The 115,343-nt window shown below is 67.6% G+C and carries 104 protein-coding genes, 3 tRNA genes and 1 pseudogene (2 of these 108 running past the window's edge); 52 read left to right on the top strand and 56 right to left on the bottom strand.

Features of this window, described 5'->3' with window-relative positions; all coding sequences use genetic code 11:
• A pseudogene (locus tag OCU_RS50975) lies at positions 1-370 on the bottom strand (IS3 family transposase); its annotated part reaches 618 nt to the left of the window's first position; the annotation flags it as partial.
• A gap of 357 nt (positions 371-727) precedes the next feature.
• Between OCU_RS50975 and OCU_RS30295 the strand changes: the two are divergent.
• From OCU_RS30295 to OCU_RS30270, 7 genes are all read left to right on the top strand, one after another.
• The gene (locus OCU_RS30295) at positions 728-1,624 is read left to right on the top strand and encodes a bifunctional DNA primase/polymerase (RefSeq protein ID WP_014379358.1); all 897 of its coding nucleotides are present in this window, start codon (positions 728-730) and stop codon (positions 1,622-1,624) included.
• 196 nt (positions 1,625-1,820) lie between these two features.
• Positions 1,821-2,039, top strand: a complete 219-nt coding sequence (locus tag OCU_RS30290; RefSeq protein WP_044059202.1) for a helix-turn-helix transcriptional regulator — start codon at positions 1,821-1,823, stop codon at positions 2,037-2,039.
• A 65-nt stretch (positions 2,040-2,104) separates the two neighbouring features.
• Positions 2,105-3,256, top strand: coding sequence for an AAA family ATPase (locus OCU_RS30285; RefSeq protein WP_052315296.1), 1,152 nt, complete (start codon positions 2,105-2,107; stop codon positions 3,254-3,256).
• 233 nt (positions 3,257-3,489) lie between these two features.
• Positions 3,490-4,266, top strand: coding sequence for a hypothetical protein (locus OCU_RS50180; RefSeq protein WP_014379355.1), 777 nt, complete (start codon positions 3,490-3,492; stop codon positions 4,264-4,266).
• A gap of 159 nt (positions 4,267-4,425) precedes the next feature.
• Entirely contained in the window at positions 4,426-5,076 is a 651-nt protein-coding gene (locus tag OCU_RS30280; RefSeq protein WP_080587918.1) for a recombinase family protein, read from the top strand.
• A complete protein-coding gene (locus OCU_RS30275; RefSeq protein ID WP_014379353.1) occupies positions 5,073-5,255 on the top strand; it encodes a hypothetical protein in 183 nt (60 codons plus the stop codon). The genes OCU_RS30280 and OCU_RS30275 overlap by 4 nt, the downstream gene beginning before the upstream one ends.
• Entirely contained in the window at positions 5,255-6,616 is a 1,362-nt protein-coding gene (locus OCU_RS30270; RefSeq protein WP_041787033.1) for a tyrosine-type recombinase/integrase, read from the top strand. The genes OCU_RS30275 and OCU_RS30270 overlap by 1 nt, the downstream gene beginning before the upstream one ends.
• Here OCU_RS30270 and OCU_RS30265 read toward each other — a convergent pair.
• From OCU_RS30265 to OCU_RS30255, 3 genes are all read right to left on the bottom strand, one after another.
• Positions 6,609-7,547, bottom strand: coding sequence for an HAD family hydrolase (locus OCU_RS30265; RefSeq protein ID WP_014379351.1), 939 nt, complete (start codon positions 7,545-7,547; stop codon positions 6,609-6,611). The genes OCU_RS30270 and OCU_RS30265 overlap by 8 nt on opposite strands.
• Positions 7,548-7,967, bottom strand: coding sequence for a hypothetical protein (locus tag OCU_RS30260; RefSeq protein WP_142305253.1), 420 nt, complete (start codon positions 7,965-7,967; stop codon positions 7,548-7,550).
• Between the two features lie 170 nt (positions 7,968-8,137).
• Positions 8,138-8,214, bottom strand: a tRNA-Leu gene (locus tag OCU_RS30255).
• Positions 8,215-8,564: 350 nt separating this feature from the next.
• Between OCU_RS30255 and OCU_RS30250 the strand changes: the two genes are divergently transcribed.
• The 12 genes from OCU_RS30250 to OCU_RS30195 all read left to right on the top strand — a co-directional run bounded on the left by OCU_RS30250 (position 8,565) and on the right by OCU_RS30195 (position 22,324).
• A complete protein-coding gene (locus tag OCU_RS30250) occupies positions 8,565-9,449 on the top strand; it encodes a PPE family protein, SVP subgroup (RefSeq protein WP_014379350.1) in 885 nt (294 codons plus the stop codon).
• Between the two features lie 58 nt (positions 9,450-9,507).
• The gene (locus OCU_RS30245) at positions 9,508-10,662 is read left to right on the top strand and encodes a PPE family protein (protein ID WP_014379349.1); all 1,155 of its coding nucleotides are present in this window, start codon (positions 9,508-9,510) and stop codon (positions 10,660-10,662) included.
• A 161-nt stretch (positions 10,663-10,823) separates the two neighbouring features.
• Positions 10,824-11,120 carry a WXG100 family type VII secretion target gene (locus tag OCU_RS30240; RefSeq protein WP_003874404.1) on the top strand — a complete coding sequence of 99 codons (297 nt, stop codon included), beginning with the start codon at positions 10,824-10,826 and terminating at the stop codon, positions 11,118-11,120.
• 41 nt (positions 11,121-11,161) lie between these two features.
• The gene (locus OCU_RS30235) at positions 11,162-11,446 is read left to right on the top strand and encodes a WXG100 family type VII secretion target (RefSeq protein ID WP_008254256.1); all 285 of its coding nucleotides are present in this window, start codon (positions 11,162-11,164) and stop codon (positions 11,444-11,446) included.
• A gap of 227 nt (positions 11,447-11,673) precedes the next feature.
• Positions 11,674-12,447: a response regulator transcription factor gene (locus OCU_RS30230; RefSeq protein ID WP_009954125.1), complete on the top strand. Its 774-nt coding sequence runs from the start codon at positions 11,674-11,676 to the stop codon at positions 12,445-12,447.
• Positions 12,444-13,979 (top strand): sensor histidine kinase, encoded by a 1,536-nt coding sequence (locus tag OCU_RS30225; protein WP_014379347.1) that lies wholly within the window; start codon positions 12,444-12,446, stop codon positions 13,977-13,979. Before OCU_RS30230 ends, OCU_RS30225 begins: the two co-directional genes overlap by 4 nt.
• 159 nt (positions 13,980-14,138) lie before the next feature.
• On the top strand, positions 14,139-14,222 hold the full coding sequence (locus OCU_RS50970) for a hypothetical protein (protein WP_008254247.1): 84 nt from the start codon (positions 14,139-14,141) through the stop codon (positions 14,220-14,222).
• A gap of 86 nt (positions 14,223-14,308) precedes the next feature.
• Positions 14,309-15,979, top strand: coding sequence for a potassium-transporting ATPase subunit KdpA (kdpA, locus tag OCU_RS30215; protein ID WP_014379346.1), 1,671 nt, complete (start codon positions 14,309-14,311; stop codon positions 15,977-15,979).
• Positions 15,979-18,129, top strand: a complete 2,151-nt coding sequence (gene kdpB, locus OCU_RS30210) for a potassium-transporting ATPase subunit KdpB (RefSeq protein WP_014379345.1) — start codon at positions 15,979-15,981, stop codon at positions 18,127-18,129. Before kdpA ends, kdpB begins: the two co-directional genes overlap by 1 nt.
• 1 nt (position 18,130) lies before the next feature.
• Positions 18,131-19,000, top strand: a complete 870-nt coding sequence (locus OCU_RS30205) for a potassium-transporting ATPase subunit C (protein WP_014379344.1) — start codon at positions 18,131-18,133, stop codon at positions 18,998-19,000.
• A gap of 11 nt (positions 19,001-19,011) precedes the next feature.
• Entirely contained in the window at positions 19,012-21,594 is a 2,583-nt protein-coding gene (locus OCU_RS30200; protein ID WP_029384562.1) for a sensor histidine kinase, read from the top strand.
• Between the two features lie 49 nt (positions 21,595-21,643).
• A complete protein-coding gene (locus OCU_RS30195; protein ID WP_009954135.1) occupies positions 21,644-22,324 on the top strand; it encodes a response regulator in 681 nt (226 codons plus the stop codon).
• A 59-nt stretch (positions 22,325-22,383) separates the two neighbouring features.
• Here the strand turns inward: OCU_RS30195 and OCU_RS30190 are convergent, their stop codons facing one another.
• From OCU_RS30190 to mfd, 8 genes are all read right to left on the bottom strand, one after another.
• Positions 22,384-22,689: a hypothetical protein gene (locus OCU_RS30190; RefSeq protein WP_014379343.1), complete on the bottom strand. Its 306-nt coding sequence runs from the start codon at positions 22,687-22,689 to the stop codon at positions 22,384-22,386.
• Between the two features lie 111 nt (positions 22,690-22,800).
• Positions 22,801-23,751 (bottom strand): Ppx/GppA phosphatase family protein, encoded by a 951-nt coding sequence (locus OCU_RS30185; RefSeq protein ID WP_041787031.1) that lies wholly within the window; start codon positions 23,749-23,751, stop codon positions 22,801-22,803.
• On the bottom strand, positions 23,745-24,233 hold the full coding sequence (locus tag OCU_RS30180) for a DUF501 domain-containing protein (protein ID WP_009954138.1): 489 nt from the start codon (positions 24,231-24,233) through the stop codon (positions 23,745-23,747). The genes OCU_RS30185 and OCU_RS30180 overlap by 7 nt, the downstream gene beginning before the upstream one ends.
• A complete protein-coding gene (locus OCU_RS30175) occupies positions 24,226-24,927 on the bottom strand; it encodes an FtsB family cell division protein (RefSeq protein WP_014379341.1) in 702 nt (233 codons plus the stop codon). The genes OCU_RS30180 and OCU_RS30175 overlap by 8 nt, the downstream gene beginning before the upstream one ends.
• A 1-nt stretch (position 24,928) precedes the next feature.
• Positions 24,929-26,221, bottom strand: a complete 1,293-nt coding sequence (gene eno / locus OCU_RS30170) for a phosphopyruvate hydratase (protein ID WP_014379340.1) — start codon at positions 26,219-26,221, stop codon at positions 24,929-24,931.
• Positions 26,222-26,268: 47 nt separating this feature from the next.
• Entirely contained in the window at positions 26,269-26,997 is a 729-nt protein-coding gene (locus OCU_RS30165; RefSeq protein ID WP_008254220.1) for a lytic transglycosylase domain-containing protein, read from the bottom strand.
• Positions 26,998-27,314: 317 nt separating this feature from the next.
• A complete protein-coding gene (locus OCU_RS30160; RefSeq protein ID WP_014379338.1) occupies positions 27,315-28,295 on the bottom strand; it encodes a nucleoside triphosphate pyrophosphohydrolase in 981 nt (326 codons plus the stop codon).
• Positions 28,296-28,348: 53 nt separating this feature from the next.
• On the bottom strand, positions 28,349-32,017 hold the full coding sequence (mfd, locus tag OCU_RS30155; RefSeq protein WP_162130885.1) for a transcription-repair coupling factor: 3,669 nt from the start codon (positions 32,015-32,017) through the stop codon (positions 28,349-28,351).
• A gap of 175 nt (positions 32,018-32,192) precedes the next feature.
• Between mfd and lysA the strand changes: the two genes are divergently transcribed.
• On the top strand, positions 32,193-33,533 hold the full coding sequence (gene lysA / locus OCU_RS30150) for a diaminopimelate decarboxylase (protein ID WP_014379335.1): 1,341 nt from the start codon (positions 32,193-32,195) through the stop codon (positions 33,531-33,533).
• An 11-nt stretch (positions 33,534-33,544) separates the two neighbouring features.
• On the opposite strand, the gene OCU_RS30145 is transcribed toward lysA, so the two are convergent.
• Positions 33,545-34,138, bottom strand: a complete 594-nt coding sequence (locus tag OCU_RS30145; protein ID WP_008254212.1) for a TetR/AcrR family transcriptional regulator — start codon at positions 34,136-34,138, stop codon at positions 33,545-33,547.
• A gap of 215 nt (positions 34,139-34,353) precedes the next feature.
• Here OCU_RS30145 and OCU_RS30140 point away from each other — a divergent pair.
• From OCU_RS30140 to OCU_RS30120, 5 genes are all read left to right on the top strand, one after another.
• A tRNA-Gln gene (locus OCU_RS30140) sits at positions 34,354-34,425 on the top strand.
• A 132-nt stretch (positions 34,426-34,557) separates the two neighbouring features.
• Positions 34,558-36,039 (top strand): bifunctional UDP-N-acetylglucosamine diphosphorylase/glucosamine-1-phosphate N-acetyltransferase GlmU, encoded by a 1,482-nt coding sequence (glmU, locus tag OCU_RS30135; RefSeq protein ID WP_014379333.1) that lies wholly within the window; start codon positions 34,558-34,560, stop codon positions 36,037-36,039.
• A 91-nt stretch (positions 36,040-36,130) separates the two neighbouring features.
• A complete protein-coding gene (locus OCU_RS30130; RefSeq protein ID WP_008254209.1) occupies positions 36,131-37,111 on the top strand; it encodes a ribose-phosphate diphosphokinase in 981 nt (326 codons plus the stop codon).
• Entirely contained in the window at positions 37,112-37,456 is a 345-nt protein-coding gene (arsC, locus tag OCU_RS30125; RefSeq protein WP_008254208.1) for an arsenate reductase (glutaredoxin), read from the top strand.
• Positions 37,453-38,109, top strand: coding sequence for an LpqN/LpqT family lipoprotein (locus tag OCU_RS30120; protein WP_041787030.1), 657 nt, complete (start codon positions 37,453-37,455; stop codon positions 38,107-38,109). The genes arsC and OCU_RS30120 overlap by 4 nt, the downstream gene beginning before the upstream one ends.
• A 2-nt stretch (positions 38,110-38,111) precedes the next feature.
• Here OCU_RS30120 and OCU_RS30115 read toward each other — a convergent pair whose 3' ends face one another.
• On the bottom strand, positions 38,112-41,408 hold the full coding sequence (locus OCU_RS30115) for a helix-turn-helix transcriptional regulator (RefSeq protein WP_080587958.1): 3,297 nt from the start codon (positions 41,406-41,408) through the stop codon (positions 38,112-38,114).
• Between the two features lie 152 nt (positions 41,409-41,560).
• On the opposite strand from OCU_RS30115, the gene OCU_RS30110 reads away from it, so the two are divergent.
• The 4 genes from OCU_RS30110 to pth all read left to right on the top strand — a co-directional run bounded on the left by OCU_RS30110 (position 41,561) and on the right by pth (position 45,535).
• Complete coding sequence (locus OCU_RS30110) at positions 41,561-42,802, top strand: cytochrome P450 (protein WP_009952965.1); 1,242 nt, start codon at positions 41,561-41,563, stop codon at positions 42,800-42,802.
• A complete protein-coding gene (locus OCU_RS30105; RefSeq protein ID WP_014379330.1) occupies positions 42,799-43,668 on the top strand; it encodes an oxidoreductase in 870 nt (289 codons plus the stop codon). Before OCU_RS30110 ends, OCU_RS30105 begins: the two co-directional genes overlap by 4 nt.
• A gap of 613 nt (positions 43,669-44,281) precedes the next feature.
• Positions 44,282-44,947: a 50S ribosomal protein L25/general stress protein Ctc gene (locus OCU_RS30100; protein ID WP_008254200.1), complete on the top strand. Its 666-nt coding sequence runs from the start codon at positions 44,282-44,284 to the stop codon at positions 44,945-44,947.
• Between the two features lie 12 nt (positions 44,948-44,959).
• Positions 44,960-45,535, top strand: coding sequence for an aminoacyl-tRNA hydrolase (gene pth / locus OCU_RS30095; protein ID WP_008254198.1), 576 nt, complete (start codon positions 44,960-44,962; stop codon positions 45,533-45,535).
• Between the two features lie 10 nt (positions 45,536-45,545).
• Here pth and OCU_RS30090 read toward each other — a convergent pair whose 3' ends face one another.
• From OCU_RS30090 to OCU_RS30070, 5 genes are all read right to left on the bottom strand, one after another.
• On the bottom strand, positions 45,546-47,180 hold the full coding sequence (locus OCU_RS30090) for a fatty acyl-AMP ligase (protein WP_008254197.1): 1,635 nt from the start codon (positions 47,178-47,180) through the stop codon (positions 45,546-45,548).
• A 337-nt stretch (positions 47,181-47,517) separates the two neighbouring features.
• Positions 47,518-48,474 carry a 4-(cytidine 5'-diphospho)-2-C-methyl-D-erythritol kinase gene (locus OCU_RS30085; RefSeq protein WP_044059200.1) on the bottom strand — a complete coding sequence of 319 codons (957 nt, stop codon included), beginning with the start codon at positions 48,472-48,474 and terminating at the stop codon, positions 47,518-47,520.
• Between the two features lie 58 nt (positions 48,475-48,532).
• The gene (gene rsmA, locus OCU_RS30080; protein ID WP_014379327.1) at positions 48,533-49,474 is read right to left on the bottom strand and encodes a 16S rRNA (adenine(1518)-N(6)/adenine(1519)-N(6))-dimethyltransferase RsmA; all 942 of its coding nucleotides are present in this window, start codon (positions 49,472-49,474) and stop codon (positions 48,533-48,535) included.
• Positions 49,438-50,565 (bottom strand): resuscitation-promoting factor, encoded by a 1,128-nt coding sequence (locus tag OCU_RS30075; RefSeq protein WP_201368248.1) that lies wholly within the window; start codon positions 50,563-50,565, stop codon positions 49,438-49,440. The genes rsmA and OCU_RS30075 overlap by 37 nt, the downstream gene beginning before the upstream one ends.
• Positions 50,566-50,732: 167 nt before the next feature.
• Positions 50,733-51,575: a TatD family hydrolase gene (locus OCU_RS30070; protein ID WP_026071421.1), complete on the bottom strand. Its 843-nt coding sequence runs from the start codon at positions 51,573-51,575 to the stop codon at positions 50,733-50,735.
• A gap of 18 nt (positions 51,576-51,593) precedes the next feature.
• Here OCU_RS30070 and metG point away from each other — a divergent pair, with 18 nt between their 5' ends.
• Complete coding sequence (metG, locus tag OCU_RS30065; protein ID WP_014379324.1) at positions 51,594-53,138, top strand: methionine--tRNA ligase; 1,545 nt, start codon at positions 51,594-51,596, stop codon at positions 53,136-53,138.
• Here metG and OCU_RS30060 read toward each other — a convergent pair.
• Together OCU_RS30060 and OCU_RS30055 are read right to left on the bottom strand one after the other, a co-directional pair.
• Positions 53,135-53,494 (bottom strand): nitroreductase/quinone reductase family protein, encoded by a 360-nt coding sequence (locus OCU_RS30060; RefSeq protein WP_009954286.1) that lies wholly within the window; start codon positions 53,492-53,494, stop codon positions 53,135-53,137. The two genes, metG and OCU_RS30060, sit on opposite strands and share 4 nt — an antisense overlap.
• A gap of 22 nt (positions 53,495-53,516) precedes the next feature.
• Entirely contained in the window at positions 53,517-53,990 is a 474-nt protein-coding gene (locus tag OCU_RS30055; protein WP_014379323.1) for a DUF1772 domain-containing protein, read from the bottom strand.
• 90 nt (positions 53,991-54,080) lie between these two features.
• Here OCU_RS30055 and OCU_RS30050 point away from each other — a divergent pair, with 90 nt between their 5' ends.
• Together OCU_RS30050 and OCU_RS30045 are read left to right on the top strand one after the other, a co-directional pair.
• Positions 54,081-54,671, top strand: coding sequence for a TetR/AcrR family transcriptional regulator (locus OCU_RS30050; protein ID WP_014379322.1), 591 nt, complete (start codon positions 54,081-54,083; stop codon positions 54,669-54,671).
• Between the two features lie 152 nt (positions 54,672-54,823).
• Entirely contained in the window at positions 54,824-55,186 is a 363-nt protein-coding gene (locus OCU_RS30045; RefSeq protein ID WP_008254177.1) for a PAS domain S-box protein, read from the top strand.
• Positions 55,187-55,248: 62 nt separating this feature from the next.
• On the opposite strand, the gene OCU_RS30040 is transcribed toward OCU_RS30045, so the two are convergent.
• The 3 genes from OCU_RS30040 to OCU_RS30030 all read right to left on the bottom strand — a co-directional run bounded on the left by OCU_RS30040 (position 55,249) and on the right by OCU_RS30030 (position 58,784).
• The gene (locus OCU_RS30040) at positions 55,249-57,258 is read right to left on the bottom strand and encodes a hypothetical protein (protein ID WP_014379320.1); all 2,010 of its coding nucleotides are present in this window, start codon (positions 57,256-57,258) and stop codon (positions 55,249-55,251) included.
• 83 nt (positions 57,259-57,341) lie between these two features.
• Positions 57,342-58,052, bottom strand: a complete 711-nt coding sequence (locus OCU_RS30035) for a TetR/AcrR family transcriptional regulator (protein ID WP_009954292.1) — start codon at positions 58,050-58,052, stop codon at positions 57,342-57,344.
• A gap of 54 nt (positions 58,053-58,106) precedes the next feature.
• On the bottom strand, positions 58,107-58,784 hold the full coding sequence (locus OCU_RS30030; RefSeq protein ID WP_009954293.1) for a TetR/AcrR family transcriptional regulator: 678 nt from the start codon (positions 58,782-58,784) through the stop codon (positions 58,107-58,109).
• Positions 58,785-59,405: 621 nt separating this feature from the next.
• On the opposite strand from OCU_RS30030, the gene OCU_RS30025 reads away from it, so the two are divergent.
• The 6 genes from OCU_RS30025 to OCU_RS30000 are packed head-to-tail and all read left to right on the top strand — an operon-like array spanning position 59,406 to position 67,326.
• Entirely contained in the window at positions 59,406-60,641 is a 1,236-nt protein-coding gene (locus tag OCU_RS30025) for a PPE family protein (RefSeq protein ID WP_014379319.1), read from the top strand.
• Positions 60,642-60,700: 59 nt separating this feature from the next.
• Positions 60,701-61,273 (top strand): dTDP-4-dehydrorhamnose 3,5-epimerase family protein, encoded by a 573-nt coding sequence (locus OCU_RS30020; RefSeq protein WP_008254170.1) that lies wholly within the window; start codon positions 60,701-60,703, stop codon positions 61,271-61,273.
• Positions 61,258-62,844 carry a sugar transferase gene (locus OCU_RS30015; protein ID WP_014379318.1) on the top strand — a complete coding sequence of 529 codons (1,587 nt, stop codon included), beginning with the start codon at positions 61,258-61,260 and terminating at the stop codon, positions 62,842-62,844. Before OCU_RS30020 ends, OCU_RS30015 begins: the two co-directional genes overlap by 16 nt.
• 11 nt (positions 62,845-62,855) lie before the next feature.
• Positions 62,856-64,331, top strand: a complete 1,476-nt coding sequence (locus tag OCU_RS30010) for a flippase (RefSeq protein ID WP_009954299.1) — start codon at positions 62,856-62,858, stop codon at positions 64,329-64,331.
• Positions 64,328-66,271, top strand: a complete 1,944-nt coding sequence (locus OCU_RS30005; protein ID WP_014379317.1) for a glycosyltransferase — start codon at positions 64,328-64,330, stop codon at positions 66,269-66,271. The genes OCU_RS30010 and OCU_RS30005 overlap by 4 nt, the downstream gene beginning before the upstream one ends.
• 11 nt (positions 66,272-66,282) lie before the next feature.
• Positions 66,283-67,326, top strand: a complete 1,044-nt coding sequence (locus OCU_RS30000) for a glycosyltransferase family 4 protein (protein ID WP_036458286.1) — start codon at positions 66,283-66,285, stop codon at positions 67,324-67,326.
• Between the two features lie 8 nt (positions 67,327-67,334).
• Here the strand turns inward: OCU_RS30000 and OCU_RS29995 are convergent, their stop codons facing one another.
• Positions 67,335-67,820, bottom strand: a complete 486-nt coding sequence (locus OCU_RS29995; RefSeq protein ID WP_014379315.1) for a glycosyltransferase — start codon at positions 67,818-67,820, stop codon at positions 67,335-67,337.
• Positions 67,817-68,272 (bottom strand): glycosyltransferase family protein, encoded by a 456-nt coding sequence (locus OCU_RS29990; protein WP_008254160.1) that lies wholly within the window; start codon positions 68,270-68,272, stop codon positions 67,817-67,819. Before OCU_RS29990 ends, OCU_RS29995 begins: the two co-directional genes overlap by 4 nt.
• 210 nt (positions 68,273-68,482) lie before the next feature.
• Here OCU_RS29990 and OCU_RS29985 point away from each other — a divergent pair, with 210 nt between their 5' ends.
• Positions 68,483-69,601 (top strand): Gfo/Idh/MocA family protein, encoded by a 1,119-nt coding sequence (locus OCU_RS29985; RefSeq protein WP_014379314.1) that lies wholly within the window; start codon positions 68,483-68,485, stop codon positions 69,599-69,601.
• On the top strand, positions 69,598-70,473 hold the full coding sequence (locus OCU_RS29980) for a hypothetical protein (protein ID WP_014379313.1): 876 nt from the start codon (positions 69,598-69,600) through the stop codon (positions 70,471-70,473). Before OCU_RS29985 ends, OCU_RS29980 begins: the two co-directional genes overlap by 4 nt.
• Positions 70,474-70,487: 14 nt before the next feature.
• On the opposite strand, the gene OCU_RS29975 is transcribed toward OCU_RS29980, so the two are convergent.
• From OCU_RS29975 to OCU_RS29950, 6 genes are all read right to left on the bottom strand, one after another.
• Positions 70,488-72,173 (bottom strand): GMC oxidoreductase, encoded by a 1,686-nt coding sequence (locus OCU_RS29975; protein WP_263649573.1) that lies wholly within the window; start codon positions 72,171-72,173, stop codon positions 70,488-70,490.
• A gap of 8 nt (positions 72,174-72,181) precedes the next feature.
• Entirely contained in the window at positions 72,182-73,108 is a 927-nt protein-coding gene (locus OCU_RS29970) for an aldo/keto reductase (RefSeq protein WP_014379311.1), read from the bottom strand.
• A gap of 16 nt (positions 73,109-73,124) precedes the next feature.
• On the bottom strand, positions 73,125-74,138 hold the full coding sequence (locus tag OCU_RS29965; protein WP_036458276.1) for a glycosyltransferase family 4 protein: 1,014 nt from the start codon (positions 74,136-74,138) through the stop codon (positions 73,125-73,127).
• A gap of 15 nt (positions 74,139-74,153) precedes the next feature.
• Positions 74,154-75,656, bottom strand: coding sequence for an O-antigen ligase family protein (locus OCU_RS29960; protein ID WP_014379309.1), 1,503 nt, complete (start codon positions 75,654-75,656; stop codon positions 74,154-74,156).
• Positions 75,653-77,119, bottom strand: a complete 1,467-nt coding sequence (locus OCU_RS29955; RefSeq protein WP_009955589.1) for a tyrosine-protein kinase domain-containing protein — start codon at positions 77,117-77,119, stop codon at positions 75,653-75,655. The genes OCU_RS29960 and OCU_RS29955 overlap by 4 nt, the downstream gene beginning before the upstream one ends.
• Positions 77,120-77,296: 177 nt before the next feature.
• Complete coding sequence (locus tag OCU_RS29950; RefSeq protein WP_044059199.1) at positions 77,297-78,973, bottom strand: hypothetical protein; 1,677 nt, start codon at positions 78,971-78,973, stop codon at positions 77,297-77,299.
• Positions 78,974-79,223: 250 nt separating this feature from the next.
• On the opposite strand from OCU_RS29950, the gene OCU_RS29945 reads away from it, so the two are divergent.
• Positions 79,224-80,018 carry an FkbM family methyltransferase gene (locus tag OCU_RS29945; RefSeq protein ID WP_009955586.1) on the top strand — a complete coding sequence of 265 codons (795 nt, stop codon included), beginning with the start codon at positions 79,224-79,226 and terminating at the stop codon, positions 80,016-80,018.
• A gap of 22 nt (positions 80,019-80,040) precedes the next feature.
• Here the strand turns inward: OCU_RS29945 and OCU_RS29940 are convergent, their stop codons facing one another.
• Entirely contained in the window at positions 80,041-81,906 is a 1,866-nt protein-coding gene (locus OCU_RS29940) for a putative bifunctional diguanylate cyclase/phosphodiesterase (RefSeq protein ID WP_009955585.1), read from the bottom strand.
• A 139-nt stretch (positions 81,907-82,045) separates the two neighbouring features.
• Entirely contained in the window at positions 82,046-83,719 is a 1,674-nt protein-coding gene (locus OCU_RS29935) for a hypothetical protein (RefSeq protein ID WP_044059227.1), read from the bottom strand.
• Between the two features lie 368 nt (positions 83,720-84,087).
• Here OCU_RS29935 and OCU_RS29930 point away from each other — a divergent pair, with 368 nt between their 5' ends.
• Genes OCU_RS29930 through OCU_RS29920 form a run of 3 tightly spaced genes read left to right on the top strand, consistent with a single transcriptional unit; the run spans position 84,088 to position 87,456 of the window.
• Positions 84,088-85,275 (top strand): NAD(P)/FAD-dependent oxidoreductase, encoded by a 1,188-nt coding sequence (locus OCU_RS29930; RefSeq protein ID WP_009955583.1) that lies wholly within the window; start codon positions 84,088-84,090, stop codon positions 85,273-85,275.
• Positions 85,272-86,183 (top strand): RNA polymerase sigma-70 factor, encoded by a 912-nt coding sequence (locus OCU_RS29925; protein WP_009955582.1) that lies wholly within the window; start codon positions 85,272-85,274, stop codon positions 86,181-86,183. Before OCU_RS29930 ends, OCU_RS29925 begins: the two co-directional genes overlap by 4 nt.
• A 16-nt stretch (positions 86,184-86,199) precedes the next feature.
• Positions 86,200-87,456 (top strand): aminodeoxychorismate synthase component I, encoded by a 1,257-nt coding sequence (locus tag OCU_RS29920; protein WP_014379306.1) that lies wholly within the window; start codon positions 86,200-86,202, stop codon positions 87,454-87,456.
• A 52-nt stretch (positions 87,457-87,508) separates the two neighbouring features.
• Here OCU_RS29920 and rsmI read toward each other — a convergent pair whose 3' ends face one another.
• Complete coding sequence (gene rsmI / locus OCU_RS29915; RefSeq protein ID WP_014379305.1) at positions 87,509-88,345, bottom strand: 16S rRNA (cytidine(1402)-2'-O)-methyltransferase; 837 nt, start codon at positions 88,343-88,345, stop codon at positions 87,509-87,511.
• An 82-nt stretch (positions 88,346-88,427) separates the two neighbouring features.
• On the opposite strand from rsmI, the gene OCU_RS29910 reads away from it, so the two are divergent.
• On the top strand, positions 88,428-89,960 hold the full coding sequence (locus OCU_RS29910; RefSeq protein ID WP_162130889.1) for a dolichyl-phosphate-mannose--protein mannosyltransferase: 1,533 nt from the start codon (positions 88,428-88,430) through the stop codon (positions 89,958-89,960).
• A 75-nt stretch (positions 89,961-90,035) separates the two neighbouring features.
• On the opposite strand, the gene arcA is transcribed toward OCU_RS29910, so the two are convergent.
• Positions 90,036-91,247, bottom strand: coding sequence for an arginine deiminase (gene arcA / locus OCU_RS29905; protein ID WP_009954974.1), 1,212 nt, complete (start codon positions 91,245-91,247; stop codon positions 90,036-90,038).
• Positions 91,248-91,343: 96 nt separating this feature from the next.
• On the opposite strand from arcA, the gene OCU_RS29900 reads away from it, so the two are divergent.
• On the top strand, positions 91,344-91,940 hold the full coding sequence (locus OCU_RS29900) for an alpha-ketoglutarate-dependent dioxygenase AlkB (protein WP_009954975.1): 597 nt from the start codon (positions 91,344-91,346) through the stop codon (positions 91,938-91,940).
• A gap of 336 nt (positions 91,941-92,276) precedes the next feature.
• Here OCU_RS29900 and OCU_RS29895 read toward each other — a convergent pair whose 3' ends face one another.
• The 10 genes from OCU_RS29895 to OCU_RS29850 form a co-directional block, all read right to left on the bottom strand.
• On the bottom strand, positions 92,277-92,927 hold the full coding sequence (locus OCU_RS29895) for a DUF5642 family protein (protein WP_009957785.1): 651 nt from the start codon (positions 92,925-92,927) through the stop codon (positions 92,277-92,279).
• A 27-nt stretch (positions 92,928-92,954) separates the two neighbouring features.
• Entirely contained in the window at positions 92,955-93,644 is a 690-nt protein-coding gene (locus tag OCU_RS29890) for a DUF5642 family protein (protein ID WP_009957786.1), read from the bottom strand.
• A gap of 56 nt (positions 93,645-93,700) precedes the next feature.
• Positions 93,701-94,651: a GNAT family N-acetyltransferase gene (locus OCU_RS29885; RefSeq protein WP_085977618.1), complete on the bottom strand. Its 951-nt coding sequence runs from the start codon at positions 94,649-94,651 to the stop codon at positions 93,701-93,703.
• A gap of 228 nt (positions 94,652-94,879) precedes the next feature.
• Positions 94,880-95,434: a D-glycero-alpha-D-manno-heptose-1,7-bisphosphate 7-phosphatase gene (locus OCU_RS29880; RefSeq protein WP_009957788.1), complete on the bottom strand. Its 555-nt coding sequence runs from the start codon at positions 95,432-95,434 to the stop codon at positions 94,880-94,882.
• A gap of 8 nt (positions 95,435-95,442) precedes the next feature.
• Positions 95,443-96,060 carry a D-sedoheptulose-7-phosphate isomerase gene (locus tag OCU_RS29875; RefSeq protein ID WP_029385684.1) on the bottom strand — a complete coding sequence of 206 codons (618 nt, stop codon included), beginning with the start codon at positions 96,058-96,060 and terminating at the stop codon, positions 95,443-95,445.
• Positions 96,048-97,064, bottom strand: a complete 1,017-nt coding sequence (locus tag OCU_RS29870; protein WP_009957791.1) for a GHMP family kinase ATP-binding protein — start codon at positions 97,062-97,064, stop codon at positions 96,048-96,050. Before OCU_RS29870 ends, OCU_RS29875 begins: the two co-directional genes overlap by 13 nt.
• A 146-nt stretch (positions 97,065-97,210) precedes the next feature.
• The gene (locus OCU_RS29865) at positions 97,211-98,344 is read right to left on the bottom strand and encodes a M42 family metallopeptidase (RefSeq protein ID WP_009957792.1); all 1,134 of its coding nucleotides are present in this window, start codon (positions 98,342-98,344) and stop codon (positions 97,211-97,213) included.
• Positions 98,345-98,433: 89 nt separating this feature from the next.
• Complete coding sequence (locus tag OCU_RS29860) at positions 98,434-100,227, bottom strand: CocE/NonD family hydrolase (RefSeq protein WP_014379302.1); 1,794 nt, start codon at positions 100,225-100,227, stop codon at positions 98,434-98,436.
• A gap of 475 nt (positions 100,228-100,702) precedes the next feature.
• The gene (locus OCU_RS29855; protein ID WP_009957794.1) at positions 100,703-101,167 is read right to left on the bottom strand and encodes a hypothetical protein; all 465 of its coding nucleotides are present in this window, start codon (positions 101,165-101,167) and stop codon (positions 100,703-100,705) included.
• Positions 101,168-101,326: 159 nt separating this feature from the next.
• Positions 101,327-102,625, bottom strand: coding sequence for a cytochrome P450 (locus tag OCU_RS29850; protein WP_080552582.1), 1,299 nt, complete (start codon positions 102,623-102,625; stop codon positions 101,327-101,329).
• 189 nt (positions 102,626-102,814) lie between these two features.
• Here OCU_RS29850 and OCU_RS29845 point away from each other — a divergent pair, with 189 nt between their 5' ends.
• Positions 102,815-103,549, top strand: a complete 735-nt coding sequence (locus OCU_RS29845; protein ID WP_014379299.1) for a FadR/GntR family transcriptional regulator — start codon at positions 102,815-102,817, stop codon at positions 103,547-103,549.
• Positions 103,546-104,244 carry a sterol desaturase family protein gene (locus OCU_RS29840; RefSeq protein WP_014379298.1) on the top strand — a complete coding sequence of 233 codons (699 nt, stop codon included), beginning with the start codon at positions 103,546-103,548 and terminating at the stop codon, positions 104,242-104,244. The genes OCU_RS29845 and OCU_RS29840 overlap by 4 nt, the downstream gene beginning before the upstream one ends.
• Before the next feature lie 197 nt (positions 104,245-104,441).
• Here the strand turns inward: OCU_RS29840 and OCU_RS29835 are convergent, their stop codons facing one another.
• Together OCU_RS29835 and OCU_RS29830 are read right to left on the bottom strand one after the other, a co-directional pair.
• Complete coding sequence (locus tag OCU_RS29835; protein WP_008254108.1) at positions 104,442-105,371, bottom strand: TIGR03619 family F420-dependent LLM class oxidoreductase; 930 nt, start codon at positions 105,369-105,371, stop codon at positions 104,442-104,444.
• 85 nt (positions 105,372-105,456) lie between these two features.
• On the bottom strand, positions 105,457-106,080 hold the full coding sequence (locus OCU_RS29830) for an NADPH-dependent F420 reductase (protein ID WP_009957800.1): 624 nt from the start codon (positions 106,078-106,080) through the stop codon (positions 105,457-105,459).
• Positions 106,081-106,182: 102 nt separating this feature from the next.
• Here OCU_RS29830 and OCU_RS29825 point away from each other — a divergent pair, with 102 nt between their 5' ends.
• A complete protein-coding gene (locus tag OCU_RS29825) occupies positions 106,183-106,662 on the top strand; it encodes a MarR family winged helix-turn-helix transcriptional regulator (protein ID WP_009957801.1) in 480 nt (159 codons plus the stop codon).
• Between the two features lie 122 nt (positions 106,663-106,784).
• Here the strand turns inward: OCU_RS29825 and OCU_RS29820 are convergent.
• From OCU_RS29820 to OCU_RS29800, 5 genes are all read right to left on the bottom strand, one after another.
• Positions 106,785-106,857: transfer RNA gene (locus tag OCU_RS29820), tRNA-Ala, on the bottom strand.
• A gap of 50 nt (positions 106,858-106,907) precedes the next feature.
• The gene (gene sepX / locus OCU_RS29815) at positions 106,908-107,960 is read right to left on the bottom strand and encodes a divisome protein SepX/GlpR (RefSeq protein WP_014379296.1); all 1,053 of its coding nucleotides are present in this window, start codon (positions 107,958-107,960) and stop codon (positions 106,908-106,910) included.
• 202 nt (positions 107,961-108,162) lie between these two features.
• Positions 108,163-108,816, bottom strand: coding sequence for a GNAT family N-acetyltransferase (locus OCU_RS29810; RefSeq protein ID WP_179300620.1), 654 nt, complete (start codon positions 108,814-108,816; stop codon positions 108,163-108,165).
• A 20-nt stretch (positions 108,817-108,836) separates the two neighbouring features.
• Positions 108,837-110,126 (bottom strand): molybdotransferase-like divisome protein Glp, encoded by a 1,290-nt coding sequence (glp, locus tag OCU_RS29805; protein ID WP_009957805.1) that lies wholly within the window; start codon positions 110,124-110,126, stop codon positions 108,837-108,839.
• Between the two features lie 59 nt (positions 110,127-110,185).
• Positions 110,186-111,097: a UTP--glucose-1-phosphate uridylyltransferase gene (locus OCU_RS29800; RefSeq protein WP_008254094.1), complete on the bottom strand. Its 912-nt coding sequence runs from the start codon at positions 111,095-111,097 to the stop codon at positions 110,186-110,188.
• Positions 111,098-111,173: 76 nt separating this feature from the next.
• On the opposite strand from OCU_RS29800, the gene OCU_RS29795 reads away from it, so the two are divergent.
• The 3 genes from OCU_RS29795 (at position 111,174) to OCU_RS29785 (ending at position 112,945) form a co-directional block, all read left to right on the top strand.
• Positions 111,174-111,773: a 5-formyltetrahydrofolate cyclo-ligase gene (locus tag OCU_RS29795; RefSeq protein ID WP_008254092.1), complete on the top strand. Its 600-nt coding sequence runs from the start codon at positions 111,174-111,176 to the stop codon at positions 111,771-111,773.
• 88 nt (positions 111,774-111,861) lie between these two features.
• The gene (locus OCU_RS50165; RefSeq protein WP_008254090.1) at positions 111,862-112,200 is read left to right on the top strand and encodes an FmdB family zinc ribbon protein; all 339 of its coding nucleotides are present in this window, start codon (positions 111,862-111,864) and stop codon (positions 112,198-112,200) included.
• A gap of 64 nt (positions 112,201-112,264) precedes the next feature.
• Positions 112,265-112,945 (top strand): SAF domain-containing protein, encoded by a 681-nt coding sequence (locus OCU_RS29785; RefSeq protein ID WP_014379293.1) that lies wholly within the window; start codon positions 112,265-112,267, stop codon positions 112,943-112,945.
• A 36-nt stretch (positions 112,946-112,981) separates the two neighbouring features.
• Here OCU_RS29785 and OCU_RS29780 read toward each other — a convergent pair whose 3' ends face one another.
• The 3 genes from OCU_RS29780 to OCU_RS29770 form a co-directional block, all read right to left on the bottom strand.
• Positions 112,982-113,401, bottom strand: coding sequence for a large conductance mechanosensitive channel protein MscL (locus OCU_RS29780; protein ID WP_009957808.1), 420 nt, complete (start codon positions 113,399-113,401; stop codon positions 112,982-112,984).
• Positions 113,402-113,705: 304 nt separating this feature from the next.
• Entirely contained in the window at positions 113,706-114,203 is a 498-nt protein-coding gene (locus OCU_RS29775) for a MogA/MoaB family molybdenum cofactor biosynthesis protein (protein WP_008254072.1), read from the bottom strand.
• 59 nt (positions 114,204-114,262) lie between these two features.
• On the bottom strand, positions 114,263-115,343 hold the 3' portion of the coding sequence (locus OCU_RS29770; RefSeq protein WP_029385689.1) for a S1C family serine protease. The gene runs 374 nt beyond the window's last position; only the last 1,081 of its 1,455 coding nucleotides appear in the window; its start codon lies beyond the right edge, outside the window — the gene reads right to left on this strand; its stop codon occupies positions 114,263-114,265.

The raw sequence follows: 115,343 nt of genomic DNA, 5'->3' as shown, positions 1-115,343 counted from the left end.
GAATCCCAAGACCCGGCAGGTCACCGTAACAGGGATCCCGTCAGCGGCAAGGTCGAGGACCAGCGGGTACATCATTTGGGTTAGCGTCCCGGGACAGGTAGCCGACCGCGCGGCGCATCACCTCGGCCTCCTGCTCGAGGAGTTTGATCCGCTTGTGCGCCTCGCGCAGCTGCGCGGCTACATCGTCAGCAACGGCAGATGGCGTGCTGGCCCGGTCGCCACCGTCTTGGCGGTCGGCGATCTTGAGCCAGCGGTGCAAGCAGGCTTCCGAGATGCCGAAGTCCTTCGCGATCTGGCGCAGCGGCGCCTCGCCCTTGCGGGCCACAGCGATGACGTCGGCTCGGAACTCGGCAGGAAACGGTTTCGGCACGAGCTGATCCTTCCAGCGAGGACGAATCCTCACAGGTCAGGAGTCAACCAAACTGGGGGCAGTCCCAAACGTGGTTTGACAACGGCGACAACCGTGACATGCCGGAGTTGTTCTAGTGTACGAGGCGCAAAAGGTTCTTCAGCTGCACAATCAGGGCTACTGCACCGGCTACATCAGCATCCGCCTAGGAGTGCCTAGTGATTACGTGCGGGCCGTAGTGGCTAAAGCTGCGGCCCACCAAGCCATTGCCGATCTAAAGCCGGAAGCCGTGAAGCGTGCCCGCCGTGCCAAGGCCCAGGACAAGCAAGCCAGAGCCCTACGGCTGCTAGAAGAGGCCAAGGCGGACCTAGGGTGAATATGTCCGTATCGCTTCCGGACGTAACCGGTCTGGACGTGTTCGACGCGGCCGTGGAATACGCGGCCAACGGTATTCCCGTGGCGCCATTTGACCCGGCCAAGGGTAAGGGCAAATCGTGCTGGAACCTAGTGGGCTACCGAGACATCACCACCGACGCTAAGCAGCTGCTGCGGTGGAGAGAACAGTTCGGACCCTTCAGCGCCCTTGCCACCAGTCCCGGCCTATATGGCTGTTTGGTGATTGACGTTGATCGGCCGCCCTCCACTCCCCGGCACCTGCGAAAGCACCTGGCCGCTGCTGTGTACGTGGCCACCCGTCCCGATGAGAGCCCCAACCGCGGACACTACTGGTTCTCGCTTCCCAAAGGATTGCGTCTCGGTAACCCCACACTGCCCTTCGGGGAGGTGCGCTGTGTGGGCGGCGGTATCGTGCTGCCTCCCTATGGCAACCGCCGCGTTGTGCGTGCTGGATCGCCGCCGGCTATTCCGAAAGAGCTGGCCAGCTACCTAGCAACACATGTGGTTAAGGCAGGGGCCGGGGTGGTGGTTGGCGGCAATAGGACCACAGTCGGCAAGTTCTGCACCCGCTACACCGGCAACGCCAGGCCGCACAAACTTGATGCGCTGCTGACGATGTACGCGGTACTGCTGGAGCGGGGCCGCAGTCCGCACGACGCTATGCGGGAAGCGCTAAAGGTGGGCATGAGCGAGGCCCGCGTTGGCTATGTGCCCGCTCGAACCGTCATACGGACCCTACGGGAGTACTGGGACCGCGACCGCAACGAGTTTTCACGCCTGGTGCAGTGGGCCATAGATGTGGCAGAGAACAGCAGCGCCGAACAGTTGCAGCTCAAAAGCGACCGCTGTTCCGGTACCGACTCTAGAGAGTATGCGTAGCTAGGAAGAATCTGCCAAACTTTGGCCCATTGCGGCGGCTGAATTGACGACGTGTGTCGGTGTAGCCGCCGTATTGCGCTGAGGGGCAATAGCCTACGGGCCGCAGGGGCAGACATGGCGCGCGTCGTGCGGCAGAATTTGGGCAGTCGACGGGTAACCGTCGGTTAAATCCGAAACATGAAGGGACAGCGCCCAAATGCCTGTGTTGACCCCCGATAAGCAGTTCTATGACTCAGCAGAGACTGTGCTTGTTGCTCGCGAGCTGGGTCATGTCGACGTGAGCTCCAGCACGGTCAAGAAGGCGGCCTACTACGGCGATAGGCCGTTGAAGCGCACCAAGATTGGTGGGCGTGTGTACTTTGCGCGTCAGGACATCGAGGCGTGGCTAGATAGCCGGATCGAGCGGGCCGTCTGATCGAGTAAAAAACGAGACCGCCCAATTGCTTTGACGGACAACGGGCGGTCTCGTTCGGAGGTGAAATGTCAGACATTGTAGCCGACGAGCGGGTCGATACCAGCGGTGAGAGCGGAAGCGCGATCCGCCGGCTGAGCGGCGTTAAACCTACTGCCGTCAAATGGCTTTGGTATGGCTGGATACCCCTCGGAAAGGTGTCGATCCTGGAGGGCGACTCCGATGTTGGCAAGTCCACGGTCACCCTTGCAATGGCCGCTATTGTGTCGCAGGGAAAGCCATGGCCTACCACGGTCGTTGGGGCCAAGCGTGTTGACTCCATAGCGGATCCTGCCGATGTGATCCTTGTGGGCATCGAAGACGACGAAGACGACACCATCGTGCCGCGATTGATCGCTGCCGGGGCGGACCTGGAGAGGATCGCGACGCTCAATAGGCCGGTCGACGAGTGGGGTGACGCAAGGCCGTTCACCATTCCCGACGACATTGCTTGGCTGCGGCAGGGCATCACAGAGACCGATGCCAAACTCGTAGTCATTGATCCCATCTCGGCCTGCATGCCCGAAAACGTCAAGCACGGCGTGGATACATCGATTCGTCGCGTGCTTATGCACCTGGTGGAGCTGGCCCGCGAGACAAGATGTGCCATCTTGTTGGTTCGGCACTTCAATAAGGCCGCTGGCATGAGCGCCAAGCATCGCGGGGGCGGCAGTGTGGCGTACTCGGCGCTGGTGCGCTCGGTGATCTCGGCTGCACCGTTAGTCCGAGAGTCCGAAGAAGGCGCAAAGTACGCGCTGGCACGGGCAATCGGCAATCTGTCCAAAGGCCCAGCCTCTATCGGCTACTCACTTGAAAGCTCGCCTGACAACGAAGAAGTACCGGTTGTCGCATGGCGCGGCACCGTTGATTTGACAGCAGACCAATTGGTCGGCGCTGACGGTGCCAAGGTGGCCGATGCCCGCAAGACAGCGCCGATGCGAGACGCCGCGAAACAGGCTCTCAAGCAACTTCTCTCGGCCGGTCCCATGCGCTCTGACGAAGTGATTGAGAAAGTCCAGCAAGCCACCGGCGCGGGCAAGGGCACAGTGCAAAGTGCGTCAAAAGATCTCGCGGTCATCAAGATTTCCCATTACGGGGATGACGGCGCGATCTCGCACTGGACGTGGGAATTGCCGCCCGGCCTGCAAAGGGTGAAAGAGCCGGACGATGTCGAATTCTGAATCTGCATGTGTCCGTACGGCGCGCCGCGGCGACCTGGTGAAACGCTCTGACCAGCCTAGATGCCACTCGCCCTAACCTCCCGAAAACAATGGCATCTAGTGGTATCTAGCCCTGACCTGCATAGATGTCACTAGTTACCACTAGACAACACTAGATATCAATTCCCTGGGTGACCGATGGGCCGGATGCGACCTGCGGAAATGCCAGCAGGACAGCAACATTGGAGGCGCGAATGAGCGACGCAAATGAGATCATCGACGTAGAAGCAGAGGAAATCGAAGACAGCGATAACCTTCCGGCAGTAATTCCAGCAGACGCATCAAACTCTGAGGCCATCGAACTGCCTAATCGGCAAGACACGCTGCTCGCAGACAATCCGGAAAGACGTTGCGTTGCAACGAATAGCCGTGGAGAACGGTGCCGCAAGTTCGCGATTTACGGAAGCACGGTTTGCCGGACTCATGGCGGAGCGACCAAGCGGGTCAAGGAGGCTGCACGCATCCGTGTCGAGAACGCCTCAAACCGCTTGATGGGAAAGCTGATTGAGTTCGCCTTTGACGACACCAAGCCGCCCGATGTGCAGCTGAAGGCCATCCAAAACAGTTTGGACCGTGCAGGCCTTAAGCCTCCGGCGGAAGTTGTACTAGCACAGGGCGAAGCTAAGCCTTACGAGACAGTGTTCGACTCTATCGGCGGTAATCCTAGTGAGCCACTGGTTTACGACGGTTCAGCCGGCCAGGTAGCCTCCCCCGCACCTGCCTACGGCGATACGGGGTACTCAGGCCTGCAGTCCGTAGCTGAAGAGAACTGCGAGCCGTCTTCGGATAGCGAGCCGCTACGACAGGCTAGGCCGCGCGAGTTCGACCGCGAGAAGCGCCAGCAGCCGCGCGAGCGCCATATCACCGGCGAGGCCGCTATCCGCCTGGCCAACGAAGCAAACCGTCAACATGGCGTGTTCGACGAGCAACTAGCACTGGAGAGTCCGCACAAGCGGTACAGGCGGCCTTAGGACGAGGCAGCCGTGGGAGACCATGTTTGCCCAGTTCAGGCATTGTAGCGCTGCTTGTACCGGTCGGCTAAAAAGTAGGGCGTAAGGCGCAACCGGACGGTTACGCCCCAACCGGAAGGAACACACGAGATGCCGACTAAGTCAGACACACGAGAAGTGATGCAGCCGTTGATGTTTGGCTACACGCGGGTAAGCACAGACGAACAGGCCGACAGGCGTAACGGCCTAGAAGCACAACGCGAAACTATCGACAGTGAGGCCACACGGCGCAGCTGGACCGTAGAGCACTTCGCAGACGAAGGCGTCTCCGGAAAGACCATCGGCCCAAAGCTTACGGAAGTGTTGCAACTGCTGGCTTCTGGCCAAGCCGACGGTTTGGTGGTCGCAAAGCTGGACCGCTTGAGCCGATCAATCGTCAACGCAGCCAACATCATAGAAGCAGCGCAAGCGCAGGGCTGGTCGCTGGTGATCCTGGACCTTGGCGTAGACCTCACTACAGCAGCGGGACGGATGATGGCCATGAACCTTGTCAATTTCGCGCAGTACGAACGTGAATTGATCAGCGAGCGTACGAAGGCCGCTTTGGCCGCGAAGAAGCGCAGAGGCGAGCGTATCGGAAGGCCAAGAGTTGCATCGCCCTCGGTGGTGCGGCGCATTGTGCAAGACCGCGATGCCGGCTGCACTTACGACGCTATCGCTTCCGCGCTCACGGCAGAGAAAGTCCTATCGCCGTTAGGCAATCCGGCATGGCAACCGTCCACAGTGCGCCGGATCTACGCCAGCGCCACCGTTAGCCAGGTGTCCGCATGAACCGGGAACGCCATCAGGACGACAACCCGCACGACATCACTGTGCCAAGTCCGGCCGAAGCACAGCACGACGGCGAGATCACCTGCAAGGGCTACGGCCCGCCGCCGCCAATTGACGATGAGGACGGCGACGGTAACGAAGGTGACGAAGAAACCTCATCTCCGAAGGAGATTCGGTAATGGCTTACATACGCGTTCGCGACACTAAGGCCAGAGCCAAAGGCAGGCAGGTCAAAAGCTACGTTGTGTGCTGGCGGGAGCCGGTGCGAGACGAGTTCGGCGCAATCGTGCCCGGCAAGACGGTGCAGCGTACCGAAACCTTCGATACCGAGAAGGCAGCTAAGACCCGTCTGCTGGAAGTGGAGACCGGTCTGGCCGGTGCCAAAGGCATTGATCCGAGCAGTGCAAAAGCGAAGGCCAATATGCCGCTGGGCACGTATGCCCGGCAGTATTTTGACGGTCTTGCGGGCGCCATCGATCCGAACACGATCGAGGACTACGAGAAGATTTTCCGAGCTCACATCGGGCCGGTATTCGGTAGCAAGCCTGTAGCTGCCATCACGACCGCGGACGTGACAAGATTCCGCGCGCAGCTGCTAGCACCGCATCAGCGGCGGCACGGCAGAGCTAAACCCACAACCACTCCCCGCCCCTGCCTTGTCACCCGTAGCCCTAAGACGGTCAAGCACATTGTCGGCACCTTGAAGCGGATTCTTGATGTGGCCGTAGACGATCAGGCCATACCGAGCAACCCCGTGGTCGCCGGTAGGCGGCACACCACCAAACGCCAGGCCAGCGGCAACGGCCGTAAGCCATTCAAACACCGGCCGCTGACGGCCAACCAAGTAGCCTCGGTGGTGGATTGGATCGAGCGCAACGGCAGCCAGAAACGCGGCAACCCGGTGTACGCGCTGGCGGTCCTGTTTGCCGCCCATACCGGAGTTAGAGCCAGCGAGCTACAGGGTTTGCAGCTGCAGGACGTGGTTTTGTCCACCCTCCCCGCCACGGTTGGAAGCATCCGTATTGTTCGTACCGCCAAGCGTAAAGGCCGGGGCTGGAACTACGGCACTCCCAAGAGCGAGGCGTCGACGGATCGCGTAGTGCCGCTGGCGCCGTGGCTGGCGGATGAGCTACGGCAATACCTGGCTACGGTTCACCCGTTTTCGGCCACCAACGCGGCAGGGAACAAGCACGTACCGCACGCTCCCCTGTTTCCCGGGCGGCGCAATCGCTATGTGTTCGATTGGGCTAACCCGATCCACGCCGGAAACCTGTACGAGCACTATCTGCAGCCGGCCTGCCGAGCTCTTGAGCTCGGTAATGTTCGCTTTCATGACCTTCGCCATACCTTCGCCACAATGAACCTCAGCGCTGGCGAGCACTACATGCAGGTGTCGAAGTGGTTGGGACACTCCACGTTCGTGCTGACGCCAACCACCTACGCGGACTACATCAATGAGGATGAATTCACTGCACCAAAGGTTGGACGGGGCGTCATTGAGTCCCCCAAGGTGACCGCTCTGCGACGTGCAGCTATGTGACGTGGCCAGGCGCGTTGACGATGCTGGCGATGTTCTGCTCGCGCTGATTGGAGATTCTGTCTGCAATCTTGTCGAGGGCGAGCATCAGCCAGAGGTCAGCGTCGCTACCCTCGCTGTAGTCGGCCCGCGCCGTGTGGTTCACGCGACCGGTTTCCTGCAGGATCTGAACTTCCCTGTAGTTGACGCCCGTGTGAACGGCCAGCGTTTGACCGCCGTGTTTACGGACAACCGAGAAGACGGGGATATCGCTAGGCCCGTCTGCGATGTACACCATGTTCGCGAACGGAACTCGCCGGTCTTCTTCAGGAATGGAGGCATTCACTTCGACGCCGGGAAGCTTGTTCACACCTTTGTTGATCTCAAACACTGCGCGAGTTTTGGTTGTGTTGTCGATGGTATAGCCGATCTGTGCGAGCAGACCGTTGGGGTCGAAAGTGCTTGGGCCGCCGGATAGATCGGCAGGGGCAGGCAGGAGTTCACACGCATACACACCATCCAGGTGCTCACGAATGGGGTTGCCCTCGATCATCTTCCGGAATCCGGTCGATACGACGTAGTGCTCCACTGTGATTCCGTGACCGCAGTACCGTGGATTGCTCGCGATGACATCCTTGGAGCGCTGCATGAAATCCGGCATGCCGGGGTTCAACGGCACTTCGGCGCCAAGCTCTACAAGCAATGGATTGGTTAAGTCGTGAAACTTGCCGTCACGCACGTATTGCAGCGTATGTTCAAGATAGGCAGTGTCTTTCGAGACTTTAAGGTCGAATTCTCCGTAGAAATCTTGCAGACCATTGACCTCGCGCCAGAACGTGCCTTCGTCCACTCCGTAGCGCTCAAAGAGTGGCTTTTGCATATATGACGGCGTTAGCGTCTTGTCGAAGTCCCAGATGAACGCGATGACGTTCTGGAGGCTTAACGGTGGTGGCACCTAGGCGACCTCGGGTCCTGTGAACCGAACGGTCCCATCGCCATGCTCGACCCAGCCGTGCAAGGTCAGACCCGTGCCCCAGAGGGCATCGTGAGCGCGGCCTAACTCACTCAGCGGAAGAATTGCGGCCACACTTACGCCCGTCTTCCGGACCTTGCGGAGCACCCCCAGCGCCGCTTCCGCCTCGTTGGCGTTATCAAAAACGGCCTCCAAGAGCCGGTGTTGATGCACATAGACAAAGGTCGGGGCCAACATCTCGACGCTAGAGGACGCTTGCTCGTTCCACCGAGCGGCGATGGCGCCAGCGATGGCGCTCGCAGGAATTGAATTCTTGGTCGGGCTTCCGGCCTCCATCATGCCGTCAGTGTAGGAGTCGTTCACCTTCCCGGTAGTCATTCGGCACCGTGGGTCGTTGGTCATATCTGGCAATCTACGCCCGTCCACCGACAACAATCGAACTACAGTTCGAATCGGCAGGAAGGAGGGTCCCCCTCTGCCATACCGCTGTCCTGCCGCTGTCACACCGTGAGCCGACGCGGTCGGTGAACGCCTCACCAACAACCAGAAAACATCTCTAGCTGCTAAAACACTGGTGCCCCCAGTCGGACTCGAACCGACACTTGACGGATTTTAAGTCCGCTGCCTCTGCCAATTGGGCTATGGGGGCCCGGCGGCGAATCTAGCGCGTGAAACCCGAACACGGGGCATCGCATCCCGGCCGGTATTTGCCAGACGTCCAACGTGCGGGGGCCGTGTCCATCGATTAGGATCCGCGCGCCGCGCGCGATTTCTCCCTGTCCGCGCCCGCGATCAGATGACGTCCCGATGTCGTCCGACAAGGTCTTGTTAAAACTGCCGCCCTTGTCGTTAAGAAGCCGTAAACGACTGTAACCCCAGCTCATTGGGTGGGGAATGTGGAGTTGTGGCTCGCTAGCGTTACGCCAACGCACAGCGGCCGTTACGTGAACACACAGCGATCCACACCGGGGGTCGGCTCGTTCAGCATAGGAGCAACAGATGTCGTTTCTGACAACACAGACCGAGGAAATGCTAGCCGCGGAGACGTTGCTGTCCGGAATCAACAGCAACCTGGCGGCGCAAAACACGGGCGCCGCGTCGGCGACGACCGTCATCGCGCCCGCCGCCGCCGACCCGGTGTCGGCCCAGCAGGCGGCGATCTTCTCGGCGTACGGCACCCAGTACCAGGCGATCGCCGCCGAGGCGCAGGCGCAGCTGGAGAAGTACTCGCAGACCCTGGGCATCAGCTCCAACAGCTACGGCGACACCGAGGCCGTCAACGCCAGCCAGGCCGCCATCCAAGCGTTGGACGCCGCGGATTCCGGCACCGGCGCTGCCACGGGTTCCAACCCGATCGACATCCTTGCCTGGCTCCTCGGCTTCAACGGCCAGTCCAGCGGCGGCCTCGGCGGCATGTTCGGCCTGTCGAGCAACGGCGCCAACATCGGAAACATCGGCTTCGGAAACTGGGCGTCGGCCACGTCGAACCTCCTCGGCCTCGCCGGTGGCGGCCTGCTGGACACGTCCGGTGACGCCGCCGGTGCGGCCGCCGCGGCGGACCTGGCCACCTCGACCACGCCGGCCGGCGCCGGGGTGAGCGGCGTGGCGGGCGTGGGCGCGATGCCCGCCGCCGCGATGGGCCAGGCGACCATGGTCAACAAGCTCTCGGTGCCGCCGAGCTGGGCCGGTTCCACCCCGGTGGCCGGCTCGAGCGCCGCGCCGCTGCAGACCGTCGGCTGGACCGCCGCCGCGCCGCAGACCGGTGCCGGCACGGTGGTGCCCGGCATGCCCGGGGTGGGTGCGATGGGGCGCAACAGCGCCGGCTTCGGCGCGCCGCGCTACGGCGTCAAGCCGATCGTCATGCCGAAACCGGCGGCCGTCTAGGCGATCACGGCCACTCGTCAGACATCGAATCCGAACAGACAAGGAGCGGGAAACCCAGATGGTTCTTGACTTTTCAGCGATGCCCCCGGAGATCACCTCCTCGCTCATGTACGCGGGTGCGGGCTCGGCTCCGCTCATGGCCGCCGCGACGGCGTACGCCAACCTGGCCGCCGAGGTGAGCGCCACCGCCACGCAGTGGGAGTCGATCATCTCGCTTTTGACCACCGAACAGTGGACCGGCGGTGGGTCGGCCGCGGCGGCGGCCGCCGCCCAGCCCATCGTGTCCTACCTGACGGAGACGGCGACCACCCTCGAGCAGGCGAGCGCGCAGGCCACCGCGTCGGCGGCTGCCTACGAGGCGGCGTTCGCCGCGACGGTGCCCCCGCCGGTGATCGCGGCCAATCGCACGTTGCTGGCCACACTCGTCGCGACGAACTTCCTCGGCGTCAATTCGGCCGCGATCGCCGCGACCGAAGCGCAATACGCCGAGATGTGGGTACAAGACGCCACCATGATGGCCGCCTATCAGGCCTCCTCGGCGGCGGCCGGGGTCCTCACCCCGGTGACGCCGCTGACGTCGACCACCGACCCGGCGCGAGCCGCGGCCGTGGACAACGGCGCGGTCGCCTTCGACGCGGCGAACAGTACGTCGCAGGCGGCCGGCCTGGACCTGTCGTCGCTCATCACGTCGCCAACGAGCAGTGGCGGCCTGCTGCAGTCCATCGACAACTTGATGGGCACCCCGTCGTTCCTGAACGCCACCAACGGCGCCGTCAACACCGCGGCGTGGTGGGTGTGTGCCACGATCCCGAACGCGGTGTCGCTGGGGCACACGCTGGGATCGGTGCCGTCGATTCCGTTCTCGCTGGCCGACTCCGTCGCGCCGGCGGCGGGCGCGGCCGCCATCACGCCCGGCACGACGGTGGGCTCGGTGTCGGGCGCGGGCGCATCGGCGGCGCTGGGCGAGGCCTCCACCGTGGGCCGTCTCTCGGTGCCGGCCGGCTGGAACGCGGCCGCCCCGGCGTCGTCGTTGGCGTCGGCCACCGCTCCGCTCGAGGGCTCGGGCTGGACGGCCGCGGCCGAAGCGGAGGGCGTCACCGCGATGCCCGGCATGCCGGGCATGGCGGCGGCGGCCAAGGGCGCCGGCGCCTACGGCACCGGACCCCGGTACGGCTTCAAGCCGATCGTCATGCCCAAGCAGGTTGTCGTCTGAGGAGGGACGCTGATACGGGAATCAAGGGGGTACATGTCGCCCGTTTAAGGCGAACAATTAACCGGCAGGCCGTAATCTAGTTGAACCGCGGCCACCGCCGCATCAATTTCCATTGTTAAGACTTCGGCCGACTGAAGCTATCAAGATAGGAGACAGCCGACATGGCAACACGTTTTATGACCGACCCGCACGAGATGCGGGCGATGGCGGGCCGTTTCGAGGTCCACGCCCAGACCGTCGAGGACGAGGCTCGCAAGATGTGGGCGTCGTCGATGAACATCGCGGGCGCGGGCTGGAGCGGCCAGGCGCAGGCGACGTCGTATGACACCATGGGCCAGGTCAACCAGGCCTTCCGCAACATCGTCAACATGCTCCACGGGGTGCGTGACGGGCTGATCCGCGACGCGAACAACTACGAGCAGCAAGAGCAGGCCTCGCAGCAGATCCTCAGCAGCTAGCCCAGAACTGCTGCTGCCCAACACTTTTAAGGAGCCATGTAATGAGCATTAACTACCAGTTCGGCGACGTAGACGCCCACGGTGCCCTGATCCGCGCCCAGGCCGCGTCCTTGGAGGCCGAGCACCAGGCCATCATTCGCGATGTGCTTGCTGCCGGCGACTTTTGGGGCGGTGCCGGTTCGGTCGCGTGCCAGGAGTTCATCACCCAGTTGGGTCGCAACTTCCAGGTGATCTACGAGCAGGCCAACTCCCACGGACAGAAGGTTCAGTCCGCGGGCAACAACATGGCCAGCACCGACAGCGCCGTCGGGTCCAGCTGGGCCTGACGCCTCGTCTCTTGAAAACGGGGCCGCGCACCGACCGGTGTGCGGCCCCGTTTTGCATCTCCAGTCCACTCGACGAAACCCGCTCGGGCGCCGTCGTTTTGGAAGACGAATGCCCGTAACGCCTCAAGGCACAGCGCCTTTCGAAAGCGTCGGGAGACGCGCATACATTTGAGAATTCTATGAACTCCGTGACAATCCGGTGTGTGACCGGCCAGAATTGAAGGAATATGACCGCAACGGCCGGATACTCAGGCTCGCAGCGGCCCCGCCAAGCCATCCTGGGGCAGCTGCCGCGGATCAACCGTGCCGATGGCTCACCGATCAGGGTTTTGCTGGTCGACGACGAGCCGGCGCTGACCAATCTGGTGAAGATGGCCCTGCACTACGAGGGCTGGGTGGTCGACATCGCCCACAACGGGCGTGAGGCCATGGCCAAGTTCGAGAGGGTCAACCCCGACGTGCTCGTCCTCGACATCATGCTTCCCGACGTCGACGGGTTGCGGATCCTCGAGCGGGTGCGCCAATCCGACGTCTACACCCCGACGCTTTTCCTGACCGCGCGCGACTCGGTCATGGACCGGGTGACCGGCCTGACCGCGGGCGCCGACGACTACATGACCAAACCGTTCAGCCTGGAGGAATTGGTCGCTAGGCTGCGCGGGTTGCTCCGCCGCTCCGGCCAGCCGCCCACGCCGACGGCCGAAACCCTCATCGTCGGCGACCTGCGGGTCGACACCGCCAGCCGGGAAGTCACCCGCGGTGACACCGCGGTGTCGCTTTCCTCCACCGAGTTCGAGTTGCTGCGCTTCCTCATGCGCAACCCGCGGCGCGCGCTGAGCCGCACCGAGATCCTGGACCGGGTGTGGAACTACGACTTCGCGGGGCGCACCAGCATCGTGGATCTCTACATCTCGTACTTGAGGAAAAAGATCGACTCCGGCCGGGAGCCGATGATTCACACGGTCCGCGGCGTGGGGTACATGCTGCGGCCGGCGGAATGACCGAAGACAAGGCCGCGACATCCGGGATCTTTCCCCGGTGGTTTCCCTCGTCGCTGCGCCGCCAGCTCCTGTTGGGCGTGCTGGCCGTGGTCAGCGTGGTGCTGGTGACCGTCGGCATCGTTTCCGTGCTCAGCCTGCGCGGCTATGTCAACGCCATGAGCGACGCCGACATCGCCGAGTCCCTCGACGCGTTCAGCCACCAGTACACGAAATACCGCAACGGCGAACACACTTCGACGCATCCGGGCACGCCGCCGATCGGACAGGCGATGCTGGAATTCACCGGACAGACGCCGGGCAACCTGATCGCCGTGCTGCGCAACGGCGTGGTGATCGGGTCGGCGGTCTTCTCCGAGGGCGAACCGAAACCCGCGCCGGCCGACGTCATCAGCGCGCTGGAAGGGCAGACGTGGTCCGGCGGCCCACCCCGGACCGAAATACTGGGCAGGCTCGGGTCTTATCGCCTCGACAGCACCGTGGACGGCTCCGACGTGCTCGTGGTCGGGATGTCGCAGAACCTCGCCGACCGGATCATCGCGCGCAAGCAGATCACCACGATCGCGCTGACCGCCGGGGCGCTGGCCCTTACCGCGGCTCTGACCGGGTGGGTCGTCGGGTACACGCTTCGTCCGCTGCGCCGGCTCGGCGCGATCGCGGCCAACGTCGCCGCCATGCCGCTCGCCGACGACGACCACCGCATCAGCATCCGGGTACAACCGCAGGACACCGACCCGCAAAACGAGGTCGGGATCGTCGGCCACACGCTGAACCGCTTGCTGGACAACGTCGATGGCGCGCTGGCGCATCGGGTCGAATCCGATTTGCGGATGCGGCAATTCATCAGCGACGCCAGCCACGAACTGCGCACACCTTTGGCGGCGATTCAGGGCTACGCCGAACTCACTCGCCAGGACAGTTCGGAGCTGCCGCCGACCACCGAATACGCGCTGGCCCGCATCGAGTCCGAGGCCCGGCGGATGGCGTTGCTCGTCGACGAGTTGCTGCTGCTTTCCCGGCTGGGCGAAGGGCAAGATCTGCAGTCCGAGGACGTCGACCTGGCCGCGGTGGCCAACAACGCGGTCAATGACGCGACGGTGGCTGCGCTGACCCACCACTGGGTCAAAGACCTGCCCGACCATCCGGTCTGGGTGCGGGGCGACCACGCCCGGCTGCACCAGTTGGTCAGCAACCTGCTGGGCAACGCCCGGGTGCACACACCGCCCGGGGTGACGGTGACGACCGGAATCACCTGCCACCGTGACGGTCCCGAACCGCCGTTCGTGGAATTGACCGTCACCGACGACGGGCCCGGCATCGACGAAGAGCTACTGCCCAGGCTGTTCGAAAGGTTCGTCCGCGCAGACAAATCGAGATCCGACGGCTCGGGCCACGGACTGGGCCTGCCGATCGTCAGTTCGATCGTCAAGGCCCATCATGGTTCGGTCACCGTCGAATCCACGGAGGACGAGACGGTTTTCCGGGTACGGCTCCCCCTGATCGACGGGCCGCCACGGGGCGTTAATAAACCGTAAAGGTGCACGGTAGCCCCGTTAGGAAACCGTCAACCACACACCCTCACCGCACGCCACCCGGTTAGTTTCAATCGGACGTTGGCCCGCGGCTGTCGCGCGACGGTGGGGCTACTCGGAGTCCCTTGCGTATGCGCGTGATTGGCGCGGAACGGAGACGAGATGGGCGTGGCGGTGTACGTCGTGCTGACCGTGGCGGTGTTCGCCGCACTCGGCGTGGCTCAGAAGCTGGTCGAGCGGCTATGAACTACCAAAACGCGGTCGGTTTGGTGCTTTCCGTCCTCGTTGCGCTCTACGTGGGTAGCGCCCTGCTGTTCCCCGAGAGGTTCTGAGTGAGCACGACAACGGCCGGGATCGTTTTCCTCGTTGTCCTCGTCGCGGCGGTGGCGGTTGTCCACGTGCCCTTCGGGGACTACATGTTTCGCGTGTACGCCGCGGAGAAGGATTCTTCTGTCGAGCGGATGGTCTATCGGCTGATCGGCGTCGACGCGCGCTCGGAACAGACCTGGGGGGCCTATGCCCGAAGCGTGCTGGCGTTCTCGTCGATCAGCATTCTGTTCTTGTTCGTCTTCCAACTCGTCCAGGGCAAGTTGCCGCTGCACCTGCATGATCCGGCCACCAGGCTGACGCCCTCGCTGGCGTGGAACACCGCGGTCAGCTTTGTCACGAACACCAACTGGCAGGCCTACTCCGGCGAGACGACACAGGGACATCTCGTGCAGATGGCCGGCCTGGCGGTGCAGAACTTCGTGTCCGCCGCCGTCGGGATGGCGGTCGCCGTGGCGCTGGTGCGCGGGTTCGCCCGCACCCGCACCGGCGAGCTCGGCAACTTCTGGGTCGACCTGGTGCGCGGGACGCTGCGGATCCTGTTGCCCGTCGCCATCGTCAGCGCGATCCTGCTGATCGCCGGTGGGGCGATCCAGAACTTCCACCTGCACGACCAGGTGGTCACCACCGTCGGCGGCGCCCAGCAGACGATCACCGGCGGGCCGGTGGCCAGCCAGGAGGTCATCAAGGAACTCGGCACCAACGGCGGCGGCTTCTACAACGCGAATTCCGCGCACCCGTTTGAGAATCCGACCGGCTGGACCAACTGGCTGGAGATCTTCCTCATCCTGGTGATCGGGTTCTCACTGCCCCGCACGTTCGGGCGCATGGTGGGTAACACCAAGCAGGGCTTCGCGATTGCGGCCGTGATGGCGACGCTGTACATGATCAGCACCACCTTCATGCTGTGGTTCCAGACGCAGCACCACGGCACGGTGCCGACGGCCGTCGGCGCGGCGACGGAGGGGGTCGAGCAGCGCTTCGGCGTCGCCGACTCGGGGGTGTTCGCCGCCGCGACGACCCTCACGTCCACCGGCGCGGTCGATTCCGCGCACGACTCGCTGACCAGCCTGGGCGGCATGATCACGATGTTCAACATGCAGCTGGGTGAGGTCGCGCCCGGCGGCACCGGCTCCGGCCTGTACGGCATCCTGGTGCTGGCGGTGATCACCGTGTTCGTCGCCGGCCTGATGGTCGGACGGACCCCGGAATACCTCGGCAAGAAGATCACCCCGCGCGAGATCAAGCTCGCCGCAAGCTATTTCCTGGTCACTCCGCTGATCGTGCTGACCGGCACCGCGATCGCGATGGCGTTGCCCGGCCAACGCGCCGGCATGCTCAACAGCGGACCGCACGGACTCTCCGAGATCCTCTACGCGTTCACCTCGGCGGCCAACAACAACGGGTCCGCCTTCGCCGGCCTGAGCGCCAACACCGACTGGTACAACACCGCTCTCGGCCTGGCCATGGCCATCGGCCGGTTCCTGCCCATCGTGCTCGTGCTGGCGCTGGCCGGATCGCTGGCCCGGCAAGGCAGCACACCGGCCTCGGCGGGCACCTTGCCCACGCACCGGCCGCAGTTCGTGGGCATGGTCGCGGGCGTCACGTTGATCGTCGTTGCCCTGACGTTCTTGCCCATGCTCGCGCTCGGGCCCCTGGCCGAAGGGATTCACTGATGACCGCCACCGCGATCCAGCCGGCCGAGCAGACGCGACCGGCGGCGTCCACCGGCAGAAAACGGGTGCAGGGTGGCCTGCTCGACCCGAGGATGCTGTGGCGCTCGACCCCGGACGCGCTGCGAAAACTCAACCCCCGCACCCTGTGGCGCAACCCGGTGATGTTCATCGTCGAAATCGGCGCCGCCTGGAGCACCGTCCTGGCGGTCGCCGCGCCGAGCTGGTTCGCCTGGCTGGCCGTGATCTGGTTGTGGCTGACCGTGCTGTTCGCCAATCTCGCCGAAGCGGTTGCCGAGGGCCGGGGCAAGGCCCAGGCCGAAACGCTGCGCCGAGCCAAAACGCAAACCGTCGCCCGCCGGCTCAAGGACTGGGTACCGGGGGGCGCCGCGGTCGAGGAAGCGGTCGCCGCGGCGCAACTGCGACAGGGCGACATCGTCGTGGTCGAGGCCGGCCAGGCGATCCCCGGCGACGGTGACGTGGTGGAAGGCATTGCCTCCGTGGACGAATCGGCCATCACGGGCGAGTCGGCGCCGGTGATCCGGGAGTCCGGCGGCGACCGATCGGCGGTCACCGGCGGCACCACTGTGCTCAGCGACCGGATCGTCGTCAAGATCACCCAGAAGCCCGGTGAGAGCTTCATCGACCGGATGATCGCGCTCGTCGAGGGCGCCAACCGGCAGAAGACCCCGAACGAGATCGCGCTGAACATCCTGCTGGCCGCGTTGACGATCATCTTCGTCTTCGCCGTCGTGACCTTGCAGCCGCTGGCCATCTACTCCAAGGCGAACAACCCCGGCGTCCCGGATAGCCAGGCGCTGGACGCCGGCGGCGTGACCGGGATCGTGATGGTGTCGCTGCTGGTGTGCCTGATCCCGACCACCATCGGCGCGCTGCTGTCGGCCATCGGCATCGCCGGCATGGACCGGCTGGTGCAGCGCAACGTGCTCGCCATGTCCGGGCGGGCGGTGGAGGCCGCCGGCGACGTCAACACCCTGCTGCTGGACAAGACGGGCACCATCACACTGGGCAACCGGCAGGCCGCCGCCTTCATCCCTCTCGACGGAGTGTCGCCCGAACAATTGGCCGACGCCGCGCAATTGTCCAGCCTCGCCGACGAAACACCCGAGGGCCGTTCGGTTGTCGTGTTCGCCAAGGAGCACTTCGGATTGCGTGCCCGCACACCGGGCGAGCTGTCACAGGCCCACTGGGTCGCCTTCTCAGCCACCACACGGATGTCGGGCGTCGACCTCGACGCGCACCTGCTGCGCAAGGGCGCGGCCAGCTCGGTCGCGGAATGGGTGCGCGGCCAAGGGGGCAACGTCCCCGCGCAGCTCGGCGAGATCGTCGACGGCGTCTCCGCCGGTGGCGGCACGCCGCTGGTGGTCGGGGAAAGCGTCGACGGGCACGCGAGGGTGCTCGGTGTCATCCACCTCAAAGACGTCGTCAAGCAGGGCATGCGGGATCGGTTCGACGAGATGCGCCGGATGGGCATCCGGACGGTGATGATCACCGGCGATAACCCGTTGACGGCCAAGGCGATTGCCGACGAGGCCGGTGTCGACGACTTCCTGGCCGAGGCCACCCCGGAGGACAAGCTCGCGTTGATCAAGCGCGAGCAGGCCGGCGGCAAACTGGTGGCGATGACCGGCGACGGCACCAACGACGCGCCCGCGTTGGCGCAGGCCGACGTGGGTGTGGCGATGAACACCGGCACGTCGGCCGCCAAAGAGGCCGGCAACATGGTCGACCTCGACTCCGATCCCACCAAGCTCATCGAGATCGTGGAGATCGGCAAGCAGCTGCTGATCACCCGCGGGGCGCTGACGACTTTTTCGATCGCCAACGACATCGCGAAGTACTTCGCGATCATCCCGGCGATGTTCGTCGCGCTGTTCCCCGGCCTGGACCTGATCAACGTGATGCGGCTGCACAGCCCGCAATCGGCGATCCTGTCCGCGGTCGTCTTCAACGCGATCGTCATCGTGTTGCTGATCCCGCTCTCGCTGCGCGGTGTGCGGTACACGCCGAGCAGCGCGTCAAAACTGTTGAGCCGCAACCTGTATGTCTACGGTCTGGGCGGCATCGTCGCCCCGTTCGCCGGAATCAAGGCGATCGACCTGATCGTCCAATTCATCCCGGGGATGTCCTGATATGACGAATTTCGTCCGCCTGCACTGGGCGGCACTGCGTGCGCTGCTGGTGCTGACCGCGATCACCGGTCTGGCCTATCCCCTATTCGTCTGGGCCGTCGCGCAGCTTCCGGGATTGCGGGAGCACGCCGAGGGGTCGATCCTCACCGCGGACGGTAAGCCGGTGGGCAGCAGGTTGATCGGCCAGTCCTTCACCGACTCCGGCGGCAACCCGTTGCCGCAATACTTCCAGAGCCGACCCTCGGCGGCGGGCGCCGGCTACGACCCGACCTCGTCGGGCGGCAGCAACCTGGGGCCGGAAAGCATCGTCGACGCGCCCGGCAAGCCGAGCCTGCTGACGCAGGTGTGTGCGCGCAGTGCCGCGGTGGGCAGGCTGGAAGGTGTCGACGGGTCGCGGCCGTTCTGCACCGGCGGCGGCGTGGGCGCGGTGCTGTCGGTGATCGGCCCGCGCGACGCGCGTGGAAACGTCGTCCACCCGACCCGGGTTATCAGCGTCAACGAGCCGTGCGGCTCGACGCCGGCGCCGTTCCTCAGCCTCTACCAGGGGGTGCGCGTCGAATGCGCCCAAACCGCAGAGGACTACTCGATCGGACAGACCGTACCCGTCCGCGGCGCCGCGCCCGCCAGCCCGGCCGTGCCGGCCGACGCGGTCACCGCCAGCGGCAGCGGCCTCGATCCGAACATCTCGACGGCCTACGCCGACATCCAAGTGGCACGGGTCGCCCACGCCCGCAGTGTCAGCCCGGATCAGATCCGTGCGGTGGTGGCGCAGAACCGGAGCGGCCGCGCGCTGGGGTTTTTCGGTGAGCCGTGCGTCGATGTGCTGCAACTCAACCTGCAACTCGACCACCGGTATCCCGTCACGAGTTAGCGGCAAGGGGGATGATGGTTGGCGTGAGTGACGTCAACCTCCACGGCCGCCAACCCAGGCGGGGGGAGCTACGCATCTACCTCGGTGCCGCTCCGGGTGTGGGTAAGACGTATTCGATGCTGGGTGAGGCGCATCGGCGGCTGGAGCGTGGCACCGATCTGGTGGCGGGCGTGGTGGAAACCCACGGGCGTGCGAAAACCGCTGAGCTGCTTGAGGGCATCGAGATCATTCCGCCGCGCTATATCGAGTATCGCGGCGGCCGCTTCCCCGAGCTCGACGTGCCGGCCGTGCTGGCGCGCCGCCCGCAGGTCGTCCTCGTCGACGAACTCGCGCACACCAACGCGCCGGGCAGCAAGAACCCCAAGCGATGGCAGGACGTCGAGGAGTTGCTCGACGCCGGGATCACGGTGATCTCCACGGTCAACGTGCAGCACCTGGAAAGCCTCAACGACGTCGTCGCCCAGATCACCGGGATCGAGCAGAAGGAGACCGTCCCGGACCTGATCGTGCGGCAGGCCGCGCAGGTCGAACTCATCGATATCACGCCAGAGGCGTTGCGGCGCAGGTTGTCCCATGGCAATGTCTACGCTCCCGATCGCATCGATGCGGCGCTGTCGAACTACTTCCGTCGCGGAAACCTCACCGCGCTAAGGGAACTGGCGCTGCTGTGGCTCGCCGACCAGGTCGATACGGCGCTGGCAAAATACCGGGCCGAGAACAAGATCACCGACATGTGGGAGGCCCGCGAGCGGGTTGTCGTCGCGGTCACCGGTGGACGCGAATCCGAGACGTTGGTGCGACGGGCGTCCCGCATCGCGTCGAAGTCCACCGCCGAGCTCATGGTGGTCCACGTCGTCCGCGGCGACGGCCTGGCCGGCCTGTCGGAATCCCGGATGGCCAAGATCCGCGAGCTGGCGAGCAGCCTGGACGCTTCGCTGCACACCGTCGTCGGCGACGACGTGCCCACGGCCCTACTCGAGTTCGCGCGCGAGATGAACGCCACGCAGCTGGTGATCGGCACCTCGCGGCGGTCGCGCTGGGCGCGCCTGTTCGAGGAGGGCATCGGCCCGAGGATCGTCGAGCTGTCCGGCAAGATCGACGTGCATCTGGTCACCCACGAGGAGGCCAAGCGCGGATTTCGCACGGCCTCGCTCGCGCCGCGCGAACGGCGGGTGACGTCGTGGCTGGCGGCGCTCATCGTGCCGTCGATCATCTGCGCGATCACCGTCACGGCGCTGGATCCCTACCTGGACACCGGCGGCGAGAGCGCCTTGTTCTTTGTGGGGGTGCTGCTGGTCGGGTTGTTCGGAGGCGTTGCGCCCGCGGCGCTTTCGGCGATGCTGTCCGGGCTGCTGCTGAACTACTTTTTGATTGCCCCGCGGCACAGCTTCACCATCGCCGAACCCAACAGCGCCATCACCGAATTGGTGCTGCTGCTGATCGCGGTCGCGGTGGCGGTGCTGGTCGATTTCGCGGCCAAACGCACCCGGGAAGCCCGCCGCGCGTCGCAGGAGGCCGAGCTGCTGACCCTGTTCGCGGGTTCGGTGCTGCGCGGCGCCGACCTCGAAACGCTGCTCGAACGGGTGCGTGAGACGTACGCCCAGCGCGCGGTCGCGATGTTGCGCGGGGCCGGCGAGGAAGCGCGCGGCGGCGGCACCACGAGCGACGTCGTCGCCTGCGTGGGCAGGGATCCCTGCGTCACCGTCGATTCCGCGGACACCGCGATCGAGGTCGGTGACGACGAATTCTGGATGCTGCTGGCGGGCCGAAAGCTCTCGGCGCGGGACCGTCGGGTGCTCAGCGCGGTGGCCAGGCAGGCGGCCGGTTTGATCAGGCAGCGGGAACTCGCCGAGGAGGCCAGCCGAACCGAGGCGGTCGTGCGGGCCGACGAACTGCGGCGCTCGCTGCTGTCCGCGGTCAGCCATGACCTGCGCACGCCGCTGGCGGCGGCCAAGGTCGCGGTGTCCAGCCTGCGCGCCGAGGACGTCGCCTTCTCCGCCACCGACACCGCGGAGTTGCTGGCGACGATCGAGGAGTCCATCGACCAACTCACCGCGCTGGTCGGCAACCTGCTCGATTCCTCGCGGCTGGCCGCCGGGGTGATCCACCCCGAGCTGAGCCGGGTGTACCTCGAGGAAACCGTGCAACGCGCGCTGGTCAGCATCGGCAAGGGCGCCACCGGCTATTTCCGGTCCGCCATCGACCGCGTCAAGGTGGACGTGGGCGACGCCATGGTGATGGCCGACGCCGGGCTGCTGGAGCGCGTGCTGGCCAACCTGATCGACAACGCGCTGCGCTACGCGCCCCACTGCCTGGTCCGGGTCAACGCCGGGCGGGTGGGCGATCGGGTGCTGATCAACGTCATCGACGAGGGGCCCGGAATACCCCACGGGGCCGAGGAGCAGATCTTCGAAGCGTTTCAGCGGCTCGGCGATCACGACAACACCACCGGCGTCGGTCTGGGGATGTCGGTGGCGCGGGGCTTCGTCGAGGCGATGGGCGGGACCATAACGGCCACCGACACTCCGGGAGGCGGGCTGACCGTGATCGTGGAAATGGCTGCGCCGCAATCGATAGAGGACCGGCGCACATGACGCGCGCCGGCGACGATGCAGAGCGCAGCGATGAGGAGGAGCGGCGCACATGACCCGCGTATTGGTGATCGACGACGAGCCGCAGATACTGCGCGCGCTGCGCATCAACCTGTCCGTGCGGGGCTATGAGGTGGTCACCGCGTCGAGCGGCGCGGGCGCGCTGCGCGCCGCCGCCGAGCACAAGCCCGACGTGGTGATCCTCGACCTCGGCCTGCCCGACATCTCCGGGATCGACGTCCTGGCGGGTCTGCGCGGATGGCTCACCGCACCGGTGATCGTGTTGTCCGCGCGCACCGACTCGTCGGACAAAGTGGAGGCGCTGGACGCCGGCGCCGACGATTACGTCACCAAACCCTTTGGGATGGACGAGTTCCTGGCCCGGCTGCGCGCGGCGGTCCGCCGCAACACCGCAGCATCCGAAGTCGAGCAGCCGGTGATCGAAACAGAATCGTTCACCGTCGATTTGGCCGCCAAGAAGGTCAGCAAGAACGGCGGCGAGGTCCATCTCACCCCCACCGAGTGGGGAATGCTCGAGGTACTCGTGCGCAATCGCGGCAAGTTGGTCGGCCGCGAGGAGCTACTCAAGGAGGTGTGGGGCCCGGCCTATGCCACCGAAACCCATTACCTGCGAGTGTATCTCGCGCAGCTGCGCCGCAAGCTCGAAGACGACCCGTCGAACCCCAAGCATTTGCTGACCGAGTCGGGCATGGGCTATCGCTTCGAGGTATGACGCCCGCGGTCGTCGACATAGTCCCATCCGCCACACGCGTCCCTCCGGAGGAGGACATGTCAATTGCCCACCTCCGAGCGACAACCCGCGGCCTCGCGCAACGCCAGCACGCGCTGATGGATTCGATGCTCGGTGCTGCGCGGCAGGTAGCCGGGGCCGTACCTTCCTCGCCCTAGTCGCCGTACCCGCCCACGACCGATCTCCCATCGCAGCGCGTCCGAAATCGCCTTCGACGGCCTGCCGCGCACCGAGAAGCGGTGCCAGTTCAAGGCTTCGATCAGTTCGGCGATGGTTGCCGGCCCGTGAACGGCCAGCTGCATCGTGAGCACGTAACGCAGCTCGATGCCTTTGACTGCATGGTTCATTCCCGGACGGTCGCACAGGGGTACGACACCGCCAAAGTTGTCGCTCGGAGGTGGGCAATCGACATGTCCTCCTCCGGAGGGGCGCATGTGGCGGGTGTGACTAAACCCGGCCTATTCGGCGATCGACAGCACGATGCCGTCCAAAATGTCGTGCTCGCTCACCGTCAACTCCTCGATGCCCGCACGGGCGCGCAACTCGCGGGCCAACTCCTCCACCACGATCGCACCACCGCCGATCACGTCGGCCCGCCCCGCGTGCATCGGCGGCAGCGCCGCGCGCTCGGCGCGCGTCATCCCGATCAGCCGTTCACACACCGCCAACAGATCCGCACCGGCGACGCGTGAAAGATGAATGGCCGCAGAGTCATACGCCGGCAAGTCGTGCGCCAGCGCGGACAGCGTGGTCATCGTCCCGGCCAATCCGACCCACGTCCGCGCGCCCTCGACGGGCACCACGCCCAGCGCGACCTCGAGCCGCTCGCGCACCACCTGCCGGGCCGCCGCCACTTCCGCGGGCGTCGGCGGGTCCGAATGCAGGCAACGCTCGGTCAGCCGGACGCAGCCGATGTCGGCCGAGTAGCTGGCCGCCACCGCCTCGCCCCCCACGACGATTTCGGTGGAGCCCCCACCGAGGTCGACGACGACGAAAGGTCCGGCCCCACCGTCCAATTCGCCGACCGCGCCGCGGAACGACAGCTCGGCCTCCTCGGCGCCGCTGATCACCTCGGCCACCGCACCGGGCAGCACCGCGCCCAACACGTCGGCCGTCATCGCGAAGAAGTCGTCGCGGTTGGCGACATCGCGGGCCGCCGAGGTCGCCACCATCCGCACCCGCTCCACCCCATGCGTTTTCAGCAGGGCGGCGTAGTCCGCCAACGCCGCCCGGGTGCGGGCTATGGCCTCGGCCGCGAACTCGCCGGTCGCGTCGACACCCTGACCGAGCCGCACGATCCGCGTCTCCCGATGCACGTCACGCAGCCGCCCCGGCCCTACAACATCGGCGATCAACAAGCGAATCGAGTTGGTACCGCAGTCGATTCCCGCGAGCCCGCCGTTCACCATTGGCCCTCCACCAAAATGCCCGCCATCGCGGGCTCGCCGGCCAGGATCGCCAGCGCCTCGTCGCCGAACGGATTCACGCCCGGCCCCTTGGCCAGCGAATGCGCAATCAGCACGTGCAAGCACTTGACCCGGTCGGGCATCCCGCCGCCGGTGAAGGTCGTCCCCAACGATTCGATCGCGTCACGCTCGGCCAGATAGGACTCGTGCGCGCGCCGGTACGCTGCCGCCAGGTCGGCGTCGCGGCCCAGTCGCTCGGTCATCTCGCGCATCAATCCCGTCGTCTCGAGCCTGCTCGCCGCCGCCGTCAGCGCCGGATGTGTCAGGTAGTACAGCGTCGGAAACGGCGTTCCGTCAGGCAATTTCGGCGCGGTCTTCACCACGCCGGGTTCGCCGTTGGGACACCGGTAGGCGATTTCGAGCACCCCGCGCGGTTCCCGCCCGAGCTGGCGGGCCACCGCGTCCAGGTCGGCACGATCAACCACCGGGACCGGGGGGGTTCGGCGCGGACGGACCCGGTTCGGCCGGCGGGGCCGGGGCTTCGGCGGGCGGCGGCGCGGGAGGCGGCGCGGCCGGCGGCAGGTGCGGGGCGTCGGCGATGGTGTGCCACAGCGACGTGTACCACGGGTCGTTGTTGACCGGTTTCGCCGACGGGGCCCCCGGCTGGGTCGGCTCGGCCGCCGACGGGGGAAGCTGAACCTGGAACGGGATGTCGCCGGGCTTCACGAAGCCGAGCCGCTCGCGGGCCTGCGCCGCAATGTAGGCCGGGTCACCGAGTTTGGTCTTTCGCTGCTCCAAATCCGCGATCTGACGGCGCAGCGCCGCCTCGCTGGCGGCCAGCTGATTCATCTCGGTGCGCTGCGCGAAATAGGTGCGCACCGGTCCGGCGATCGTCAGCGTCAGCACGCAGATCACCGCGGCCAGCACCGCCGCGCGCCGCGCGGTGAACCCGAGCCGTTGCTCGGAGCGCTGCTCAACCGATTCGGCGGCCTGCCGGGCGATGGGTTCGACGACATGCTCTTGCTGCGTGGCGTTGCGGCCGCCGTGGTTCGCCGTGGGCGATGTCCGCGCGGACGGCTTCGACGACGGCTTGGCCGACCGAGGGCGCCGAACCGAAGCGCCGGCCTTCCCCGGGCGCGATGCCGGGGAACGCCGCTTCGGATCCGGCTTGCCGGGCAAGCTATTTGGCCTCCGGCGGCGTATACCGCGGGAAGGCGAGATCGCCGGCGTAGCGGGCGGCATCGCCGAGCGCCTCCTCGATCCGCAGCAGCTGGTTGTATTTGGCGACGCGCTCGCTGCGGGCGGGCGCACCGGTCTTGATCTGCCCGCTGCCGACCGCCACCGCCAGGTCGGCGATCGTGGTGTCCTCGGTCTCGCCGCTGCGATGGCTCATCATCGTGCGGTAGCCGCTGTGATGGGCCAGCGCGACGGCGTCGAGCGTCTCGGTCAGCGTGCCGATCTGATTCACCTTGACCAGCAACGCGTTTGCCACACCCTTGTCGATACCCTCTTCCAGGCGTTCGGGATTGGTGACGAAGATGTCGTCGCCGACGATCTGCAGCCGGTCACCGATGGCCGCGGTCAGGGCTACCCAGCCATCCCAATCGTCTTCCGACAGTGGGTCTTCGATGGACACCAGCGGATAAGACCCGAGCAGCCCGGCGTAGAACTCGGTCATCTGCTCCGCGGTGCGGGTGCTGCCCTCGAATTTGTAACCCGTCCCGTCGGTGAAGAACTCGGTGGCCGCCGCGTCGAGGGCCAGCGCCACGTCGGCGCCGAGTTTGAAGCCGGCCGAGTCGATGGCCCGGCTGATCAGGTCCAGTGCCGCGGTGGTGCCCGCCACGTCGGGGGCGAAGCCGCCCTCGTCGCCCAGGCCCGTGCTCAAGCCCTGCTTCTTGAGCACCGATTTCAGCGAGTGATACACCTCGGCGCCCCAGCGCAGCGCCTCGGCGAAGCTGGGCGCACCGATCGGCGCCACCATGAACTCCTGGATGTCGACGGCGGTGTCGGCGTGCGCGCCGCCGTTGAGGATGTTCATCATCGGCACCGGCAGGATGTGCGCGTTCGGGCCGCCGAGGTAGCGGAAAAGCGGCAACTCGGCGGAATCGGCGGCCGCCTTGGCCACGGCCAGCGACACACCCAGGATCGCGTTGCCGCCCAGCCTCGACTTGTCGGGCGTGCCGTCCAGGTCCAGCAGCGCCTGGTCGACCAGCCGCTGATCGTCGGCGTTGAGGCCGATCACCGCCGGGCCGATCTCGTCCAGCACCGCCTGCACGGCCTTCTGCACACCCTTGCCGGCATAGCGCTCGCCACCGTCGCGCAACTCGACGGCCTCGTGCTCACCCGTCGACGCGCCCGACGGCACCGCCGCGCGGGCAAAGGTCCCGTCGATCAGGGCAATCTCGACCTCGACTGTCGGGTTGCCGCGGGAATCGAGGATCTCGCGGGCCCCGACCTGCTCGATAATCGGCACTGGGGTTCTCCTTGTTCGCGTAAGGCCTGGGTCAGCGATACATCCTGCTATAGCGGGTGACCTTTCGCGTAAGCGGTCGCCCAATCCCGGACCGCCCGCGCGTAGACCCCGGAATTGTTGTAGGCCCGCAGCGCGGTGATCCAGCCCCGCGGCGTCGCGAGATCCTTTCCGCGCCAACACAGGTAGCCCGCCGCGGCGAGCGCGGCGTCGTCGATGTTGTCGGGGCTGACGCGGCCGTCGTTGTGAGCGTCGACACCATAGAGCCGCCACGTCTCGGGGATGAACTGCATCGGCCCCATGGCACGCGTCACGCCGTCGCCGTCGGTGAGGTCCTCGTCGGTGTCGACGATGCGCAGCGTCCCGCCGCTGCCGTCGAGTCGGACGCCGCGGATCGGCGGGCTGACATCCCCGTTGGGGGCCAGCGTGGCGCCGCGGTAGGTGCCGTGGTGGCTCTCGACCTGTCCGATGCCCGCCAGCGTGGTCCAGGCGATGTGGCACTTCGGGTTCTCGACTTCGGCGACCCGGGCCGCGTACGCGTAGGCCTCGAGCGCGATCAGCGGGATCTCCAAGGCCGCCGACCGTGGTTGGGCCCAGTCGCGCAACTGTTCCGCGGGCCGACCGCTGGCGTGCGTGTCCACCGGCGGCACCGGGTCACCCGCGGGGGGCGGCACGCCGTCGGGGATGAACAGGCTGAGTTGCCACGTGCAACTGGAGGCCAGAACGATCGCGGTCGCGCCGATCACGGCGGCCGCGCGCATCCAACGCCTCGGCGACACCATGCTTTCCTGAGCTCCCCTAAACTCGCCTGCACCAACTTCCGCCACACCATCGTCCCATGCGTTCGGGGACCGCTCGGTCGCGTCGGGCCTCGGCGCACCGGCGTCGTGCCGGGTTCAGCTAATTACCGATTAGCTACTGGCCGCCTTGGCTAGCGCGGTCAGACCAACGCCGACCACGGGGATTCGCAACCTCATCCGCGATATTACCGACGGGCCGAGGACAAATCCGGCAAACACCGCTGCGATCGCTCTCTCCGATGACGGCGGGCGGGAAATATCCGTGGCGCGCCCGCCTGCGAGGCGTCGTCGCGCGCTCAGGCCTCGTCGGCAACGGCGTCGGTGGCGGCCCCCTTGGGGGCCGAGTCACCCGTCGGCCAGTGCTCGCGCCACTCCTGTTCGGAGACTTCACCGAGCGGGGCCACGTCGAACTCGTCGGGGACGTCTCCCCCGCGGCGCGCCGTGGCGATCGCCCGTTCCGCACCGCGAACCGTGTCGACGAAGTCCAGAACCGCTGTGCGCAGAGCGCTTTCGGCATCGACATCGGCCGACACGCGGATCGAGGTGATTTCGTCGGGGATCAGGTCGGCGGGCACACCGGCTTTGCCGGCGCGCTGAATCACCTTCTGGGCGAGCGCCAGCGCGGGCTGCCCCGTGTGCACGTCGTCCATCACCGACTTGCGCGGCTTTTCGGACGCCTTGCGCTCTTCCCACTGGGCCAACTGCTCTTCGAGCGAAATCGATTGCCCGGCAAGAACTCCCGGGACCCGGTTGCCCAGCTTGCGCATCAGGGCTGCGGCGACGTCATCGATGGTGAAGGCGGACTGCGGCGCCTCCTCGGCGATGCGGGCGTGGAAGAGGACTTGCAGCAGCACGTCGCCGAGCTCGTCGCGCAGCTGGTCGGCGTTGCCGCTGCCCACCGCGTCCAGCAGCTCGTAGGTTTCCTCCAACAAAAACCTGCGCAGCGAATCGTGGGTTTGCTCACTCTCCCACGGCCCGGCGGTGCGCAGTTTGTCCATCATGGCCACGGCGTCGACCAGCCGTTCGCCGCGCGGCGTCTCGGGCGCCGAGATCAGCCGGGCCCCGGCCGCCAGGCGGGCGGTCACGGCCGGGTGGTCGGGGTCGGACGACAGCAGCACCGGCGCGTCCGCACCGGAGTGCACCGGACGCGCCGCCGACAACGACCAGGGCACCGCGACGGGCATCTCCTCGGTGTACTGCACCTCACCGGCGAGATGCTCGATGGCTTCGATGGGGACCAGCGAAGGGCGGCGGGGGTCGAACAACACGACGATCATTGGCGCCGCTCCTCCTCATCGCTGCGCTCTGCATCGTCGCCGGCGCGGATCATTTAGCGCCCCTCACTCGTCATCGCCGCAGGTGAACTCGTTATACCAATATCCGTCTGCGCCTTGCCCTGCAATGCCGTCACCAGGTTGGCCACCATCTGCACCAGCTCGACATCGCGCAGCCGCGGCGCGCCGACGCCGCCGGCGCGCGGGATGGGAACCTGCACGGTGGAGGTCGTGGCGCGGTAGCCCGCCGCCGGATACATCCGCTTGAGCCGCACCTGCGCCGAATCCGGCAGCGTCATCGGCGAGAGCCGCACGGTGGTCGCCGAGGGCGCCGACACCTCGGTGATGCCCGCGGCGCGGCACAGCAGCCGCAGCCGGGCCACCGCCACCAGCCGCAGGGCCGGCTCGGGCAGCGCGCCGTAGCGGTCGACGAGTTCCTCCACGACCGCGTCGATCTCGCCGTCGGAGGCCGCCGCGGCCAGCCGGCGGTACGCCTCGAGCCGCAGCCGGTCGCTGGCGATGTAGTCCGGCGGCAGGTGCGCATCGACCGGCAGGTCGATGCGCACGTCCTTCGGCTCCTCGGCCGTCGTGACGGTGTGGCCGTCGGCAGCCGCGCGGTAGGCCTCCACGGCCTCGCCCACCAGGCGGACGTACAGGTCGAAGCCGACGCCGGCGACGTGCCCGGACTGCTCGACGCCCAACACGTTTCCGGCGCCGCGGATCTCGAGGTCCTTCATCGCGACAGCCATGCCCGCGCCGAGCTCGTTGTTCTGCGCGATGGTGGCCAGCCGGTCGTAGGCGGTCTCGGTCAGCGGCGCATGCGGCGGATACAGGAAGTAGGCGTAGCCGCGCTCCCGGCTGCGACCGACCCGGCCGCGCAGCTGGTGCAGCTGCGACAGGCCGAAGGTGTCGGCGCGCTCGACGATCAGCGTGTTGGCGTTGGAGATGTCCAGCCCGGTCTCCACGATCGTGGTGCACACCAGGATGTCGTATTCGCGGTTCCAGAACCCCTGCACCGTGCGTTCCAGCCGTTCTTCGGGCATCTGCCCGTGCGCGACGACCACCCGCGCCTCGGGCACCAGCTCCCGGATCTTCGCCGCCGTCCGGTCGATGGAGCTGACCCGGTTGTGCACGTAGAAGACCTGCCCGTCGCGCAGCAGCTCGCGGCGCAAGGCGGCCGCGACCTGCTTGTCGTCGTGCGGGCCGACGTAGGTCAGCACCGGGTAGCGCTCCTCGGGCGGGGTCAGGATCGTCGACATCTCGCGGATCCCGGCCAGGCTCATCTCCAGCGTGCGCGGGATCGGGGTGGCGCTCATGGTCAGCACGTCGACGTGGGTGCGCAGCGACTTGATGTGCTCCTTGTGCTCGACGCCGAACCGCTGCTCCTCGTCGACGACGACGAGGCCGAGGTCCTTCCAGCGCACCCCGGTCTGCAACAGCCGGTGCGTGCCGATCACCACGTCCACCGACCCGTCGGCCAGGCCCTCGATCACGGCCTTGGACTCCGCGGGGTCGGTGAACCGGGACAGGCCCTTGACGGTCACCGGGAACCCGGTCATCCGGTCGGTGAAGGTCTGCAGGTGCTGGTCTGCCAGCAGCGTGGTGGGCACCAGCACGGCCACCTGCTTGCCGTCCTGGACCGCCTTGAACGCCGCCCGCACCGCGATCTCGGTCTTGCCGTAGCCCACGTCGCCACAGATCACCCGGTCCATGGGGATCGGCTTTTCCATGTCCCCCTTGACCTCGGTGATCGCGGTCAGCTGGTCGACGGTCTCGGTGTACCCGAACGCGTCTTCCATCTCGGCCTGCCACGGGGTGTCCGGGCCGAACGCGTGCCCGGGGCTGGCCTGCCGCTTGGCGTACAGGGACACCAGCTCGCCGGCGATCTCGCGCACCGCGCGGCGCGCCTTCGTCTTGGTGTTCGCCCAGTCGCTGCCGCCGAGCTTGCTCAGCGCCGGCGCCTGCCCGCCGACGTACCGCGACAGCTGATCCAGCGAATCCATTGGGACATAAAGCTTGTCTGTATTTTTGGCCGCGCCACCACGGTTCTTGCTGGACGCGTACTCCAGCACCAAATACTCGCGCCGGGCGCCGCCGACGGTGCGCTCGACCATCTCGACGAACCGGCCGATGCCGTGCTGATCGTGCACAACGAGATCACCGGCGGTCAGCGCCAACGGGTCAACGGTGTTGCGCCGCTTGGCCGCCAGGCGCTTGCCCTCGACGGCGGCGACCCGGCTCCCCGTGAGGTCGGTCTCGGTGATCACCACCAGCGTGGCGCCGGGGATGATGACGCCGTCGTGCAGCGGGCCCTTGAGCACGCCGACTATCCCCTTTTTAGGTCGAACTTGGCCTGCGGCCCCGGATTCCAGCATGGCGGCCGGGGTGTCGCATTCGGCGAGCCGTTCCACCACGCGGTGCGCGGTGCCGGCGCCGGGGGCGACGACGACGGCGTAGCCGCCGGTGGTGACGTGCGCGCGCAGCATCGCGAAGATGCCGTCGATGTCGTGCTGATGGCCGCGCGCCGAGGGCGCCGCCCGGATGTCCAGCTCGACGGCCGACTCGTCGGACAACTGGCTCAACGTCCACCACGGATGCCCGCCTTTGGCGGCCGCGGCCCGCACGTCATCCAGCTCGGCGAATCCCGATCCGCCGAATTGCGCGACATCGACGGGGGCGTCCGTGCCCATGGCGGCCGCCGACCACGAGGCTTCGAGGAATTCGCTGCCGGTCTTGATCAGGTCGGCGGCGCGGGTGCGGATCTTCTCGGGGTCGCACAACAGGATCGGGGTGCCCTGCGCCAGTTGGTCGGTCAGCAGCACGTGCTCGCCGGGCCGCAGCACGGGCAGCAGGGCCTCCATGCCGTCGACCGCGATGCCCTCGGCGAGCTTGGCCAGCATGTCGGTGACGCTGCCGGTGATCGCGGGCTCGGTCGCCGGGTGCCGCGCGGACAGCTCGGCGGCCCGTTGCCGCACCTCCTCCGTGAGCAGCAGCTCGCGGCAGGGCACCGCGATCAGGGTGTCGACCTCGATCTCCGGGATCGAACGCTGATCGGCGACGGAGAACATGCGCATCTCGCTGACCTCGTCACCCCAGAACTCGATGCGCACCGGGTGCTCGGCCGTCGGCGGGAAGACGTCGAGAATCCCGCCGCGCACGGCGAACTCGCCGCGCCGGCCCACCATGTCGACCCGGGTGTAGGCCAGTTCGACCAGCCGGGCGATCACGCCCTCGAATTCGACTTCCGCACCGACGCTCAATGTGACCGGCTCGATCAGGCCGAGCTGCGGTGTCATCGGCTGCAGCAGCGAGCGGGCCGCGGTGACCACGACCTGAAGGGGAGGGCCCAGCCGCGCGTCGTCGGGGTGGGCCAGGCGCCGCAGCACGGTCAGGCGGGCGCCGACGGTGTCGACGCCGGGCGAGAGCCGCTCGTGCGGCAGCGTCTCCCAGGACGGGAAGACCGCGACGGCATCGCCGAAGACGCCGCGCAGTTCAGCGGTCAGGTCGTCGGCTTCGCGCCCGGTCGCGGTGACTACCAGCAAAGGACCCAACCGCGCCAGCGCGCTGGCCACGAACAACCGTGCGCTGGCTGGACCCACCAGGTGCAATTCGGCCGGCGACGCGGCCGCGCTGTCGATCAGCTGCTGGAAGGTCGGCGCGGTGAGCGCCAATTCAACGAGCCCCGCGATCGGGGTTTCTGGGCGAGCAGCCCCCGGTGCGGTCATGATGAATTCCATTCTAGGGCGGCTTGCCCGGCTCCTTCCTCCCGCCGACGCGGCGCTCGCCGTCGCCGGGCGGGGGACCGCCGGACACGCCGATCCGCGTCAATATCGGGCTCGGCGTCGTCAAGGGATCGTCAAGAAAGCTCTACGCGTGCGCCCGCGGGCGCACGTTGGATTCATGACATTGCTGGACATTCTGCCGTCGCTCGGCCACGCGGCTTCGCCGCGCTTCGACCCGGCGATCTGGCCCCTCACCGCCCATCCCGACGAGGAGGGCAGGCTGTGCGTCGGCGGTGTGGCGCTGGCCGATATCGCCGACGAGTTCAACACCCCGGCCTACGTGATCGACGAAGCCGACTTCCGGCATCGCGCGCGCCGCTACCGCCGGACCCTACGCGGGGTCGAGGTCGTCTACGCCGGCAAGTCGCTGCTGAGCACCGCGGTGGCAGGCTGGGCCCGCGACGAGGGCCTCGGCGTCGACGTCTGCTCGGCCGGTGAACTGGCCACGGCCCTGGCCGGCGGCGTCGACCCGGCCCGCATCGTCATGCACGGCAACGCGAAATCGCCCGACGAGCTGCGCGACGCCGTGCGCGCCGGGGTGGGGCGCATCGTGCTGGACTCCTGCATGGAGATCGCCTACCTCGCCGGCCTGGCGCGGCGGCGCCAGCGGGTGCTCATCCGGGTGACGCCCGACATCGACATCCACGGGCACCGCGCCGTCACCACCGGCGTCAGCGACCAGAAGTTCGGCTTCACGCTCGCCGGCGACCACGCCGCCGACGCGGTGGCCCGCGTGCTGGCGCACCCCATCCTCGACCTGGTCGGCCTGCACTGCCACATCGGCTCGCAGGTCAGCGACGCCGCCCTGTACGGCGAGGCCATTCGGCGGATGATCGCCGCGATGGCCGACATCCGGGCCCGGCACGGCGTCATCCTCACCGAGCTGAACATCGGTGGCGGACATGCGATCCCGTACGTTCCCGGCGACCGCGAGCTGGATCTCGACGAGCTGGCCGCGGCGATCGAGGACGCCCTCGACGAGGCCTGCGCCGCCGAGCAGTTCCCCCGCCCGCAGATCGTGGTGGAACCGGGCCGGGCCATCAGCGGCCGCGCCGGCGTGACCCTGTATCGGGTGCGCTCGGTGAAGACGCAATTCGGCGGTCGCACCTTCGTCGCCGTCGACGGCGGCATGAGCGACAACCCGCGGGTGGCGCTGTACGGCGCGCAGTACGCCGTCGCGCTGGCCAACCGGCATCCGCTGGGGCTCAAGCAGACCGTCACCGTGGCCGGCCGGCACTGTGAATCGGGCGACGAGATCGCCCGCGACATCGAGTTGCCCGCGGATCTGCGCCCCGGCGACCTGCTGGCCGTGGCGTGCACCGGCGCCTACCACCACAGCATGGCGTCCAACTACAACATGGTCGGCAGGCCGTCGCTGGTGGCCGTCAAGGATGGCCGGGCCCGCGAACTGGTTCGCCGCGAGACCGTCGCCGACCTGATGGCGCGCGACTGCGGGTAGCCCGTCGCGGTCTACTCGTCCTGCAGGCGGGGGTCGGCCTCCAGCCCGATCAGCCCGTTCCACATGAGGTTGACCAGGTGCGCGGCCACCACTTCCTTCTTGGGCTCGCGGGTGTCGAGCCACCACTGCGCGGTCATCGACACCGAGCCCACCAGCGCCTGGGCGTAGAGAGGAGCCAGCCCCGGATCCAGGCCGCGACGGGAGAAATCACCGGCCAGGATGGAGCTGACCTGGTTGACGGCGTCGTTGAGCAGGCTCGAGTAGGTGCCCGAGCTGATCGCGGCCGGCGAGTCGCGGATCATGATCCGGAAGCCGTCGGTGCGCTCTTCGACGTAGGTGAGCAGGGCAAGGGCGACCCGCTCGACCCGCACCCGGGAGCGGTTGTTGGTCAGCGACGAGGTGATGCCGTCCAGCAGCGCCGACATCTCCCGGTCGACGACGACGGCATAGAGGCCCTCTTTGCCCCCGAAATGCTCGTAGACGACCGGCTTGGACACGTTGGCCCGCAGCGCGATCTCCTCGATCGAGGTGCCTTCATACCCGCGCTCGGCGAACAGCGAACGCGCGATGCCGATGAGTTGTTGGCGACGTTCGGTGCCGGTCATCCGCGCGCGCGGCGCCCGAACCTCCTTGTCCGGTTCCTTTTGCGTTTGGGGGTCCAGCACGGCCACGTCAATCAGCGTATCGGGCGGTGGGCGGTTCGGTGGGCCGCAAGCGCCCCGCATCGTCATCCGACTAGGCCCGGATTGTCGGATTCCTCCTCGGGCCGCAAGCGCCCCGCATCGTCATCCGACTAAGCCGACTAAAGTCTTCTTGGCGATCCGTCGTGGTGTAATCGGCAGCACCTCTGATTTTGGTTCAGATAGTTCAGGTTCGAGTCCTGGCGACGGAGCTTCCTCCGAATCGAGCGCGGGTCTCCCGCGGCTCGATTTTTTGCCTTCACCGCAGATGAGGTGACACGCTTGACGGCGTGTCGGCGCTTCCGCGCGCAGCCCGCGCGGGACGAACCCGAAAAGGAGGGTTGATGTCGTCTCCTGGTGATACCGCGGTCGTGGTGCTCGCGGCCGGGCCCGGCACCCGGATGCGGTCGGACACCCCGAAGGTGCTGCACACCATCGGCGGGCGCAGCATGCTGTCCCACCTCCTGCACGCGATCACCAAGGTGGCGCCGCAGCACCTGGCCGTGGTGCTGGGCCACGATCACGAGCGCATCGCCCCGCTCGTCGCCGACTGGGCCGACGCCCTCGGACGCCCGATCGACGTGGCCCTGCAGGACCGGCCGCGGGGCACCGGCGACGCCGTCCTGTGCGGCCTGTCCGCGCTGCCCGAGGACTACGCCGGGGTGGTCGTCGTCACCTCGGGCGACACCCCGCTGCTGGACGCCGACACCCTCGCCGACCTCATCGCCGCCCATAGCGCGGCGCCGGCCGCGGCCACGGTGCTGACCACGACGTTGACCGACCCCAGCGGCTACGGCCGCATCCTTCGCACCCAGGACAACGAGGTCACGGCGATCGTGGAGCACGCCGACGCCACCGAATCCCAGCGCGAGATCCGCGAGGTCAACGCCGGTGTCTACGCCTTCGACATCGCGGCGTTGCGCTCGGCGCTGAACCGGTTGAGCTCCAACAACGCCCAGCAGGAGCTGTATCTGACCGACGTCATCGCCATCCTGCGCGGCGACGGCCTGGCGATCCACGCCCGCCACGTCGACGACAGCGCGCTGGTGGCCGGCGTCAACAACCGGGTCCAGCTCGCGCAGCTGGGCGCCGAGCTCAACCGGCGCATCGTCGCCGCCCACCAGATGGCCGGCGTCACCATCGTCGACCCGGCCACCACCTGGATCGACGTCGACGTGACGATCGGCCGCGACACCGTGATCCACCCCGGGACTCAGCTGCTGGGCCGCACCCAGGTCGGCGGGCACTGCGTCGTTGGCCCGGACACCACCCTGACCGACGTCAGCGTCGGCGACGGCGCCTCGGTGGTGCGGACCCACGGCACCTCGTCGTCCATCGGCGCCGGGGCCACCGTCGGCCCGTTCACCTACCTGCGGCCCGGCACCGTGCTGGGCGACGACGGCAAGCTGGGCGCGTTCGTCGAGACCAAGAACTCCACCATCGGCACCGGCTCCAAAGTGCCGCACCTGACCTATGTCGGGGACGCCGACATCGGCGAGCACAGCAACATCGGCGCGTCCAGCGTGTTCGTCAACTACGACGGCGAATCCAAGCGGCGGACCACCATCGGTTCGCACGTCCGCACCGGGTCGGACACCATGTTCGTGGCTCCGGTGACGGTCGGCGACGGCGCCTACACCGGCGCGGGCACCGTGGTGCGCAACGACGTCCCGCCGGGAACGCTGGCGGTCTCCGCAGGTCCGCAACGCAACATCGAGGGCTGGGTGCACCGCAAGCGCCCCGGCAGCGCCGCCGCGCAAGCGGCCGAGGCCGCCGAAAAGGCCACCGGCCAGCCGCCCGCCGCAGAAACCGAACAGACATCGTGACGTCGGTAGCTGGCAACCCGGCCACATTTCCGTACGATTCGCTTCGTACGATGGGCACTTCCATTGGGATCCGAACGGCAAGGGCAGCACGGTGAGCCACGACTGGACCGATAACCGCAAAAATTTGATGCTCTTCTCCGGTCGGGCGCACCCCGAGCTGGCCGAGCAGGTGGCCAAGGAGCTCGACGTCCACGTCACCGCGCAGACCGCGCGCGAGTTCGCCAACGGCGAGATCTTCGTCCGGTTCCACGAATCGGTCCGCGGGTGCGACGCCTTCGTGTTGCAGTCGGCGCCGGCGCCGGTGAACAACTGGCTGATGGAACAGCTCATCATGATCGACGCGCTCAAGCGGGGCAGCGCCAAGCGGATCACCGCCGTCATGCCGTTCTACCCCTACGCCCGCCAAGACAAGAAGCACCGCGGCCGCGAACCGATCTCGGCGCGCCTGGTCGCCGACCTGCTCAAGACCGCCGGCGCCGACCGGATCGTGACCGTCGACCTGCACACCGATCAGATCCAGGGCTTCTTCGACGGGCCCGTCGATCACATGCGCGGGCAGAACCTGCTCACCGGCTACATCCGGGACAACTACCCCGACGGCAACATGGTGGTCGTCTCCCCCGACTCCGGCCGGGTGCGCATCGCCGAGAAATGGGCCGACGCCCTGGGCGGTGTCCCGCTGGCGTTCATCCACAAGACCCGCGACCCGCGGGTGCCCAACCAGGTGGTGTCCAACCGCGTCGTCGGTGAGGTGGCGGGACGCACCTGCGTCTTGATCGACGACATGATCGACACGGGTGGCACCATCGCCGGCGCGGTCAAGCTGCTGCACGACGACGGCGCGGCCGACGTGGTGATCGCCGCGACGCACGGTGTGCTCTCCGACCCGGCGGCCGAGCGGCTGGCCGGCTGCGGCGCCCGGGAGGTGATCGTGACGAACACCTTGCCGATCGGTGAGGAGAAGCGTTTCCCGCAGCTGACGGTCCTGTCCATCGCGCCACTGCTGGCCAGCACCATCCGTGCTGTGTTCGAAAACGGCTCGGTCACAGGGCTGTTCGACGGGGACGCCTAAATGGCCGACACCGTCATCTACCACAACCCCCGCTGCAGCACCTCCCGCAAGACGCTGGACCTGTTGCGCGACAGCGGCCTTGAGCCCGAAGTCGTCGAGTACCTGAAGAACCCGCCGTCGCGTGCCGAGCTGGTGAAGATGATTCGCGACGCCGGCATCGACGTGCGTACGGCGGTGCGCAAGCGTGAATCGCTGTATGAGGAGCTCAATCTCGCCGACGCGACCGATGAGCAATTGCTCGACGCCATGGTCGAACACCCGATCCTGATCGAACGGCCCTTCGTCGTCACGACGAAGGGCACTCGGCTTGCCCGCCCGATCGACGCGGTCCGCGAGATTCTGTGAATCGGTTCGGCAGCTGCGCGGCCGGTGCCGCGATAGTTGCACTGGCCGTGTCGGCCGCCGGGTGCGCCCCGAAAGCTCCTGACTATCAATCGATCTTGTCGAAGACGCCGACGACCTCTACCACCACCCCGACGGCAAAGCCGGTCCCCCTGTCGCAGTATCTGCAAAGCATCGGGGTGACCGGCCAACCCGTGGCACCGGAATCCGTTCCCGGCCTGACGATCTCGATCCCGACGCCGCAGGGCTGGGCGCCGTTCACCAGTCCCAACATCACACCGCAAACCTTGATCATCTCCAAGGGCGGTAAATTTCCGACGGCGCGGCTGGTGGCCTTCCAGCTGAACGGGGATTTCGACCCGGCCGAAGTCATCAAGCACGGCAACGACGATGCGCGCCTGTTCGAGAACTTCAAGCAGCTGGACGCCTCGGGCACGCCGTACAGCGGCTTCCCGTCGTCGATGATCCAGGGCAGCTACGACCTCGACGGCATACGGCTACACAGTTGGAACCGCATCGTCATCCCCACCGGGCCGCCGCCGGACCACAAGCGCTACCTGGTGCAGCTGACCATCACCAGCATGGCCAACCAGGCCGCCGCGGAGTCGACGGACATCGACGCGATCATCCGCGGATTCGTCGTCGCGGCGAAGTAAATTCAGGAGCGACGGCCCGCTTCCTGCACCAGCTGGACCCGGGATGTCAGGCCGAGCTTCGAGTAGACGTGGGTGAGGTGCGTCTGGACGGTGCGCGGCGAGATGAAAAGCCGCGCGCCGATCTCCTTGTTGCCCAGGCCTTCACGGACCAGACGTACCACATCGTTCTCCATGGGCGTCAGCGATTCCCAGCCGCTACTCGGGCGTTTGCGTTCGCCACGCCCGCGTTGCGCGTAGGCGATCGCCTCTTCGGTGGACAGCGCGGCCCCTTCCGCCCAAGCGGCGTCAAAGGCATTCTGCCCCAATCCTTCTCGTATGGCCGCCACTGCCGAGTCGTAGCCCTCCCGATACAACGCAAAGCGGGCATGACCCATGCGCTCGCGGATCGCGGCCGACGCGCCGAGCAGGCGGGCCCCGTATGAATGGGTGCCGACGTCGGCCGCCAATCGGACGAGGCATTCCAACGCGTCGGCCACCCGCAGATATCCCTGGGTGCGGGCGGCGATCACGAGGGCTTCGTGTGCGTCGCGCTCGGCCTGGTCGAGATCGCCCTGGGCTAACGCGATGTGCGCCCGCACCGTTCGCGCACCCATTTGGTGCCAACCCGGGACCATCGCGACGGTGTCATCGACCCAACGGCGGGCGGCGGCGACGTCACCGCATGCCAGCGCGGCCTCAGCCATCGGATTGAAACACCTCGCGTAGAGCTCGCGCGCCGGAACCGTATGCCGCCACGCCTCTTCGGCTGCCTGCCGTGCGCCCGCGCCATCGCCGGTAATCAGGGCCGCATGCGCAAACATCGCATACATGGTGTCTCCGTAGAGTCCACCCATCGCCTCGGCGGCATTGAAGGCGGATCGCGCCGAGGTTAACAAGGTGGCCGCCCGCCCCTGGAAGGCGAGCACCTGTCCATAGCCCACTTGACCGAAGACCGTCATCGGGAGATCGCGGGCAGCCTCTGCTTCCTCGGCCAACGCATGCAGGACCTCTTGCGCCTCGGTGAGATTGCCCTGCATGCACAGCGCGAGACCCAACCACGTCCGACAGTTCCGGGAGAAGAACCGGTCGCCGAGCGCGTCGGCAAGGTCACGTCCTTCTTCCGCCGCCGCCCGCATCGGAATTGGTTCACCTGCATAGCAATTCGTCACCGCCAGATAGGCAAGAGTCTGACACAGACTCCACCGATCATCGATCGCACGAACCAGGTCGATGGCCTCGTCAACGTAGGACTCCAGTTTGTCGACCTCGTAGAGTGCCAACCCGCCCCGCCCGACCAGGGCCAGGGCGAGCAACGCCGGGACGTCGAGCTCACGAGCGATCGCCAACGCCTCGCGGGAACGGTCCACATCCCCGCGTGCCCCCGCCCACGCGCACAGCACACCGTGATAGGCGACCCCGCGCACCCAGGCCGCGGGCGTGACGTGCGATCGCGTTTCGTCAGTCAAGAGCGCGTCGAACCCCGCCAGTCCTTCCCGGAACCGCCCGCAGCGGATCCAGACCTGCTGTACCGCGGACACCAGCTCCAGCGCAATCTCCGGCTCGGATTTCTCCAGGCTCCAGCTGTAGGCGGCTCGCAGGTTGTCGATTTCGCTCTGTGCCCAATTCAACAGCGCCTCAAGGCCGCTCAACCCATGTGACTCAAAGTCAATGGCCCGGGTCGTGTAGTAGTCGCGGTGGCGCGTGCGAACCTCGTCGGCCTCACCGGATTCGCCGAGCTTTTCCTGGGCGTACTGGCGCACCGTCTCCAGCAAGCGGTAGCGCATCCCGTCTGCGGTGTCGTCGGCGACGACGAGAGATTTGTCGACCAGCAAGCTCAATTGATCCAGCAGCTGGTAGCTTTCGACATCGCTGTCGGCGCCGACGGCTTGGGCAGCATCCAGGTCGAAACCGCCGGCGAACGCGGCCAGCCGCCGAAACAGCACCTGCTCCGGTTCTGTCAGTAGCGCGTGCGACCAATCCACCGAGGCTCGCAGCGTCTGCTGGCGGCGCACCGCGGTGCGCGCACCCCCGGTGAGCAACCGGAACCGGTCATGCAGGCTGTCCACGATCTGATGCAACGACAGCGCCCGAACCCGCGCGGCGGCGAGCTCGATCGCCAATGGCATGCCGTCCAGACGCTCGCAGATCTGCTCGAGCAGTGCCCGGTTTTCCTCTGTCACAACGAATTCGGGGCGGGCACGCCGCGCCCGGTCGGTGAACAATTCGATGGCCTCGTCGGCAAGGGACAGCGACGGAACCCGCCAGCTCAGCTCCCCGGGCAAGCCCAGCGGCTCGCGGCTGGTGGCCAGGATCGTCAATTGTGGGCAGGCCGCCAGCAATTCGATGGCCATCGCGCCGCATGCGTCAAGCAGGTGCTCACAGTTGTCGAGCAGCAGCAAGATCTTCTTGTCGCCGAAGAACCGAACGAGCAGATCCATGGTGGAGCGGCCCGGTTGATCGGGCAGTCCCAGCGTGCGGGCGACGGTCACCGGCGCCACTTCCGGGATGGTGATCGGCGCGAGGTCGACGTACCAGACCCCATCGGAGAAGTCCGCGGCCACTCGTGCGGCGCTTTCGACGGCCAGCCTGGTCTTTCCCGCGCCGCCGGCTCCGGTCAGCGTCACCAGCCGGTTGGCGGTGACGATGTCCCGCAATTCGCCCAGTTGCGCTTGGCGGCCGACAAAGCTCGTCAACTGGGCGGGAAGGTTCTGCGCCACAACAGCTGTGCGGACGCGCAGCGGCGGGAACTCGTTGCGCAGGTCCGGATGACACACCTGCACGACCCGTTCGGGACGCGGGAGGTCCCGCAAGGGATGGCTGCCCAGATCGGCCAGCCAGACGTCCTCGGGAAGGCGGTCGACGACCAGCGATTCGGTCACCCCGGACAACACGGTCTGGCCACCATGCGCCAAGTCGCGCAGCCGCGCGGTGCGATTGATCGTCGGGCCGGCGTAGTTGGCGTCGTCGCGCAGCTGGATCTCGCCGGTGTGGATTCCGATGCGCAGCCGGATCGGGGCCAGCGGGGCCCGCTGCAACTCCAGCGCACATGCCACCGCGTCGGACGCCCGCGCGAAGGCGGCCACAAAGCTGTCGCCCTCACCCTGTTCGAGCGGGCGCACCCCGTCGTGCGAGGCGATCGCTTCGTTCACCGTCTTGTTCAGCTGGACCAGCGCGGCCGTCATCTCCTCGGGCCGCGTTTCCCACAGCCGCGTCGAGCCCTCGACATCGGCCAGCAGCAACGTCACCGTTCCGGTCGGCAGCAACTCGACCACGCCCAAATCGTCCCAGGTTAGCGACGGTATTTCCGCATGTTGGCTCATGTTAGTCAGCATCGCCTCCGCCGACTAGGCAAAACATCGGCCAATACGCGCAGATCGCCTTCGCGCGGCGCGCGGATCTACGACCCCCGGGCCGTAGATCTACGCGCCAGGGCGGATGGTCTTTGCAGCGCGGCGCCGGATAGTCGACTGCCATGACCACTCTCATCAGCGGATGCCCGAACGTTTTCGACGCCGGCCTACCCGTCATTGCCTATGATCACCTCACCGATCCCGACGCGGCGCACCGCGTCATCGACGACGCCCGCGAGCTGTCACCGATCGCCGTCGGCCCGCACGGACCGGAGGTGTTGAGTTACGAGCTGGTCCGGACGGTGTTGCGCGACAGCCGATTCGTCACCGCGCACGGCCTCGGGCTCGGCCTGCAAGGCGTTACCTCCGGCCCGCTGTGGGACAGGGCCATCAGCAACATCCTCGGACTCGACGGCGCCGCACATCACCGGCTGCGCCGCCTGGTGTCGAAGGCCTTCGCACCGCGGGGCGCGGAGCGGCTGCGCGCCCTCGTCATCCAGATCATCGACGGCCTGGTCGACCCGCTCGCCGAGGCGGGGCACTGCGACGTCGTCGCCGACATCGCTCGCCGCTACCCGACGCCGGTCATCTGCGCGTTGCTGGGTGCGCCGCCGGAGGATTGGCACCTGTTCAGCGACTGGACCGATGACATCAAGAAGATCTTCGATTGGAACGTCGCCGAAGACGGCCCGGCGATCCTGGCCGCGTGGGATCAACTCGACGCCTACCTCGAGGAGTTGATCGCGCGGCGGCGCGCGTCGCTGTCCGACGACCTGATTTCGGAGCTCATCCGGAGCGAAGACGATGGAGACCGGCTCACCCACGACGAACTGCTCATGCTGTGCGCGACGCTGCTCGGTGCCGGAACCGACACCACCCGCAACCAGCTCGCCGCGGCGGTGCAGGTGTTGGCCGACCAGCCCGATCAGTGGGCGCTGCTCGCCCAGCATCCCGAGCTGGCCGCCAACGCGGTTCACGAGCTGATGCGTTACTACCCAATCGTTTTCGGCACCATCCGGGAAACCGTCGAAGACGTCGAGCTGGCCGGGGTGTGCATTCCCGCCGGCACCCTGGTGCTCGCCAATACCGCCGCGGCCAACCGCGACGCGAGCGTGTACGACCGGCCCGACCGCGTCGACATCACGCGTGAAGACCCGCCGGCGATGCTCACCTTCGGTGGCGGCGTGCACTTTTGCCTCGGCGCCCACCTCGCGCGCCTCGAATTGACCGAGGCACTGCGGGTGATCACCCGACGCATGCCCAACCCCCGCCGCACCGGACCGGCACCGTGGAAAGCCATCAGCGGCATCACCGGACCGACGACCCTGCCGCTGGCGTTCGATGTCGGTACTGTTCAGCCATGACGAACTGGACCGCCGCAGACCTTCCGTCGTTCGCCGAACGAACCGTCATCATCACCGGTGCCAACAGCGGGTTGGGCGCCGTGACCGCACGCGAACTGGCGCGCCGCGGGGCCACGATCGTCATGGCCGTGCGCGACATCCGCAAGGGCGAGACCGCCGCCCGGACCATGGCCGGCCAGGTCGAGGTGCGTGAACTCGACCTACAGGACCTGTCGTCGGTGCGCCGGTTCGCCGACGGGGTGGGCACCGCCGACGTGCTGATCAACAACGCCGGCATCATGGCGGCCCCGTTCTCCTTGACCGTCGACGGCTTCGAGAGCCAGATCGGCACCAACCACCTGGGCCATTTCGCACTGACGAACCTGCTGCTGCCCAAGCTGAGCGACCGGGTGGTGACCGTGTCGTCGATGGCGCACTGGCCGGGACGCATCAGGCTCGACGACCTGAACTGGCAGGCGCGCCGGTACTCGCCGTGGCTGGCCTACAGCCAGTCCAAGCTCGCCAATCTGCTGTTCACCAGCGAGTTACAGCGACGCCTGGCCGCGGCCGGATCCCCGCTGCGCGCGATCGCGGTCCATCCCGGCTACTCGCACACCAACCTGCAGGGCGCCTCGGGCCGCAAGTTGGGTGACGCGCTGATGTCGGCCGCGACCCGGGTGGTCGCCACCGACGCCGATTTCGGCGCGCGGCAGACCCTGTACGCGGCGTCGCAGGATTTGCCCGGCGACACCTTCGTCGGCCCGCGATTCGGCTATCTGGGCCGCACCCAACCGGTGGGGCGGAGCCGGCGGGCCAAGGACGCGGCCATGGCCGCCGAGCTGTGGGCGCTGTCCGAGCAGCTCACGAAGACGCAATTCCCCCTCTGAAGTCACATGGGTCACGCTGGCCCCAGGTGTCCCTGGCCGAGGGGATGGGCCTTTTGCCCACCTCCGAGCGACAACCGCGGCCGCCCGGCGCGCAACCCGGCGGGCGGACCCGGCGACACCCGGTGCGCAACCCTTACCGCACCCGGCGCGCAATCCCGGCGTCGGCCGGCGCGCAACCCTTACCGCACCCGGCGCGCAATCCCGGCGTCGGCCGGCGCGCAACCCCGGCGGCACCGCGCCTCGCCGTCCGCAGCGCGCCTCGCCGTCCGCACCGCGCCTCGCCGTCCGCACCGCGCGTCGCCGTCCGCACCGCGCCGCGCTTTCCGCGCGACGCCCTTTGTCGCTCGGAGGTGGGCACTTGCAACATCTCCCGGAGAAGCGACGGGAGTGACAGGAGTGACAAGCGTGGCGTCCGCGCCCGACCACGCGCTCCGTGCCGGGCGCCGAGACCACGCCCGGCGCCGAATTTCCCCTCTGAGGTGCACATGCGCTAACCTGACCGGGCGTCACGGCGAGGGTGGCTGGCTGGCCAGCACCGTTATCGACGGAGACCGACGATCTGTCGCGACCCTGGCCGTGCCCCGAACCACAGAGCACACACAGGAGCGACACGATGGCTGCCAAAACCCTCAACCAGCTCAAGGTCACGGTGCGCGCCGAGACCGGCAAGGGTGCGTCCCGGCGAGCACGCCGCGACGGCAAGATCCCGGCCGTCCTCTACGGCCACGGCGCCGACCCTCAGCACCTCGAACTGCCCGGCCATGACTTCGCGGCCGTGCTGCGGCACGCCGGCACCAACGCGGTGCTGACCCTCGACATCGAGGGCAAGGAGCAGCTGGCGCTGACCAAGTCGCTCGACATCCACCCCATCCGCCGCACCATTCAGCACGCCGACCTGCTGGTCGTGCGGCGCGGCGAGAAGGTCGTCGTCGAGGTCCGCGTCGTCATCGAGGGCGACGCCGCGCCCGGCACGCTGGTGACCCAGGAAACCAGCACCATCGAGGTCGAGGCCGACGCCATGTCGATCCCCGAGCAGCTGACGGTGTCGGTCGAGGACACCGAGCCCGGCACCCAGTTCACCGCCGGACAGATCTCCCTACCCAAGGGCGTCAACCTGATCTCCGACCCGGAAATGCTTGTGGTCAACGTGGTTAACGCGCCGACGGCCGAGGAGCTGGCCGAAGAGGGCGCGGGCGAGGTCACCGAGGAGGCCGCGCCGGCCGAGGGCGAAGCCGAAGAGGCCGGCGAAGAAGAGGCCTCCGAAGCCGAGTCCGAGTAGGCGGATCGCAACATGGCCGAGCCGTTGCTGGTGGTCGGCCTGGGCAATCCCGGAGACAACTACGCCCGCACCCGACACAATGTCGGGTTCATGGTCGCCGACCTGCTCGCGGCACGGATGGGATCGAAGTTCAAGGCGCACAAGCGTTCCGGCGCCGAAATCGTCAGCGGCCGCCTCGTCGGGCACTCGGTGGTGGTGGCCAAGCCGCGCTGCTACATGAACGAATCCGGCCGCCAGGTCGGCCCGCTGGCGAAGTTCTACTCGGTGACGCCGGGCGACATCATCGTCATCCACGACGATCTCGACTTGGACTTTGGCCGCATCCGGCTCAAGATCGGCGGCGGCGAAGGCGGCCACAACGGGCTGCGTTCGTTGGCTAACGCCCTGGGCAGCAAGGACTTTCAGCGGGTCCGCATCGGCATCGGCCGTCCGCCGGGACGCAAAGATCCGGCGGCGTTCGTGCTGGAAAACTTCAATGCCGCCGAGCGCACCGAAGTCCCCACGATCTGCGAACAGGCCGCGGACGCAACCGAATTGCTGATCGAACTGGGGTTAGAGCCCGCGCAGAACCGCGTCCACGCCTGGTAAGGGCAAAACCCTAGGTGACCAGGGTGACCGAGTTGGATCGGCGCAACTTGCCCGACGGCGTCTTCGGAATGGTCCCGGGACCGAGCACCACCACGTTGCGCGGCCGCACGTCGACCTCCGCCACCACCTCGCGGGCGACCTGGTGCTCGATGCGACGCACCTCGGCCTGGTCCTGGAAAGCGTTGGACTCCACGGCCACGGCGAACGTCTCGCGGGAGTGGCCGGCGTCCAGGCGCACCGCGACGGCGCAGCCGGGCCGCACCCCCTCGACGCGGCAGGCGGCGCGCTCGATGTCGGTCGGATAGATGTTGCGGCCGGCCATGATGATGACGTCCTTGACGCGGCCGCACACCACCACGTGGCCCTCCTCGGTCAGGTAGCCGAGGTCGCCGGTGTCATACCAGCCGTTCTCGTCCTGGGCCGAGATGAAGCCGCCCATGGTCAGGTAGCCGGGCGTCAGCGACTCGCCGCGCAGCTCGATGACGCCGACCCCGCGGGGCGGCATCACATCGCCGTTCTCGTCGATGATGCGCGCCTCGAGATCCTGCAGCAGCGGACCGAGCGTAGCCAGCCTGCGGGTGTTGCCCTTGGTGGCCGGCACGGCACGACGCAGGGCGGCCAGCAGGTCGGCGTCGACCTCGTCGACGACCAGACCGGCGTTGCACTCCGAGAACGACACGGCCAGCGTGGTTTCGGCCATGCCGTAGGCCGGCAGGATCGCCGACGCATTCAGGCCGAACGGCTTGCCGGCATCGAGCAGGTCCTCGACGTCGGCGGGTTCGACGGGCTCGGCGCCGGACAGCGCGAAGCGCAGCGTCGACAGGTCGAAATCGCCGGGCTTGGCCTGCCGGCGCAGCCGCTTGGCCAGCAGCGCGTAGGCGAAGTTGGGCGCCGCGGTCATGGTGCCCTTGTACTTGTCGATGAGCTTGGCCCACAGCAGCGTGTCGCGCAGGAAGTCCATCGGGGTGACCTTGACCAGCTCGGCGCCGAAGTACATCGGGATGGTGAGGAAGCCGACCATGCCCATGTCGTGGAAGCAGGGCAGCCAGCTCACCATGACGTCCTTGTCGACGTCGTACTGGGCGCCGATGAACATCGCCTCGGCGTTGGAGTAGATGTTGCGGTGGGTGATCTGCACCGCCTTGGGGGAACCGGTCGAGCCGGACGTCAGCTGCATCAGCGCCAGCGCGTCCTCGCCGACCTCGACGGGGTCGATCGGCTCCGCCGTGAGCAGGTCGGCCACCGTGACGACCTTGATGCCCTTCTCCTCGAGCACCGGGATGGCCACCAGGAACGGCTCCGACACGACAACGGCCTTCGCCTCGATCATGCCGATGACGTTCATGGTGTCCTCGGCCCACACGGCCAGGTCGGTGCGCGGTGTGGGCTGGTGCAGCATGGTCAGGCTGGCGCCGCGCATCCACAGGCCCTGCGCCGTCGGCGCGATCTCCACCGGGAAGCCGGCGAGCACGCCGACCGCGTCGCCGGGCCCGATGCCCGCGGCGGCCAGGCCACCCGCGATACGACGCGCGCGCTCGTGGACCTCGCCCCAGGTGTGGCGGACTGGTTCGTGGGGTTCACCGGTAACCATGCCCGTCGTCACGGACCGGGCATTGCGGTACATCTTCTCGGTAAACCTGCTCACAAAAACCTCCTCGGTTCCAGCCCTCGTCCCAACGCCCGAAATCTCATATTCCGCCCGCTGGGTAATACTTCGCCGCAAGCACGCAAACACGGTTGGGCGGCGGTTAGGTCTCGGATCGGTGATGCGCCCCCGCCCGCCGCACCAGGGCGGCGGCCGGTCGCCCGGCAAGCGTGAAACAGGCCCGACAAACCTTGTCGGGCCGTATGCATTAATCGCCCGCCGGCGCGCCCGGCGGACGATGGAATTAAGTGATCTTGCTCAACGCTTCCCGTCACCGCGCATTATCTTAAGCTCCTCTTAGGGAAGCGCAAAACTAATGCGCAAAATGGGAAAATATTCACACCTCGGTGGGCGCGGGGACCACCCGCGCCCCGACCACCGGCCCGCTGGCGACCCGCACCGTGCGGCACACCCCCGCTCCGGACACCTCGGTGCCGACGTCGACCGCCGCGGCGGCCGAGGGGCACAAGAAGGCACACGTCGGGCCCGAGCCGGAGACGATGCCCGCCAGCGCGCCGGCGTCCACGCCGGCCCGCAACGTGCGCCGCAGACCGGGATTCAGACTGACCGCGGCCGCCTGCATCTCGTTGCCCAGCAGCGGGGCCAGCTGCTCGGCATCGCCGGCGGCCAGGGCGGCCAGCACCGGCCCGGGCGCGGGCAGCCGCGGCGGGTCCCCCGCCTCCCGGAGCCGGTCCAGTTCGGTGAAGACGGCCGGCGTGAGCAGCTCGCTGTCGGCGAACGCCAAAACCCAGTGGAAGGTGTTGCGCGACAACACCGTCGCCAGCTCCTCACCCCGCCCGGTGCCCAACGCGGTGCCGCCGTGCAGCGCGAACGGCACGTCGCTGCCCAGCCGCGCGGCGAGCATGCGCAGGTCGCGGCGGGGCACGTTGAGTTCCCACAGGGAGTTCATGGCGACCAGCACCGCCGCCGCGTCGGCGCTGCCGCCGGCCATGCCGCCGGCCACCGGTATCGACTTGTCGATCATGATCGACACGTCCGGTGCCCGGCCGACGTGTTCGGCCATCAGTTCCGCCGCCTGCCAGGCGAGGTTGCGTTCATCGGTGGGCAGTTTGTCGGCGCCCTCGCCGACGATCTGCAGTGAGAGCACATCGGCATTGCGCACGGTCACCTCGTCGAGCAGCGAGACGGCCTGAAATATCGTCGTCAGCTCGTGATAGCCGTCCTCGCGGCGGTCACCGACCGCCAGGTAGAGGTTGACTTTTCCGGGCACCCGAACGGTGACCGACCCGGTGGGCACCCAAGCCGCAGCGGTATTGCCGTCAGACGCGGACACCGCAGCAGACTATCGCTGCGACCGGCCGACCACGTAGCGGCGCCCGGACTTTCGGCGCTCAGCCGGCCGAGGTGGTGTGGGGGCTCGTCGCGGCGGCGCTGTGGGAGCGATCGGCGGAGCGCTGCAACAACCGCACGAAGTCGTCGATCGAGAGCGTCTCGCCGCGGCGCGCGGGATCGATGCTGGCGGCCAGCAACCGATCCGCCGACTCGTTGCCCGAGCCGGCCCAGTCCAGGAACGCGTTGCGACAGGTCTTGCGGCGCTGAGCGAAGGCGATGTCCACCAGCTCGAACACCTGACGCCGGAACGCGTCGGCGGTGGGCCACGGCGAGGTCGCGTACCGGTCGATGCGAACCAGTCCGGAGTAGACGCGGGGAATCGGCCAGAACACGGTCGGCGAGACCGTGCCGCAACGGCGAACCGTGCCGAAGAAGCGAACCTTCACGCTGGGCACGCCGTACTCCTTGCCGCCGGGTTCGGCGGCAAGGCGTTCGGCGACCTCGGCCTGCACCATGACCGTCACGACCCGAATGGACGGGAACTCGGCGAGCAGGTGCAACAGCGCCGGGACCGCGACGTTGTAGGGCAGGTTCGCGACCACGGCGGTCGGCTGGACGTCCAGTTCGTCACGGCGAAGGGTCAAGATATCGCGGTTGAGCACGCTCAGGCGCTGGATTTCGCTGTGCGAGTGCTCCGCGACGGTGTCCGGCAACCGTTCGGCCAGCACCGGATCGATTTCGACGGCCGTGACGGGGGCACCCCGGTCCAGCAGCGCGAGCGTCAACGAACCGAGGCCGGGGCCTACTTCCAGGACGTGGTCGGACCGACCGATCCCGGAGGTCGACACCACTCGGCGCACCGTGTTGGCGTCGTGGACGAAATTCTGGCCGAGCGATTTCCGTGGCCGAAACTCAAGTTCTTTGGCCAGCCGCCTGATCTCCGTGCGCCCGAGTAGCCGGATGGTCAGCGCGCACCAGCTCTTCCGCTGCACACTGGCCACGCACCCCAACCCTGGCGCTCTCGGGTCACCTCGGCGACGGTGATCTGCTCCTCGCGGGTGGCGAGGTCGGCGCGGGCGGCGAACCGCAACCCGCCGTTGCGCTCCCACGTGCCCTGGTCGAACTGCACACCGCCGTAATACCCGTTGCCGGTGTTGATCGCCCAGTTTCCGCCGGCCTCACAACCGGCGATCGCATCCCAGATGGAGCCGTCGCTGATCGGCGGCACCTCGGTGCCGGGCTTGGTGCCGACTCGTACCACCGATTCGCGGGCAGGCGTGATCACCGTGTTGGCGATCGGCAGGCGGCCGGTCTCGACCCCGTTGACGGTGGCCACCGAGAAGGTGACGTCCTGCGTGCCGGGGCTGCCCGGGTCCTCGACCACCTGGCGGCTCATGTTCATTTCCGGATCTTCGATCCGGCGGGCGTTGGGCGGCAACGGGATCCGCTCGGTGACCTGCTGGATCCGGTTGCGGGTCACCTGGACTTCCATTCCCTCGACGATGGGCGTCGTCGCGGCGGGCACCACCTGGTCGCTCTCGAGCAGCGGCGCGCCGGCGGCGCTGAGCAGGCCGGCGACGTTCGGGGCCGCCAGATGTACCGTGCGCACGGCGCCGCCGTCGTTGATGCGGACCGTCTTCGCGCTGACGACGGGCAGCGCCATCCCGGCCAGCGGGACGCGGCTACCGCGGTTGGCCGCGGCGGGGGCGGTGTCGGTCATCGCCAACTGGGCCAGCGCCTCGTCGACGGTGGACGCCGTGGTCCACACCTGCTTGGTGTCATGGCCGTCCAGCGAGATCTGCAACGGGCGGCTGCGCCGGAGCACGATCTTGCCGGCGTCGTGAACCGCGACATCGGCGGCGGGGTACAAATCGTCACGGTCGTCGATGACGAAGCCGTTCTCCTCGACGACGTCGATGACCCGCGACTTCATGGTCTTCACCTGCATGGCGACACCGTCGACGGTCAACGTCACCGTCTTGCACACCGAGATCGCATATCCGCCCGCGAATGCCAGGACTACCAGCAGCCCTCCGACCACGAGACGCAACATCGGCGAAGGATTCTGATGAAGTTTTGTCAATACACTCAACGCGCGCTACCCAACCCTCAGCAACCACTCATTTAGCAGCAGGTCATAAATTAAGGGCCCGCAGGCCCATACCGTTCGATCACAAGACGGTAACGAACTGGCCAATGTTGGGCAACTCTGGCGCGGCTGCGACACGGCGTGTCAACAGAATCGCCAGGTCAGTCGCCTCATTCGGCGGCCAATCCGTACACCCGTCGAGCGTTACTCGTCGTGACGTGAGCCAGCTCCTCGGGGCGACGATCCACCAGTTCGGCGATCGCCCGAACAGTATAAGGAAGGCAATACGGCTCATTGGCCGCCCCTCGGTAAGGATGCGGTGTCAAAAAGGGGGCATCGGTTTCCACCAGCAGCTGCTCCGGCGGTATCAACGGGACGGCTTCGCGCAGGGCGCGCGCGTTGCGGAAGCTGGCGTTGCCGGACAGACTCAGCAGCCATCCGGCGTCCACGCAGCGCCGCGCCATGGCGGCGTCCGAGGAAAAGCAGTGGAAGATCACGACGTCCGGGGCGCCCTCGGCGGCGAGCACGTCGAGCACCTCGGCGTCGGCCTCCCGATTGTGGATCATCAGCGGTTTGCCGCACCGCTTCGCCAGATCGATGTGCCAGGCGAAGGCCTCCCGCTGCACGGCGGGCTCGGCACAGCCGTCCAGCCGCCCGGGCCAATACATGTCCATGCCGGTCTCGCCGACCGCCACCACCCGGGGGTGGGCCACCAGGCGCTCGATCTCGGCGCGGGCGGCCTCGGTGAGCGCGTCGGCGCGGGTCGGGTGCAAGGCCGTTGCGGCATAAACCCGCCGGTCCCATTCGGCGGCGCGGGTGACCCAGCCCGCCGACTCCAGGTCGTCGGCGATGGTGACGACCGCACCGACCCCGACCGCCGCCGCGCGGTCGACGATGGCCCGCACTCCCTCGGCGTCGGTGGCGCCGCACGCGTCGAGGTGGGTGTGCGCATCCACGAGCGGGCTCAAGGGCTCGGGAGCCGGGGGCGGCTGGCGTTTGGAACTCACGCGCACACAATAGGGTGAACTGCGATGAGGCCGTATTACGTCACCACCGCAATCACCTATCCGAACGGCGATCCGCACATCGGGCACGCGTACGAATACGTCGCGACCGACGCGATCGCCCGGTTCAAGCGGCTTGACGGGTTCGACGTGCGGTTTCTGACCGGCACCGACGAGCACGGCCTCAAGATGGTGGAGACGGCGGCCGCCGAGGGCATCGGCACGGCCGAGCTGGCCCGCCGCAATTCGGATGTGTTCCAGCGCCTGCAGGAGCGGTTGAACATCTCCTTCGACCGCTTCATTCGGACCACTGACCCCGACCACCACGAGGCGTCCAAAGAGATCTGGCGCCGGATGGCCGCCGCCGGCGACATCTACCTGGACACCTACTCGGGCTGGTACTCGGTGCGCGACGAACGGTTTTTCGTCGAATCGGAAACCAGACTCCTCGACGACGGGACCCGGGTGGCGCTGGAAACCGGCGCCCCGGTGACCTGGACCGAGGAACAGACCTACTTCTTCCGGCTCTCGGCGTATGCCGACAAGCTGCTGGCCCACTACGAGGCGAACCCGGACTTCATCGCGCCCGAGGTGCGCCGCAACGAGGTCGTCAGTTTCGTGGCGGGCGGCTTGCGCGACCTGTCCATCTCGCGCACCTCGTTCGACTGGGGCGTGCAGGTGCCCGAGCATCCCGACCACGTGATGTACGTCTGGGTCGACGCGCTGACCAACTACCTGACCGGGGTGGGCTACCCGGACACCGACTCGGAGATGTTCCGCCGCTACTGGCCGGCCGACCTGCACATGATCGGCAAGGACATCATCCGGTTTCACACCGTGTACTGGCCGGCGTTTCTGATGTCGGCCGGAATCGAGTTGCCGCGAAGGGTTTTCGCGCACGGCTTCCTGCTCAACCGCGGCGAGAAGATGAGCAAGTCGGTGGGCAACGTCGTCGACCCGGTCGCCCTGATCGAGGAGTTCGGCGTGGACCAGGTGCGCTATTTCCTGTTGCGGGAGGTCCCGTTCGGCCAGGACGGCAGCTTCAGCGAAGAGGCCATCATCACCCGGATCAACACCGACCTGGCCAACGAACTGGGCAACCTGGCCCAGCGGTCGCTGTCGATGATCGCCAAGAACCTGGGCGGCGTGCTGCCCGAACCCGGTGAGTTCACCGCCGCCGACACCGAACTGCTGGCGACGGCCGACGGCCTGTTGGAGCGGCTGCGGGCCAGCTTCGAATCACAGGCGATGCACCTGGCGCTGGAAGCGATCTGGCTGATGCTCGGCGAGGCCAACAGATACTTTTCGGCGCAGCAGCCGTGGGTCTTGCGCAAGAGCGAGTCGGAGGCCGATCAGCAGCGGTTCCGCACGGTCTTGTACGTCACCTGCGAGGCGGTTCGCATCGCGGCGCTGCTGGTCCAGCCCGTCATGCCCGAATCGGCCGGCACGCTGCTGGATCTGCTGGGGCAGGCGCAAGACCAGCGAACATTTGCCGCCCTCGGCGCGCGGCTGACTCCCGGCACGGTGCTGCCGCCCCCGACGGGCGTGTTCCCCCGCTACCAGAACGACTAGGCGAGGCGAACGCGGACGGTGACGCGCCCGTTGGCGTCCCGGTGTGCGATCGCATGTCCGGTCCGTTCGGCGCCGTCGAGCGTCAGCGACATCGGGGCGCCGTCGCCGACAAAGTTGCGCCACCACGTCTTGGCTTCGGGCATGTTCGCGGCGATCTCGATATCGTCGCCGCGGCGGCGGTAGGCCACCGGAATCGAAAACGTGCGCCCGGAACGTCGACCCGTGTAGGTGACGAGCGTGATGCTGCGCCTGAGGCCGGCGCCGAAGCGCGGCGAGGCCGCCATGGCCGCGACCGGTTTGTTCAACACTGGTGCCGCGCGCATCAACAGCCGTCCGATGTTCTTGCCCATGGTCATTGTCTCGATATCCCTTCGGAGTTCAGATCACTAGCGCCAGGCACAATCCGGCGACCGCCAGGCCCTGCAGGGTGGCCCTGGTTGTGATCACCTTGTCCCAGTTACGTTGCAGCGCTCGAACATTCGTCGACAGCTCGGGCCGATCGACCGCGGCGATGAGTTGGTGGTTGATCGGCGCGCTCACTCGTAGGTAGAGCAACAGCCACACCAGCAGCATGCCGACGGAGGCGCCGGCAGCACCGGCTTGCGTCCAGTGGCCGGACACCGCGGCGAATACCGCGCTGAGCGCCGCAGCCACCAGGCCGAGGGCCCCGGGCACCGGCATCCGGCGGTCTCCGTAGCGATGGATGTTGCCCATCACCGCGAGCATGGCGCGGTCGTCGACGCGGGCCAGCGCGGGCCGCTGCACCACCGCGCAGAACACGTCGGTGCCGTAGACCACCGCGGTACCCAGCACCGCGATGGCCGCGAACAACGTGGCGATCATGATGCGCACTCCTCGTCTGCAGGTGTTAGCGATGCTAACCCTATGAGCCGATCGTGTCAATAGCGTCGCTAGCTTCTATATCGGCGCTAGCATGAGTGGATGGCCATCGAAGACCGCCGGGCACGCGAACGCGCCGCCCGGCGCCGGCTGATCACCGCCACCGCGCGCAAGCTGGCCGAGGAAGAGGGCTGGGACGCCGTCACCACCCGGCGGCTGTCCGCCGAGATCGAATACAGCCAGCCGGTGCTCTACAAACACTTCTCGGGCATGGAGGACATCGCCGCATCGGTCGCGGTCGAGGGTTTCGGCGAACTCGCGGACGCGCTGCGCACCGCGCGCCGCGGCGCCACCGACGGCCGGGACGCCCTGGCGCGGGTCGCCCACTCCTTCGTCGCGTTCGCTCGTGACAACCCCGCGCTCTTCGATGCGATGTTCACCCGCGCGACAACGCTGCCGTTCGCCGCCGCGGAAACCCCCGCCGAGCTGACGGCGGCCTTTGCCGAGCTGCGCACCGCGGTGGACATGGTCGCGGGCGCCCGGGACGCCGACACGCTGACGGAGGTGCTGTGGGCGGCCCTGCACGGGCTGGTCACCCTCGACCGCAGCGGCCGGCTACGTCCGAACCACCACGGCGCCCGCGTCGACATCCTGATCAGCGGGTTCTGCGACGCCGCCGCCCCGGCGACGTGAGCGTTCAAAGAGCCGAACAATTCGGTTGCGGATCAAGCGACTTCAACCACGCCGCCGAATCCCTTTCGGGGAAAGCCCCCAACATATCCTCTGCTATAGCCCATAATCGGGCTGTGGAACGACGCCAGAACCGGCAACAGAGCCAATCGCCGATGACGACCTTGAAGGAGCTGCCCGCACTGGTGGTGCTGGAGCGGATCCCGGTTCCGGTGCTGGCCATCGGCGACGACGGCAGTATTTTGTTCGCCAACACCGCGTTTGCCGACATGATGGGTTACGAGCCGGAGGAAACGCTGTCGCTGCGGTTCGAACAGATCTTCCATCAGGCCCCGGCGTCGGAATCGCTGCTGGCGACCGTCCATGCTCTCGCGAACATGGTCGTCGAGCTGGCACACAAGGACGGCTCGGTCGTGCGCGCCATGATGAGCAAGTCCGCGGTGCGACGGGTGGATGACCAGTTCGCCCTCGCCGCGTTCCAGGACCTGACCGAGCAGCTCTGGGAGGAAGCGCGCTAGCGGGTGCCCTCAGCGGCGCGAAGCGGAGTCAATCGCTATCGGCGCGCAAGCGGAGTCAAACACTATCGGCGTCGCCATGATTCGCGCCTGACGCGCCACAGGATCACCCCTGCCCCGACGATGGCCACGGCGACCCAACCCGCGCCGAACCACCATAGCCAGTCGAGATCCGAATGGCTTCCGGATCCCGCGGCGGCCGCGCCGGCCGGCAATGGCGGATGATCGACGGTCACCGGTTCTTGTCCGGGTACAGACACCACCGCAACGCCTTTGAGTCGCTGCCAGTGCTTGTTGTCATCGCCCTTGAGCCACCGGATCAGCTCGTCAAGCTGTCCGGGCGCCCCGTTGGACGTCGCGATCAGCAGTGTGCGCCCGCGGTTGAAAACCGTTTGGAGAGAGGCGAATCGCAGCATCGGGTCCAGCGTGAGCTTGGTGGGCTTGTCGCCGGACCCGACGGCGTTGACGGTGATCGGTCCGCTGGGCCCGGCTGCCACGGGGAGCGTCACGTCGGACTGATTCCAGCCGTCGGCGGAAATCAGCAGGGCGGGATTCGAGGAATCCACCGCTTGCTTGACGCCGGTGACGGTCGTGTCGATCGGTAACGCGCTCATTCGCTGCAGACCCACCAGGATGTCGAGCGCGCGCACCGTGTCGATCAACGAGTGCTCCGCGATGCCCACCTGCACGCGGGGCATCAGTGTCTGCGGCACCGACTGAAGGCCGTCCGGGGTCGGCGGCGCGGCCCCACTGCTCTGAATGGTGCTGTCGCCGTTGATGTTCAATGTCAACAACTGGTTTCCCGGCCCGGCGGTGTAAAAGTCGCCGCAATGCCCGACGTTGCTCGCGACGTCGAGCACCAATTCGATGTTGGTGTAGCGCTGCAGCAGCCGATCCGGCACGTCGATCCAGCGGTCGATGCTGCCCTGCCCATCGGTGGGCCAGTGATCGATGGTCTCGGGACCGATCGTGACGGCAATCCGGCCGGCGATGTTGTTCGGCGTCGGTGTATAGGAACCCAGCAGATGCACGCGCACCCCGCGGATCGACCTGCCAAATCGGGTCTGGTCCACTCCGACCGACACCCGCGGTTGCAGGGAAGTCGCGTTGATGAAGGGGCGCCCCAGTTCGCGGAGCGTGGCGGTGTCTGCGGGTAGTTGCACCTTGGGCTTCAGCGATTCCACCGCCGCCCTGGAGGAAAACGCCAGCTCCGACAGGTCGCTGAACAGCACGGCCGTGTTCGATTCGTCCGTTTGGCCCAGCGGCCCGGAGACGAGAAGCCACGGCACACCGGTCGCGCCCTGCAGCGAAAGGCCGTTATCCGGGCCCTCTTTGACGACGACCTGGCGTTCCAGCGGCGCCGGCGGCGTCGGCGGCGCCGCCTGTCCTTCCTGTAGCGGAACCACGACGATCTCGGGAGCCTGTTTGCCGTAATGCGACGCCGTGGAGGTGGCCAGTCGGATTGCCGTGTCGGACTCGGCAGTTGACGGCGATTGCGGCAGATAGATGGTCAGCTTTCGCAGCACCGGCGGCAAGAAATGAGCCACGGTGGTGGGCGGCAGCTCGGCCCCGGTGTAGGTGACCGTTCCGTTGGCGAGCCGAAGCGGGCTTTCCGGGTACAAGCAAAATCCGTCCAGCGGCACCAGGTACGTACGCACCGTCACGCTCAGAAAGTTGTCGATGACCTCCGCTCCGGTGAGCGGAATGACGATCGGGGCTTGATCGGTGGTCGGTAGGTTCACCCGAGCGATGGTGCGATCGCCTTGCGTCACGGTGATCAACCCCGACCGCAGATTGATCGGCAGTTCGACGGTCGCGTTCAGAGCTGTCGGGGTCAGCCCGTGCAGCACCGGCAGAGTCAGCGGCACGTTGTTGGTCAGGCCCCAGAACTCCAGGGTGGAGGAAGACCCGAGGTCCGCCAGCGTCAGCGTCGTCGTCGAGTCCGTCGCGGTGACCGGATCGGCGGGCGTACCCCACGACGCCGCCGGAGCATTTATCACCAGGAAACCGACGACACCGGCGAGTGCAATTGCACGGCCGAGAGCTTTCCGGAACATCACCGGAACAGTATGCATTGTTGAAAGCGCTTCAACCCCAATAACGGAAACGCCGTTGCGGCGAACGCGAAAACGTGTCCCGCAACGGCTCTCACCGAAAGCTAATCGGCTTCGGTTTCCCCGGCGGCGTCGTCGTCCGAAGCGTCGGCGGCGGTATGGCGCATCACTTCGCGGCGCAGAAATTGCTGGAAGTAGGGCAGCGACGCTTCCGCGACAACGCCGGGCAGCAGGAGTTCCCATAGCTGATGCAACCGCGCGAAGGGGTCACCGGTGACGTCCCCGATCCTGCCGTGGCTGGATATCGCGGTCGCGATCAACCGCGTCCCGGATATGGCGCCCACGATCGACGCGCTGAGCACGTCGGGGTCGATGTCGCTCCGAAGGTCGCCTTCCTTGGCCGCGCGGCGCGCCTCCTGGGCCGTCTCCAGCACCAAGTTGGCGTAGAAGCGCGAGGCGGCACCGTTGAATCCGCTTAATGCCGTGGCCAATTGCGCGGCCGCCCGGGCCATTTTGTCGGAGCCCAACACGTCGACGATCGTGAATGAGCCGTGCACAATGTTTTCCAGCCCCGGCGACGACGACTTGCAGACATTTCGGTACGCGCTGAGGATCGCGTCGGACCCTTCCTCGATGATGTTCGAGGCCAACGATTCTTTCGAATCAAAGTGGTGATAGAGGGCGCCTTTGGTCATGCCCGTCCGCTCGATGATCGTGCTCCACCCGGCGGCCGCATACCCGACCTCGCCGAACACTTCGATCGCGGCGTCGAGGATTTTTTGCCGAGTGGCTTCAGACCGAACCTGGCGCGGCATTACCGCTGTACCTTTGCAGTCTCGTCGGATCCGCAGATCGCTCGCCCGTCGCTTTTACTGCGCGTCGTCATCGGTGGAACTGGTGTTGATGGCGAGCGTCGCACGCCGCCTGAGGAATTGGCGGAAGTAGTCGATTCGGTCCGGTTGAAGTATCCCGGTGAGCAGCAAGGACCAGCACTTTTCCAAGTCGCCCAGGAACCGTTCCGGGTCGTCCAGGTTGCTGGTCTTTCGCAGTCCCATGTGCAGGGACACCATCATGCGGCCGATGTCCTGCGGGTCGCATTGTTCATTGATGTCGCCCTCGGCCATGGCCTGCTCGGCGACTTTGCCCAGGTTTTTGATCCAGCGGTCGAACAACTTTTCCTGCATCCCGTCGGGCAGGCCGACCGACTCCATCAGGTTCAGTCCCGACCTGACGAGGTCAATCTTGATGTCCCGGACGGCGATCAGATACGAGAAGTCGATGAGCGTCTCGAGGCCCGAGAGCCCGCGCGTCAGCAGGTCACGCACGCCGGCCGCGCCGTCCTCGACCTGGCTTTCGATGATCGCGACCGCCAGCGCGTGCTTCGACTTGAAGTGGAAATACATTGCGCCCTTGGTCAGTTCGGCCTCGGCGAGAATGTCGTCGAGCCCGACGTCGTGGTAGGGCCTACGGGCGAACTGGTGCGACGCGGCCCGCAGAATCTGTTGCCGGGTCGCGTCGGCGCGTCCGTCAGTCGAATGTGTCGTCATCGCAATCGAGAAATCAGTTCTTGGCGGCCGGGACCGTGCGGCAAGCCGTGGCATCGAGGCTGACGCCGCGGGCGGCATCGCCCACCCTTGCGTCGACCGACGCCTTGCTCAAGCAGGGCACACACACCTCGGTTCTTCACAGATTGAGAGCGAACACGCCGCTCAAGATTTCTAGCCCACTTCTGAGGTTAGCAGTCATACGGCTGTCCCGGTTGACGCTCCTGTAAATACTTGAGGTTTATGTCACAGCGTGTTGTCAAACCTATAGTATGTTTTATACGCTATTGTGCGTACGTCAGTCTGATTTGACCCGCGGACCGCCTCGACCGTCCGTATCGCACGAAGGAGAACGCACATGTCCCCTCTCACCACGCCTTATTCGGGCCGCGTGGTGGGAGGGGGCATGGACGCCGCGCGCACGCCCTCGTCGGCCCTGGGCCCCAAAAGCGTGCGCGACCGGGGACTAACGGCCTTTAGCGAGGGGCCAATGACCCGTAGCCCTCGAACGGGCCTATTTCCATACTTGGGGTATGAACTTGGCGGCTTTATTGGTCTCGAGGCATGCGACGTGAGCGCTTTCGCCGGATCCGCGACGCGATCCGCTGACGGGAAGGCCGTCAAGTGATCGATTTCGGAGCGCTTCCCCCGGAGGTCAATTCCGCGCGGATGTACGCCGGTCCCGGCCCCTTCTCGCTGATGGCCGCGGCGGTGGCCTGGGACGCTTTGGCCGCCGAACTGCACGCCGCGGCGAGTTGCTACCGCTCGGTGATCGCCGGGTTGACCACCGGACGCTGGCTGGGCCCGTCGTCGCTGACCATGGCGTCGGCGTACGCGCCATACATGGCGTGGATGGCCGGCGCCGGAGCGCGAGCCGCGGAGACGGCCGGTCAAGCCAGACTCGCCGTGGAGGTTTTCGAGGCCGCCTTCGCGATGACCGTCCCGCCGCCCGCGGTCGCGGCCAACCGGGCGCAGCTCGCGACGCTGGTTGCGACCAACTTCTTCGGGCAGAACACCGCCGCCATCGCGGCCACCGAGGCCGAATACGGCGAGATGTGGGCGCAGGACGCCGCGGCGATGTATGCGTACGCCGCGGGTTCGGCGGCCGCGTGCGAGGTGACACCGTTCACCCCGGCGCCGAACGTGACGAACGAGAGTGGGGTGGCCCAGCAGGCCGCCGCGGTCGGGAAGGCCACCTCGGAGACGGAGCAGGCGAACCTGGCGAATGTGGTGTCCAAGGTGCCCAACTCGCTGCACCAGCTGTCCTCGCCGATGAAAACCGGGACCACCCTCCTCAGCGACGTCGTCACCGATACCAGTTCTGGCGCCGGGGATGCCATTACCGGCGCTGGGGCCGGCGCAGGCGATGCGGCCAATTCGTCGATCATGACCGGCCTCGCGTCGGGCATCCCCGGCGCCATCCCCAGCGCATTCTCGGCGGCGGCGACCCCCCTCTACGGCATGTCCTCCATCCTCGGCATAGCCCAGACCGCGCAGGGCTTGGCAAAAGCCGCCGGCGACGGCGTCATGGCCGCTGCCTCGGGGGCCGCGAGTGCGGCCAGTTCGGGTGCCGGAGCGCTCGGATCGATCGGATCGCTCGGATCCGGCATCTTCGGCAGCCTCGGCAAGGCGGCCATGCTGGGTCCGTTGGCGGTGCCGGCGAGCTGGACCAGCGTGATTCCCGCCGCCCACAGCGCCGTGTCGGCGCTACCCGCGATCAACCTCGCCGGCGCCAACGTGCCGCCCAGCGTCATGGGCTCGCTGCCCCGTCTCGCCGCCGCCTCGGGCAAGAACCTCGGGCCACGTTACGGCGTGATCCCGACCGTGATGACACGCCCGCTGTCCGCCGGATACGCGTAGGCCATGCCATGAGCGGACAGGTTTTTTTAAAAGGCCCGGTGCAGGAGAAGGAGCGGTAAGTGAAGTACACGCCCACCAAGGTCGCCGGGGTGACAATCATCGACTTCGAACTCAACCACGACCATCGCGGGTTCTCCTCACGTTCGTTCTCCGCCCGTGACTTCGCCAACCATGGGCTGGATTTCGAAGTCGCGCAGACGAATATCTACTTCAACTACACCCGCGGCACCGTGCGTGGCCTGTACCGCCGGGTGCCGCCGCACGCCGAGGCGAAACTGGTCCGTTGCACGCGCGGTGCCATCGCCGCCGTCGCGGTCGACGTCCGCCCCGACTCGCTGACCTACGGCGACCACGTGATGGTGCAGTTGAGCGCCGACGACCAACGCACGCTGTTCTTGCCCCCGTATGTCGCTTATGGCTTCCAGACGCAGGTCGACGACACCGAGGTCACCTTTCACGTCAGCGGCCAGTACGCGATGGCCGACGAGCAGGGGATCCGCTGGGACGACCCCGAATTCGGAATCTCATGGCCGATACCGGTCACCGTCATCTCCGAGCAAGACGCGAGCTGGCCCTCGCGCAAATCCAGATTGGCACCAGTCGAACAGGTGGCATCATGCGTCAGTCGGTGATCGTTCCCAACACAGTGGATGTCGTGGCGCCCAGCTGGCGGCAGCTCAAGGCCTGGCCGGCGGGCACGACGGCGTCGCACCGCAGCGAGGCCGCGGGCCCGCCCGTGATCGCCCCCGCCGCGGCTCCGGCTGCTGCGAATACCGCACAGCGCTGGCAGGACCGCTACTCGCAGGGTCTGCGCATCAGTGACTCGGTGATCGTCTTCGCGTCGGTGATGCTCGCCCAGTACGTCCGCTTCGGGGAGATCGCGAACACCTCGGGTTACTCGGACCCGACCATGACGCTGTTCTCCTTCCTGTTCGCGGCGCTGTGGCTGTCGGCCCTCGCGATATTCCAAACGCGCTCAACGCGAATCATCGGCGCGGGGATCGAGGAGTACCGCCGGATCGGCACCGCCTCCTTCTGGACGTTCGGGATCATCGCCATGGTGACGTTGCTCGCCAAGGTCGATCTGGCCCGCGGCTATCTGGCGATCGCGCTTCCCGTCGGCACCGTGGGATTGCTGGCCAGCCGCAGCGTGTGGCGAAAGCACATCTGCCACAAGCGCGTCCAGGGTGAGTGCCAGACCCGCGTCTTGGCGATCGGAGACCGGCAATCGGTCACGCACCTCGCACACGAACTGGACCGTAACCCGGTGGCCGGGTGCGTCGTGGTCGGCGTCTGCATCCCCGGTTACGGGCCGGCGCGCGGCAACACCCTGACGATCGGCGGCCGTCAGGTCCCGATCCTGGGCGACCAAACCCAGGTGGCGACGGCGATCGGCAGCTGCGGCGCGGACACCGTCGCGGTGACCCAAACGGATCACTTTGGGATGCACGGGATCAGGGAGCTGCTGTGGCAGCTGGAGACCCTGGACGTCGACCTGGTGGTGTCGCCCGGCGTCATGGACGTCACCGAGGCGCGGTTGACCCTGCGCCTGACCGGCGGGCTGCCGCTGCTGCACGTCGACAAGCCGCAATACGAAGGGGCGCACCGCTTTCAGAAGCAGGCCTTCGACTTCGTGTTCTCGCTGGCGGCGCTGGTCGCCACAGCACCGGTGCTGGTCGCCGCTGCCATCGCCATCAAGCTGACCAGCAAGGGCCCCGTCTTCTACCCGTCGGAACGCATCGGCACCGACGGAAAGCCCTTTACGATGCTGAAGTTCCGCACGATGGTCGACGGTGCGGACACTCAACTCGAGCACCTGCTGGCCGTCAACGAGGGCGCCGGCGGCATGCTGTTCAAGATGCGCCAGGACCCCCGGGTCACCCCCATCGGCAGAATTCTCCGCCGGTACAGCATCGATGAGCTCCCGCAATTCATCAACGTCCTCAAGGGGGACATGAGCGTCGTCGGGCCCCGGCCCCCGTTGCGCCGCGAAGTCGACAACTACGACGGCGAGGTCAAGAGGCGCTTGCTGGTGAAGCCGGGCGTCAGCGGGCTGTGGCAGGTGAGCGGCCGGTCGGACCTGTCCTGGGAAGAGTCGGTGCGCCTGGATCTGTCCTACGTCGACAACTGGTCGATGTCGGGTGATCTGATGATCGTCGCCAAGACGGTGAAAGCGGTCCTGACAAGCCACGGAGCCTACTAGGCTCGCGAGCCATGACCGAGCCAACGGCACCCGCCGCGGTGGTGCCCACGGTGCCGCTCGCGCGGATGGCTCACGCGTTCTCGATCCAGCTGATCTGCCGGGCGCTGGGGATGCTCGCGTCCGTGGTTTCGGTGGCGATGACCGCCCGCTATCTGGGTCCCGGACGCTACGGCCAGCTCACCATCGCGGTGGCGTTCGTCGCGATGTGGACCAGCTTCGCCGATCTGGGCATCGCCACCGTCATCGTGCGGCGGGTGACCTCCGGGCGTGGCGAACTCGAACGCCTGGTGCGCATCAACAGCGGCCTGGCCCTTCTCTACTGCGGTCCCCTCGCGGTGCTGGCGGCCGGGTCGGGGCTGCTCATCTATCACGACACCCAGGTGCGGGTGATGCTCGTCGTGCTGGCGGGCGGGCTGCTGCTGCAGACCATGACGACACGGTTCGAACCGGTATTCCTTGCCACCGTCCGGTTCTCCGCGGTGGCCATCTCCGACGTCGCCGCCCGGGTGAGCACGCTGGCCATGGTCGCCTGGCTGGTCGCGGCGCACTCGGACGTCATCTGGTTCGCGGTCGCACAGCTGATCCCACCGGCCGTGCAGCTACTGATCCAGGGCGCCGCCGCGATGCGGCACATCTCGGTACGGCCGCTGTTCGCCCCGCGGGAAGCCGCCGACCTGTTACGGGAAAGCTTGCCGCTGATCGGATTTATGATCGTCGGGCTCCTGTACTGCCGCGCCGACGGCGTGATCCTGTCCCTGCTGAGCACCCACTCCGAGGTGGGCGTGTACGGGCTGGCCCTGACGATCTCGTTCAACACGATCGTGGTTTCGCTGATCTTCCACAAGTCGACGCTGGCGACGGCCACCGAGCTGTTCTCGCGCGACGTGGCGGCGTTCGCCCGTTTTCTGCGCCGCAGCGTCGAATTGATGTACTTCGTTGCGGTTCCGATCGCCGTTGTGGGCGTGCTGCTGGCCGGACCGCTGATCGGGTTGTTCGGCAAGAGCGCGTTCATCGAACGCGGGACGCCCACACTGGCGTTGCTGTTCGTCGCCGCGGCCCTGCGGTTCGTCGGTGGCACCCTGGGCCAGGGGTTGGTGGCTTCCCATCATCAACAGGTCCTGCTGTGGCTGACGGTGGCGACCCTCGCGCTCAACGTCGCGCTCAACCTCGCCCTGGCCGGGCGGTTCGGCGCCGTCGGCCCCGGTGTGGCGCTGGTGTGCACGGAACTGTTCAACATGACGATCTCGAGCTGGTGGCTGCGCCGACGCTGCGGTTACCGCACGCCCGTGCCGTTCGTGCTGCGCTTGCTGATTCCGACGGGGGCGAGCGTGGTTGTGACACTGCTGCTTTCGGGTCACCACGTAATCCTGGTACTGTCCGCCGCAGCCGTCGCCTACCTGGCCACCAGCGCGACCTTCGGCCCGATCACCTGGTCGACCCTGACCTCTCTGCGGGCCACGCTGCGCGAAGAGCAGCTGACGGCATGACCCGTGAAACGGACCGGGCATATCTGAAGCGCCCAGTCGGCGACACCGCCGGCCTGCCGCCCACGCGCTCGCTGGCCGTGCTGATCGTGAGCCAACGCGGCCACGAGTCGCTCGAGGTCTGCCTCGACAGCGTCGCCGAGCATCTACCCGAGCTGCCGGTTCACGTCTACGACCGCAGCGGCTCGGGGCATGCGGAACTCGCCGCGAAATATCCTGCGGTCCGGTGGTTTTCGGGCCAGGCGAACGTCGGTTTCGCCGCGGCCTGCAACACGCTGGTGGAGCACATGCCCGCCGATACAGACCTCCTGCTGCTGGACCCCCATGCCCACCTGCTGGGGCCGCTGAACCGGACCCGCGAGTTACTTGGTCAGCCCAGGGTGGCGGCGGTTTCGCCGCTCGCACGCGACGCCGCCGCGCCGGACCGGGCGCCGTGGGACGTCGCCGCCCGCCGCCACACCGTCAGCCGCGAGCTGCGCGCGGCGGGCGGGCGCGCCGGCCCGCACCGTCGCACGACGCCCGCACGGCGGTACTCTCACCAGCCTCCCGAATCGCGAAGCATCGACGGCGATTTGGCTCCGATCTGCCTGGTGATCAGCCGCGCGGCCTGGAACACCATCGGCCCCTTCGACGAGGAGTACTTCGGCTACGGCGAGGTGGCCGACTGGCAGGCCCGGGCCCGCGCCGCCGGCTGGCGCATCCTGCTCGCCGACGAGCTCGGCGTCGAGCGCCGCGACCCGGTGAGCGACGACGGCCCCCGACAGCGCCGCGACCGGGACCTGGCGCGAACCAACACCGCGCTGTTGCTCGAACATCACAACAGCGTCCACCACGCGGACGTGTACCTGGCCGGCACAGCCGCCCTGCAGCGGCTACGGCGGGGCAAACGCGCGCGCCGGCAAACCGGCCTGCCGTCGATAGTCATCGCCACCAACCGCCTGGTCTACGGGGGCGCCGAGCGGCAAAAGGCGCTCTTGGCAACGGAATTGGACCGCCGCGGCTACGCGGTCACTGTCGTCTGCGTGCAGCGGTTCGGCCCGCTGATCGCCGAAATTCCGGACACGGTGCGGGTGATCCGCCAGCCGTGGTGGGCGCCGATGGTCGACATGACCGAGGGCCCGGCGGTGCTGATCACCGGCGACACCAATACCGAGGTGGGCTTCGGCACGTTGTGGCGCGCCGCCGGCCGGAGCCGTCGATGGCTGGTCGCACCGCACGTCCCTCCCGAGGAGGACCGGCCGATCTACTCGCGGCCACTGGCCGCGGCGATGCGCCGCGCGGACGGATTCATCGTTTTGGCACAACGCCATTGGGACATGCTGACCAAACAGCACCGGCTCCGGGGACGGTACTTCGTCGCGCCCAACGGCGTCGCCGACCTCGGGGAGCCGAGCCCCCGGCATCGCGGCGCCGGCCGACCGCTGCACCTGGTCATGCTCTCACGCATCGTCGAGCACAAGAACCCGCATCTGCTGATCGAGGCGCTGAGCGGCCTCGCTGAGATGCCCTGGCGATTGTCGATTTTCGGCGACGGGCCCGATCGAGAGAGGCTGCAGGCACGCACACCCGCCGGGTTGGGGGATCGCGTCCAGTGGCGGGGATGGTCGGCCGGGCCGGGCCCCGCGCTGGCCGACGCGGACCTGCTGTGTGTTCCCAGCCGCTCCGAGGCCTTCCCGGTGGTGATCCTCGAGGCGATGGCCAGGGCGGTGCCGGTCGCGGCGTCGGCGATTTGTGCTGTCCCGGAAATGTTGGATTTCGGAGGGGCGGGGTTCCTGGTCGAGCCCGTCTCCGCGTTGGGGTGGCGAGAACACTTGGCCCGGATCATGGCGGAGCCCGACGCGCTGCCGTCGGTCGGACGACGCGGCTATGAGCGCATGCGCAAGCACTACACGGTGGAGGCGATGGCCGACGCCTACCTGGGCGCGATCGGGGCTGTGCTGTGAATTCGCCTCGGGTGCTGTGGCTTTCGCCGTGGACGCGACCGGCGGTGCGGGTGCAAGCCGAAGCGCTGCTGCGCCACGGTGCCGACGTGCTGTTGGTCACCTCCGATCAGCATCCGGAATCGGACGCCGCGCGCGATTACGAGTTGGTGCTCGACCCGCGCTTTCGCACGGCCGCGACCTGGCTGCCGACCCTGAAGGCCTGGCGCCGCGTCCGCCGCTTCCGGCCCGACATCGTGATCGCCGAACTGGTCCGGGATCCGCGCTGGATCGCGTTGGCCGGGCGAGCCCCCCGCATTCAGGTGGTACACGACGATCGGCCGCACGACCCCGACGAACTGACCCCGGCCTACGAGCGCGCCGTGTTCGACCGCTGGGCCGCGCGCTCGGCCGCCACCATCACCTACAGCGACTATGTCGCGGCCGCGGTGTCCGCGCGCCGCGATGTCGCCGGTACGCCGGTGCATGTCGTGCCGTTGGCCAGCGACCTCGATCTCGACCGCGTTCCGCCGTTCGTGGGGCCCGAACGGCGCCGCGATTTCGTCATGTTCGGCCGGCTCAACCCGTACAAGAACGTCGATGTCGTGCTGGCGGCCTGGCAGCGGCATGTGATCGGCGGCGGCTGGCGAGGCGACAACCTGGTGCTCGTCGGCGACGGGCCGCTGGACGCCGAAGCCCTGCCCAAACACACGCTCTGGCGCAACGGCAGCTTCCGCTACGCCGATGTCATCCCCACGCTGGCCGCCGCCAAAGGGTCGCTCGCCCACTATCGGCGCGCCTCACAGAGTGGCGTGCAGTCGCTCTCGATGCAGCTGGGCGTCATGCCGATCGTGTCGACCGCCGGCGCATTGCCCGAATACCAGCCGGCGGGTTTGCCCCCGATCGGGGTCGACGACGTCGCCGGGCTCGCCGCCGCTTTCGACCTCCTGGCCGATCCGGTGACCGCGGCCCGCCTGGGGGCCGAAGCGGCGCGCCACTACGCGCACCGATGCGCGGTTGACCTTGTCGCCGTGCGCATTTTGGACGTCATCGCCCAGGTGCTGGATCGCCGGCGGTGACGGGAGGCTCAGGCCAGGCCCCGCCAGAACGTCTCCAGCCACCCGGTGAGTTCGCGGGCCCGGCCCAGCGCATCGGGTGGCGCCGATCGGGACCGCGTCGCCGCGATGGCCGCCGGGAGCTCCTCTGTTTCCCGGGCCACGGTCGCCAGCCCGGCACCCGCCATCTTCTCGGCGAACGGCAGCTGGTGCTCATCGACGTGCTCCCCGCGCGACGAGCGACGCGGCACCAGCACGGGATGTTTCCCTTGCTCGACGCACAGCAGCGTCGATCCGGCGCCCGCGTGGGTCACTGCGACGGAGGCCCGCCGGATGTGCGTGCAGACGTCCCCGAAGGACAGGAAGCGCTCGAACGCGGCGTGGCGCGGCTCGAATTTGCAGGTTCCGAGCTGTACGAAAAAGTCCTCCCCCACCGCGTCGGTGCGCGCCAGCTCGTCCACCGCGCGCGCCAGCCGGTCGAAGGGATGGACCTCCATCCCCATGATCACGAAGATCACACGATCCTCCCGTGATACTCGGTGCGGGGAATCCGGTCGGCCAACTCGGGCCACTGCACCAGAAAGCGGGAGGCGAACGGCTTCACCATGCGGGCGGTGAGCGAGAGTTCGGTGATGCGGGTGATGGATTCGACGAACACGGTGGGAATCCGCAGCAGCCAGGCCAGCCACAGGAAGGGTGCGGCCACGCCCGATCCGGTCGTCAAGATCATGGCGGGGCGGTGGCGGATCAAAAGGCGTAGGGCCAGCACCAGATTGCGCAGCAGGTTGGGCACGTTACGGACCGTCGGGTGCGCGGCCCAGTACACCTCGCGCTCGTCGCGCAACAGGTAACGGGCGTCGGCGGTCCCGAAACTCACCCAAAACCGATCCTTGTCCTGCCAGAACTCGCGCAGGCAGAACATCTCGTAGATGTGCCCACCGGAGGACGCGATGAGGAGCAGCCGACCCATGTCTCCCCTCGGTTGAGGCGCGCCGATCTTCTGGCGGCGCGGCGATCCCGATGTCAAAGACTAACTCCCATCGTGGCCGTCCCCGGGTTGCGACGGCAAACAGATCGAGCGGATTTCGCGATGATGCGTTGACCGGATGCTAACGTCCACCTTGTTGGCGGGCCGTACACGTTGCCGATGCGGCACTCGGAGTGAGTAGAGGCGCGGACCATGATTCGAACGGCCATAGTCGGCCTGGGCAAGATGGGTCTTTCGCACCTCGCAATACTTCGCACGCACCCAGACCTCGACGTGGTCGGCGTGTGTGACTCCGCCGGCTATCTGCGCGACATCCTGGCCAAATACACCGGTCTGGACTGCTACGACGATTTCGATCGGATGCTGGCGCAGACGAAGGCCGACGCGGTTGTCGTCGCCGTTCCGTCGCGGATGCACGCGCCGATGGTCGAAAAGGCCCTTGCCCGAGGCACACACGTCTTCTGCGAGAAACCGTTCGTCCTCGATGTCCGCGACGGCGAGCGCCTGGTGACGCTCGCCGAGAGTAATCGGCTCGTCACGCAGGTCGGCTATCACTGCCGCTTCATCGGCGCCTTCCAAGAGGCGGCACGAATCGTCGCGGCGGGGGCTCTCGGGCAGGTACACCACGTGCGTGCCGAGGCATACGGCCCCGTCGTCCTTCGACAGAAGGGAAGCACGTGGCGCGGCGTCAAAGCCGAAGGCGGTGGCGCCCTCTACGACTACGCCTGCCACGCCATCGATTTGATGAACTTCATCGCCGGCGTGCCCCTTGCGGTCGACGGAGTCGTCCGCCACAGCGTCTTCTCGCGCGACGTCGACGACGAGGTCTACTGCACGATGCGCTACGGCAACGGCGCCAGCGGCCAGCTGTGCGTGAACTGGAGCGACGAGAGCTTTCGCAAGATGTCGACGAAGGTTTCGGTGTGGGGAACCAACGGCCGCGTCGTCGCCGATCGGCAGGAATGCCAGATCTATCTCCGCGAGACGCACCCCGGGGTCCCCGACCTGGGGGCGGGATGGACGATCCGGTACACGACCGATCTCACCGACGAGGTCTGGTATTACCTTCGGGGTGAAGAGTATTCGGCGCAGATCGACTATTTCGCGCAGAGCATCAAGAACAACCGGGTGAACGGCGAGAACACTTTTCGCTCGGCGCTCGACGTCGATCGTGTGGTCGACATGATCACCGGCGCTGGAGCCGGCGCGTCACCCCTGCCTCAGGCGGCCGCGAATGGCTCCCCGCGCGGCTCGCGGCGCCGCGAGATCGTCGCGCGCATCAGGAAACTCACGTCCCCGAGGGCATCGTGACCATGGACCGTGTGCTGTTCGGCGACAACCAGTTCTTCGGCGTCAACCACATGTCCGAGGAGAAAGCGCGCGCCCAGGCGATACGGTTTCAGCACCTACCGCCCGTGCTGGGGACGCTGGACGCCGCGTACCAGGAAGGCATCCGCACGTTCGTGTGCACGACGCACGACCGGGTCGGCGAAATCTGCGATCATTTCCGCGCCAACCGGACCCGCTACCCCGACTACGTCTTCTACCCGTGCATGCCGTACGCGCACAAGTACGCCAACGCCGTGACCGAGTTCGGGATGCTCGAGGCGCTGCGCAGGTTCCTGCCCGACGATGGGGCCGTCAAGTCGATGTTCAAGGGCGGTGTCGCCCTCGCGGGCAAGGACATCGAGCCGATCATGCAGCTATTGGTCGACGCCGAGATGAAGATGTTCACCGGACTGTCCACGCCCGTCATCTTCATTCAAAACGTCGTCACCGACTTGCTTCTCGGCCTGGGCATGGACGAGGGGTTCCGGTTTTTCTCCGACCACGTCAGGCTCAAGTACGGTGCCGAGCCGGGGTTCATCACCATGAATCTCCCGCGCCTGCTCGACGCCCTCGACGGCCAGGGAATCGAGAATCCGATCGTGTGCGCCAATTTCAACAAGATCGGCTTCCGGATGTGTGGCGGAATCGAGCTCTACGAGAGGACAATCCGCGAGCGCCGCTGCCGGCTGATCGCGATGTCGGTGCTCGCCTCGGGCGCGATCCCGCCCCGCGAGGCCATCGATTACGTCTGCGGTCAGCCGCAGATCCATTCGATCGTCTTCGGCGCATCCAGCCGCGCGAACATTCGGCAGACGAAGTCGCTGATCGACGAGCTGTGGCAGGTCCCGACGTGATCCCCGGACCCCGGTTAGCTCGAATCCGTTGACGAGCAGGTGATTCGGGCTTTCGCCAGACGCTCCGCGAGCCGCACGCCCAGCGCGATCCCGAGAAGCGTCGGGTTGGCCTGGCTCGATGTCGGCAACACCGACGTGCTCGCGACGTAGAGTCCGCGAACCCCATGGACTTGCAGGTGTGGATCTACGACGCCGCCTTCCGGCGATGTCGACATCCGGGTGGTTCCCGCCTGGTGGTAACCGGTCCGCTTCTTCATGTACGCACGGACCGCGGCCTCGACATCGTCGGTCAGCCACTCCACGTATCCCACGCCGTGGCGGCGAAGGTGGTCATCGATGGCGGCGATGGCCTTGCGCACGCTTGCGTAATCGGCGTCGGAGAAGTGCATGCTGGTGCGAATCCTCCTCATGCCGAGGGCGTCTCGTTCGTCGGTCAGCTCGACCCGGCTCTCCCAGTGCGGAAGGTGCTCGCCGTGGTACTGCAGCAGGTAGCGATTGTCGGCGCTCTTCACGAAGAACCCGGGCGCCTTGCGGCCCCGGCGGAGGAACCGTGCGTAGCAGAAGGCGACGGCGAACCGGAGGGAACCGAACAGGTCTCGCACGACGTTGCCCAGATGCGCAAGGATTCGTGGCGAACCGTCGGTCTTGGTGTGGGCCTCACGGATCGCCTCCGCGAGCAGGAATCGTCCGATCGGCGAGATCAGTGTCAGGTACACCCCGGACAGAATCCCGCTTCCGTGACTCGGGTCGCTGATCGGCGGATTCACCAAGAAGATTGCGGCGTTCGGCATTCCGCTCTGGCGCAACAGCTGCGGGTCGAAGGTGAAGCGCCGGCGAACATACACCCCCTCCCCGTCCCGCTCGTATCCGTGGATGACCTCATCCGTGGTGAATTGCACGCGCGCGACCCGGGCCTCGACGTGCGCCATGTACCAGCGCCCCAGGTGCCCGCCCGCGTTCCCCAGCCCCCCGGGGTGATGGCGATCCGACGCCAGCAGCAGGCGGGTGGCCTCCAAACCCCCGGTCGCGATGACGTAGTCCGTCGCAACCACTCGCCCCGCACCGCCGTTCAAGGACTTGACCACCAGGTGGTCGACGGCGTCGCCGGCCGCCGTCGTCACGATCTCGGTGCAGGTGAGGCCGGTCCACAGCGTGAGATGGGGAGCGTCTCGCAACGCCGCCCGGTAACGGCGCCCGAAACGGGTTGGTAGCGCCCAGCGCTCGAGCTCGGTCGTCCGCACGTCGCCGTCGGGGAGGCCCGCGACCAAGTCGCGCTCCGCGATCTCGGGGATCTCGCGCGCATTGAACGCCGCCCGACCGCATACCGCCCAGTCGCAGGCCCGCTGAAGGTAGGGCTCGACGTCGTCGTATCCGATGGGCCACGGCGCCTGCGCCGTAATGGGCCGGTCCTCGAAATCGATGGGGTCGAACTCGAGGCAGCGTCCCCCCCAGAGCGCCGAGGTTCCACCGACCTGCCGGCGGACCGTCAGCTCGCTACGCGAATGGAAGTAGTCGTCGTGCCGGGAATCGAACCTCGACAGCGCTTGGGCCGCACGGTCGTTGCGTTCGAGGCCGCTTTCGACGAGGACCACCTGCACGCCCGACCCGGCGAGTTCCAGCGCGGTCGCGATGCCGATCGGGCCGGCCCCGACGACCACCACATCCGTTTCGATCGTCATGCCGTGGGCGAAGTCCGCCATGTCGCGAATCACGCGGCCGCACCCTGTCGGAACTCCTTGACGAGAGCGAGAAACCGCGCCACGGTCTCGGCGTCCGGTGGCGACGAGACCGCGTCGGCGGCTTCGGTGACCCGCTGCGGCCTGGTGGTGCTGTAAAGGATTGCGCGGCAGCCCGTTGCGGTGACCGACGAGGCGAGGATCAGCCGAGCCAGCGCGCCGGGGGCCAGCGGGTCGGCCTGCAGGGCTTCGCGCCAGCGGCTTGCCATTCCGGGGTCGGCAACCAAGGCGCCCGAGAGCTTGCGGTGCGGCCGCTCGAGTACGCCGAATGCGATATCGGCCGGTCTCGGCGAAGGCTCGAGCAAGTCGCTGCGGAGTTGGCTGACTGCCCGCGGCCCGAATGCGCGGACGAAGTCCAGCTCGAGCCCCTCGTCCTGCGAGACGCCCCAGGCGCGAATCTTTCCCTGTTGGCGCGCCCGCTCAAAGAATTCGCGCAGTTCGTCGCTCGCAACGGTGTCCTGAGACCTCGGCGCGTGGACGAAGAGGATGTCGACATGGTCGACGCCGAGCGCCGCCAGGCTCTCGTCGAGGCTGCGTGTCGCAACGGCCGCGTCGTACACCCGGCCGCCCGCCGACGGCGCCTGCTGCCGCTTGACGATACGGCGCAGCGCGGGAGCCTTTTTCAGCAGCGCCCGGGCCGGGGCCTGGAATCGGCCGAGCCGCCGCGCCGCGCCGCCGACATCGATGCCGAACTTGGTGGCGATGGTCACGCTGTCGCGGTCGACCGTGCGCAAAAAGGCCCCGAGCTCAGCCTCGGCCATTCCCAGCCCGTACATCCGCGCGGTGTCGAAGTGGGTGATGCCGCTGTCCACGGCGCCGGCGAGCACGGCCATCCGTTCCTTCTTCGACGGCGACTGCATCAGTGCGCCGCATCCGAAACCGATTGCGCTGACCGCCAATTGCGGTCCCTGAAGTTCAACCCGTCGCAATGTCGCAGCCCAGGTAGATGCGGCGGAGTTCGGCGTCGATGACGTCGGGGCTCCGTGTCGCCGCGACGTGCGCTTGACCCCGCAGCCCGTCACGCTCGGCCAGCTCGGGGTCGCGCAGGTACCGGCCGATCGCGTTGGCCAACGCGGGCACATCGCCGACCGGGACCAGCATGCCCGGGTCGGGGGCGATCTCCGTCGTCCCACCGACGGGCGTCGCCACGAACGGGCGCGCGCCGGCCAGGGCTTCGGTCAGGATCATCGGCATGCCCTCCGCAGACGACGGGAGCACCACCACCCGGACCGAGCGGAGCAGCCCACGGACCGCGTCGGGATGCATCGGACCCTCGACGGTCAGCCGCTCCGTCTCCGGCGGGGCATAGTCGTCGATGGGACCGATTATCCGACAACGGCCTTCGATGCCCTCGGCGAGAAGAAGCCGCCAGGCCGCCACAAGTCTGTCGACACCTTTGCGAAGCCCAACGGTGCCCGCGAACAGCGCCACGGGTGGCGTGGAGGCCGCACCGGGCGCACCACGGTCGACCACGATCGGGTTCGGCACCATGGCGGTCCGCACCGTCGGCGCCACCTCGGCGACCGCGGCGCGCGCTTCCTCCGACAACAGGATCACATGGTCCGCCCGCTTCAACGTCGCGCCCACGAAGCGGGGGCGCGACCTGGCGAACTCGGGAAAGTCGGGGCCATGGAGGGTGGCGATCACCCGGAAACCCTTGGCCCTGGCCAAGCGGATCAACGGTCCTTCGCGCAGCCAGGCCCCGCCGTTGGAGATATGGAAGTGCACGATGGTGCCTCGAGGGGACCAGGCCAGTGACATCCCCGCGCGTGCGGTGAGAAACAGGTTCCTCAGATGGCGGTCCCCGTTCCAGGTCGACAGGACCCGGATGTCGTCGGCGCCGATCTTGTTGTCGCGCAAGACCCGGATCACGGACTGCGTCCCGCCGATGCTGTACATGTCGGGCCCCACGTGTGTCACTGAGATCATGTCGGCCTGGCTCGTCTACGGGAAAGTGACCGCGCCAACCGTGGCATCGAGGGGCGGGTCGGGCGTGGCGGCCGGCGCCGGATTGTCGTCGGTCCGGCTGCCCTCCGCGTCCCGGCGCCGCAAGCCGGCGTAGCCCATCGCCGCCCCCAGCGCCATGCCCAAGCCCAAGGCGTCCATCGGCATCTCCGGCAACGGCCACACGGCGGATATCGCCAACAGGCCCGCGGCGACGGCCGCACTGATTTTCGCGGGCGCCGGGGCGCACCGCAGCGCGAGGATCACCGGCGTGAGCGCGAACAGCACGAACGCGGCCATGCCCACCGCGCCGGCCTTGGCCAGCCACCACAGGTAGAAGTTGTGGGAGTAGGCGGGATAGAGGTACCGATGGAATTCGTCGTCGCCGGTCGGCGGCTGGTACACGTAGCCCAGGCCGTGCCCGAAGAACGGGGCCTGGGCGATGGTCTCCTTGAGGAGATTGATTTCCCGCAGTCGCTCCAGCGCCGAATCGTCCACCGCGAGCGCGCTCGACGTAACCCCGCCCAGCACCCGCTGATTGAACGCGACGTACTGATCGGCCAGCCACGCCCCGGTCTTCGAACGCTGCAGCAAAAACAGCGACCCGGGCACCGCCACCGCGACGACGGCCAGGCCGACCGTCGCGGCCACGACCGCCCGCCGCACGGCCGCCCAACTCAGGCTGCCCAACAGTGCGACCGCGGCCGCCACCCCCATGGAGATCAGCGTGTTGCGGGAAAAGGACAGCAGCGAAATGCTCAGCGCGGGAACGCCCAACGCGAGATAAGCCATGGGTCGGACCCGGCCCACGATCGGGGCGGCGACCAGTGCGCTCAGCACCGCGGTGGCCGGCGTCTGGGTGGACAGGATGATGCGCACGGCCTGACCGGCACCCGTCGTCCCCTCCAGGCTTTCCGCCCGACCGGCCAACCGGATGGCGTACAGCGAGCTGATGATCGCCATCGCCGCCGAAAACCACAGGATCACGATCATCACCCGGATCGACCATCGGACGTGTCCGCTGTAGACGACGAACATCGCAAGGACGAAGCCGATCGCCATTTCGATCATGGTGGTCGCTTCGCGGGTCACCGTGAGGTCGGGGTTTCCCGTGGCGAATCCGGTGGCCGTGGAACACAGCACCGCCACCACCAGGATCCCCGGCAGCACGAAGTCGGACGACCGCGGTTTCGCGGTGGGGATCAGGTAGCAGATCGCGAGGATGGCCGCCAGGTGGTACGCGTAAATCGTCAGCGGGCCAAAGACTTTCCCCACGTGTAAGCCTTCCGGCAGTGCCGCGAACGCACCGAACAGCGTGACCCCCACCATCCCTTCGGGTTTCACCCAGTACACGACCACGCAGAACAACGCGGCGGTCAGCAGCACACCCTCGGTGGTTCGGCGCACCGACAGCACGCCGAACGCGAAGCATCCGAACACGAAGATCGCCAGCAGGGCGCCATCCACGGCCAGGCGGTGACGGGCCCGCAGGTACGGGATCACGCCGGCCTGCTGACCTTTGACCGGTAGGCGCGGTCGGCGGCCCTGATGTGCAGCGACTGGCGGGCGTCGGTCAGCACCGTGCCGACCACCTGTGCGCCGGCGGCGCGCAGGGCGGTCAACGCGTCCTTGAGTTCGTCCGCGGTCGTGCGCTTCGCGCGAACCACCAGCACGGTGGCGGGGACGGCACCGGCCAGCAGGCCGGTGTCGGCGGTCGCCAGCACCGGCGGGCCGTCGATGACGATGCGGTCAAACCGTGAGGACAATTCCTGCACCACTCGGTCGATCACTTCCGGCAGGTACGCGCTGGGGGGCAGACTCTCGCGCCGTGCGGACCGCGACGCGAGGATGTGCAGCTTCGAAATCGGCGTCGGCTTCACCACCTGGGCGGCCGCGGCGGGGTTGGCGAGCGCGTTGGCCAGCCCCTCCCCCGATTCGACCCTGAGCAGACCGGCGATCACGTGCCGGCGGCTGTCGCCCTCGACGAGCAGTGCGTCTTCGCCCATCTCGGCGAGCGCGAGCGCCAGGTTCATCGCCGTCGTCGTCGTTCCCTCGCCACCGAACGGGCCGGCCACCAACACCTGACGGGCATTGGGTCCCATCGCCCTGAGCAGCCGGGTGCGCATGCCGCGCACCGCGTCGTCGAATGCGGTGTCGGTGCCGAACCGCGGAGTCCCGCCGCGCTTTCCCGGCAGCTCCGCCAAGGTCGGCAGGCCCGAGAGTTCCTCCAGCTTGGCGCGGGTGCGCACGGTGCGGTCGCCGGCCTCGCGGGTCAGCGCCACCGCGATGGCCAACAGCAGACCGGCGATGAACCCGATCGCCATGTTTCGCAGCGGCACCGGCGACACCGGAATCTTCGGAACGCGGGGCGGCTCGACCATCGTCGCCCGCGCCAAAGGCCACGGCTTGCCGGTCGGTCCCGCCGATGCCGGCACGTCGGACGGTTGACCCGACGGCGGCGGCGTCGTCTCGACCGCCTCGGGTCGCGGTCCCGCGGTGACCGGCGCGGCCACACCGTTCGACGCCGGGTTCGGGGCAAGCGTCGGCAGCATCGCGCTGAACTGACCGGCCATGGCGCCCGCCAGCGCGGCGGCGCGCGCCGGGTCGGTGTCTTTGACGCTGATCGTGAACAGCACCGATTTCGGGGTGTATTTGACTTGGGTTTGGCTCAGCAGATCATCGGCGCGCATGGGAAGTTGGAGCTGGCGGATGGCGCGCTCGGCCACGATGTGTCCACCGGCGATTTGCGCGTACGACGACAGCCGTTCCTGGGCGGCCTGCGTGCCGCTGTACACCTCGTTGAGGTCGGTCGCACCGGAAAATGAGATGAGGACCGTGGCCGACGACTGGTAGTGCTTGGTCTGCAATGCGGTCACGAACGCGGCGCCGACGGTACACGCCAGCAGCGCGGTCAAGGCGAGTTTCCAGTGCGCGCCGAGAATCCGGACGAAGGTACGGAAATCCATCGGCTATTAACCTTTCTAAAAGCCTTCGGCGGGAAGAAAACTCTGCGGTTTTGCCCCACCAGCCGCGCATACCACTGCAGATTATGCAGCATCATCAGGCGGGCATTGGCGGAATCGCGGTCCCGCTGCCCCGGTTGATTTACCGCGTAATTGGCGACGCGGCGCCCGCAGTCATCGTCACGCGGCGTGAGTCAACGCGTCGCGGGACAGATTCAGCGTCGCGATCGGATAGCATCCGGTGCCGTCGCGCCCGTCACGCGCGAGCCGCATGGGCGGATAGTTCACCACGTGGTTCGCGCCCGGCTTGTGCTGTTGCCAATCGACCGAGGCGCACAACGTGTAATGCCCTGGCGCCAAGCCCGCCAAGTCGATGTGAATGGACTCCGTCGTCGACGCCGGCAACGGCTCCTTGCTGGAGCCGTCCCCGGATGGGCTTTGGACCAGGGTTTTCAGCGCCACGGTCGCGGGAAGCGTGCGGACCACGGCCCCCGAGAAATCGACGAGCCGGTAGCCCGGGACCCAGTTTTCGGTCGCGGCGGCCGCGCCGTAATTGGTCCACGCGACGGCCAGGGTCGCCTTGCCGTCTTTCACCGATTGCGATTCCTGCCGCGCCTCCACCGAATACCGGTAGCCTGCGACGACGTTTGCCCGCGCCCACAGCAAGTACAGCGCCGGGTCCATCGGTGTCGACGAATCCACAGCCGGGAAGTTGAAACTCGATGTCATCGACACGTGGTACTTGACGACGTCCTGCAGGCCTTTTTCGTAGTAGGTCCGCGGATCGGTTTTCTCGGGCAGCTGGCACCATTCGGTGATCATCGGCGCCGACGCCAGCCGGTTCCTCAGCGCTCCGACCAGCGGATCCTTGGACTGCACATAGTGGGAACCATCTCTTTCGGCCCACGCGGGCAGCGGATCCTGCACGCCCAGGCAGTCCGCGCGGATGCCCACCGGCGCGGACAGTTTCTTCGTCACGTCGTCGGCGATCAACTGGCGCACGATCTCCGGGTTCAGTGCGGTTGTCACCAATTGCGTGTGGGGAAAAGCGTTTACGGTCGCCGCGACCAGCTGCCGAATGGACTCGGCGGTGATGTTCTGGTCACGAAACTGGCTGTAATACCCCAGCTTCGCGACGCTCTCATCGGGTGCGGGCCCCGGCGCACCGAGTGTGTCACGCAGATACGAGATGTGGTTCTCGCTGAAATCGCCATAGCCGGAGAATTCGAAGACGCTCAGCCGTTCGTCGCCGTCGTAACGGCGGCCCAACGCGGCCAACAGCTGGCCGAATGCGTTCAGGTAGTTCGGATCATTCCAGTTCGGAACGACCTGCGTGACGCCGGGCATCCACCAATATCGTTGCGGACCGGAGTAGTTGGTTGCCGCGGCGCCCATCCAGTCGGGCATCGCGATGTTGGTGTTGTTCGGATAGACGGTGTCGCAACACGAGTTGTAGGCGACCACACGAAGCGTCAGGCGCATGTTTCGACCGGCCAATTTCGTCAGGGCGTCATCGATCACGCTGAAATCGAATTTGCGATCGTCGGGAGCGTCCGGCGGCAGTGTGCTCGGATCGGTGGGCTGCAACTGGCGCCAGGGGACACGCAAACTGGCGTCGTAGGACGCCGGCCACGCCGGGTAGCGCCGCTGCGCCGGATTGCCCTGCGGGAACAGCGGTTGCAGGAGATCTTCGTACTGGCCGCGCAGGGGGTTCGGCACGTCCTGCACGGACAACGGTATGGCCGGACTGCTGATCAGGGCGAGCGGATCAAGGTCGCTGCGGCCGTCACATCCGTCGAGCACCAACGTCACGCACACGGTGACGACAAGGAGAATGTTCCTAATTGTCCGGACCATGATTGCTCGCGCTAAACCGTGTCCGACAAATGCATCTACTGCTACCTCTCTGGCGGTCGCGACTAGTCACATGCGCGGGATATCAAGGGTGACAACAGGGTACAGCCCGGGCCCGTGACAGATGGCTGAAATCGGGGCGCCCGGTGAAAAGCCCGCCGGCTTGGCGGAGCCTCCCGGCGCGCTTTGGCCATTGTCAAATCGCCGCGTCGACTAAGCTGGGGCTCCGCAAATCGGACAGGAGTCACAGCAGATGTCGGTCGCACGCTCGGCCAAAACTTGGCTCGCGCCGGCGGCAAAAAAACTCGCACCGCGCCTGTTCTGGCGGCGGAAGTTTCGAATCCTGCACCGCTTGGGGCAGAGCCGCACGGACATCGGGCTGGTGGCGTCATTGTGCGATCCGAACCGGATCTCCCTGGACATCGGAGCGGACCTCGGCGAATTCACGATTGCGATGGCGGCGTCGTCGCGCTCGGTGACCGCGTTCGAGCCCCGGCCGGCGCAGGCCCGCGATCTGGCAGCGATGTTCGCCGCCGTCGGCGCCCCCGTCCGGGTGGAGGCGGTGGCGCTGTCCGACCGACCCGGCACGATCGCGATGCGGGTGGTCGAATCCGAGCCGGGCCGAAGCACAATCGACACCGACAACGAACTCACCGACGTCAATGGGGATGACATTCGCCGCATCGACGTGCCGGTCAAGCGGCTCGACGACCTGCATCTTGACGACATCGGCCTGATCAAGATCGACGTCGAGGGCCACGAACTCGCAGTGTTACGGGGCGCCACGCAGACGCTCACCCGCAATCGGCCGGCGATCGTGGTGGAAGCCGAGGAACGCCATCACCCCGACGCCGTCGCCGAGATCACGGCGTTGCTGGCCGGTCTCGGTTACGCGGGTCACTTCGATTTCGGTGGCGCTCGTCGGCCCATCGCCGAGTTCGATCCGGCACAGCATCAGGACCCGGCCAACGTCGGCAGGCGGGAGGACGGCTGGGCCGCCCACGGCACCTACGTCAACAACTTCGTCTTCTTGCCCACCGAAGGCTGAGCGGCCTCCGCGATCGTCGCCGCTACGTCGAGCCCAGCGACGATGACTCGCGGTCGGCGAGAAACGGCATCGGCATCCAGCGCGCGGACAGCAGCGCTTCCATCGCGTCGCCGGGCAGGGGACGCGACAGCAGGAAGCCTTGCGCGCGGTGGCAGCCGTGTTGCATCAAAGTCAGTGCGGCAGCGGGGGTTTCGACGCCTTCGGCGACCACTTCCAGCCCGAACGCCTCGGCGAGCCCGATGATGGCGCGGACGATGGCCAGGTCGCCGGCGTCGGTGCCGACATCGCGCACGAACCCGGCGTCGATCTTGAGCATGTCGACCGGCAGGGATTTGAGGTGGGACAGGACGGCATAGCCGGTGCCGAAGTCGTCGATGGCGACCTGCACGCCGACTTCCTTGAGCTCCGACAAGGTTTTTCGCGTGGTGTCGATGTCGTGCACCACGGCGCGTTCGGTGATCTCGAGGCACACCGATGCGGCATCGATTCCGAACTCGCCGATCGTGTCGGCGACGCCTTCGACGAAGCCACGACTGATCAGCTGGATGGGCGACACGTTGATGCGCAGCATGGCGCCGTGCCCGACCCCATGGGCGCGCCACTGGCTGAACTCGGCGCAGGCGCTGCGCATCACCCACCCGCCCAGCTCCGCGGCGAGGTTGGTGGATTCGGCCACGCCGATGAACGAGTCGGGCAGCAGCAGACCCCAGACCGGGTGCCGCCAGCGCACCAGGGCCTCCGCGCCCACGATGGCCCCGGTCCACAAGTCGACCTCGGGCAGGTAATGCAGGAGCAGACCTTCGCTGTCGATGTCGCCCTGCAGGTGCAACTCGATGTCGTTGCGGAAGGCCCGCTTGAGCGACATGTCGTCGGTGGACACCGCCGTCTGATTGCCGCCGGCACGCTTGGCCGTCAGCACCGCCTCGTCCGCCCGGCGGAGCAGATCGGCGCAGTTGTCCGCCCCGGGCGTGCCCACCGCCAGCCCGATGCTGACGGTACGGCTGATCACGTGGCCACCGATGGTCAGGCGATCGCACAGCATCGTCGACAGGCGACGCGCGAACGCCTCGGCGACCTCCGGCGACATCGGCTCGTCCGGGATGACGACGAACTCGTCGCCGCCGAGCCGGGCGATCATGCTCGGCGTTCCCGCGCACTCCTCGATGCGCTGAGCGAAGACCCGGATGAACCAGTCGCCCGCGCTGTGGCCGAGGTAGTCGTTGATCGGCTTGAGCCGGTCGAGATCGAGGTAGAACACCGCGACGGGTCCGGGGCTGCCGGGCGCGAGGCGTCCGGACAGGTGCGCGACCAGCGCCCGCCGGTTGTACACACCGGTCAGGTCGTCGTGCTCGGCGAGGTAGCGGAGCCGCTCTTCGGCGACGATGCGCGCTTGAAGCTGGGCAAACAGCGCGGCGACCGCCTCGAGCGTGTTGATCTCCTCCTGCTTCCACCTGCGGGCGCCGAACTTCACGAAGCCGAGCACGCCGGTGCACGCGTCGCTGGACATCAGCGGCGCGGCCGCCACCGACGGCGACGCCGTCGCCTTGCCCGGCCTCAGCGCGCGGCGGACCCACCCGGCGGACCGATCCGGACGGGTCACCACCGGCTTGCGGTCGCGCTCACACTGGGCGAGCACCGACTCGACGCCGTCCAACTGCAACGCCGCCACCAGATCCGGATCCAGGCTGTCGGTTCGTCTCGGCCATTCGGCGACCAACGTCGACGCCGCGGCATCGTTGTCGTGGTGGCGCAGGAAGCTGGCGTCCACATCGAACTGCTCGACGAGCCGCGCGAGTACCTTTTCGCTGACCGAGGTCGCGGTGGGCGCCGTGGCCTCCATCAGCGCGGTGGCGACGGAGGTGACCACCAGGTTCAGGCTGCGCGGCACGGAATCCTCCGATACGGGGCACTATCCCGTCTGGGTCCCGAAGTCAAAATATGTCCGAGAACGGTATCACGCACGGCCCCGCCCATCCGGGGTTATGAAAAGCTCGCAGCCAACGAAGCAGCGCCGCGGCCGGACGATGTCACTGGCCGTTTGCCGAGGCCGAGTCGCTCGGGATGTCAAGCGTGGCAATCGGGTACAGCCCTGAGCCGTCGCGGCCGTCCCGGGCCAGGGCCATGGATGCGTAATTGACGACGTGCGAGGCGCCCGGCTTGTGTTGCCGCCATTCGACGGACGCCCGCAGCGTGTAGTGGCCGGGCGCCAGGCCCGTCACGTCGACGTGGACCGACTCGCTCGACGATTCGGGAACCGGCTCCTCGCGCGATTGGCTGGTCTCGTCATGGACCAGCTTCGCCAGGTTCACCGTCGCCGGCAGGCTGCGGACCACCGCCCCCGAGAAGTCGACCAGCTTGTAACCGGGCTCCCAGTGCTCGGTGGCCGCCGCCGAACCGTAGTTGGTCCAGGCCACCGAGATCGTCGCCACCTTGCCCTGGATCGACTGCGATCCCGGCTGCGCCTCGACCGAGTACCGGTATCCCGCGGAGGTATTGGCCTTGCCCCACAGCAAAAACAGCTTGGGATCCATCGCCGAGGCAGCATCCCGGTCGGGGAAGTCGGCACTCGAGGTCATCGACACGTGGTACCTGATGACGTCGTGCAGCCCCTTCTCGTAGTACGACCGGGGGTCGGCGCCGCTGGGCAACCGGCACCACTGGCTGATCACCAGGGCCGAGGTGAGCCGCTGCTTGATCGCGTTGACGACGGCGTCGTTGGAGCGCACGTAGTGCGAGTCGCTGGCGTCGGCCCATTCCGGCAACGGCGCCTGCACCCCCAGGCAGTCCGCGCGGATGCCGACCGGCGCGGCCAGTTTCTTCGTCACGTCGTCGGCGAACAATTCGCGGACGATCTCCGGATTCTGGGGGGCCACCACCAATTGCGTGTGCGGGAAGGCATTCGTGTTCGCCGCGGCCAACTGCGCGATGGAGGCCTTGGTGATGCTCTGGTCGCGGAACTGGCTGTAATAGCCCAGCTTTGCCACGCTGTCGTCCGGCGCGGGCCCCGGCGCGCTCAGCGAATCGCGCAGATACGCGACGTGGTTCTCGCCGAAGTCGCCGTAACCGGAGAACTCGAACACGCTGAGCCGCTCGTCGCCGTCATAGCGACGGCCGAGGGCGGCCAGCAGTTGACTGATCCCGTTGAGGTAGTCGGGGTCGTTGAAATTCGGCACCACCTGGGTGACCCCCGGGGCCGAACTCTTCGCCGGCGCGGGATAACTGGCGGCGTACGGCCGTACCCAGTCCGGGATCGCGATGTTCGTGTTGTCGGAAGAGGTGTCGTTGCAACAGGATTTGTAGACGAATACGCCAAGGGCCAGGCGCATGTTCCGGGCCCCGAGCTTGTTCAGCGCGTCGTCGATCGCGCTGAAATCGAACTTGCGGTCGTCGGGCGCGTCGGGGGGCAGTGTGCGCGGATCGACCGGCTGCAACTGCCGCCACGAGACACGCAGGCTGGCGTCATACGACGCGGGCCAGGAGGAGTACCGCTGCTGCGCCGAATTGCCTTGCGGGAAAAGCGGATTCAGCATTTCCTCGTACTGGCCGCGCAGCGGGTTCGGGATCTCCTGCGCGCTGGGTGGGATGGCCGGGCTGACCATCGCGGACAGCGGCCCAGGGTCGCTTTTACCACCGCACGCGCTCAACACCAGCGCCGCGCACACGACAGCGGCAAGCGCGCGCGTCCTCCATGACCACAACATCGTCACCGCGTCAGATCGCACCCGACGACACGTCCGACGGCGAGGGCCCGCGGCCGCTCGCGCAGATGGTCGTCGTCAAGGTTGCTTCTCCCAATACACACCGATGGCGCGTGCAAGTGGCCCTATATTTCGCGGTTTGTCTGGTGCGTGTATCCGACCGGGGCGGGCCACGAATTGGCGTAGCGCAGCGTATCACGCGCGTTCCGGCGACGCTCCGCCGCAGCTCAGCGGGGGTGCGGTCCGTTGACGGCACCCTTCCGCCCGCCGGCGCGCAGTGAGACGGGTCACAATAGCGGTGTCGATGTCACGCTCGGCCGGTCTGCGGTGTCTCAAGGGCACAGGTCCTCACGAACAGGTAGGAGATAGCCATGACCGAGGTGGCGCCTCAGAGAACTCATGTCGTCATTGTCGGCGGCGGATACGCCGGGACGCTCGCGGCCAACCATTTACGGCAGCGCCCGGACATCGACATCACGCTGGTGAACCCCCGGCCGGTCTTCGTGGAGCGCATCCGGTTGCATCAGCTGGTCGCCGACACCGGCGCCGCGACCGCCGATTACGCGACGCTGCTCGGCGACGGGATAGAGCTGATCGTCGACACGGTCGAAGGCATCGACGCGCCGGGCCGGCGCCTGCTGCTGGGCTCCGGCTTCGAGCTGGACTACGACTACCTGATCTACGCCGTCGGCAGCACCGGCGCGACGCCTTCGACGGTGCCGGGCTTCGCCGAGTTCGCCCACTCGGTCGCCGACCTGGAAAGCGCGCAGCGACTGCACTACGCGCTCGCCGACCTGCCGCTGCCCGCACCCGTCACCGTGGTCGGCGGTGGGCTCACGGGCATCGAGATGGCCTCCGAGCTCGCCGAGCGACGACGGCCGGTCACCCTGGTCTGCGACCCCGTTCTCGGCCCGTCGCTGAGCAAGCGGGGCCGGCGCTCGGTGGCCAAGTGGCTGCGCCGCCTCGGTGTCACCGTGCTGGAATCCGTCGCCGTGGCCGAGGTGCGCTGGGATGAGGTGGTGCTCAACGACGGCACCGTGTTGCCCAGCGCGGCCACCGTGTGGACGGCCGGATTCACCGTGCCCGATCTGGCCGCGCGCAGCGGGCTGCGCACCGACCCGATGGGCCGGCTGCTCACCGACGAAACGCTGACCAGCATCGACGACGACCGCATCGTCGCCGCCGGTGACGCAGCCGCGCCGTCCGGTCAGCCGTTGCGGATGAGTTGCCAGGCCGCCGGACCCATGGGCGCCCAGGCCGCCAACACCGTGCTCAGCCGCATCGCCGGGGACGCGCCCGCGGCGCTGAGCCAGGCGTTCGTCGGACAATGCATCAGCCTCGGTCGCGCGCACGCCACCTTCCAGCTGGCACGCACCGACGACACCCCGGTGAACCTGTACCTCGGTGGCCGGGCGGCGGCTTCGCTCAAGGAGACGATCTGCAAGGCCACGCTGTGGGCGATCCGCCGCGAGGCCGCCAAACCCGGTTCGTATTTCTGGCTCAAGGGCGGCAAGCGGCCCGCGCAGTCACCGACCGGCGAGCGGGTCGCGCTGCGATGACACGCGCACCGACCGGCAGCGAGCACGCCGAACGCTTCACCCTGCTGCGGCCGCTGCTGTTCACCATCGCCTACGAGATGCTGGGCTCGGCGACCGAGGCCGACGACGTGCTGCAGGACAGTTATCTGCGGTGGTCGGCCGTCGACCTGTCGACGGTGCGCGACACCAAGTCCTACCTGGCCCAGCTGGTCACCCGGCAGGCGCTCAACGCGCTGCGGGCCGACGCCCGCCGGCGCGAGGAGTACGTGGGCCCGTGGCTGCCCGAGCCGCTGCTCCTCGAAGACCAGGACCCGTCCGCGGATGTCGTTCTCGCAGAGTCGATTTCGATGGCAATGCTGGTCCTGCTGGAGACGCTGAGCCCCGACGAGCGGGCCGTGTTCGTGCTGCGCGAGGTGTTCGGCTTCGACTACGGCGAGATCGCCCAGGCGGTGGGCAAGCCGGCGCCCACGGTGCGACAGGTGGCGCACCGGGCCCGTGAACACGTGCGGGCCCGGCGCAAGCGGTTCGAGGCGGCCGACCCGGAGCGCACCGCGGAGATCACCGCCCAGTTCCTGGCCGCGGCGGCGGGGGGCGACGTGGAAGCGCTGATGACCATGCTGGCCCCGGACGCCACGTGGACGGCCGACAGCGGCGGCGTGGTGAGCGCCGCCCGACGGCCGGTGGTCGGCGCCGACAAGGTGGCCCGGGCGATCGCCGGGCTGATGCGCAGGGCCGCGGAGATGGCCGCGCTGCGGGTGGAGACGGTGACCTGCAACGGCGCGCCGGCAGTGCTGCTCTACCTGGGCGACCAGCTCGAAGGGGTGATCACGGTGGAGATCGCCGACGACAAGATCACCAACTTCTACGTCATGCGCAACCCGCGCAAACTGGCGGCGCTGGCCACCGCTCGCGACATCAGCCGCGGCTGAGCGGCACACTGGGTCGGTGCGCATCGACCGGCTCGGCGATCTCGGCGCCGCACCCCAGGTGCTGCGCGCCCTGGGTGACGCCACGACCCGGTTGGGTCTCCCGCCCCCGGCCGCGCTGACCGGCGAGTGGTTCGGGGCCCTGGCGGTGATCGCGCCGAGCGTGTCGCTGGGGCCGGTGGCTGTCGACGGCGTGTTCGCCGTCGACGCCCCGCGGACTCCCGAGCCGCACGCGGTGGGCGGCGGGTGGATCGGGTACCTGTCGTACCCCGACCCCGGCGCCGACGCGCACCCGAACCGGATCCCCGAGGCCGCGGGCGGCTGGACGGACTGCGTGCTGCGCCGCGACCGCGACGGGCACTGGTGGTACGAAAGCCTCTCCGGCGCGCCGATGCCGGGCTGGCTCGCCGCCGCGCTGGCCGCGCCTGCGTCACCGCCGCGCGAGAGCCGGATCGACTGGGGCATCGCCGACCGGTCCGCGCACCGCGACGGGGTGCTCGCCTGCCTGGAAGCCATCCGCGCCGGCGAGGTCTACCAGGCGTGCGTGTGCACCCAATTCACCGGCACGGTCGCCGGTTTCCCGCTGGACTTCTTCGTCGATGGCGTCGCCCGCACCTCCCCGGCCCGGGCGGCCTACGTCGCGGGTGCGTGGGGCGCGGTGGCGTCGCTGTCGCCGGAGCTCTTCCTACGCCGGCGCGGGACGGCCGTCATGTCCAGCCCGATCAAGGGCACCTTGCCGCTGGACGCCTGGCCGTCGGCGCTGCGCGCCTCGCCCAAGGAGGTGGCCGAAAACATCATGATCGTCGACCTGGTCCGCAACGATCTCGGCCGCGTGGCGGTCGTCGGTTCGGTGACGGTGCCGGAGCTGTTGGTGGTGCGGCGCGCGCCGGGCGTGTGGCACCTGGTGTCCACGGTGGCCGCCCAGGTTCCGGTCGAATTGCCGACGTCGGCGCTGCTGGACGCCACCTTCCCGCCGGCCTCGGTCACCGGGACACCCAAACACCGTGCCCGCCAACTGCTCTCGCAATGGGAACCGCACCGCCGCGGAATCTATTGCGGAACAATCGGATTGGCCTCCCCCGTAGCCGGCTGCGAACTCAACGTCGCGATCCGCACCGTCGAATTCGACGCCGCGGGAGGGGCCGTGCTGGGTGTGGGTGGCGGGATCACCGCCGATTCCGACCCCGACGCCGAGTGGGCCGAATGCCTGCACAAGGCCTCGCCCATCGTAGGGCTGCCGTCGATCGCGGCCGCCAGCCCCGCCGGCTTGTCCTGACGGCGGCGGCCCGCTGCGCCCGGCTTCGCCGCGCTTGCGACCGCCACCGCCGCTAGACGCGGCGAGCCCGCAGCACCGCGTCGTAGAGCTGGCGGGACCGCACCTCGGGATACGCTGCCGCCACCTCGCCGCAGGCGTCCTTGACGCGAGCACCGCCCGCGACCAGCTCCTCGACCTCGACGACCAGCGACGGCAGGTCGGCGCGCGGCGTCGCGCCGGCCAGCACCACGGTGATCTCGCCGAGCACACCGTCGGCCGCCCACTTCGCCAGCTCGTCGAGCGATCCGCGCACCACCTCTTCGTGCACCTTGGTCAGTTCCCGGCAGACCGCGGCCCGCCGCGCGCCGCCGAGCCGCTCGACCGCGTCCTGCAAACAGGCGGGCAACCGGCGCGGCGACTCGAAGAACACACAGGTGCGTCGCTCGTCGGCCAGCGAATCCAGCCAGGTGCGTCGGGCCGCCTTCTTGCGCGGCGCGAACCCCTCGAAACAGAATTTGTCCGCCGGCAGGCCGGACACGGCCAGCGCGGTGGTCACCGCCGAGGGTCCCGGCAGGCATCCCACCGGCAGGCCGGCTTCCACGCACGCCGTCACCAGCCGGAAGCCGGGGTCGTTGATCAGCGGCATCCCGGCGTCGCTGACCACCAGCACGGTCGCGCCCGCCCTGATCGCCTCGAGCACCGGGTCCACCCGGGTGGCCTCGACCCGGTCGAACATGCTGATCACCCGGCCGGTGATCTTCACCTCGAGGGCGGTGGCCAACATCCGGACCCTGCGGGTGTCCTCGGCGGCCACCACGTCGGCCGTGGCCAGCGCGTCCAGGAGGCGGGGCGAGGCGTCCGAGGGCTGACCCAAGGGGGTCGCGCCCAGCAACAGGCGGCCGGTGGTCATGCTCGACAGCCTACGATCGACACCGATGACTGCCCCGCCCCGCGAATCCCCCTTGAACGCCCAGGGTGTCGAAAAGGAGCGCGTGGTCCCGGTCGTCAGCCCGGGCCCGCGGGTTCCGGTGGCCGATTTCGGTCCGACCGATCACGTCCGCGGCTGGGTGGTGACCGGCGTGATCACCGTGGCGGCCGCGGTGACCCGCTTCCTGAACCTGGGCTCGCCCACCGATGCCGGCACGCCGGTCTTCGACGAGAAGCACTACGCCCCGCAGGCTTGGCAGGCGCTGCACAACCACGGGGTGGAGGACAATCCGGGGTTCGGTCTGGTTGTCCACCCGCCGGTGGGCAAGCAGCTCATCGCGATCGGCGAGGCGATCTTCGGCTACAGCGGCGTCGGCTGGCGGTTCACCGGCGCATTGCTCGGCGTGGTCATGGTGGCGCTGGTGATGCGGATCGTCCGGCGGATCAGCCGGTCGACGCTGGTCGGCGCGATCGCCGGGGTGCTGGTCATCTGCGACGGCGTCAGCTTCGTCGCCTCGCGGACCGCGCTGCTCGACGGCATCCTGACGTTTTTCGTGGTCGCCGCGTTCGGCGCGTTGATCGTCGACCGCGACGAGGTGCGGCAACGAATGCACGTCGCGCTGCTGCAGGGCCGCAATGCCGACACGGCGTGGGGCCCACGCCTGGGTGTGCGGTGGTGGCGCTTCGGCGCCGGGGTGCTGCTCGGATTGGCATGCGGCACAAAGTGGTCGGGCCTCTACTTCGTGGTGTTTTTCGGCGTGATGTCGCTGGCGTTCGACGTGGCCGCGCGCCGCCAGTACCAGGTCGACCGGCCCTGGATGGGGACGCTGCGACGCGACCTCATCCCCACCGGCTATGCGCTGGGCCTGATTCCGGTGCTGGTGTATCTGGCCAGCTACGCCCCGTGGTTCGCCTCCGAGACGGCCATCGATCGGCACGAGGTGGGCCAGACGATCGGCCCGCATTCGTTGATCCCGTTACCCGATGCGATCCGGTCGCTGTGGCACTACTCGGCCAAGGCTTTTCAATTCCACGCGAGCCTGACGAATGCGGCGGGCAACTATCACCCGTGGGAATCGAAACCGTGGAGCTGGCCGATGTCGTTGCGGCCGGTGCTCTATGCGATCGACGAGCAGAATGTGCCGGGCTGTGGCGCGCAGTCCTGCGTCAAGGCCGAGATGCTGGTGGGTACGCCGGCCATGTGGTGGGTGGCGGTGCCGGTGTTGATTTTCGCGCTGTGGCGCATGCTGGTGCGCCGCGATTGGCGTTACGCCGCTGTGCTGGTGGGCTATTGCGCGGGCTGGCTGCCGTGGTTCGCCAACATCGATCGGCAGATGTACTTCTTCTACGCGGCGACGATGGCGCCGTTTTTGGTGATGGCCATCGCGCTGATTTGCGGCGACATCCTCTACACCCCGGGGGCGCCCGCCCGGGGGCCCGGGGTGAACTCGGAGCGACGCACGCTGGGGTTGATCGCCGTCTGCGCCTATGTGGCGTTGGTGGTGACCAACTTCGCCTGGCTGTTCCCGGTGCTCACCGGTCTGCCGATTTCGCAGCAGACGTGGAACATGGAGATCTGGCTGCCCAGCTGGCGCTGATTCTTTCCCGCGAGACCGCAACCAGCGGCGGCGTCACTCGGGAAATGCATTGGGACTTACAGTTTCGCGGCGTTGTCAGACCGCGTCGCGGCTGACGGGGCACGACATGCAGCGGGGGCCGCCGCGGCCGGTGCCCAATTCGGATCCCGCGATGGTCAGCACTTCGATGCCGGCCTCCTGCAGGCGAATGTTGGTCTGCACGTTGCGTTCATAGGCGACGACGACGCCGGGTGCCAGCGCCAGCGTGTTGTTGCCGTCGTCCCACTGCTCGCGTTCGGCGATGACGGGGTCGAGCCCGGTGTCGATCACCCGCAGCTTGTCGATCTCCATCGCCTTGGCCGCGCCCTCCAGGAAGGGGACCTCGTCGCTGATGGCGACCCCGTCGGGGGTGCGCTGGATGGTGAACGCCGACAACGTGTCGACGATGTTGGCGTACATCACCACCGTGTCCGTGTCGACCATCGTGCACACCGTGTCCAGATGCATCTGCGCGCGCCGCTGCGCAATCGGCACCGCGAGCACCGTGTGCGCGAGATCGTCGTCAAACAGGCTGCGGGCCAACGCTTCCGCGCCGGCGGGGGTGGTGCGCTCCCCCACCCCGACCGCGACCACGCCGGGCGCGAGCAGCAGCACGTCACCACCCTCGACGGGCGCAGTACGCGACTCGTAGGCGCGCCGCACCCCGGTGAACCGCGGGTGATGGGCATAGATGAGATCGGTCAACGACGCCTCACGGACCCGGGCCCGCAGCGCCAGCGTCGGGATCACCACCCGCGGGCCGATCCAGATCGACGAGTCCCGGGTGAACACCAGGTTGGGCAGCGGTTCGATGACGAAATCGCCGCCGTGGTGCATGCGCAGCACCAGCGACACGTCGGTGCGGGTGTCCGCGGGCAACTCGTTGAACGTCATGCCCGCCATCAGGACCTGCGCCAGGCGGGCGGGCTCCAGTCCCCGCAGGTACGCCGAAAGCTCTTGCGCCAGTGGCACTCCGAGCCTCCGTGCGTCCACGGCGGCCGCCACGCCCTGCATCCGCGCGGCCCCGCTGTGCGTCAGCGCCTCGGTGAGCAGGTCCGATAGTAACAGCACTTCGACCCCACGGGAACGCAGCACCTCGGCGAACTGGTCGTGCTCGTCCTGCGCGCGGGCGACCCACGGGAGGCCGTCGAACAGCAGCTGGTCGACGTTGCGCGGGTTGAGGCGGAGCAACTCGGCGCCCGGGCGGTGCACGATGACCGTGCGCAGCGCGCCGACCTCGGACTTGGTGCCCAGCTCAACCTCACCCACGACTCAACCGTAGCGGCGTCGGGGGCCGGACGGGCGCGTCACACGCCCGCCGCGCGGCCCGCCGCCATCGAACGAATGTGCGATAAACTGGGTCGCGTGGAGGTTGCGGTTCAAGGCTCCCTGTTCCAGCACACCGAGCGCCGACAGCTCGGTGACGGCGCGTTCATCGAAATCCGCGCCGGCTGGCTGACCGACGCGGACGACCTGCTGGACGCCTTGTTGTCGACGGTGCCGTGGCGCGAGGAGCGCCGCCAGATGTACGACCGGGTGGTCGACGTCCCTCGGCTGGTCAGCTTCCACGACCTCACGGTCGACGATCCGCCACACCCGATGCTGACCCGGCTGCGGCGGCGGCTCAACGACATCTACGCCGGCGAGCTCGGTGAGCCGTTCACCACGGTGGGGCTGTGCTGCTACCGCGACGGCTCCGACAGCGTGGCCTGGCACGGCGACACGATCGGCCGGAGCAGTTCCGAGGACACCATGGTGGCGATCGTCAGCCTGGGCGCCACCCGCGCGTTCGCGATGCGGCGCCGCGGCGGCGGCCCGTCGCTGCGGCTGCCGCAGGCGCACGGGGATCTGCTGGTGATGGGCGGGTCATGCCAGCGGACGTGGGAGCACGCCGTGCCCAAGACGGCGGCACCGGTCGGTCCTCGGGTGAGCATCCAGTTCCGGCCGCGCGGCGTGCGCTAGCGGCGGTCGCAAGCGCGGCCGTGGCGATCGCGAGCGCGGCGAAGCCGGGCGAAGCGGGTCGCCACTATCGACATAAGCCGGGCGCAGCGGGCCGCCGCCATCAAGCCCAGCGGCGGTCGCAAGCGCGGCCGTGGCGATCGCGAGCGCGGCGAAGCCGGGCGAAGCGGGTCGCCACTATCGACATAAGCCGGGCGCAGCCGGCCGCCGCCGTCAAGCCCAGCGGCGGTCGCAAGCGCGGCCGTGGCGGTCGCAAGCGCGGCGAAGCCGGGCGCAGCGGGCCGCCGCCATCAAGCCCAGCGGCGGTCGCAAGCGCAGGGGCCGCCGCCGTCAAGCCGTCTAGGCACGCACCGACGCCACCGCTTTGACGAGCAGGTCGCGCGCGCGTTGGGTGTCGACCGGCGCGACGGGCTGATCGGGAATCACCAGCGGGTTGGCGATGACGATCACCTGGTAGTCGCCGAACGAGGCCGAATAGTCGAACAACTCGCCCGTGCGTGGACCGCCCGGGGTCAGCGCCTGCATGACGCGATGCACGCCGAGCGTGCGGGTGCTGTCGATCCGCGGCGCCTCGACCACCTGGACGCCGCCGCGCAGCTGCGGGCCGGCGAAGGTCACCTTTTGGCAGTCTTTTCCGGGATCGTTGAGGGGCAACGCTTTTGAGGTCTCCAGCGCGATCACCACGAACCGGTTGCCGCGGCCCTCGGCGGTGACCGCGGACATGTTGCCCTGCAGGTCCGCCGGCATGTCCGGCCCGGCCGCCACTTTCGCGCAGTTCGCCGGGTCGAACGTCAATCCGTCGGGCAGCTTTCGGCCGGCCAGCAGCTTGGGATCGATTCCCCGTTCGCTGATGTCGCTGACCTTGAAATCGGGTCCGAAGCTGGACTTGACGTCGACGACCTTGTTGATGTCGACCTTCGCCTCGGGAGTGGCCGATGAGCACCCGGCCAGGACGCAGGCGGCCGCGAGCGCGAGCAACATCTTGGACATCGTGGCCAATCTACCCAAGCGGATAGTTCAGCTGCGCAACGTGGACACCGTTTTGGCGAGCAGATCCGCGGCGAATCGCGGTGGCAGGACCGGAAGCGCTGAACCTGGATCGGTGGTCAGCGTGGTGAACGCGTAAAAGTCGCCCAGATACGCGGTGAATGTGTAGACGCGGGAATCTATTTCGGTGCCCGACTCGACCGATGACTTGACGTCGGCGACCATGCCGATGGTTTGGACACCGTCGACGTGCGGTGCATCGGTGAGGTGGACGTGTGCCACGGTGTTCCCGGCGGTCTCCGACCAGTGGGCGCACGCGGTGAGCAGGTCCTCCGGGAAATCCACCGGTCCCGGCAAAGCCACCACCACCGCGTTGACGATGCCGCCGCTCCCCGAGCCCGACACGCCCTGCGCCGATTGGTCGCGCCCGTTCCCGGGGTCGGCGAGCGTCCCGCATTTGGCGGGCTTGGGGTGTGGGTCATCGCCCAGGCCCCAGATCACCCTCGGCGAGGCGGCGCTGGGGATTGCGGTGCTCACCTCGTAACCGGGCGGCATGTCGCGAATGATCCGTTTGATGTTGGCGGGGTTGACGGCGGCGGTGTTGCTCGGCGGCGATTTCGCCGGAACCGCCGGCGGTTTGGGCGCGGGTTGATGAGCGCACCCGGCGACGGCCAACGTGAGCGCGGCAGTCACCGCCGGGCCAATCCCGAACGGCCGCATGAGGAGTTGATAGCACAGGACGCCGCCATAGCGGCGCCCCCACGCCAGCGCCGGTCTCAGCCGACCGCCTCGATCACCTGCCGGGCCACGCGCCTGATCTGCTCGGCCTCGTCGGGGCCGAACGGCAGGTGACGCGGGTGCGGCACGTCGATCACGGTGGTGATCACGCCGATGTCTTCACGCTGCCACACCGCACCGTAGCGGTCCATGATCGCGCGCATCGGCCCATTGTCGGAAAGCATTCGCGCGGAGAACCTTTCGACGCCGTCGACATCGGCGGCGATGGACAGTGCGCTGATCAAATAGGTGCCGATGCCCCGGCCCTGATAGGCGTCGGCGACGGTGAACGCGATCTCGGCGACCGTCGGGTCGTTTTCGTCGCGCACGAAGCGCGCGTCGGCCACCGGGTCGCTGCCGTCGGTGACCACCCACACGAAGTGGTCGACGTAGTCGACCTCCGACAGGTAGTGCATCAACGCAGGCGTGGGAAGACGCGGGGTCATGAAGCGCCGATACAGCGTGTCGCCGGAGAAGTAGATGTGTCCGTGCACGGTGCGCTCGCTGTCGCCGGGCAGCACCGGGCGCAGCAACAGGAGCGTGCCGTCGCGCACGCGAATCGGGATCGGCGTGATGAACGCGGCGAGCCGCTGGCGCGCGGTGCGCAACAGCCGCGGCGTGATGCCCGGGATGTGCACCATGCTGGCGAAGGATCTGGTGTCACCGACCCATCCGGTCAGCGGTTCGGCGGCGCTGACCGTCGCGGTCCGGGGAATGTCGCGCAGCAGGGCGATCTCGCCGACGATCATGCCAGGGGACGCATGCTCGACGATCACCACGCCGTCGTCACCGACGTGTTTGATCTCGGCGGTACCCGAGGAGATCAGCAGGAACGAGACGGCTTGCTCCCCCTGGCGCATCAGCACCTCGCCGGCCGCGGCGCGCAGCGGCTGCAGGCGGCCCGCCAACGGCGCAAGGTCTTCGGGGGGACATCCCTTGAAGATGTCCATCGTCGCCAGCTCGTCCACCCGGGCGCCGGTCAGTCCGGCCACCGCTACCGACCGCCGCCCGCAGCATCGCGACACCGCTGTGCACGTCGCGATGGTGCCATGACCTGCCCCGCCTGCTTGCCGTCGTCTGGTGCGCCAGGCCCGAGCCTCCTGGACGCGGTCGGATGTTGCCCAGGTTATGAGCAGGTAGCGGCCGCGGCAAGGATGCCGGCGTCTAATGAGCCGAAACTAGTGCGCGGCCCGGGCGGCCAGGATGAGCTCGACCGCGGCGGCAAGGTCGTCCACCACGATGTCGGCGTCGGGGGACGCCTCGCCGCCGGAGCGGAGCAGGATGGTCGCCGCTCCCGCCGCCCGACCCGCCCTCATGTCGATGTCGCTGTCGCCAATCATCACGGATGCGGTCAGATCGATGCCGTGTTCGGCCGCGGCGCGCACCAACATGCCGGTGCCGGGTTTGCGGCAGTCGCAACTGTTCGCGGCGTGCGGGCAATGGTAGGCGGCGTCGATCCGGGCGCCGTCGTCCGCGAGCAGTTGTTGCAGGCGGTTCTGGACGGCAGTGAAATGTGTTGGATCGGAAGCGGGTTCGGAGAGCCACCGCTGGTTGGTCACCAGTACGGTCCGCAGTCCCGCGGCGTTCAGGGCGGCCAGCGCCGCGGCGGCGCCCGGTAGCAGCACCAGTTCCGCGGGTGACCGGATGTACTCACCCTCGGCGGCCTTGACGTTGATGGTGCCGTCTCGGTCCAGAAAGACGGTGCGCACGTCGCGCAGATCGGCTGCGGCCATCGTCGATGTCAGGACGGCCCGGGAAACAGTGCCGCCTCGACCATTTCGCAAATGGAATGGCCCAGGTGCAGGCATGCCTCCTGAACCCGGGCCGTGTCGTCGCTGGGAACCCGGATGCAGATTTTCGCCACATCGGCCACCTTGCCGCCGAGTGCGCCCGTGAGCGTGACGGTCGTCATTCCCGCCTGGCCGGCGACCTCGAGCGCGCGAACGACGTTGGGAGAGTTGCCCGACGTGGTCAGCCCGATCACCACGTCCCCGGGGCGCCCGGTGGCGAGAACCTGGCGGGCGAACACCTCGTCGTAGGAGTAGTCGTTGGAGATCGCCGTGATGGCGGCCGTCGCGTCGGGCAGGCTGATCGCCGCCAGACCGGGACGGTCAAAGGCAAAGCGGCCCATGAGTTCTGCCGCCAGGTGCCCGGCGTCTTGCGCCGATCCCCCGTTGCCGAAGAAGATCACCTTGCCCCCGGCGCGCAGCGAGACGATGATCGCGCGCGCGACCTCGACGGTCTGCGCGGCGACATCGCCCTGCTGCATCTGTTGCTTGACCGCGATCGTTTCGGCCAAGCGCTGCTGAACCAGCTCCACGCTCGGCGAGACCGCGTCCGAGCCGGTCATGCCAGCCATGTCGTCAATCCCTTGCTCTCGAACGCGAATTCGGTGACGTTGGCCTCCGCGCCCTCGAGCGCTTCGATGAGCCGGTGCTTCTTGGCGAAGTCACAGAACAACAGGATGTATCCCCCACCGCCGGCCCCGGTGAGCTTTCCGCCCAGCGCCCCGTTTTTCAGGGCCAGCTCGTAGAGGTCGTCGATGCGCTCGTTGGTGATGTAGGGCGACATGCGTTTCTTCTGGGTCCACGCCTCGCCCAGCAGCGCACCGAAGTCGTTCAGCTTGCCTGTCAGCAACGCCGCCTTCATCGCGACCGCCAAGTCCTTCTGGGCCCGCAGGCCCTCCAGCGTGTCATCCGAACCCGTTGTGGCGCGGCGGGTTTGGTCCTCGATCACCCGCGCGGAGTCGCGGGTGATGCCCGTGTAGCACAGCAGCAGGCTGAGCTCGAGCTCGAAGGCGGTCTCGTCGCGGATTCGCAGCGGGTTGACGATCACGCGGTCGGTGAACTCGATGAAATTGAAGCCGCCGAACGTCGCGGCGTACATGTCCTGCATGCCGCCCGCGATGCCCAGGTCGTCGCGTTCGATGGCACACGCCAGTTGGGCCGTCTCGTATTCGCCCATGGGCACCCGGTAGTGCTCGGCGAGCAGGCCGGTGAGCGCGACCATCATCGTCGACGACGAGCCCAGCCCCGATCCCGGCGGGGCGCTGGAGCGCAGCACCAGGTCGTAGCCGTCCGTGCCGTCACGGCCGAACCGGCGCACCGCGGCCTTGATCAGATCGAGGCTGCCGTCGTAGAGAATCTCGCTGTCCAGCGTCATCTCGTGCGTGGTCTTGAAGTCCACCGACTCGATGCTGACCCGGCGGTCGGTGCGCGGGGCGAGCGATCCCTGGGCGTAGCGGTCGATGGTCGCCGACAGGACGCAGCCGCCTTCGGTCGTCGGGAACGGGGGCACGTCGGTGCCGCCGCCGGCGAAGGAGATCCGCAGCGGCGCTCGCGCGCGAATCCGTGGCCGTGTCATGGGGATTCTCTGTCGAGCGGATCGCCCAGCTGCGAGACCACGCGTGCCACGTGCCAACCCCATCGTTCTGCGTCCGGAAGCGCCGCCAGACTAACAGGCTGACCAGCGCGATTGTCGGGTTTTCGCCCGACTGCTCCCGGCCCGGCTCAGGCGATCTGCTGGCTTGGCTGCAGCACGAAATCGACGATGATGGCGGCCATGTCGTCGATCGCGCGGCGCGCGATGACCTCATAGCCGTGGGTGCTCAGCGTGGGCAGGCACAGCAGGCCGGCGCGCGCGGCCTGCCCGGTGGCCTTGGCGTGCGACGCGTCGGATTCGAATGCGCCCAGCGCGGCCGGCTGTGGGGACAACCCCTGGTCGGTGGCGATTTCCAGCAGCCGGTCGGCGACTTCCTTGTCGTAAATGCACAACGCGTCGCTGTAGCCGATGATCGGCCCGCCGCTGACCGTGGTGTTGTATTCGACTTCGGTGGGGCCGACTTCCAGGGCGAGCGTGAGGTGGCCGGGCAGCGTCGCGCTGGCGTAGGTGCCCCCCACCCCGCCGATCTCCTCGTTGGTGGTGAAGACCAGGTAGACGTCGTCGGCCGGGCGTTGGTTGCGCTCGCGCAACAGGCGGGCGGCGTTCAGCAGCGCGGTCACCGCGGCGCGGTCGTCGAGGAAGTAGGCGCCGACGTAGTCTCCGATCTCGACCACGGATCGCTTGCTGCGGTCGACGCACACCCGGGTGCCGGCGTGCACTCCCGCCGCGGCCAGCTCCTCGGTGCTGCGGCCGGTGAAGACGTACACGTGATGCCAGTCCAGTGCCCGGTCCCCCTTGTCGGGCTTGGTCTCCCAAATCCGCGAGCTTTCCTGGGTGGTGTGCTCGGAGCCGAGAGCCAGTACGGCGGTGAGGGTTTCGTTGTCGCCGAGCACCGCGACCGGTCCGAGTCCGAAGTTGCCCGGGTACATCGTTCCCAGCTGCGTCAAATGCAGCGTGCCGTCGGATTCCACGCGCTTGACGATCATCGACAGCTCGTCCATGTGCGCCATCACCCGGGTCGCGGTGCCAGGGATGGCCTGTGTGCGCTGGCGGTGGTCGGGCGCCCCGGTGTTTTTGGCCGACGCATTGGCGGCGACGTAGCCGATCAGGTTTCCGGCGTCGTCGGTCCACATGTCGTCGACGAGGGGTTGCAGCTCCCGGGCGATGACGGCGCGGACCTCGTCCTCCTGTCCGCACGGCCCGTAGGTCCACAGGAGTTCCTGCAGCAAGTCGTCGCCTGCGTCACGGTCGGGGTGCGCCATGGGATCCTCTTCCGTCATCGGGTTCAGAGGACCAGTACCCGCGATGTCCTGCGACTACGCCAACGCCGTCAGGTGTTTCGACGCCTGGTTCAGCTCACGGCGTCCGGGTCTGCCAACGAAACAAGGAGGTGCGACGGTGTCGGCCCGCCCTGATGCAATTGGTAGCGCCCGCCGGCCAAGGCCCGGCGAGCCGGCTTGCTGGGCACCAGATGCGGAAAGTCATAGGTGGTGATCGTCAGGCGCAGCCGGTGGCCCGCGGCGATCAGCGCGGCCGTCGGAAAGATTTCGATGTCGTAGCGGGTGAGCTCCCCGGGCACGACGGGCTGCGCGGCCGCTCGGGTGCTGAGGTGCTGCGGGCGCAGAACGGTGCCGTCGGGCAGGTACCAGGTGCGGTCGGGATCCAGCTTCCGGTGCGAACCGAGTAGCGCGCCCTGGGACAGCGGACGGCTGGCACCGTCGGGGGCGACGGCGTCGAGGTGGGCGACCCACACCGTCTCGGTGGTGGTGGCCGTCGCGTGGATGGTCAGCGCGATCGGTCCGGCCACCAGCTTCGCCTGGCCGAATGGCTCGGTGGTGTAGGACAGCGCGCCGCGCTGCAGGCGGCGGTTGTCCTGGTCGTAGCGGATGGTGCGGCCGCGCTGGGAGAACAGAAAGCTGCTAAGCCCCAGCGACCACTGCTCCAGGCTGCGGCCCGACAGGGGTCCGCGCGGGACATAGGTCAGCGGCGCAACAGTGGTGTGGGGCGAGGCATCCGAACTCAGCCGGCCCGCGTCGGACAGGTAGAAACGAGTGGGCGTCGCCTCGGCGAGCGGATAGTCGTCGGCGCGATACCAGTTCGAGCTTCCGATCGCCTGGAACGTCAGCGGCTTCCCCGCAATCGCCGCGCGCGCATCGTCTTTGAGCCAGTGCTCGAACCAGCGCAACTGCAGCGCCTGAAGGTGCAGCCCGCCGTGGTCCGACACGTGATACCACGGGCCCATCATCAATCGGATCCGGTCCGAGACGGGTTGGCCGGGTTCCATCGGTGCGTCGTCGGGCCGGCCGGCGGCCGCGTTCTGCAGCGCGGCGTAGTTCAGGGGCGCCCCGCGCTGAAACGCGTCGTGCCATCCGCCGACGAGGAAGGTCGCGACGCCGTTGGCGGCGATCTTGGACAGGACCAGCCCCGGACTCATCGCGTCCCAAAACGGGCCGTTATAGGCTGTCTCGCCGCCGACGACAACCTCGGCGATCAGTGGCCGGAAGTAGCGCCGCTGATCGCGTCCGCGCTGGCGAACCGCGGCGAGACCGCCCGAACGCGGCCGCTCGTGACCGCCGCGGGCGAGCCACTCCAGCGTCGGATTGACCACGTTGAGCAGCGTGTAGACCGACCCGTATCCGCGGACCGCGTGCAGGTGCGGCACGCCGCCCATGGTGGCGGCGTCGCGATAGAAATCGCGGGCCGCCATCACCGGGAAAATCGCCTTCAGGGGCGAGTCCGGGCCGACGGCGGCCGCGGTGAAGAGTTGGTTGATCGCCAGGTAGGACAGCCCCACCATGCCGACGCGGCCGTTGGCGTTGGGCAGCGTGGTCGCCCACTGCACCAACTCCACGCCGTCCTGCGTCTGCCGGTCGCCGCACATCTCGAACGAACCGCCCGACGAACCGGTGCCGCGGACGTCGACCATCACCTCGATGTAGCCGCGCTTGATGAGGTAGGGCGCCGCGCCGCCGCCGATTTGTGCGGCCGGCGGCGGGGCTTTCTTGCCGTAGGGCGTGATCGACAGCAAGACGGGAAACGGGCCTTCGGCGGCCTGCCCCGTCTCGGGCACCGTCGGGTAGTGGATGTCGGCGCGCAGTTCGACGCCGTCGCTCATCGGCACGGCGACGTTGTGTCGCACGCCCACGCCGTAGGTCGCCGGGGGCGGCGTCCACTCCGGCGCGAACGGCGATGGACTGGTCTTGCGGACGCGTCGCGCAGGTTTGCGCCTGGATCGCAGAGTCGTCCTTGATCTCACCATCGGTAGAGCTCCCCCTGAGGTCCCGCGGCGCCATCGCCGCGAATCATCAGCGAATTTAGAGCACCGTCCTCAGCGGAACTGAGGGGGTGTCACGATGGCGCGGCCGCTTCCGCCGGTCGTCGGACGCAGCGGTCCAGCGACCCCGCCGATTGCCTTCGACGCCTAACGGTTTCGGCGGCCTCGCGATGCGGATCGGCCACTGATTTCGCAAGGCGCTCGCAGGCGGCGACCGGCGACTCGCGCTGACAGATCGCCGATTCCACCCGTGACCCCAGCTTGTCATTGCCATAAACAGTCCCGCGGCCTCTGGCTTCGTCCGAGGCGGGGCCCGCTGAAAACCACGGGCCCCCAGCCGATTTCGTCATACCGCCTCGTCCTGGGCGTCGGACACGAAATGGGTGACGCTCGGATGCAGATGTCGCAACAGCTCCTCACCGGAGAACTGCATGCGCTCGGCCTCATCCAGGAAAGCAGACTGTGCGGCCGAGGATTCGTAGACCAATCCCGCGCCTTTCGCTACGCTCGGCTCGCGCACCGCCTTGCGCTTCTTCAAACGCATCAGCTCGGGATGCATCTTCTTCCGCTGTGCGGGAGGGACCAGCGCACCGCGGTTGAAGGGCCTCATACCAAGCTTGTCCGCGACCTCCCGGACCTGACAAGTCTTCAGCCGGTAGCGCCAAGCGATTTGCGAAATCGTGAACCACCCCCGTGGCATCCGCCAGATCCAGCCCGCCACGGTAACCACCGTCAACACAACCGCCAGGGTCGCTTCAGGGCGGAACAGCTTCCCGGAGAACTTGATCGTCACGATCCCGACTACCAGCATGACGACGAGAGCTGACACGAAAAAAATCTGAGCCGGACTCACCCCGCCCCCTTGCTTCCACCGCGAGTACGTCCAACGGTCTCAGACCCGGCTGGCGGTGAAACCGCGACACGCCGAAGCGTGCCGAGTGGCGGTTTCGTGGACATGCGTTTGACTGAGTTATTCGAGCACTACGGTGGTTCCGCGACCTGGCACCTGGGTGATCGACCGGCGGTGTATCGGCTCGGATTTAGCGTCGACGGGGCGCACCCGCATGGTGGTGAACATCGCGCCGAGCACAATCCGCATCTCGCATTCGGCGAAAGTCGCTCCAAGGCAACGGCGCACGCCTCCTCCGAATGGAATCCACGTGTACGTTCCCGCGCGGTTGTCGAGAAACCGCTCGGGACGAAACTGTTTCGGGTCGGGGTAGATGTCGGGACGGCGGTGCATGAGATAGATCGAGGGCGCGACCTTGACGCCGGCGGGCAGTGAAAACCCGTCGACCTCCATGGGTTCGGTGAGCCGTCTGCTCACCAGGGCGAGCACGGGCCGCATCCGGAGTGTCTCCTTCACCACGGCATCGACGTACCTCTGGCCGTCGTCGGCGTGCGCCTCTTCGATAAGGCGCGAATGCGCGTCCGGGTGACGGATGATCCGCTCGACCGCCCACGCCAGTCCCGATGCCGTTGTTTCGTGGCCTGCCAATAGCAACGTGATGAGTTCGTCGCGAATCTCTTGATCGCTCATCGGATTACCGTCTTCGTGCCTGGCCTTCAACAGCATCGAGAGGACGTCGGTGCGGGTATCGAGGTCGGCTTGCCGACGGGGCGTGGCGATCTCTTCATGAAGCAGGCGATCTACGTCGGCCAGCAACTTGTGAATGAGCGCAGTCCTCATCTTCCGGGGCCCTACGAGCAAGAGGAAAAATTGCGCCGCGCCGTTGGTTGTGAGAACGAGCGTCCGCTGTAGCGCCTGGCGCAACCGGTCCATGCTCTGCCCGCGCTCGAGTCCAAACACCAGGTGCAGGATGACTTCGAGCGTCAACGCTTGCATCCGGGGATGCAGCCGCACCGGCACACCGCGGGGCCAGCGGGCAATCTCGGCCTGGGCAATGGCGGTCATCGTGCTCATGTAGCTCTGCAACTGATTGCCGCGAAACGCGGGCATGAGGAGTCGACGCTGTTCTCTGTGTGCGTCGCGGTCGAGCAGTAGCACCGAGTTCTGGCCCACCACGGGCTGCAGGATGCGGTTTGCTTCCCCGGCGAGCATCAATTCGGGAGGCGAGGTGAAGATCTGCCGCACCGCATCGGGATGCGAGACCATCACGATCGGTCCCTCGCCGACCAGCTTCATGGTGAACGTGTCGCCGTATCGGGCGGCGGCGCGGTCCATGAACTCCCATGGACGAGCGATCCATTCAGCAGTTTGTACTGCCACCGGTGCTCGAGGACCGGGTGGCAGCGTGTCGGCAGCCATCGATCACCCCCGACGGGGACGGCGCGTGCTAGGTAGCTTGGGCAACTTTATGTGCTGAGGCTGCCGGCCACCAGAGACTCGCCGACGGCATGCCTCTGCGGCGCGAGCGGCGCCTCGAAACGCGTAATACGCCTATCGCACTGGTCTGACCACTTGACGTCTGGCCAATGGCTCCGGCATGGTGGGGGCATGGCCCTGCGCCCCGTGACCCGACAGTCGATACCCGACCACGTCTTCGAGCAGATCATGTCCGACGTGCTCAGTGGCGAACTCGCGCCCGGGGAGCTGCTGCCCAGTGAGCGAAGGCTCGCGGAGGTGCTGGGGGTGTCCCGGCCGGTGGTTCGCGAGGCGCTCAAGCGCCTCACCGCTGCCGGCCTGGTCGAGGTTCGGCAGGGTGACGCCACCACCGTGCGGGACTACAAGCGTCACGCGGGCCTGGACCTGCTGCCCCGGTTGCTGCTTCGCGGTGGGGATCGTGGTGACGAGCTGGACGTGGCGGTCGTGCGCAGCATTCTGGAGACCCGGCTGCACAACGGTCCCAAAGTCGCCGAACTGGCCGCCGAACGGGGCGGCCCGCAGGCGGCCAGCGTGCTCGAGGCCGCCGTGGACGCACTGGTCGCCGAAGAGGATCCGACGGAACGTCAACGCGCCGCGCTGACGTTCTGGGACCACGTCGTCGACGCCGCGGACTCCATCGTGTTCCGGCTGATGTTCAACACCCTGCGGGCCACCTACGAACCCGCACTCCCGGCGCTCGACACCGTGATGGCCGCCGAGGTCAATCGCCCGGAGCTGTACCGCCAAGTGGCACAGGCGATCACCGCCGGCGATCCGGTCGGGGCCAAACGTGCCGCGACCGAACTCCTCGAGCCGGCCACCCGCGGCCTGCTCACCGCCCTATCCAGCCTGGATGACGAGCAATGAGAACACCCGTACGCAGCAACCTCACCCTGTCCGCGGCGGGCCGGGAGTTTTGGCGCCACCCTTCTCCCTGGGGCCTCGCACTGACGTTCGCCGGGGCGCTGACGGCCCGGATCGTCGTCGGTGACTGGCGGCTCACCGACGTCGTGCTGCCGGCGCTCATGATCGCGGCCTTCCCGGTCTTCGAGTGGATCATCCACGTCGCCATCCTGCACTGGCGGCCGCGCAGTGTCGGTCGCTTCGTCGTGGACCCCTTGCTGGCGCGCAAACATCGCGAACATCACTGCGAGCCGCGGAAAGTCGAGCTCATCTTCATCCCGTGGCAGACGTTGCCCTGGGTGATCCCGACGGCCGTCGCCGTAGCGTTCGTGGCCTTTCCTCGGCTCGGCCTCGGGCTGACGTACCTGGTCGTCTTGACCGCCCTGGGGCTGGCCTACGAGTGGACGCATTACCTTATCCACACCGACTACAAGCCTAAAAGCAGTGTGTATCGGTCGGTTTGGCGTAACCATCGACGGCATCACTTCAAAAACGAACACTACTGGTTCACCGTCACCACCACCGGAACCGCCGACCGGCTGCTCGGCACGTACCCGGACCAGTCGACGGTACCGACCTCCCCGACAGCCAAGAATCTGCACGGTGTGAGTGCGAGCTCGACCAACGCTGCGGCATCCGGACGGTTTGTACCTCGATAACGAAAACTATTGCTGAATCTACTGATCAACCACTGTGTACCGGACGGTGGTCAAAACGACTGCACGCGCCCCTCTGACCTAGTTCTGTCTTAATCGGACTGGCAGTATTGAACCCGGGCCCACTTTGCCCCGGTCGGACGTTGTCTGAATTTCAATGTGCTGCATCGTCTTTCGTGGGCTTCACCTGCGCAAGGGCGCTACCGGTTGATCACGCGTGATACCGCTACCTTGTCGTCAAGTTTTCGCGTGGTGCGTGCAATTACCTGACCGGCGAAGTCAAGCAACTCCTCAAGGGTGGGGAACATTGCGAAGGCATCCACGATCGCCTCGTCGGCGCCTGACTCGGCGAGGCGCTCGAGCTTGTCGGCAACGAAGTCAACGGGCGTGCCCGGTTCGAGGTTGATCCGCATGGCCGTCTTCAGCGCGTCAGGATCGCGGCCGGCGTCCTGGGCCGCGCCGCGCGCGATCGACCACAGGTGGTCGGTGACCTCGTCCTGCAGCCCCTCGACCCCGAGCCAGCCGGTGCCGCTGCGGCCGACCCGGCGCATCGCGGCCTCGCTGGCACCGCCGATCCAGATGGGTGGACCGCCGGCCTGGACCGGGCGCAGTTCGGCATGGACCGGCGGAAGCGAGAAGAACTCGCTTTCCCAGGACACCGGGGTGGTCGTCCACCATTGGTGCAGAAACGCCAGCAGATCATCGAGCATCCGCCCGCGCCGGTGCCAGTCCGCGCCGCGGGCGATGTCGTGTTCGTCCTTCATCCACCCGACCCCCACGCCTACGTCAAGACGGCCGTCGCTGAGCACGTCGAGCGTGGTCAGCAGTCGGGCCAGGTGCACCGGCTCGTAGTAGAACGTGCTGAGCGTGCTGGAGTTCAGCCGCACCCGGCTGGTCGCCGTCGCGGCAACGGTCCACAGCAGCACCGGATCGAGGTACCGGGTCATCTGGGGCGGGTACGGCTGCTCTTTGCCCGGGTAGGTGCTGTGCATATCGACCGGCGTGACCAGGCGATCGCCGACCCACAGCGTGTCGTAGCCAAGGTCCTCGAGTCCGCGGCAGAACGCGCTCAAGCCAACGGCGCTGCTGACAGCGGGCCCGACGATGGGAAGTGCGAAACCAAGTTTCATTGGGATTCCTTTCGGTGATCCATCAACCATTGTTTGGGCTCCCGGCGCCCCGGTCCGTCCACGGCTCGGACCGGGGCGGTGCGCCTCAGGCGGGAACGGTGGCGCCGAGGGCAAAGTCGAAATTCCCCACGCCGTGGCGGGCGAGGCCCATCACGACCAGGCCCATTCCTTCCAGCCAGTGCGCCATGTGCAACGCGCCGACGTCCAGCGGGCGCAGGTCGAGGCTCTCGATGAACGCCGCCACGTCCGCCTTGGCGCGCACGTCGTCGCCGGCGAGGAAGACGTCGAGCGGCCGGCCCTGGCCCAGGACAACGCCGAAGATGGTGTTGAACGCCTTCACCACGCTGGCGCTGGCCGGCGCGGCCTTGGCAACTTGCTGCGCGACCGAGGTGCCATCGGGGATGGCCAGCCCGTCGGCCGCGGCATTGAAGGGGTTGCTGATGTCGACGATGACCTTGCCAGCGAGGGCGTCTCCGTATTGGGCGACGACCGGAACGACATGGGCGTACAAGAGGGCGACGATGACGATGTCCCCGGCCGGAACGGCGCCGAACTCGCCGGTCGTGGCGTTGCGGCCGAGCGTCTTGGCCAGGTCAGCTGCCTTGGACTGATCGCGGCCGATGACCTCGACGGTGTTGCCACCGGCTACCGCCAGCTCGCCGATGGCTCGGGCCATGTTCCCGGTGCCTATGATGCTGATGCTGCTCATGAGGTGAGTCCTGTCTCGAATAGATGAACGAAAAGGTTGATGTGTCTACCTTAAGCCAGGTTTGATGACGCGTCAACCAAATCGCGGTAGCATGAGCGGCTAATGGATGCGAACTGGCTGAACCCTCGTGAAGACCGCGCCTGGCGGGCGTTCCAGCACGCGCATCATCAGCTCGACGTGCACCTGAACCGGGGCCTGCAGGAAATGGGCCTGTCGGGGGCCGACTACCAGATCTTGGCGGTGCTCTCGGAGCACGACCGGGACCGCATGCCCGCCCGCGACCTGTGCAACACACTGGGCTGGGAAAAGAGCCGTGTCTCCCACCAGGTGCGACGCATGGAGAAGGGCGGGCTGATCTGTCGTGAGCCCAACCCCGACGATGCCCGGAGCACCATGGTCTGCCTGTTGCCGGCTGGCCGCGCCGCGATCGAGAAGGCGGCGCCCCGGCACGTGGAGGACGTCCGCCGGAACTTCATCGAACTGCTTACCCCTGCTGAGCTCGACATGCTCGCCGCCCTCAACGAACGAGTCCTGCGCCACCTGACCAAAGACGACTCTGCAGCCGACGACGAGCCCTCGTAGGTGAGACGGCGGCGTCGCATACTTGGTGCCGCGATCGAATCCGCTGCGTACCCACTGCGCGCCGGACACCATTCGGTGAATGCAAATAACCGGGAAACGCGCTGTTACGTGCTCAAACTCTGTGGAGCTAAGGGGAATCGAACCCCTGACCTACTCGATGCGAACGAGTCGCGCTACCAACTGCGCCATAGCCCCTGACCGCTAGCAGGCTACCAGCCGCGGCACCAACCGCCGAAACGCGAGCACTACTCGCCGACGGCGCGCGGCAAGTCCCGGGGCCACCCGTAGGTCCTCATCGCCATCGCGTAGTCCAGGTGCTCGAAGACCGGGTCCTCGTCGTCGATTTCCAGCACCACCGCGCCCGGGCGGCGCAGCCGCGACGGGACCACGTCGTACTCCCGGTCGTAGGCGTTCTCGACACCGAGGCGCGCCCGCGCCATCCGCTGCGCCCGGCGGCGGCGCACCTTCTCCTCGATGCGCGTCTGGCGGCGCAGATAGCCCAGGTACAGCAGGGTGATGCCGATCGCGCTGCCGCATACCCACCAGGCGCTCGGCGAGATCTTGAACGCCGCGGTGGCCGAGCCGATCAGGCCGAGGGCCATCACCATCAAGACCTTCTTGCGGAACGCGTACTTGCGGGCGCTGACCGCGGCGGCCGTCTTGGCGTCGAGCCGGCGCCGGCGGGCAGCGCTGCGCGGCATCGGGGCTGGAACCTCGTCGTCGTCGTCGGCGTCTTCGGCGGGGGGCTCCAATCCGGACGAGTCCTCGACGTACTCGTAGCGGTCCTCGTCGTCGTGCTTGGCGACGGCCTCGGTGTCGACGTCGTCCTCGGCCGGTTCCTCGTCGACGTCCTCGGCCGCAGAATCGCTGGCCCCCACCGGAAGTGCGGCCGAATCCTCGACGACATCGACGTCGAGGTAGTCGGGCTCGTCGGCCTCGGCGGGCTCGGTCACGGCCATTTTCATCACCACCGGGCGCCGGCGGCTCAGCTCGTCGGTGTCGGCGTCGTCATCCGTCTCGCGGTCGTCGCCGTTCTCGGCAAGGTCGTGCTCCTCGTCGAGGTCGGTGTCGGCCGAGTCTTCCGGCGGTTGCCAGTCGGGATCGCTGCGGTGACCGGCGGCCGGACCGCTGCGCTTGATCAGCCGGGAGTTGGCCCCGCCGTTGAGGACTCGCGTCGCCAACGCCACATCGCTGGTGCGGCGCACCGCGTCGCGTTTGCTGACGAGCATCGGCACCAAGACAAACAGCCACAGCACCACGAGCGATATCCACAACAATGACTGCGGGATGCTTGGCATGATGACCTGCTCTCTGTGGTTCTCATCCCCCGCGAAGCCCATTCGTGGCCAACGCGGCCGGGTCATGACGACCAGGACAATTACACACCTGTAATTTGCCTCCCACAAGCACCACGAGTCACTCGTGTCGCGCCAGTCCCAAATCGGCAAAACTCCGGTCACGGTCGGAGCGTCGCCGACCGACCCAATTAATAGGTGGCGGTCATACCCAGCTGGCGTTACCGGCGCGGACCAGCGCCGATGCCACCGATCCGGTGACCTCTTCGACGGTGATGGCCATCAACAGGTGGTCGCGCCAAGCCTTATCGACTTCCAGGTAGCGCTGCAACACGCCCTCCTGGCGGAACCCCACCTTTGCCAACACGGCCCGGCTCGCGGCGTTTTCCGGACGGACGGTGGCCTCCACCCGGTGCAGCATCACCGGCCCGAAGCAGTGATCGAGCCCCAGGGCCAACGCCGCGGTCGCCACCCCGCCGCCGGTGGCCGACCGCGGCACCCAGTAGCCGATCCACGCCGACCGCAACGCGCCGTGGGTGACGTTGCCGATGGTCAGCTGGCCGCAGAACTGCCCGTCGAGTTCGATGACGTAGGGCAGCATCCGTCCCTGGCGCGCCTCCGCCCGCAGGCCGGAGCACAACGCCGGCCACGCGGCCACGGCATGCCGGACCGTCCAATCACCCTCGGCGCTGGGCTCCCACGGCTCCAGATGCGCACGATCGCTCAGCCGGATCCGGCTCCACTGCGCGCCATCGCGCAGCCGCACCGCCCGCAGGCGGACCACGCCCGCCGGAACCCGAAGCGGCCCAACGCTCATGGGCCAACCCGGATGACGGGAATTGGAGCGCAAGAGGTTCACCGTGGACGCAGTCGTTCCGCTCAGCCGCGCTGAGCCAAGAAGGCGACGTCGACGATCTCGCCGGTCCGAATCTGCTCGGCGCCGCTGGGCACCACCACCAGACAGTTGGCTTCGGCGAGGGTGGCCAGCAGGTGCGACGACGCGCCCGGGGCGCCGCCGAGCGCCTGCACCAGATACTCCCCACTCTCCTGGTCGCGCATCAGCTGGCCGCGCAGGAAACCCTTGCGCCCGGCCACCGACGTGATCGGCGACAGTGTGCGGGCCTGCACGATGCGGCGCATCGGCTGGCGCTTCCCCAGCGACAGCCGGATCAGCGGGCGCACCATCACCTCGAAGACCACCAGCGCACTCACCGGATTGGCCGGCAATAGGAACGTCGGGACGCCCTCGCGGCCCAGCTGACCAAAGCCCTGGACGGAGCCGGGATGCATCGCGACCCGGACGACCTCGAGCTCGCCGAGCTCGGAGAGCACCGAACGCACCACTTCGGCCGCCGCACCGCCGACGGCCCCGGCGATGATGATGACCTCGGCGCGATTGATCTGGCCCTCGACGATGTCGCGAAGCTCCTTGGCGCCGCCGCCGACGATCCCGACGCGGTTGACCTCGGCACCGGCGTCGCGGGCCGCGGCCGCCAGCGCATAGGAGTTGACGTCGTAGACCTGGCCGTTCCCCGGGGTGCGGGAAATGTCGACCAGTTCCCCACCCAGCGCCATGATCGTGACCCGCGGCCGGGGATGGACCAGCACCCGTTCGCGGCCGACCGCAGCCAGCAGCCCGACCTGGGCCGCGCCGATGACCGTTCCGGCGCGCACCGCGACATCACCGGGCTGGACGTCGTCGCCGGCGCGGCGCACGTAGGCGCCCGATGGCGCCCCGCGGTAGATCCGCACGCGCGACGTCCCGCCGTCGGTCCACCGCATCGGCAGGACCGCGTCGGCCAGGGTGGGCAGCGGGGCCCCGGTCTGCACGCGGACGGCCTGGCGTGGCTGCAAGCGGCTGGGCGTGCGCGAACCCGCCTCGACGGTGCCCATCACCGGCAGCACCAGCCCGTCGCGCCCGTCGCTCTCGGGTGAGTCGTCGATCGGCTCGGGCAGACTGTCGTGGCCCACCTCGCCGACGCCGAGGACGTCGACGCTGCGCACCGCGTAGCCGTCGATCGCGGCCTGATCGAAACCGGGCATCGGGCGTTCGGTCACCACCTCCTCGGCGCACATCAATCCCTGCGCCTCGGCGATCGCCACACGTATCGGCCGCGGGGCCACCGCGGCAGCCGTGATCCGAGCCTGCTGCTCTTCCACCGAACGCACAGCGCGCCTCTCTGCCCTCGCTGCCTGACGGGCGGCCCGCCGGCCGGGTTACCGCCGGGCTACTGCTCGGCCAGGCCCAATCGCGCCACCAACCATTGCCGCAAATCCGGGCCGTAGTCGTCACGATCCAATGCAAAGTCAACCGCAGCCTTGAGGTAGCCGCCAGGATTTCCCAAGTCGTGTCGAGATCCGCGGTGCACGACCACATGCACCGGGTGGCCCTCCGCGATCAGCAGGGCGATGCCGTCGGTGAGTTGCACTTCGCCGCCGGCCCCGCGCTCGGTGCGGCGCAACGCGTCAAAGATGGCGCGGTCGAGCACATATCGGCCCGCCGCGGCGAACAGCGACGGCGCGTCCTCGGCCTTGGGCTTCTCGACCATGCTCTTGACCCGCAGCACGTCGGGGTTCTCATCGTCGGGCACCGGCTCGACGTCGAAAACGCCGTACGCGCTGATCTCTTCGGGGGTGACCTCGATCGCGCACAACACGGTGCCGCCGTGGTGGGCCCGCACCTTCGACATCGTGCCCAGCACGCCGGTCGGCAACACCAGGTCGTCGGGCAGCAGCACCGCGATCGCGTCCTCGTCGTCGGACAGCCGCGATTCCACGCACCCGATCGCATGGCCGAGCCCCAGCGGTTCGCTCTGCACGACGGACTCGACCTTGATCAGTCGCGGCGCGCGGCGGACCTTGTCGAGCATCGCGGTTTTGCCGCGCTCCTCCAGCGTGCTTTCCAGTACGAGGTCTTCGACGAAATGCGCGACGACGCCGTCCTTGCCCTCGGAGGTGATGATCACCAGCCGTTCGGCGCCGGCTTCGGCCGCCTCGGCGGCCACCAGCTCTATGCCCGGGGTATCGACCACCGGCAGCAGTTCCTTGGGCACCGTTTTGGTTGCCGGCAAGAAGCGGGTACCGAGACCGGCGGCGGGCACAACAGCCGTGCGTGGCACCACCACGTTTGGGCATGACATCGTTCACACGATAACCCGCATCCGCTTTGCCGAGTCGATGTGGCGCGGGCAAAGTCCTGGCTGTCATGGTTGACGCATGGCAACCACGGGCAAGGCCGCGTTGCGCGAACAGCTACTCGCGGCCCGGCGCCGCGTTGCCGACGACGTTCGGGCCGCCGAGGCGGACCTGCTGCGGGAAAAGTTGGAAGCCCCGGAAAGCATTGTGGCCAGCGACAGCACGGTCTGCGCCTATGTGCCGGTGGGCACCGAGCCAGGGTCGATCGAGCTGCTGGACATGTTGCTGCGGCGCGCCGGCCGGGTGCTGCTGCCGGTTGCGCGCACCACCGCCGACAACACGCCGCTGCCGCTGTCGTGGGGCGAATACCGGCCCGGCACCCTGACCACCGGCCGGTGGGGATTGCTCGAGCCCCCGCAGCCGTGGCTGCCGGCGGCCGCCCTGGCGGAGGCCGCCCTGGTGCTGGTGCCGGCGCTGGCCGTCGACCGCGCCGGCGTGCGGCTGGGCCGGGGGCGGGGGTTCTACGACCGCTCGCTGGGCGGCCGTGACCCCCACGCGCCGCTGGTGGCGCTCGTCCGCGACGCGGAATTGCTGGACGAGATCCCGGCCGGTCCGCACGACGTCCCGATGACCCACGCGCTCACGCCGCAACGAGGACTGATAGCCCTCGATTCGCACTGACATGTCGGGAATGAGACATGTCACGTGGCGGTTCTAGCACTTGAGACGCTAGAGTGCTAACCAGGTTTGCAATCATCCGGAGGTTTTCGTGCCGACTTACAGCTATCAGTGCACCGAGTGCGACGATCGCTTCGACATCGTGCAAGCCTTCACCGACGATGCGCTGACCACGTGCAAACGCTGCTCCGGTCGGCTTCGCAAGCGCTTCAACTCCGTCGGAGTGGTGTTCAAGGGCAGCGGCTTCTACCGCACCGACAGCCGCGAGTCCGGCAAGAAGTCGAGCGCCTCCACCAACGGCTCCTCGTCGAGCGACTCGGGTTCGAGCTCGGGTTCCAGCGAGAAGTCCGGTTCCAATGACAAGTCCGCCTCGAGCGAGAAGTCGAGCAGCAGCTCCACACCCTCCCCCGCCGCCGCGGCCACCAACTGAGCGTTATCCACACGCGCGTCGCTGACCGGCGACCCGGGCACCGCGTTGCGCCTACCGTTGCCCCGTGGGCGAATCATCGCTGAACCCAAGCGTATTGAGCCGGCTGTCGCTGTGGTTGCGACCGGACTGGACCCGCACCGTGCTGGCGCGCCGCGTCGCGGCGGGCGGGCTGGTCGTGCTGGCCGGCATCGCGACGCTGCGCTCCAATCCCGCCGGGGACTACACGCAGGTGGTGGTCGCCGACCACGACCTGCGCCCCGGCAACGCGTTGACCGCCGCCGACGTCCGAATCGAAAAGCGTTTGGCCTCAACAGTTCCCGACGGGGCTCGCGCCGACGTGGGCGCGGTGGTGGGTTCGACGCTGGCCGGCCCGGCCAGGCGTGGCGAGGTGCTCACCGACGTCCGGTTACTGGGCAACCGGCTGGCCGAGGCGGCGATCGGGTCGAAGGCGGGACCGGGGGCCCGCATCGTGCCGCTGCATCTGGCGGACGGCGCGTTGATCGACCTCGTCCGCGCCGGGGATGTGGTCGACGTGTTGGCGGCGCCGGCGACCGGCACGCCGGAAACCGCCCATGCCGCCCCCAGGGTGGTGGCGACCGACGCCGTCGTGGTCCTCGTGTCGGCCAAGGAAAAGCTCCAGTCCGCCGATGCCGACCGCGTAGTGTTGGTTGCGCTGCCGGCTCGTGTGGCGAACACGGTGGCGGGCTCGGCGTTGGGCCAGACGGTGACGCTTACCCTGCACTGAGCGGGTCGCCCCAGCCTCGCATCCGTATTCGCTGGATCAGGCCGTCTGGAGGCTGGCACAGTATTTGCACTTGCGCGCGGCCTCCGGGATGTCGGACTTGCACTCCGCGCATGCCTTGGTGGCCGGCTCCTCCCCGAACACGGTGACGCCGCGGCGGGCCTGGATGTGCTTGTACGGCACCACGATCATGAAGTACACGGCCGTCATGAAGACGACGAAGTAGATGATCGCCGAGATGAACGATCCGATGTCGAGGAAGGTCGCCTTGTTCCCCGCATCGCCGAGCTGCCAACCCAATCCGAATTTCGTACCGGGCTGCACGGCGGCGACCAGCGGGTTGATCACGCTGTCGGTGAAGGCCTTGACGAGGTTGGAGAAGGCCAGGGCTACGACCAGACCGATGGCCACGGTGATCACGTCACCGCGCATCACGAAACTCTTGAATCCCTTTATCATGCGCACACCTCCCGTAGCGCCGACTATCGGGGCAGCGCGCTGCCGCCCGGAGAAAACGCTATGCCAGGTTGTGCGCTATCACACATTTCCCGAACGATTAGTCACCAAAGGTTGACCGCGTCGTGATGTCTTTACACGCGAGCCGCTGCTCAACGGTGGTGCGGGGGCACGTTCTCCCGCAACCACTGCTCGTGCTCGTACGCGTTGGAATCGAGCCCGTCCGTTGACTCCTGGGTTCGTGAACCGAATTCGGCCTCGAAACCGGAAGGTCTTGTCACCGCCGGACCGACCCCAGGACCGCGAATCAGATCTCGAGGCTCGACAGCTGCCCAATGATCTGGGCCGCCAACGGATTAAGAGTCGCCATTCCGTCGCGCACCGCATAGCGGGAGCCGGCCAGGTTGACCACCAACGTACTGCCGGAGACCCCGGCCAGACCGCGGGACAAACCGGCGTCGATGATGCCCGCCGACAGCCCCGAGCCGCGGATCGCCTCCGCGATACCGAGGATCTCGCGATCGAGGATCTCGCGGGTGGCCTCCGGGGTGACGTCGCGTGGGGTGACACCCGTGCCGCCGACCGAGACGACCAGATCCACCCCGCCGATCACGGCGGTGTTCAGCGCATTGCGGATCTCGACCTCGTCGGCGGCGACCGCCACCACACCGTCGACGACGAATCCCGCCTCGGTCAGCAGCTCGGTGACCAACGGGCCGCTATGGTCCTCGTCTCCGTGCGCGGTGCGGTCGTCGACCACCACGACCAGAGCCCGGCCAACTACCAATTCCGCCCCCGTTTCCATGGGTGCAACCGTATATCCGAGCTCCGACAACCCCGTCGTCGAGGGTTCGTCCACTCTCACTACTGGTCCGCCTTCCCGAGAGTCACCGGCAAAGTCCGGCTCCCGCCGCCGGCGGGGTCGGAGAACGTCAGCGAAATCTTGTCGCCGGGCGCCTTGGAGCGCACCGCGGCCACCAACGCGTCTGCGCTGTTGATCGGGCGGTCGTCGACCTTGGTGACGACCACGTTCTTCGGCACGCCCGCGGCGGCGGCGGCGCCGCCCGCGACGACGTCGACGACCTTGGCGCCCGGGGTGCCCTTGTCGCTGGTCACCTGGACGCCGAGCGAGGCGTGCGACGCCTTGCCCGTGGCGATCAACTCGTCGGCGATGCGTTTGGCCTGGTCGACGGGGATCGCGAAGCCCAGCCCGATCGAGCCGCTCTGGGCGTCCGGCGATTCGCCGCCGAGGGTGGCGATCGCGGAGTTGACGCCCACCAGCTGGCCGCTCATGTTGACCAACGCGCCGCCGGAGTTACCGGGGTTGATCGCGGCATCGGTCTGAATGGCGTCCAGCACGGTGTTTTGGTTGCCCGACTCACCCGTCGTGGACACCGGCCGGTTCAGCGCGCTGACGATCCCGGTGGTCACCGTGCCCGACAGACCCAGCGGCGACCCGATCGCCACCACCGGCTGACCGACGTGCAGATCCGACGAGGAGCCCAGGGAAATGGGCGTGAGTCCGGACATGCCCTGCACGCGAATCACGGCGATGTCGCTGGTGGGATCGGTGCCGACCACCGTGAACGGGGCGGTACGACCGTCGGAGAAGGTCACCGTGGTCTTCGGTGTGGGTCCGCCGGGTCCGCCCGGCGCGACGGGAGGCACCGGAGCCCCGGGGAGACCCGCAGGAGGCTTGGGCGATCCCGCCGCGGCCGCGACGACGTGGTTGTTGGTGAGGATCAGCCCGTCGGTCGACAGGACGATCCCGGAGCCCTCTTCCGACTGCCTTCCGATATCGGTCTCGAGCATCACGACGCTGGGCACGACCTTGGAGGCCACCTGTTCGACGCTGCCCGGTGGCATGTTCGCGGCCGGGACGCTGGGCGCCGCCCCCACGACCCGCCCGCCGCCGTTGCCCGAGGCGTGGTCGCCGAGCTCGATC

It is taken from the genome of Mycobacterium intracellulare ATCC 13950 (genome assembly GCF_000277125.1).
Taxonomy (GTDB): Bacteria; Actinomycetota; Actinomycetes; order Mycobacteriales; family Mycobacteriaceae; genus Mycobacterium; species Mycobacterium intracellulare.
Note: the sequence above shows the minus strand (reverse complement) of the source record. Positions and strands in the feature narration are given on the sequence as shown.

What these genes read in the sequence shown, in the direction of transcription:
- OCU_RS30295 (WP_014379358.1), top strand. Translation starts at nt 728, where the DNA reads ATGTCCGTATCGCTTCCGGACGTAACCGGTCTGGACGTGTTCGACGCG.
- OCU_RS30290 (WP_044059202.1), top strand. Translation starts at nt 1,821, where the DNA reads ATGCCTGTGTTGACCCCCGATAAGCAGTTCTATGACTCAGCAGAGACT.
- OCU_RS30285 (WP_052315296.1), top strand. Translation starts at nt 2,105, where the DNA reads ATGTCAGACATTGTAGCCGACGAGCGGGTCGATACCAGCGGTGAGAGC.
- OCU_RS50180 (WP_014379355.1), top strand. Translation starts at nt 3,490, where the DNA reads ATGAGCGACGCAAATGAGATCATCGACGTAGAAGCAGAGGAAATCGAA.
- OCU_RS30280 (WP_080587918.1), top strand. Translation starts at nt 4,426, where the DNA reads ATGCAGCCGTTGATGTTTGGCTACACGCGGGTAAGCACAGACGAACAG.
- OCU_RS30275 (WP_014379353.1), top strand. Translation starts at nt 5,073, where the DNA reads ATGAACCGGGAACGCCATCAGGACGACAACCCGCACGACATCACTGTG.
- OCU_RS30270 (WP_041787033.1), top strand. Translation starts at nt 5,255, where the DNA reads ATGGCTTACATACGCGTTCGCGACACTAAGGCCAGAGCCAAAGGCAGG.
- OCU_RS30260 (WP_142305253.1), bottom strand. Translation starts at nt 7,967, where the DNA reads ATGACCAACGACCCACGGTGCCGAATGACTACCGGGAAGGTGAACGAC.
- OCU_RS30250 (WP_014379350.1), top strand. Translation starts at nt 8,565, where the DNA reads ATGTCGTTTCTGACAACACAGACCGAGGAAATGCTAGCCGCGGAGACG.
- OCU_RS30245 (WP_014379349.1), top strand. Translation starts at nt 9,508, where the DNA reads ATGGTTCTTGACTTTTCAGCGATGCCCCCGGAGATCACCTCCTCGCTC.
- OCU_RS30240 (WP_003874404.1), top strand. Translation starts at nt 10,824, where the DNA reads ATGGCAACACGTTTTATGACCGACCCGCACGAGATGCGGGCGATGGCG.
- OCU_RS30235 (WP_008254256.1), top strand. Translation starts at nt 11,162, where the DNA reads ATGAGCATTAACTACCAGTTCGGCGACGTAGACGCCCACGGTGCCCTG.
- OCU_RS30230 (WP_009954125.1), top strand. Translation starts at nt 11,674, where the DNA reads ATGACCGCAACGGCCGGATACTCAGGCTCGCAGCGGCCCCGCCAAGCC.
- OCU_RS30225 (WP_014379347.1), top strand. Translation starts at nt 12,444, where the DNA reads ATGACCGAAGACAAGGCCGCGACATCCGGGATCTTTCCCCGGTGGTTT.
- OCU_RS50970 (WP_008254247.1), top strand. Translation starts at nt 14,139, where the DNA reads ATGGGCGTGGCGGTGTACGTCGTGCTGACCGTGGCGGTGTTCGCCGCA.
- kdpB (WP_014379345.1), top strand. Translation starts at nt 15,979, where the DNA reads ATGACCGCCACCGCGATCCAGCCGGCCGAGCAGACGCGACCGGCGGCG.
- OCU_RS30205 (WP_014379344.1), top strand. Translation starts at nt 18,131, where the DNA reads ATGACGAATTTCGTCCGCCTGCACTGGGCGGCACTGCGTGCGCTGCTG.
- OCU_RS30200 (WP_029384562.1), top strand. Translation starts at nt 19,012, where the DNA reads ATGATGGTTGGCGTGAGTGACGTCAACCTCCACGGCCGCCAACCCAGG.
- OCU_RS30195 (WP_009954135.1), top strand. Translation starts at nt 21,644, where the DNA reads ATGACCCGCGTATTGGTGATCGACGACGAGCCGCAGATACTGCGCGCG.
- OCU_RS30190 (WP_014379343.1), bottom strand. Translation starts at nt 22,689, where the DNA reads ATGAACCATGCAGTCAAAGGCATCGAGCTGCGTTACGTGCTCACGATG.
- OCU_RS30185 (WP_041787031.1), bottom strand. Translation starts at nt 23,751, where the DNA reads ATGGTGAACGGCGGGCTCGCGGGAATCGACTGCGGTACCAACTCGATT.
- OCU_RS30160 (WP_014379338.1), bottom strand. Translation starts at nt 28,295, where the DNA reads ATGATCGTCGTGTTGTTCGACCCCCGCCGCCCTTCGCTGGTCCCCATC.
- mfd (WP_162130885.1), bottom strand. Translation starts at nt 32,017, where the DNA reads ATGACCGCACCGGGGGCTGCTCGCCCAGAAACCCCGATCGCGGGGCTC.
- lysA (WP_014379335.1), top strand. Translation starts at nt 32,193, where the DNA reads ATGACATTGCTGGACATTCTGCCGTCGCTCGGCCACGCGGCTTCGCCG.
- OCU_RS30145 (WP_008254212.1), bottom strand. Translation starts at nt 34,138, where the DNA reads ATGACCGGCACCGAACGTCGCCAACAACTCATCGGCATCGCGCGTTCG.
- glmU (WP_014379333.1), top strand. Translation starts at nt 34,558, where the DNA reads ATGTCGTCTCCTGGTGATACCGCGGTCGTGGTGCTCGCGGCCGGGCCC.
- arsC (WP_008254208.1), top strand. Translation starts at nt 37,112, where the DNA reads ATGGCCGACACCGTCATCTACCACAACCCCCGCTGCAGCACCTCCCGC.
- OCU_RS30115 (WP_080587958.1), bottom strand. Translation starts at nt 41,408, where the DNA reads ATGAGCCAACATGCGGAAATACCGTCGCTAACCTGGGACGATTTGGGC.
- OCU_RS30110 (WP_009952965.1), top strand. Translation starts at nt 41,561, where the DNA reads ATGACCACTCTCATCAGCGGATGCCCGAACGTTTTCGACGCCGGCCTA.
- OCU_RS30105 (WP_014379330.1), top strand. Translation starts at nt 42,799, where the DNA reads ATGACGAACTGGACCGCCGCAGACCTTCCGTCGTTCGCCGAACGAACC.
- OCU_RS30100 (WP_008254200.1), top strand. Translation starts at nt 44,282, where the DNA reads ATGGCTGCCAAAACCCTCAACCAGCTCAAGGTCACGGTGCGCGCCGAG.
- pth (WP_008254198.1), top strand. Translation starts at nt 44,960, where the DNA reads ATGGCCGAGCCGTTGCTGGTGGTCGGCCTGGGCAATCCCGGAGACAAC.
- metG (WP_014379324.1), top strand. Translation starts at nt 51,594, where the DNA reads ATGAGGCCGTATTACGTCACCACCGCAATCACCTATCCGAACGGCGAT.
- OCU_RS30060 (WP_009954286.1), bottom strand. Translation starts at nt 53,494, where the DNA reads ATGACCATGGGCAAGAACATCGGACGGCTGTTGATGCGCGCGGCACCA.
- OCU_RS30050 (WP_014379322.1), top strand. Translation starts at nt 54,081, where the DNA reads ATGGCCATCGAAGACCGCCGGGCACGCGAACGCGCCGCCCGGCGCCGG.
- OCU_RS30045 (WP_008254177.1), top strand. Translation starts at nt 54,824, where the DNA reads ATGACGACCTTGAAGGAGCTGCCCGCACTGGTGGTGCTGGAGCGGATC.
- OCU_RS30040 (WP_014379320.1), bottom strand. Translation starts at nt 57,258, where the DNA reads ATGCATACTGTTCCGGTGATGTTCCGGAAAGCTCTCGGCCGTGCAATT.
- OCU_RS30035 (WP_009954292.1), bottom strand. Translation starts at nt 58,052, where the DNA reads ATGCCGCGCCAGGTTCGGTCTGAAGCCACTCGGCAAAAAATCCTCGAC.
- OCU_RS30030 (WP_009954293.1), bottom strand. Translation starts at nt 58,784, where the DNA reads ATGACGACACATTCGACTGACGGACGCGCCGACGCGACCCGGCAACAG.
- OCU_RS30015 (WP_014379318.1), top strand. Translation starts at nt 61,258, where the DNA reads ATGCGTCAGTCGGTGATCGTTCCCAACACAGTGGATGTCGTGGCGCCC.
- OCU_RS30010 (WP_009954299.1), top strand. Translation starts at nt 62,856, where the DNA reads ATGACCGAGCCAACGGCACCCGCCGCGGTGGTGCCCACGGTGCCGCTC.
- OCU_RS30005 (WP_014379317.1), top strand. Translation starts at nt 64,328, where the DNA reads ATGACCCGTGAAACGGACCGGGCATATCTGAAGCGCCCAGTCGGCGAC.
- OCU_RS29990 (WP_008254160.1), bottom strand. Translation starts at nt 68,272, where the DNA reads ATGGGTCGGCTGCTCCTCATCGCGTCCTCCGGTGGGCACATCTACGAG.
- OCU_RS29985 (WP_014379314.1), top strand. Translation starts at nt 68,483, where the DNA reads ATGATTCGAACGGCCATAGTCGGCCTGGGCAAGATGGGTCTTTCGCAC.
- OCU_RS29975 (WP_263649573.1), bottom strand. Translation starts at nt 72,173, where the DNA reads ATGGCGGACTTCGCCCACGGCATGACGATCGAAACGGATGTGGTGGTC.
- OCU_RS29965 (WP_036458276.1), bottom strand. Translation starts at nt 74,138, where the DNA reads ATGATCTCAGTGACACACGTGGGGCCCGACATGTACAGCATCGGCGGG.
- OCU_RS29955 (WP_009955589.1), bottom strand. Translation starts at nt 77,119, where the DNA reads ATGGATTTCCGTACCTTCGTCCGGATTCTCGGCGCGCACTGGAAACTC.
- OCU_RS29950 (WP_044059199.1), bottom strand. Translation starts at nt 78,973, where the DNA reads ATGGTCCGGACAATTAGGAACATTCTCCTTGTCGTCACCGTGTGCGTG.
- OCU_RS29945 (WP_009955586.1), top strand. Translation starts at nt 79,224, where the DNA reads ATGTCGGTCGCACGCTCGGCCAAAACTTGGCTCGCGCCGGCGGCAAAA.
- OCU_RS29935 (WP_044059227.1), bottom strand. Translation starts at nt 83,719, where the DNA reads ATGTTGTGGTCATGGAGGACGCGCGCGCTTGCCGCTGTCGTGTGCGCG.
- OCU_RS29930 (WP_009955583.1), top strand. Translation starts at nt 84,088, where the DNA reads ATGACCGAGGTGGCGCCTCAGAGAACTCATGTCGTCATTGTCGGCGGC.
- OCU_RS29925 (WP_009955582.1), top strand. Translation starts at nt 85,272, where the DNA reads ATGACACGCGCACCGACCGGCAGCGAGCACGCCGAACGCTTCACCCTG.
- rsmI (WP_014379305.1), bottom strand. Translation starts at nt 88,345, where the DNA reads ATGACCACCGGCCGCCTGTTGCTGGGCGCGACCCCCTTGGGTCAGCCC.
- OCU_RS29895 (WP_009957785.1), bottom strand. Translation starts at nt 92,927, where the DNA reads ATGTCCAAGATGTTGCTCGCGCTCGCGGCCGCCTGCGTCCTGGCCGGG.
- OCU_RS29890 (WP_009957786.1), bottom strand. Translation starts at nt 93,644, where the DNA reads ATGCGGCCGTTCGGGATTGGCCCGGCGGTGACTGCCGCGCTCACGTTG.
- OCU_RS29885 (WP_085977618.1), bottom strand. Translation starts at nt 94,651, where the DNA reads ATGGACATCTTCAAGGGATGTCCCCCCGAAGACCTTGCGCCGTTGGCG.
- OCU_RS29880 (WP_009957788.1), bottom strand. Translation starts at nt 95,434, where the DNA reads ATGGCCGCAGCCGATCTGCGCGACGTGCGCACCGTCTTTCTGGACCGA.
- OCU_RS29875 (WP_029385684.1), bottom strand. Translation starts at nt 96,060, where the DNA reads ATGGCTGGCATGACCGGCTCGGACGCGGTCTCGCCGAGCGTGGAGCTG.
- OCU_RS29870 (WP_009957791.1), bottom strand. Translation starts at nt 97,064, where the DNA reads ATGACACGGCCACGGATTCGCGCGCGAGCGCCGCTGCGGATCTCCTTC.
- OCU_RS29865 (WP_009957792.1), bottom strand. Translation starts at nt 98,344, where the DNA reads ATGGCGCACCCCGACCGTGACGCAGGCGACGACTTGCTGCAGGAACTC.
- OCU_RS29855 (WP_009957794.1), bottom strand. Translation starts at nt 101,167, where the DNA reads ATGCTGGTAGTCGGGATCGTGACGATCAAGTTCTCCGGGAAGCTGTTC.
- OCU_RS29850 (WP_080552582.1), bottom strand. Translation starts at nt 102,625, where the DNA reads ATGGCTGCCGACACGCTGCCACCCGGTCCTCGAGCACCGGTGGCAGTA.
- OCU_RS29845 (WP_014379299.1), top strand. Translation starts at nt 102,815, where the DNA reads ATGGCCCTGCGCCCCGTGACCCGACAGTCGATACCCGACCACGTCTTC.
- OCU_RS29840 (WP_014379298.1), top strand. Translation starts at nt 103,546, where the DNA reads ATGAGAACACCCGTACGCAGCAACCTCACCCTGTCCGCGGCGGGCCGG.
- OCU_RS29835 (WP_008254108.1), bottom strand. Translation starts at nt 105,371, where the DNA reads ATGAAACTTGGTTTCGCACTTCCCATCGTCGGGCCCGCTGTCAGCAGC.
- OCU_RS29830 (WP_009957800.1), bottom strand. Translation starts at nt 106,080, where the DNA reads ATGAGCAGCATCAGCATCATAGGCACCGGGAACATGGCCCGAGCCATC.
- OCU_RS29825 (WP_009957801.1), top strand. Translation starts at nt 106,183, where the DNA reads ATGGATGCGAACTGGCTGAACCCTCGTGAAGACCGCGCCTGGCGGGCG.
- sepX (WP_014379296.1), bottom strand. Translation starts at nt 107,960, where the DNA reads ATGCCAAGCATCCCGCAGTCATTGTTGTGGATATCGCTCGTGGTGCTG.
- OCU_RS29800 (WP_008254094.1), bottom strand. Translation starts at nt 111,097, where the DNA reads ATGTCATGCCCAAACGTGGTGGTGCCACGCACGGCTGTTGTGCCCGCC.
- OCU_RS29795 (WP_008254092.1), top strand. Translation starts at nt 111,174, where the DNA reads ATGGCAACCACGGGCAAGGCCGCGTTGCGCGAACAGCTACTCGCGGCC.
- OCU_RS29780 (WP_009957808.1), bottom strand. Translation starts at nt 113,401, where the DNA reads ATGATAAAGGGATTCAAGAGTTTCGTGATGCGCGGTGACGTGATCACC.
- OCU_RS29775 (WP_008254072.1), bottom strand. Translation starts at nt 114,203, where the DNA reads ATGGAAACGGGGGCGGAATTGGTAGTTGGCCGGGCTCTGGTCGTGGTG.